Below are 114,741 nucleotides of genomic sequence, written 5' to 3' on the forward strand. Positions count from 1 at the left end.
TGCTTCGCCGTGAGCCTTCTTTTGGGTTGTTACAAAAGTAGAATAAACAAAAAAAACAGCAAAATAGACTTGGAATTTATCACAGAACCTCTGTGTCTCCGTGTCTCTGTGTTTAATTTGTATTTTTCGTGATACTAAAAATAGAACCATGCATCTAACCATCATAGGAATATCAGACGAGAGTACGCCCATTTTTAGCAGCGAGGTAAAGGAGCGGCTAGTGGGCGATGGCGTACGCTTTGCCGGAGGCGAGCGGCACCGCGAGCTGGTTGAGGCGCAGCTTCCAGCCAACGCCTCTTGGACAAACATAACCGTTCCGCTGGCTCCATTCCTTCAGGAGATGAGGGAGTATGATGGCGCATGGGGGGTGTTTGCCTCTGGCGATCCTCTTTTCTTTGGCATCGGAAATACGCTGCGTAGGGAGTTTCCTGATGCAACCGTAGAGGTATTTCCAACCTTTAACTCGCTGCAGCTGCTGGCGCATAAGCTGCTGCTACCCTACGGTACAGCCTCGGTGGTAACGCTTACAGGTAGGCCGTGGCAGGCGTTGGATAAGGCTTTAGTAGATAATCAAAAGCTGATTGCCGTGCTTACCGATAAGGTAAAAACGCCTAGTACCATCGCCCAGCGGATGCTTACTTTTGGGTACGCCAACTACACAATGTATTTGGGCGAAAGGCTTGGTGGTAGCGAAGAACGGGTTAGAGAGCTATCGTTGGAGGAGGCTTTAACGGCTGATTTTATCCACCCCAACTGCTTGTACCTGCAGCAGAATGTCACACGCCCTATTCGTCAGGGTATTCCCGATGGCGAGTTCCAAACGCTCGAAGGTCGGCCAAAGATGATGACCAAGATGGCCGTTAGGCTGGCATCGCTGGCGGCAATGGATATCCGTAACCGTAGCGTGCTTTGGGACGTTGGTGCCTGTACGGGCAGCATCTCCATCGAGGCTAAGCTGATGAACCCGCTGCTTGATGTTCATGCCTTTGAGGTGCGTGAGGAGAGCGCAGCCATTGTTGCGGCCAATGCCCGTAGGTTTGGAGCGCCGCTTACCTACCATGGCGGCGATTTTGGAGGTGCAGATATCAGCGCAATTCCAAAACCCGATGCGGTGTTCCTAGGCGGCTATGGCGGGAAGATGGAGCAGCTACTCGACAGGGTTAACACCGTACTTGCGGATGGAGGCATTATAGGCTTTAATGCCGTAAGCGATACCAGCCTTGGGCAGTTTGCCGCTTGGGCTGCGTCGAATGGCTACCAGCAGCAACCCTCATCAACCATAAAGGTAGACGAGCACAATGCTATAAACGTGGTGGTGGTTTCTAAGAAGTTAAACGGAAGTTATACGGAGGTAGACGGAAGTTAAACGGAGATGGACAGAATATAGAGAACTTAGAGAAGTCAGAGAAGTTAAAAGAATGGCTATCGCATATCTCACATCTAAAATCTAAATTTCTGTGTACTCTGTGTCTCTGTGTTGAAACCAGAAGTTATACGGAGGTAGACGGAAGTTAAACGGAAGTTAAACGGAAGTTACAAGAAGGCAGAGAAGTAAAAGAAGGCAGAGAAGTAAAAGAAGTTAGAGAAGGCAGAGAATGATGGCTATCTCACATCTCATATCTCATATCGCAATACTAATAAAAAAGATAAAATGAACGCAATAGTAACCTATTCGGAGGCAGGAGCCGCACTAGCACAGCAGCTGGTGGAGCAGGGCTTTGCTGCCGATTTATATACCCCTAGTACCGTAGAGGTGCATGGTGCTGCCGCATTGGCCGAGCAGCTGTTTGCCAAGTATAGCGCCATTGTCTACATCGGCTCGTTGGGGATATGCGTAAGGGCGATTGCCCCCTCGATTCGGAGTAAGAAGAGCGATCCTGCAATAGTCAACATCGACGTAAATGGGCGCTACGTGCAGCCTGTTATTTCGGGACATGTGGGTGGTGCCAACGACTTGGCGCAAGAGCTGGCCAGACTGCTAGGTGCAACGCCAATTCTCACTACTGTGAGCGACACTACCGAGCGTTGGTCGCTCGATATGTTCCCCAAGCAGTTTGGCTGGATGTTGGAGCCTACGCGAAATCTCACGCACCTAATGGCAGCCTTCGTAAATGGTAAGCCAACCGCGCTGCTGCTCGAGGTTCGCGACGAGGGTACGCTGACGCTGGAGAATAGCCTGCCTAACAATGTCACCGTTTTTTATAATCATAGCGAAATCGAAATTGCGAAGTACGAGGTGGTGATTGCCGTTACCCCTTTCGTAAGAGATTTGGGCGAGCGGGTGCTCTGCTTTCGTCCAAAGGTTTTGCATCTGGGAACGGGCAGCCAAAAGGGTATTTCGTCGGCTCCTTACGCTCAGCAGGTGGAGCAGCTGCTGTTGGAGAATGGTCTATCGCCGCTCTCTATAGCCTCCATTGGCTCGGTGGATATCAAAAAGGAGGAGCAGGCGTTTATCGATTTTGCTGATAGCCGCCATGTTCCTTTTGCTACCTTCACGAAGGAGGTGCTAAGCGCCTACGACGTTCCCAATCCATCGGAGCGTGTGGAGAGCGAGGTGGGTTGCAGCAGCGTTTCGGAGGCGGTTGCCATGCATCTATCTAAAAACAGCCTGCTTTTTGGTAAGGTTAAGGCCGAGGTCGACGGCAAGCACTTTACGCATTCGGTAGCCATCGATAGGAGGTTTGAACGTAAGGGCTTTGTGGAGATTGTGGGGGCTGGTCCGGGCGACCCGAACCTGGTTACCGTTAGGGGAAAGGAACTGCTTCAGGTGGCCGACCTTATTCTGTATGCCGGAAGCTTGGTGCCTAAGGAGCTAACCTACTACGCTAAAAAAGGCTGCTTGGTACGCAGCTCGGCCGATATGGACCTTCAGCAGCAGGTCGATTTAATGGAGGAGTACTACCGTAAAGGGCTGCTTATTGTCCGCCTTCATACGGGCGACCCCTGCATCTATGGTGCCATACAGGAGCAGATGAGCCTGATGGACCAACGGGGTATGAGCTACCGTATAACGCCTGGGGTGTCCTCGTTTCAGGCGGCAGCGGCTGCACTACAATCGCAGTTTACCATACCAGAGGAGGTGCAAACCATCATCCTTACCCGTGGCGAAGGGCGTACGCCTGTACCCGAGCGCGAGCAGCTGCGTAACCTCGCCCGTTCGCAGAGTACCATGTGCATCTACCTAAGCGCCTCTTTGGCGGGTAAAATAGAGCAGGAGCTGCTGGAGCATTATCCACCCGAAACACCCGTAGCCGTATGCTATAAGCTAACATGGAAGGAAGAAAAGATATACCGATGTACGCTCTCTACGCTGGAGCAAACGGTGAAGGAGAATAATCTGAGTATGACTACCCTCATTGTTGTTGGTAAGGCTATAGACAACCGTCAGGGCGAGTCGAAGCTATACGATAGAAACTTTTCTCACGCCTTTAGAAAATGATACTAGTCTTTGGAGGAACGACCGAAGGGAGGATGGTTGCCCAGCTTCTCGACATTCAGCAGATGGAGTTTTACTACTCCACCAAGCTGGGTTCGCAGCAGGATGTGCCCGGAAGGCATACTGCTGGAGCAATGAATGCCCAGCAGATTGTTGAGTTTTGTACAGCGAATGGTATCCGTCTGCTGGTTGATGCTGCGCATCCCTTTGCGGTGCAGCTGCACGAGAATATTAGCCAAGCGGCAGCTTTGCTAGGCCTCAAGGTGGTTCGTGTAGAGCGTAGGTCGCCGGAGTACACTCTAGTCAATGTACGCTTTTTCGATTCGTGGCAAGGTATGGCAGAGACTGCATTGGAGGCTGGTGTAGAACCAATCCTTGCCCTAACTGGCGTGCAGACTATCGTTCCTTTAAAAGATTTATGGAGTAGCCGCAGGTGCTACTTTCGCATTCTCAATACCGTTCAGTCGGAACAGCTGGCTCGTGCTTCGGGTATTGCCAAGAGTTGGATAATTCAGGACTCCAATCCTGAGTCGGAGGAGGCGCTGATCGAGCTGGTGCGGAAAACAGATGCGCAGGTTATCCTTACAAAGGATAGCGGCTATAGCGGCGGTCTAGAGGCTAAAATTGCCGTATCTCAGCAGCTAGAAGTGCCGTTATGGGTATTGAAACGTCCATCATTACCAGCGTTCGACTATGTGGTGTACGAGCGTAAGGAGCTGCTGATGCTGCTGCTAAGGCTGAAGAAAGAGCTACTGGTTACCGAAGAGCTAAGGGCCGGCTTTACAACTGGCACATGTGTTTGTGCTGCCGTTAAGGCCTGCATTATTGCATTGGAAGATGGCTCATTTCCAAACGATGTTACTGTTTATTTGGCTGATGGTACACCTGCTAGGTTCGCTATTTTTCCAAATAAATTGGATGATGATGTCGCTTCTTGCTCTGTAATCAAAGATGCAGGCGACGACCCTGATGTAACTCACGCCAAAGAGGTGGGGTGTACCATTTACCGAAGGGAGGACGTAGGTGTTGAATTTAAACGTGGTGTGGGAATCGGTTTGGTAACGCTGCCCGGATTGCAGGTTGCCGTTGGCGAACCGGCCATAAACCCAGTACCACGAACGATGATTGCACAGGTGGTGGAGGAGATGGCGCAGCACTACTCCATTGTAGGGGGATTTATGGTAGAGCCATTTGTTCCCGAAGGCGAGGAGCTAGCAATGCGGACCTTTAATGGACGGGTGGGAGTTGAAGGAGGCATTTCGATACTTGGTACTACGGGACGTGTTTTCCCCTATTCGGCTGAGGCCTTTATGGGTGCTATCCACCAGCAGGTAAGAGTGGCTCGGTCGTTGCGCTGCAACGAGCTGGTGGCTACATCCGGAAAACGTAGCGAGTCCACGTTAAAGCCGTTTTGCGAAGGTATTCCTGCCAATGCCTACATCCATTTTGGAAATTTTGTTGGAGAAACTATTAAGATTGCCGACGAAGAGGGTTTTGATCGGATAACCATTGGGATAATGCTAGGGAAAGCTGTTAAGCTGGCCGAAGGACATCTCGATACGCATAGCCGTGAGGTGCTGCTCAATACCAATTTTTTAGTCGATATTGCCAAGAATTTGGGCTACAACAACCAAACCTTGGATAAGATAGAAGAACTAAAATTGGCAAATGCCATTACAGATATCATCCCATTTAACATCAACGAGCCCTTTTACCTCAGAATAACACAACTGTGCCATGGGGTATGCCAAAATACGACTAAAAAGGGGCTTCAAATACGATTAGCGCTTATTATGGACGAGAAGCGGATAATTCTGATGGAATAATAACACATTTGCTTCTGCTCGTTATTGTCTTTATAATTAGTAGGGTATATAGAGCTATCCCCACCATCTCCCTAAATTTCTTAGGAATGTTGGATAAGCCATTGATTTTTTACATACATTTGTTTCGTATTTAGACGAAATGGTAAATGCTATGCCAATAAAAGAGAAGTACTACACTGAGCAACAAGAAAAATTAGCAAGATACGGGAAAGCCCTATCGCACCCTGTACGCATTTTTGTACTAGACTATCTGGCAAACAACCTGCATAGGTGCTGCTACAGCGGCGATATGGCCGAGGAGCTGCCAATAGCCCGCTCGACGCTTTCGGAGCACCTAAAGGAGCTAAAAAATGCTGGGCTCATCCAAGGGGAGATCAATCCGCCCTACATAAAGTACTGCATCAATCGCGAGAGTTGGGAGGAGGCCAAGCAGCTGCTGGCCGAATTCTTTAAACGATAAAACGTAAACCAACAAGATCGGACTTTAACCGATTAAAAAAACAAGCGTATGGATATTAAGATTCTGGGCACCGGATGCCCTAAGTGCAAGACACTTGAAAAGATCGCCCGTGAGGTGGTAGAGGAAAACGGCTATGAAGCAACCGTTACCAAAGTTACCGACATCGTTGAGATTATGAAGTATGGGGTAATGACCACCCCAGCCCTTGTGGTAAACGAGAAGGTTGAAATTAAGGGGCGCATACCATCGCACGATGAGGTAAAGGAGGTTTTAAAAAAGTACTAAATCTAAAATAGACACGAAGATGAAGCAAATTTTACTGCTGAGCATTACCCTGATGTTCGCTTTTGGCGGAATTACCGCTGAGGCAAAGAATCCTAAAAAAGCAACCACACCAACCAAGGTTGTTGCTGCCGAAAAGAAGGTAGAGGTCTACTACTTCCACTTCACCCGTCGCTGCAAAACCTGTATGGCCGTGGAGGCTAATGCTCAAAAGGCTGTTGAAACGCTATACGCTGATAAGGTGAAGCGAGGACTCTACACCTTTAAGGGACTGAACCTAGATGATGCCAGCACCGATGCCATCGCCAAGAAGCTGGGCGTAGGCGGGCAAGCGCTGCTCGTTGTATCAGGAAAGAACAAGGTAGACATTACCAGCAAGGGCTTTATGAACGCCAACGACCTCGAAAAGATGAAGGAAGAGGTTAAGAAGGCGGTTGATAATGTAACAAAGGGCTAGCAAAGATGGAGTTTCTACAAGGCATACTCGATAGTACGCAGTACTCCTTTGTAACGGCATTGATACTAGGGCTGATGACCGCCATCAGCCCCTGCCCCTTGGCTACGAACATATCGGCCATAGGGTTCATCAGCCGCGATATCGAAGACCGTAAGCGCGTGTTCCTAAACGGCGTTGTATATACGCTGGGGCGAGCTTTAAGCTATACCGGATTGGCAGTGGTTCTTTACTTTGGTGCAAGCCAAATGAACGTTTCCATGATTTTCCAAGGCTGGGGCGAGAAGCTGCTTGGGCCAGTCCTGATCATCATAGGGCTGTTTATGCTCGATGTTATCAAGCTGAGGTTGCCCGGTTTCTCGAGCCTTACCGAGCGATTGGGAGAAAAGGGAAAAGGAAGCTACCTGGGAACCCTACTGCTGGGAATGGTGTTTGCCCTAGCATTTTGCCCATATAGCGGCGTGCTCTACTTTGCCATGCTGATACCGATGACGGTTTCGAGCGCAAGTGGGCTGTACCTGCCCGTCGTATTTGCCATCGCAACGGGGCTTCCGGTAATTGTTTTTGCCTGGTTGTTGGCGTTTGCTGTTGGAAACGTAGGGAGCCTGTACAACCACATTAAAACCTTCGAGATATGGTTTAGACGGGTAGTTTCGGTGCTGTTTATACTTGTTGGCATCTACTACATCGTTGAAGCGTTCGTTTCGTAAAAAAAATTTAGAAATGCATTTCGGGTTTGCTCGAAATACAAGGAGTGAATATTTATGAGCTGGAATAAAAAAATAGTTATCCCAGTGGCATTGCTGCCCGTATGGTACTTAGTTTACCATAACCTGCAGCGCATGGCCGACTGGGTTATTGACTCCCTGCTGGGAATGGAAAAGGGAGCACACCTGACCGAATCCCTGCGCTTTTTCATATTTGAGGTTCCCAAGGTGCTGATGCTGCTTACGCTGATCATCTTTTTTGTTGGGATAGTAAGAACCTACTTTTCGCCCGAGCGCACCCGTAAGATGCTGGAAGGCAAATCGACCTTTACAGGAAATGTAATGGCCTCCCTCCTCGGAATTGTAACCCCTTTCTGCTCCTGCTCGGCCATACCGCTGTTTTTGGGCTTTGTAGAGTCGGGCGTACCGCTTGGGGTAACCTTCTCGTTCCTGATTGCGGCTCCTATGATAAACGAGGTGGCCGTAGTGCTACTCTTTGGGATGTTTGGCTGGAAGGTGGCGCTAATCTACGTGCTGACGGGGCTAACCATAGCCATTACTGCCGGATGGATTATCGGGAAGCTGAAGCTGGAAGGCTGGGTTCAGGAGTGGGTGTACCAAACCAAGCTGGGCAATGGAGGCGAAGGCATCGAAAAGCACGGCCTATCGGAGCGCATCCGCTTTGGCTACGAGGCTGTTAAGGGAATTGTAGGTAAGGTTTGGATTTACGTTGTGCTGGGTATAGCGGTTGGCGCCGGAGCGCACGGGTATGTACCTGAGGATTTTATGGCCTCGTTGATGGGCAAATCGACCTGGTATAGCGTACCGCTATCCGTCCTTATCGGGGTCCCATTATACTCGAATGCGGCTGGGATTATCCCTATTGTATCGGTGCTTATAGAGAAGGGAGCCTCGTTGGGTACCGCGCTAGCGTTTATGATGGCGGTTATCGGGCTTTCGCTTCCCGAGGCCATCATCCTGAAAAAGGTGCTGAAGCTGCCGCTGATTCTGACCTTTATCGGTATAGTTGCCTTTGGTATTCTAATCGTTGGATACCTGTTTAACTTTATTTTTTAGATTCAGATGGAAGCAGATCAAATAAAAGGAGCATGCCTTTGCGGTATCGGCGAATACATCGTTATCACCTGTTCCGGGGCATGCGATTTGGGATTAATTGCCGATACGGTAGCCCGTAAGCTACGCGATAACAAGGTTCGCAAAATGAACTGTCTTGCAGCCGTAGGAGCCGATGTAAAGCCAACTATCGAAGCGTTTAAGGCAGCAAACCTGCTTCTGTTGGATGGATGTCCAGTTGACTGCGGCAAAAAGATATTGGAGAAAGCGGGTATCAGCAGCTTTAAGTACGTCCGCCTAACCGATTTAGGCTACGAAAAGGGTAAAACACCTGTAACCGAAGAGGTAATAAACGCCGTTTACGAGAAGGTAGAAACCATCTACTAGACTCATCAAGCCGTAAATGAAATCGATGCACCTAATTTGCTACCTGAAAGTTTGAAGCAACCGGGTTTTATTGAAATGGTCAAAAATACGCAGCAGACTTTGCCCCCCCATCGAAAAGCAAACCAACAGAACTATACACCAGCGCAGCCACCACCACGGCTGCGCTTTGTTTTTTTGCTACTTTGGGTTGCAGTTGGTTGGAGACGCTATATGGCAAAAGCCTTGCGCGTTTAGTAGATTACAGCGAGGAAAGAGCAACAGGGTACGTTCCAAAAAGCCTGTCATCCCGGGCGGTAGTTCCGGGATCTCCTGAGGAATAGAAGTAATACTATTCTTGAGCTGTTAAGTCAACTTTTTTGCCTGCGCCTAACGGATTCGGCCTTCCAAGTCAACTTTTTTGTGCAGCGCTGAACGGATTAAAGTCGTCAAGTCGACTTTTTCGGTGCAAAACATTTTTTTCAGACCTCCAACTCAACTTATTTGCCACAAAATTTTTTTTTCAGCCTTCCAAGTTGACTTTTTTGGTCCAAAAATTATTTTTCGAGTCCCCAAGTCGACTTTTTTTGCTCAAAATATTTTTTTCAGGCTTCCAACTCGACTTTTTGGGCGTAAAATAAATTTTTCAGGCTACCAAGTCGACTTTTTGGGCGTAAAATAAATTTTTCAGGCTACCAAGTCGACTTTTTTGTGCTTTACAAAGTTGCACGGAGTTTCCAAGTCAACATTTTTTGTCTTCGCAGAACGGATTCATATCGTCAAGTCGACTTTTTTCGGCAATCGCCAAGCCAATCATAGCGGGAACGATGCTCTTAGCGTAGAAGTCATGTATCGAAGGGTTAGGTTACCGCAAAATTGCGTGGAGGTAATACGTATCAGGCGCCATGCTAATGTATCTCTCCTACTCCATCAACCAAACTTGGTGCTACTTATCGCAGACGCAATTCAATTTAATACGCAAATCCGCTTTCTTTAAAGGTAAAGGAGTTGGCTAAAAGAAAGTCGCCGAAGTGGCTGGTTTCGATTTTTGGAGTTAATCCAAATCAACAAGTCAGCTGTTTAATATCAAATCGCACGCTGGTTACTATCTACCTAAAACGCTTCATTAAGACGCTTATAAGGAATAGTTTTGTGATGTGATTTTTTGTAGGCTAACGAACAAAATTTCTGGTGTATGGTGCTAGTAAATATCGGCCATATATCCTATTAAAATTAGGATTTAGGCTAACCATATTGTTAGAATGGTAACGAACGATTCTAACAATCGAAATAGATTAAGCCCATAGCCACTTTAAAGCAGAAAATAAGAACATCAATATGAAAGAGGAAAAAGTAGTGATTATTGGAGGAGTTGCTTCGGGAGCTACAGCAGCAGCAAAGGTGCGCCGTATTTCGCCAAATGCTAAAATTGTAATGCTGGAGGCAGGACCTGATATCTCGTTTGCCAATTGCGGATTGCCCTACTACATCAGCGGAGACATCAAAAGCCGTTCGAAGCTAATTCTCCAAAGCCCTGAGAGTTTTAACGAGCAGTATAATGTAGAGGTGCATACGCATACGCTTGTTGCTACCATCGACAAGGAGGCTCATGTTGTTAAAACTGTTGATAGCCGTAGCGGAGAGCAAAGAACTTTTGAGTATACCAAGCTCATTTTAGCACAAGGTGGTCGACCAATTAAGCCAGAACTACCGGGTGCCGATCAGGACCATGTTTTTACCTTATGGACGCTCGAGGATATGGACAAAATTTCCAACTTCCTTGAAGATCATAAGCCCCAAACAGCCGTTGTAGTTGGAGGTGGATTCATTGGACTTGAAATGGTGGAGGCCCTAGTTAAACGTGGTTTAACCGTAAATGTGGTAGAGATGATGCCGCATGTAATGGCAATAATGGAGGCCGAAACGGCAGGCTTTATCGAAAACGAAATGCTGTCGTACGGTGTTGGCATTAATACGGGTGCTAGCGTAGTTGAGATTGGATCCAAAACGGTAGGACTCGACAATGGCAAGGTGCTTAATGCCGATATGGTTATTCTTTCAATAGGAGTTCGTCCTACACTTCAGCTTGCTAAGGATGCAGGACTTAAAGTTGGAGAAGCAGGTGGTTTGCTAGTAAACGAACAGCTGCAAACTTCCGATCCAGACATTTATGCTGCAGGCGACATGGTGGAGATTGAGCATCGCGTTTTGGGTAAAAAAGTACGCATACCTTTAGCCGGACCAGCAAATCGCCAAGGACGAATTGCAGCCGAAAATGCACTGGGGGGAGCTCATTCCTACAAAGGCTCAATTGGAACATCGGTGGTGCGTGTTTTCGAAGCTGTTGCCGGAACAACAGGCTTGTCGTTAAAGCAGGCCCGTGCCGCAGGTATCGATGCAGATGCTGTTGTAGTGCACAAGGAGCACCATACATCGTACTATCCAGGTTCCGAAACGGTATCTACCATGCTGGTATACGATAGAAAATCGGGGGTTGTACTAGGAGGACAAGCAGCCGGTTATAAGGGTGCCGATAAACGTTTGGATGTTATTGCTACTGCCACTGCCGCTAAGCTTACCGTAAGCGATTTAGCTGATATCGATTTTGCCTATTCGCCTCCAATTGGTACGGCAAACGACGCTATTAATATGGCGGCCTATACGGCAGAGAATAGGATGTCGGGTTTTAGCCCATCGGTAACAGCATCGGAGTTAGATGAATACTTTGCAGGAAAGAATCCTGTTATTATAGATGTACGCGACTTCTTTGCCTTTGAGAAAAGCCATGTTGAAGGTGCGCTAAACATACCTCTAGAGATTCTTCCTCAGCAGCTCGCATCTATTCCTGCCAATCGCCCTATTGCCGTATACGACGAGACCGGCAAAAAAGGTCATCAAGCGCTACGAACGCTAGTGGGAGCAGGATTTAGGAATGTAACCAACCTGTCGGGAGGGCACACCTCGCTTCAACGCCATGCAAGGGCTATTGGGTTTAAGACCATCAAAGTAGGACTTCTACCTATTCAACCGAAATCGGTAGAGGAGGAAGCGGAAGCGGTTGAGAAAAAGGTAGAGGTGAAGGCTATCGACTCCAATACTCCCATTGTAGTTGATGTTCGTACGCCACAAGAATTCGCACACGGAGCCTACCCTAAGGCGATTAACATTCCTCTGGATGAGTTGCAAATGCGAGTTGACGAGCTGGGAAACCCTTCAAGATCTATTACGCTTTACTGCGCATCTGGTGCACGTTCGGCCTACGGACAGCGAATTCTACAGCAGCTAGGCTTCACCAATGTAAGTAACGGAGGTGGAATTATGCAGATGATGCTTCGAAGGTAAGCGTGGAGCCGTCATAAAGCAACCTATAACGGATATCTTAATAAGGCTGGAGTTTATTGCTTCCAGCCTTACTTTTGGGGAATAGATCAGGACTTAGATTTGTACATCGTACCAGCCATCGTCAGCGCTGTTGTTCTGCTGCCTTTCGTTATAGGCAGCAACAAACTCCATGATGGAGTGCTTGGCATCCGGTCGTCTAAATGCCGATGTGGCAGCCATAAGCCAACTGTTGTAGTCCTTCAGCTCCCGCTTGTCCCTTAATATGCGACTTTGGGCAATGTTTAGGGGCATACTCGAGTAAACTGCAACAGCGCCATACTTGGGCGAATGCAGCAGCTCCACCTTCTCCTTCTCAAGATCTTCAGCCTGCTGCTTTAGAACATCGAGGTACACCTGCAGCTTTTCGTCGGTAAACTGCTGAAGATTTTCAGTGGTTTTATAGATCCACTCTATCTCTAGTGCAAGGAGCGTTTGCAGATCTTGCTGCTCATAAGCCGCAATTACCCTTTTCATCACCTCCTCTTTCTCTATTCTTGCTACATCATCCATCTCGCCATCGGGGTGCACAACCTTAGCAAGTGAAATATAGATGGTGCGAATGCTGCGCTGCTTCAGCTCTTCTTCCGCCTTTTTAGCCATCTCTTTCTGGCGCTGCCTCTTACTTCTCTGATGGCACTCCTGCCAGAAATGCTGCCTTTCCTGCTCTATTTGAACTTTCATGCGCTGCTTAAACTGGGCAAACCCTTCGGTGGAATCCTCGATATCCTCCACATCGATATATACGTCGTAGCGGTCACGCATCATATCGGCAAACATCTCCTTAGCCCTATGCAGCTGCTGGTTAAACTTAGCACGGCAGCTATTTTCTGCCCATCTATCGTAGAATTCCTCAAGTTCGGCATTAATATCGATATCGCCGAAGGCCTCCTCGCAAAGCGAGACAATAGCCTCACCGATGGCGTTGTAGTGCCTGCTCGAAAAGCTGATTCGCTCAGTAGCACGGGCTAGCACTTTTGCCAGCTTTATGCGCGATTCAGCAATTCGGGGGTATTGAGGCGCAATCTTATCCCCATACAACTCCATAAGGATGTCAAGTTTCGACGAATCCTCCCTAATATCCTGCTTTAGCGATTCTATACGCTGGGTGAGCCGATTGAAAGCCTGCTGCTTTTTTGATAGCACCTTTTGCTCCTTTGGTACAATCTGCAGTTCATATTTGGAACGGATCTTGTCTTTGCAGTATTTTGATGGCATTGAATGAATTCTATAGTAATTGGGGACAAGCGCTTTATTGATTGATACCCCTCGTAAAAGCGGGTGACAAAACTAGCAATTTTCGTGATGCGATTTACAAACAGTCTATTTCAACACAGAGATACAAAGGCACAGAGGTTCACAAAGCATTTCTTTAACTTCTTTGACTTCCTCTAACTTTTGAAATAGCTACATTTATTTCTTTATTCCGTTAAATTCACCTAAAGCAAAGCCTATAAAGGGAACTATTCGGTAAGTTTAACCATCATTTTAAAGTAAGTATCCGATGAAGGTAGAAGTAATAACCATAGGAGACGAACTGCTAATTGGGCAGGTTGTTGATACTAACTCGGCATGGATTGGCTCTAAGCTAAACGAAAACGGAATCCATCTATCAAAGATAACCTCAATTGGCGATAGTAAGGAGCAAATATATAAGGCATTAGACGATGCCTTTGCAAGTGCAGATGCAATACTTATGACGGGCGGATTAGGCCCTACCAAAGACGATATCACCAAGAAAACTTTAGCAGAATATTTCCAGTGCGGCTTTAAAACCGATCAGCAGACGCTAGATCGAGTAAAAGAGCTGCTTCAACGAAGAGGAATATCCGTTACCGATATCAACTACATGCAAGCCGAAGTTCCCGAAGTTTGCGAGGTTATACAGAACTACAACGGAACAGCCCCCTGTATGGTCTTTAGAAAGGAGAGGAAACTACTCGTATCAATGCCCGGTGTACCTTTCGAAATGAAGGGGCTTATGGAAGATGCCGTTCTTAACCTACTAATAAAGGAAAGTGGCACGCAAGCCATTGTTCATAAAACAATTATGACTACAGGTGTTCCTGAGTCGGTTTTGGCTAAACGAATAGAAGAGTGGGAGATAGGTCTGCCGCAATATATGAAGTTAGCTTACCTTCCTAGCCTTTATGGTGTTCGGTTACGTATTACTGCAAGTGAAAATCGCAAAAAAGACCTAACTGATGCCGTTGAAGAACAGGTTAATAAGCTTAAACCTATTCTTAAGGAAGACATTTTTAGCTACCAGGATGAAACACTTGAAGAAGTTGTTGGACGTATGCTGAAAAGTAGAAATTTAACTGTAGCAACCGCCGAATCATGCACAGGAGGAACCGTAGCATCGACCATAGTTTCTGTACCCGGCGCATCTCTCTACTTTAAAGGTGGAGTAGTCGCCTACGATGATGAGGTAAAAAAAGACCTGCTAAAGGTTAATCCCTGCACACTTTTTACCGATGGAGCCGTAAGCAAAGCGGTTATAGAACAGATGGCCGAAGGTGCAAGAGCGCTTCTTAAAACCGATTTTGCCATTGCAACATCGGGCATCGCCGGTCCCGATGGAGGAACAGAATCAAAGCCAGTTGGCACAACTTGGATTGCCGTAGCAACACCAAGAAGCACGATATCTGAAGTTTACAACTTTGGAGACAACCGTGAAAGAACAATGATTCGGGCTACCACAGCGGCCTTGAACATGCTAAGAATTCAGATTTTAAGGGCCGACTAAAAACTCAAAAAAAGATGGCTAAAAGTTTGAATAATTGAAATAAAATCGCGTAATTTGCACCCTGTTTGAAGAGAAAGAAAAGAAAAACGGTATAACAATGTCAAAAGTTTGTCAAATCACCGGAAGAAAAGTTCAAGTTGGTAACAATGTTTCTCACTCTAAGAGAAGAACTAAAAGAACTTTCGAACCTAATTTGAAGACCAAAAGATTCTTCCTAGTTGAAGAAAACAGATGGGTAACCTTGAAGGTTTCTGCTCAAGGTATTCGCACTATTAACAAGAATGGCCTTAAGAACGCTTTGGATAAAGCTCAGGCTGCAGGTTTAATCGGCATTTATTAATTAGGAGATTCAAGAAATGGCTAAAAAAGGTAATCGAGTTCAAGTAATTCTTGAGTGCACCGAGCATAAGGAAAGTGGTATGCCAGGAACTTCTCGCTACGTGACTACAAAGAACAAAAAAAACACACCAGCACGTATCGAAAGAAGAAAGTACAACCCAATTTTGAAAAGAGTAACTCTCCACAGAGAAATTAAATAGTTTTTGAACCATGGCAAAGAAAGTAGTTGCAACTCTGAAAAAAGAAGGAGGCGGTAAGGAACTTACCAAGTGTATCAAGATGGTTAAGTCTGAGAAGACAGGAGCCTATACTTTTAAGGAAGAAATGGTTCCAACCGGAGACGTTAAGGAATTCTTTACAAAAAAGTAATTTCGATAATATTTCACTGTTTAGAAAAAGCTTCTTGAATAAAGAAGCTTTTTTTATATTTGGCTTCGTTTTAAAACCTTCAATAATGGGATTATTTGACTTCTTCTCGAAAGGGAAAAAAGAACAGCTAGACAAGGGCCTCGAAAAAACTAAAGAAAGTGTTCTATCCAAGCTCTCGCGCGCTATTGCTGGTAAATCACGAGTAGATGATGATGTTCTAGACAACCTAGAAGAAGCGCTAATAATGTCGGATGTGGGAGTAGAAACGACGGTTAAAATTATAGAACGCATACAAGATCGTGTTGCTCGCAACAAGTACATGGGAACCGAAGAGTTAAATGCTATCCTAAAAGATGAAATTGTTAATCTTTTGGAAGAGAATAACTCTGTATATAACAATAAGGTAACCTACGGCGACGAAAAAAAGCCTTACGTCATTATGGTTGTTGGCGTTAATGGCGTAGGCAAAACTACAACCATTGGTAAGCTTGCTGCTCAACTAACCAACAACGGCAAGAAGGTCTACCTAGGAGCAGCCGACACATTCCGTGCCGCTGCAATCGAACAACTTACAGTTTGGGCAGAACGCTCCAAGTCAACAATCATCAAGCAGCAAATGGGCTCCGACCCTGCATCTGTTGCATTCGATACGCTTTCGTCCGCAAAAAAGAATGATGCCGATGTGGTTATCATCGATACCGCAGGGCGTCTTCATAATAAGATAAACCTGATGAACGAGCTTTCGAAGATCAAGAACGTAATGCAAAAGGTTATTCCTGATGCACCCCACGAAGTTCTTTTGGTTCTCGATGGTTCAACAGGTCAGAATGCCTTCGAACAGGCAAAGCAGTTTACCAAAGCAACTGATGTTACCGCATTGGCGCTTACTAAGTTAGATGGCACAGCAAAGGGGGGCGTTGTTCTTGGCATCTCCGATCAGTTTAAAATCCCCGTAAAGTTTATTGGTGTTGGCGAAGGTATCGATGATTTGCAGCTTTTCGATCGAAAAACATTCGTTGAATCTTTGTTCAATATTTAGCCTATATCGCTACCCCATATTTTGTAAATGGATAAAAAGAAAATAAACATAGTAACGCTAGGTTGTTCGAAGAATCTTGTTGATTCGGAGCGACTTTACAAGCAGTTAGAGGCTAATGGCTATAGCGTAGTACACGACTCGAACGATACCAGCGCAAAAGTGGTGGTTATCAATACCTGCGGATTCATTGGCGATGCTAAGGAGGAGTCAATTGATACTATTCTCTCGTTTGCTCATGCAAAAGAAAAAGGTAAAATTCGGCACCTTTTTGTAATGGGCTGCCTTTCGGAGCGTTACAAAAAGGATCTACAACTAGAGATTCCTGAAGTTGATGAATTTTTTGGGGTAAACAATCTGGAAGATATTATAAAGGCTATTGGAGGCGATTTAAAAACGGATCTTTTGGGAGAGCGTACGCTAACCACTCCCACGCACTATGCCTATCTGAAAATATCGGAAGGATGCAATTGGGGATGTTCATACTGCGCAATTCCGTTAATTAGAGGCAAACACGTTTCTGTTCCAATAGAAAGCCTGATTACTGAAGCAAAAAGTCTTGCTGCAAAAGGAGTAAGGGAACTTCTTATAATTGCTCAAGATACAACTTATTACGGCTTAGATATCTATGGGAAAAGAATGCTTGGCGAGTTGCTCAATAAACTTTCGGAGATAGAAGGAATCGAGTGGATCCGCTTACATTATGCCTATCCAACGTTCTTCCCCAGTGATGTAATTGACGTTATTCGTGATAATCCAAAAGTATGTAAGTACTTAGACATTCCATTCCAGCACATTAGCGATAAGGTGCTAAAAAAAATGCGCCGTGGAATCAATAAAGAGGAAACATACGCATTGATTAATAAGCTTAAGACTGAGATTCCCGATATCGCCCTAAGAACTACTCTACTTGTTGGGCACCCTGGCGAAACTGAAGCTGAATTCCTGCAGCTTGTTGAGTTTGTAAAAGATGTAAAATTCGATAGGCTAGGGGTATTTCCATACTCTGAGGAGGAAAATACCTATGCAGCAATCAACTTCGACGATGCTGTAAGCGAGGAAACAAAGCAGGAGAGGGTAGAGGCGATCATGCAACTACAGTCGGAAATTGCACTAACAAAAAATAAGGACCGTGTTGGCAAAAAAATGAGGGTGCTCATAGACCGCTTTGAGGGTGATTTCTATATTGCTCGTTCGCAGTACGATTCACCAGAAGTCGATCAGGAAGTACTTATTGACGCTGATAGAGATGCAATAATTGGTAAATTCTACGATGTTAAAATTACCGATGCCGAAGAGTTCGATCTTTTTGCTAAGTTTATATAAAAAAAGAGCGGTTCTAGAACCGCTCTTTTTATTTCATTTTTTATCTATTTCCGCTTACACTAATTGCTTGGCAACTTCAAGAGCTGCAGTGTAGTTTGGTTCTGTTGTTACTTCAGGAACATACTCAACATACTTAACAATGTTGTTCTTGTCAAGAACAACTACACCTCTAGCAAGTAATCTTAACTCCTCAATAAGAAAACCATACTTAGTTCCAAAGTCCACATCTTTATGATCGGATACGGTAATTGCCTTGTCGATTCCCTCTGCACCACAAAAACGCTTTTGAGCAAATGGAAGGTCGTTCGATATATTCACAATCACTATATCATTACTAAGGCTTGCAGCCTCCTTGTTAAAGGTACGTGTTTGAGTTGCACAGATACCCGTATCTATAGATGGGAAAACAGAAATAACTTTTACCTTTCCATAAAAGTCCTTCAAACCAATAGGTTTTAAATCTGCTCCAACAGCAGTAAAATCGGGAGCATTCTGACCTACAGCAACTTCATTTCCCAAAAGTGTTATAAAGTTTCCGGCAAATTTTACTTTCGTGTTGTTCTTATTCATCGTTTTCGAGTTTTAAAAATGATTTACACCCTAAACCTCTACATTATCCTTTTGTTCAATCTTATTTGAAGAATTATCCTTCTTTGCTGAAATTTTTTTAATAACCACATCGGTTTTATCCTTATTGAGATTTACAGATAGTGTATCCCCATGTTTTAAATCCGATCTGATAATAACCTCAGCCATTGGATCTTCAAGGTATTTTTGGATGGCCCTCTTAAGCGGACGTGCTCCAAACTGAACATCAAACCCTTTTTCCGCAATAAAGTCCTTTGCTGCCGGTGAGATATGGATCTTATAACCAAGTTGGAAAACTCTGGAAAATAAACCCTTAAGTTCGATGTCGATTATCTTGAAGATATCCTTTTTAGTTAAAGCATTAAATAGAATAATGTCGTCAATTCTATTCAAGAATTCTGGGGCAAAAGCCTTCTTCAATGCTTTCTGAATAATACTTTTCGAAGTTTCGTTAAACTGCTCTACACGAGCATTAGTAGAGAATCCGACTCCTTGTCCAAAATCTTTAAGTTCACGACTTCCTATATTAGAAGTCATTATGATAATGGTATTCTTGAAATCGATCTTACGTCCTAGCGAATCCGTCAATAACCCTTCGTCAAGAACCTGCAGTAATAGATGGAATACATCGGGGTGTGCTTTTTCTATCTCATCGAGTAGAACAACAGAATAAGGTTTCCGGCGAACCTTTTCAGTAAGTTGACCACCTTCTTCGTATCCAACATATCCGGGAGGAGCTCCAACCAAGCGGCTAACAGAGAACTTCTCCATGTATTCGCTCATATCTACACGAATTAGGTTGTCGGTAGAATCGAACAGATACTTGGCAAGAACTTTTGCGAGCTGTGTTTTACCAACACCGGTTGGACCTAAGAATACAAACGTTCCTATTGGCTTGTTTGGATCTTTAAGGCCAGCGCGGTTACGTTGTATTGACTTAACAATCTTAGCTATAGCTTCATCTTGACCAATAACGCTACCTTTTAGTTCATCTGCCATCTTGAGCAATCGAGAACCTTCACCTTGGGCTATGCGCTGAACAGGAACACCTGTCATAAGAGCCACAACCTCAGCAACCTTTTCTTCATCAACAACTTGTTTGTTGTTTGAAAGATCTCGTTCCCATTGTTGTTGCTCCATTTCGAGCATTTCCATTAGTTTTTTCTCCTTATCTCGGAAATTTGCTGCTATTTCGAACTGTAGGTTTTTTACAGCGGCAAGTTTCTCTGCTCTAGCATCTTCAATTTGCTTTTCGACAAGAGAGATCTGTTCTGGAACCTTAATGTTGGAGATATGCACCCTTGAACCAGCTTCGTCTAATGCATCAATAGCTTTATCGGGGAGGCATCTATCTGTTACGTATCTCATTGTGAGTTTTACGCAAGCATCGATAGCTTCGGGTGTATATATAACATTATGATAGTCCTCGTACTTGCCTTTTATCTTATTTAGTATTTCGACAGTTTCCTCTGGTGTAGTTGGTTCAACCATAACTTTTTGGAAACGACGTTCGAGAGCCCCATCTTTTTCAATATACTCACGGTACTCATCGAGCGTAGTTGCACCAATGCACTGTATTTCACCACGAGCAAGGGCAGGTTTAAGCATATTTGCTGCATCTAACGAGCCTGTTGCACCTCCAGCACCTACGATCGTATGAATTTCATCAATAAACAAAATGATGTTAGTAACCTGAGACAGCTCATTAAGAATTGCTTTCATGCGCTCCTCAAATTGCCCTCTATACTTTGTTCCTGCCACAATAGAGGCCAGATCAAGCGTAATTACTCGTTTACCAAAGAGTACGCGCGAAACCTGACGCTTTACAATTCGAAGGGCTAGTCCTTCGGCAATGGCCGATTTGCCAACTCCTGGCTCGCCAATAAGTATTGGGTTATTCTTTTTACGTCGACTTAGAATTTGTGCGATACGCTCAATCTCTTTTTCACGACCGACTATTGGATCTAGCTTATTTTCTTCAGCAGCACGAGTTAGATCAATTCCAAAGTTATCCAAAACGGGAGTATTGGAATTCGATTTTTGCCCTGGCGTTGATTTCGAAGAGAAGATGTCTTTCTCGTCGTCGTCATCATTAAAGTCGCTTTGAGCCTTTATTGTTTTAGACTCCAGGTGATGCTTTACCTTAACATAATCAACGTTCTGATCGAAGAGCGAAATGCTTCCGTAATTAGAACCATCGCGCATAAGGGCTAGTAGTAGATGTCCTGTTCCTATAACATCATTTTTCAATGCTTTAGCTTCCAAATGAACTAGCTTTAAAACACGTTCAGCCGATTTTAGCAGGTTTACGTTTTCTATATCGGTTATAGGTAAAGTCGCATCCTTACGGACCTTAGTTTCTATCGAGTTTTTGAGTGTGTCCACATCAACCTCCAAATCTTTGAGAATTTCCATTGCCACCCCTGTTCCTTCTCTAATTATTCCCAACAACAAGTGTTCTGCTCCAATCGATTGATTACCAAGTCGTATGGCTTCCTCTTTGCTGTAAGAAATTACGTTTTTAATTTTATCGCTGAATTTTGAATCCATACCTCCTAAAATTTTGATACTAAATTATCCATCAGTTTCTTAATTACAAGTGTGCTGATGATAAACTTATTTGTAAGATAAGTCTTTTTTTGTAATTTTATACATAACGAATAAATTTAATAATTGTTTAAAATCATTTGCCAAACGCAATGATTTTAACGGCTAATTGAGTAACTTAGCGCTCTAAATTTGCCAATATTAGAGAGATAATATAATATGAGTCAAGGAGAAAAGATCATTAAAATCAACATTGAAGAGGAGATGAAAACCGCTTACATCGACTATTCAATGTCGGTTATTGTGGCTCGTGCACTCCCAGATGTTCGAGATGGACTAAAGCCTGTACATAGACGTGTGCTTTTCGGGATGAATGAATTAGGAGTTTACTCTAATCGCCCGTATAAGAAATCCGCAAGAATTGTAGGTGAAGTCCTTGGTAAATTTCACCCTCACGGAGACACCTCTGTGTATGATGCAATGGTTCGTATGGCTCAGGAATGGTCTATGCGATACCCTCTTGTAGAAGGACAGGGTAACTTTGGTTCGGTTGATGGCGATAGCCCTGCTGCAATGCGTTATACAGAAGCACGTCTTAAAAAATTGGCAGAGGAAGCACTTGCAGACCTAGAGAAAAATACAGTAGACTTTAAGCCTAACTTCGACGATACGCTTGAGGAACCAGTTGTTCTTCCTTCTAAAATCCCTATGCTTCTATTAAATGGATCATCGGGTATTGCTGTAGGTATGGCTACCAACATGGCTCCCCATAACCTTTCCGAAATTGTAGATGCAACATGCGCCTATATCGATAATAACGATATAACCATTGAAGAGTTAATGGTATACATAAAAGCACCTGACTTTCCAACAGGAGGTATCATTTATGGTTATCAAGGGGTTAGAGATGCATTTGAAACAGGGAAAGGTAAGGTTGTAATTCGTTCAAAGACAGAAATCGAGGTAACGGAATCTGGTCGTGAAAAGATCATTGTTAGTGAAATCCCTTACATGGTCAATAAGGCTGAAATGATAAAAAAGATTGCAGACCTTATTAATGATAAAAAAATAGAAGGAATTTCGTACATCAATGATGAGTCGGATCGTAATGGAATGCGCGTTGTAATTATCCTAAAGAAGGATGCCGTTGCAAACGTGGTGCTTAACAACCTTTATAAGCATTCTCAATTACAATCTTCATTCCCAATAAACAACATTGCGCTAGTCGATGGTCGTCCACGAACGTTAAACCTCAAACAACTTATAAAATACTTCGTACGTCATCGTCACGAAGTAATTATACGTCGTACACAATTCGAACTAGAGCAAGCAGAGAAACGTGCTCATATCCTTGAAGGGTTGCTGAAAGCACTTGATCACCTTGACGAGGTTATCTCCATTATCCGCAACTCAAAAACGCCAGATGAAGCACAGAACACGCTTATCGAAAGGCTTGATTTAACCGAGATTCAGGCTCGAGCCATAATTGATATGCGCTTACGCAGCCTAACAGGTCTTGAGAGAGAAAAACTACAAAGCGAATACGACGAACTTCTTAAGCTTATTAACCATCTCCGTGCCATCCTTGCAGATCCAGCACTTCAAATGCAAGTTATAAAGGATGAACTTTTAGAAATTAAGGAAAAGTACGGCGATGGGCGAAGAACCACGATCGTTCATAATGCTGAGGAGTTTAACCCAGAAGACTTCTATGCTGATGAAGATGTGGTAATTACCATATCTCATTTAGGTTATATTAAACGTACCCCTCTAAGCGAATACAGAACACAGTCGAGAGGCGGAGTTGGCTCCAAGGGTAGTACAACTCGCGACGAAGATTTTATTGAGCATATTTACGTAACTAGTATGCACAATACCATGCTGTTCTTTACTGAAAATGGCAGGTGCTACTGGTTGAAAGTTTACGATATTCCAGAAGGTACAAAAGCATCAAAAGGAAGAGCAATTCAAAATGTGCTAAACATTGAGCCAAACGATAAGGTAAAAGCTTACATGAATGTAAAAAGGCTCACTGAAAAAGAGTACATCGAGAACAACTTCATTGTGCTGTGCACCAAAAAAGGAATTATTAAGAAAACGAAGCTCGAAGCATACTCTCGTCCTCGTACAAACGGAGTAAATGCAATAACCATTAAAGATGGCGATCAACTACTTGAGGCTTTACTAACAAGCGGAAGTAACGAGATCTTAATAGCCTCGAAAGAAGGGAAGGCGCTTCGTTTTAATGAAGATAAGATACGAGCAATAGGTCGTACAGGTGCCGGTGTTAAAGCAATTACAATGTCCGACACCGATGAAGTTGTTGGTATGGTTTGCGTTGATAATCAAGAGTTAGAAAACATTCTTGTTGTATCGGAGAATGGATATGGAAAGCGCTCATTGTTAGATGAATATCGGATTACAAACCGAGGAGGGAAGGGCGTTCGTACCATGAATATCACCGAAAAAACAGGCATGCTTATTGCAATAAAAAATGTTACCGATCAGAACGATTTGATGATCATCAATAAGTCTGGTCTAACAATTCGACTTGCAATTTCTGATATTCGCATTACTGGAAGGGCAACTCAGGGAGTAAAGCTCATAAACCTAAGAAGTAACGATTCAATAGCATCTGTAGCAAGCGTTCCTAAATCGGAAGACAAAGATGAGGAATTGCTGAAATCTACTGATGTGGCTGAAAACACGGAGATCAGTGAAGAACTAGAATAGTAAACACAAATTTAATACTTTGTTACCCATGAAAAAGTTCACATTTGCAATTGCATTTGCATTTGCATTTAATTTGGGCTTTGCTCAAAAGGATTATAATCCTGAAAATATTAAAGCAAAAGTCGAAAAGAGCAATTCTGAAATTGCTGATGCGAAGGCAGGCGCAAGCTATAAGACTTGGTTAAAGAGAGCCCAACTTTTTGGAGAAATCTCTGAAGCTCCACTAGCAGGCGCATATCCTGGAATGTCTGATAAGGAGGTTGAACTACTAATAGGCAAGCCATCTAGCACTTCGGATGTAGAGGTTAATGGAAGAACATTAACGAAAATGGAATTTGCTTATATCGACCTTTTCTTTGAAGGAGGAAAACTTCTTTACTGGAACATTAAGGATTCAGGAGTACAAAAGCCATTAGTAACAGGATTCGAAGCTATTGAGAAAGCAGTTAGCCTTGATCCAAAATCTGCAAAAAAGGCTAAAGATATTTACATTACTTACAAGAACTACTTCTTTAAGAATGGGAATAACGCATACAATGCTTCAAATAAAGCAGAAGCCGCTGAAAACTATGGATTTGCATACCAGTGTTCTGCAAACCAAGCCGTTAATGCACCTGACACAACTGCAGCATACTATGCCGCTTATGCATATCTCGAATCAGGCAACTTCAATCAAGCAATTAAGTTTGGCCAAGCATGCCTTGACAACAAGAGCTTCCAAAATGGAGAAGTTTACAAAATTCTTGGAGAAGCTTATAACGGAGCAAAAGAACCTACAAAGGCAAAAGAAGTGCTAATTAAGGGCCTTGAACTATATCCTGCCAATACTTCTATCATTTTTGCCATTATCAATCTTTATATAAGCCAAAATGAGGATCCTAAGAACATAGTTCCATACTTGGATAAGGCTATCAGCTTAGACCCAAAGAATCCATCTCTATATTTTGTAAAAGGCACCTTCTACGATAAGTTCAAAGAGACTGATAATGCAATAGCGGCTTATAACAAGGCTATTGAGGTGAATCCTAAATATTTCGAAGCTTGGAGCAACCTTGGGATTGTTTATTATAACGTTGGAGCAGAATATGTTGGTCAATCAAATAAAGTTGACATGAATAACCAGGCAGAATACGACAGACTGGTTAAACTTGCAGATGACCAATTCAGAATTGCTCTTGAAAAATTCAGCCAAGCCTACAGCATCAATCCAAAAGATAAGAGCACTGTAGAAGCAATGAAAAATATCTACTTCCGCTTTAGAAATGAAAATCCAGAGATGAAGAAGAAGTATGATGAGTTTAACGAATTACTTCAAGCTCTATAGTAGAAATAAATAAGGGGCATATAAGCCCCTTATTTTATACTTATCTTATTTATCATAATATACATTATAAGACAAATACATTGAGATATTATTTTTCACCAGAAATAGCCTTGGGTGTCCACAATTTTATAAAGCGCATCAGCTTTTCCTTGCTGTAGGATTTCCCATCTTCGAGATATCCTGAGTCCTGAATATGAATAACCTTACCATCAGCATTAAGCACTACAAATACAGGAAAACCAAAACGGGTTGGATTCTGTAGTTGCTCTATTGCCTCTTCGTTTTTATTTTCTTTGCTGTAGTTCACAAGAACAAAAACATAGTTGCTTTTAAGTGCTTGGCTTATTTCAGGATCAGCATCCATGAACTTATGCACCCTAATACACCAAGGACACCAATTTCCTCCAATCTGAATCATTACATTTTTACCTTCAGCCTTAGATTTCTTTACAGCTAGATCAATGTCGTTTTTTGCGTTAAGCGCTGGATTATAAATCTTTTCAGGGCTCTTACTTTCCTGCGCAGAAAGATTTTGGACGCACAATGCTATGAAAATCAGAAAAAATACCTTTTTCATATATTCCTAAAATTTGGTTCGCTCAAAGATGCGAATGGATATAGAAAATTCTATCAAACTTTGAAATTTTTTTTTCTGTTTTGGTATTGATTCAATATTATTTTTTGATGTATTATTGCAGTTGAATTCAAGGACAACAGATCATTGTATGGAAAGAAAGACTGCTAATAAAAAAAGAGTGGTAACTAGCTACAAGAATTTATCGCCAGAAATTCTTGAGGAAGTTAAGAAGAAGTACCCCAATGGCTGGGGAGATTATGTAATTAAGGTTGAAAAGCCAACGGGTGACTTTTTTTATGCGATAACACTGGATACGCCAGAAACAAGCTACCTTATAAAGGTTGACGTTAAGATAGATAATCGCATAAAGGGTGAAGATGAAGATAAGGACATTTTCGGAAGTGAAGATTCAGATTCAGACTCCGATGAATTCCCTGATTCTGCCGATGATTCATACGATGAAAATGATGATTAAATAAAAAGAGCGAGAATTTCTCGCTCTTTTTATTTAACATAAACAATCTTCTCTTCTTTGGGCCTAACTTCCCCCACAATCCAGCCTTCTAAGCTGCTGCTTTTAAACTTTTCAATGGCCTGTTCTGCAAAATCACCATCCACACCAAAGAGCAATCCACCTGATGTTTGCGCATCGAAAATAAGCATCTTTTCCTCATACGAGAGGTTGTCTGCAAATTCGATATTATCACCCAAGAATTCCCTATTTCTAAAGGATGCTCCAGGAATGCAGCCCATTTCGTAAATCTGCTTTACTCCGCTAAAATAGGGTAGCCGATTTTGGTAGATTTCGATACTTACATTACTTGCCTTTGCCATCCTAAACGTATGCCCCCCTAATCCAAATCCTGTAATATCGGTTCCTCCAGTGGGATTGAATTGCATCAAAACATCCATCGAACGTGCATTTAAGGTAGACATCGATACCAATATCTCATCCACTTGCTCTTTAGATGCCAAACCTACTCTTTGCGCAGCCTGAATGGCACCCGTTCCGAGTGGCTTTGTGAGGATCAGCTTTTGCCCAGCCTTTAGCCCAGAATTCGTAATTATTTTTTTCGGATTTACACGGCCAACTACGGCCATGCCATACTTAGGAACAGCATCATCAATGGTATGACCTCCAAGGATTGCTACGCTTGCTTCTAGAGCGATTTCGTTCCCTCCCCGAATAATTTCAGACAATCCTTCGACTGGTAGCGAAGATGGGTACATGTTTATGTTAAGCGCCATAAAGGGAGTTCCTCCCATAGCATAAACATCGCTTAGAGAATTTGCGGCAGCTATCCTTCCAAAGGTAAACGGATCGGAACAAATTGGAGGAAAAAAGTCCGTTGTAAATATTAGAGCTAGGTCGTCCGACACTTTATAGACACCAGCATCATCATGCAGCGAATTGTCTACTATTATATTAGGATCCTTAAACATGGGGAAACTAGCAAGCAACTTATCCAACTCTTTAGCCGATAGTTTTGCCGAACATCCTCCATACTCAAAAGTTGTTAGAAGATCTATCATTTTATCTACTGTTCAATTAGCTGAAATAAAATTTCTTTTTCACGTAGTAAATCACATCCCTTATTTGAGTCTTCAATACTCATTTGAATACACATTCCACACTCACTCGAAATGTTTGTAGGGACAGGTCGAATTACAACGCTTACCCCTGCAGCAACCAGCAACTTTTCTGCTTCTATAACAGCTCTAACGTTTTTAAAAAGAAGTATTGGCATGCTAGCAGATTTCCTCCAATATGCTACAGAGGTTTTCAAAATCCTCTGGGGTGTGAAATGGAGATACCGAAAATCTTACAGATCCAGCTGGAAAAGTGCCCAATGCTTTATGTGCAAATGGGGCACAATGTAAACCACTTCGAACCTGAATATTGTAAGTACTATCTAAGATATATGCAAAATCGTCGTTGCTCTTAACCTTATGCTCTAATGAAAAAAGTTCAGACTGATTTTCAAAATCTTGAGCACAATAAACCTCGTAATTACTTAGCAGCTTAATTCTATTTAGAAGAAGCCTAAAATCATCCTTTGAATGTGCAGGAATAACATTAGCGCTTAATGCTCCGTAAAGCCCGAAAATGCCCAAAGAGTTTGGGGTTCCAGCTTCAAATTTATCCGGATTGCAGGACGGCATAAATTCAGACTCAGAGTTGCTACCTGTTCCTCCATGCTTGTAAGGGCTAAGAGTTGAAGGATCACATGCAAAAAACGCTCCTACTCCTGTTGGTCCTAAAAGTCCTTTATGAGCCGTAAAAAAGAGGTAATCTACACCCCAGTTATCAGCTTTAATGCAAACTTTACCTGCCGATTGAGAGGCGTCCAAAAGAAGAGGAATATCCCCAATGGCTTTCTTTACTTTGTTGATATCCTGAATGATTCCATTTACATTGCTGACATGGTTAACAATAACCATATCAACAGAAAAATCAACCATGGATTTCAGTCCATCAACATCTATTAAGCCATCGTTAAAATGGGGTATAATGTCATATTCAAGACCAATAGCCTCCTTTAAGTAGTGCAGCGGGCGCGTAACCGCATTATGGCTCATAGAATCAACCAAAACACGCTTATGCTTAAATTGGAACCCTTTTAAAATTGTATTTGCCCCTTCGGTTGCTGAACTGCAAAACACCAGATTTTCAGGTTTGCCGATTCCCATCATAGATGAGAGTAAATCGCGGGTATTCTCTACTACTTGAGCAACTTCAAAGCTTTTATGATGCCCCGACCTCCCATAAGTTCCTCCTGTGCTAAGGTACCTGGTAATCCATTCGCCAACTTCTTTCGGCTTTGGGAAACTCGTAGATGAATTGTCGAAGTATCCATTCATTGCTATGGCTTTACTATTTTTAATGAAGAGCTTAGCCTGTTAAGAATGTAGTACATGTTCGATATTTCGCCTACTGCAAGCGTTTCTTTTATGCCATAAAAATCGACACAGGTGCCGCAAAGGGTAACCTTAACGCCTTTACCGTTCAGCTTCTTAAGGTATTCGCAGAATGCTGAATCACTTGAAGCCAACTTAACACCTCCGTTGTAGCAGATAAGCTCAACCGGCAATGAATCGTTCTCGGAAAGTGCGGTAAGAAATCCTTTTAAAAGAATAGTTCCCAGCTCGCTACTCCCCTGCCCCATTTCCGTTCCATCAAGAACTACAATATAACCTTGGTCGCTTGAGGTTGAACAGTATGGCTCGGGCTCTTTGAGTGGCGTAATGGTTGATTTGCTTCCTGTTGTTATCGTGCTCAGCGTACCATTCTTAACCACCGAAAATTCAACACCATTATCGGTAAGGTAGGATTCAAGGTTAGAGCAAGATATTTCGTTGTCAATCGTAATTACAAGAACTTCGTTAGGATGCTCAACCAAAGCCTTTTTTGTGCTTATCAGGGGAAGCGGACACTTTTGTCCTATACAGTTTACTTCAACCATTTTTATTTGCAAAGATAGCAGAAAAGCCCTATTGTTACTCCCCTTTAATGCTAGGCTAAAGGTTCTGAAGCGAATCGAGCTGATTGGTAAACGACCACAACTTTACATTTGGCCAGGTTTGAACCTTGCTGATGGAACGATGCACCACAGCATCAATAATGTGCGGAAGCTTGTTGCCCGCCCTAGTGCTTGTATTCGAAAGGAAGACCCACGAGAGGCCATTCTTTTCCTTTACAACCATTGCGGATGTTCCAGAGAGCGAACCGCTTCTCCAGTATCGTCCGTTATTATCGGAACCAATCCATCCCAAGGGCTGCACGTAGGTTTGGCGCGTAGTCATCTCGCTAATCAGATCTTTGGGGATGATGTTATGCTTTTCGTAGCCGGCAACACCTATAAGCAGCTTGGCAATATCGACAGATGAGGCAACCCAACCGCCTGCAGGACCAAGCATTCTAAGGTCGTTTCCACCAGCATTACGGGGCACCATTTGACCCGAACCATCCCATGCTGGAACGATGCCATTTCCTCTTAGATCGTAGTACGACACCTCGTTGGGATGCTTATCTTCGGGATAGTTATTCGATAAAAAGGCCGTGCTGATGCCTAGGGGCATAAATACCTTTCTTTTTATGTAGGTTTCATAGTCCATTTTGGAAACCTTCCTGATTACTTCACCGAGCAGAACGTATCCAAAATTAGAGTAGGAACTCCTTAATCCCGGCTCAAAATCGAGGTTATTCCGAAATACGTAGCTTACAATATCGGGAAAGGATAGCGGCAGTGGTTTTGAAATTGTTCTAGACACTAGTTCCTTACAAAACATTGGATCGGGTCTTCGACCGCTCCATCCGCCGCTATGGTTGAGCAGCATCTTTACGGTGATCTTTTCGTAACGAGGATCTCTATAGGAAGAGTACACCGGATCGTTAAGGATGCCTTCGGGGCCAAAGACCTTCTGGTCGAGGGAGAGAACCCCAGCCTTAACCAGCTGCATGATGCCGGTTGCGGTAATGAGCTTGGATACAGAGGCAATTCGAAAAAGGTGGTAGGGCTCTACCGGCTCCTTGCTCGAAACATTTGCATAGCCATATCCTTTTGCATAAACTATTGCTCCATCCTTAACCACAGCCAACGAAGCACCTTTAATCTTCGATTTGGTTATAAAAGTCTTGATATTTTTATCTACAGCAGCAACCTCAGCCAACGCTGCCGCTTCTGCAGTAGCGGATTCGCCTGCTGCCGAAGACCCTTTTACAGGTGTTGTAGCCTTTGCAATTGTACTTTCTGAACCAGCTAGAAAAAATACCCCAACAGCAATACAGTATAAAACCAGTCTTCCCCTCTTCATGACAATCCCTCTCAATAAGCCGTCGCAAAATATAAAACGAAACTTACAAACCGAATTTTATTTAAGCAAAAACCGTTTTTTTAACAAAATGCCTCCTTTCGCCCACCATTCAGGGTGATCAAGCAGCAGAACAGGACGGGTGTTCCTTACCTTTTACCGAACTGGCGGCACCAGAACAGCGTCTAGTGATGGTACCAGTCAAAAAGATATCAGCTTCGAAGAAATATGACTAGGATTTGAAGTGAAAAATCTCAGGCGGGTTGCCCTAAAGCTCGGACTAGTAGCAGTAGAGCTGAGGCTGGTTGCTCTAGAGTTCGGACTGGAAGCGTTAGAACTCAGGTTGGAAGCAATAGAGTTCGGACTGGAAGCAATAGTACTCAGTCTGGAAGCGTTAGAGCTCAGACTGGTAGCTCTAGAACTCGGACTGGTTGCTCTAGCACTCATTCTGGTTGATCTAGAACTCAGACTGGAAGCAATAGTACTCAGACTGGAAGCCCTAGAGCTGAGACTGGAAGCAATAGTACTCAGTCTGGTTGCTCTAGAGCTCGGACTGGACGCATTAGCACTCAGTCTGGTTGCTCTAGAGCTGAGTCTGGAAGCCCTAGAGCTCAGGCTGGATACGGCAGCACACAAAATAGCGCCTGCCGCTCGCAGCATCAATAGCCTATTTTAGCGCCGTGGCCAGAACATCAACAAACCGGTCGATATCTTCGGTAGTTGTATCCCAAGAGGTCATCCAGCGCGCCTCGTTTTTCTCCTCATCCCACAGGTAGAAGAACGACTCCTCTAAAAGGGTCTCCCTTATATCCTTGGGAAATACGGCGAAGACGGCGTTGGCATCAACGGGTTGGGTGATGGTAACCTGACGGAATGCGGTAAGCCGCTGCTTCAGGTAGGCGGCCATCTGGTTGGCGTGGGCGGCTGTGCCGATGCAGTGGTTGTTGGTAAGGTAGGCGATGAACTGCGCGCTGATGAACCGCATCTTGGAGGCGAGCTGCATCGACTGCTTGCGCAGGTACTTAAAATCGTTGGCCAAATCGGTATTGTTGAAGATAACTGCCTCGCCAAGCATCATCCCGTTCTTGGTTCCGCCAAACGAGATGACATCAACCCCTAGGTCGGTTGTAAAATCACGGAATGGCAGCTGTAGAGCAGCGGCAGCATTCGAAAGTCGTGCACCATCAACATGAAGGAACATACCGTTGCTGTGGGCAAAATCGGCAATCGCCTTAATCTCCTTAACGGAATAAACGGTACCCAATTCGGTTGTCTGCGAGATGCTTACCAGCCTAGGCTGCACGTTGTGCTCGAAGCCTACGTTTTGCAGGTACCTCTTTGCCTTATCAACATCGAGCTTACCATCGGACGTAGGGACGGTTAGCAGCTTAAATCCGCCGAAATGCTCGGGAGCGCCGCACTCGTCGGTGTTGATGTGGGCGAGATCGGTACAGAGCACCGCCTCGTAGGAACGAAGAGCCGACGAGATGCTTAGCACGTTGGCGGCGGTTCCTAGGAAGACAAAGAAAACTTCCACGTGGTCGCCAAAGTGTTGCTTAAACAGCAGCTCGGCCTTATGCGTGTACTCGTCGTGGCCATACGAGGATACATGCCCGTGGTTGGCGCTGGCTATCGCCTCCAGGATAATTGGGTGGATTCCGGAATAGTTATCGCTTGCTAGTGACTTCTTCATGGTTGTAAAATAAAAAAAACGGATACGCTAAGATAGCCATCCGTTTTCTGTTTTTTCTATGATGATTCCTTTTTCTCGATCGGAATTAAAACTCCGAGGTGAAGTGGAACTTGATGTCGGTAAACTTCTCCTGCGCGAGCTGCAGCGAGTAGGGCGAGTCGGCCAGGAACACGTTTCTGCCGTGCTTGTCGAGCGCCACGTGCGTGTACTTGCGGCGCATGAAGTCGTCGAGCTGCTCCTTGTTGTCGCTCTCAATCCAGCACGCCTTGTACAGCGATATGGGCTCGTAGCGGCACTTGGCGGTGTACTCGTGCTCCAGACGGTACTGGATTACGTCGAACTGTAGCGCGCCCACGCAGCCGATAATCTTACGGCCATTCATTTTTAGGGTGAAGAGCTGGGCAACCCCCTCGTCCATGAGCTGGTCTACACCCTTTGCCAGCTGCTTAAACTTAAGCGGATCGGCATTTTCGATGTACTGGAAGAGCTCTGGCGAGAAGCTGGGGATTCCTTTAAAGTTGATTTTCTCGCCTTCGGTAAAGGTATCGCCAATTTTAAAGTTACCCGTATCGTGCAAGCCAACAATATCTCCAGGGTAGGCAAAATCTACCACCTCCTTCTTAGATGCCATAAAGGCATTAGGGCTGGAGAATCGTAACGATTTTCCGCTGCCTACGTGGAAGTATGGCTTGTTACGCTCAAATGTTCCCGAACATATCTTCAAGAAGGCAATTCTGTTACGGTGGTTAGGATCCATGTTGGCGTGGATCTTAAAGATGAAGCCGGTAAGCTTCTCCTCAAAAGGGTCGATCTCGCGGGCATCGGTAACCGTTTTCTGAGGGTAAGGTGCGATGTCGCAGAAGCAGTTGAGCAGCTCCTTAACGCCAAAGTTGTTGAGCGCCGAGCCAAAGAATACGGGCGCCAGCTCGCCTCGACGGTACGTGTCGATGTCGAATTCGGGGTAAATGCCCTCTACCAGCTCTACGTCTTCGCGCAGCTTTTCGGCGTAGTCGCCAACGTACGTGTCCAGCTCTGGGGATGATATGTCGTCGATCTTAACAACGTCGTCGGTTACAACGGTCTTATCCTCCGAAAAGAAGAGGTTAAGATTGCGCTCGTACATGTTGTACACGCCCTTAAAGGATGGTCCCATGCTGATAGGCCAGCTTAGCGGGCGCGTTTTGATCTTTAGCTCCTCCTCAATTTCGTCGAGCAGCTCGAAAGGGTCTTTACCAATACGGTCGAGCTTGTTGATGAACACGATAACCGGCGTATTGCGCATACGGCAAACGTTCATCAGCTTACGGGTTTGCGCCTCGACCCCCTTTGCGCAGTCGATTACAATAATTACGCTGTCTACTGCGGTAAGCGTTCTAAAGGTATCCTCTTGAAAGTCTTCGTGACCAGGAGTATCTAGGATGTTAACCTTAATATCGTTGTACTCGAAGCCCATAACCGAAGTTGCCACAGAGATACCGCGCTGACGCTCGATCTCCATGAAGTCGGATGTGGCTCCCTTCTTAATCTTGTTCGATTTAACGGCACCAGCAACGTGAATTGCACCGCCAAAAAGCAGCAGCTTTTCTGTAAGGGTGGTTTTACCGGCATCCGGGTGGCTAATAATTGCGAATGTTCTTCGACGCTTAATCTCTTGTTCTAAGCTCATTGTAACCTTTAAATTTGGATGGCAAAATTAGCAGAGTTTGCCGATATTACCGCCATTAAATGAAAAAGGCCGGTAATATTTTCCGACCTTTTCTCACTCGTTGCGCGTATTTAAAATTCTTTAATAATCGCCTTGTGGATATCCTTCACCAGCTGCGGGCCGCTATAAATAAAGCCCGTGTAAACCTGAATTAGGTACGCACCCGCACGAAGCATGTTCAGAGCATCGTCTACTGTCATGATACCGCCAACTCCAATTATCGGCATCTGGCCGTTTGTTTTCATGCTAATGTAGCGAACAACCTCAATTGATCTTGATGTCAGCGGCTTACCGCTTAGCCCGCCGTTGCCAATTACATCCAGCTTATCCTGCCTTTCCGACAATCCATCACGCCCAGTCGTTGTGTTAACGGCAACAATTCCATCCAAAGAAAACTGGTTGATTATGTTAAGCGAATCGTCGATCTGTTCGAAGCTTAAATCGGGAGAAATCTTTAGGAGAATTGGTCGGTACACCTTCTGCTTTTTTCTATAATCGACTAAGCGGTTTACGATATCACCGAGCGAATCGGAATTTTGCAGCTTAGTAAGGTTGGCTATGTTTGGGCAGCTAACGTTTACCACAAAGTAATCGACATGGTCGTATAGTGCCGCAAAGCTCTTTTCGTAGTCTTCAGCTGCATTTTCGTTTGTTGTTGCAGTATTCTTTCCAATATTACCGCCAATTACCAGACCTTTACGGTAGGATTTCTGTAAGTTCTTTGCAATAGCATCAGCACCTATATTGTTGAATCCCATTCTATTGATAATGGCATTATCCTTTACCAAGCGGAATAATCGGGGTTTAGGATTGCCGGGCTGAGCCTTAGGGGTTGCAGTTCCTACTTCAATAAATCCAAAGCCCATGGCGTCGAATACATCGTACCCTGTGGCATTTTTATCTAAACCGGCAGCTAATCCTACAGGAGTAGGAAACTTAATACCCCATAAAGTCCGCTCCAATTTTGGATTTCTAACCTTAAACAGGCTGCTTAGAATGGCTTGAAATCCAGGAATATGACGCCATATTTTAATGTTAGAAAAGATGATGTTATGGGCGGTTTCCGGAGAGAATCGGAATAGAATAGGTCGAAATATACTGCGATACATGGTTGTAATTTTATGCAAAGATAGCAATTACTCTTTTGATGGAGTGTAGCTTCTAAAGGTTCTATCCTTATAAAATACTACAATACGTTCCACTTCCTTGTCGAACGCCTTTATATCAATAGGATACGAGGATTCTACCTCGGTGTTTTGAGTAGGAGACTCTTTTGATACAACTTCTTCGGCAGCAGAAATATCTGCCACACTTTCTTGTTTTACGATCTCTTGATTCGATTCCTGTTCGGGGACAAGTTGCTTTACTACAGGCACATCAAATAGAGAAGCCTGTACCATTTGCTTGTACATTTCGCCCTTGCCAAGTATCAACCAGTCAGGGTTAACCCTAGGAAATCGTTGCAGCACCTTTGCTATAAAGTCGAAGCTGGGCTTGTTTCGACCGGAAACTATATGTGAAATGCTCGAGCGCTGAACCCCGATAATATCGGCAAATTTTGCAGGAGTAAGCTGTTCTGCCAGTAAAAGCTTGTCTAAACGATCGTTCATACCTGTAAACGTTAGATGTTACAAATGTAATAAAATATATTTTACATGTGTAATTATCGTGTGTTTACATATGTTTTCTTGTTGTTTACATTTATAGAACATCGTTTGATGACAATCGGTGTTTATTGAACAATTCTAGGCTCGTTACATCTAGGAAATGCTGTATGTGAAAACAAGGTCACTAGAAACCTCTAAAGCCTGTTACATCAGTAGTATTTAGGTCTAAAAATAGAAAGTTAAACGCATTATTAGGCTTGAAGATGAATGAATGTGGTTGTTTATGGCGAACAATCACTAAAGACCTTATAGAGCCATTAAATACGGTTATAATAAGCTCTTTGGATTAGGGAGAACAGTACCTAATTATATATAGCCATAGTCAATAGTAAAGTATAAGTTTAATAAAATAGTGTAATATACTGGTATTAATTGATATATACTGTACAATATACACGATTTGTAGCTTTATTGAAGGAAGACTGCCAAAATGCTTAACTCTATTAGTTAATTAATGCATGTATAGTTCTACTAAACAGATATATAAATTGCAAAATACGGAGTGTTTACATTTGAATTACTACTTAATTTTAGAGGGTTTGCAAATGTAAATGCCCGGAGAAATTAATCACAAGCGAAGTATACACATGTAACTTACAAAAAGGTAAACTCTTTGTTTTTGGTTACATGTGTAATTTCACGTAATTATTACAATTGTAGAATTAAATTAAGTTGAATGATTGTAGTAAAAAGAAAACAATCGGACAATCTTACTATAAATAATGACTATGGAGAGGAAAATTTTGTCAACCCCTCCTATCAATACTAACTATTCGGCTTATCTAGCTGATATATAAAACAAAGCAAGCGCTTAACATAATAGTCGAGCGCTTGCTGCTGTAAAACAAAAAAGGATTGGCGATAAGCCGGGTTCTGTTCCTCTTGCGAGGCTCTGCCATTTATCTCGACTGACAGTCACCTGTCAGCTCTAGCGACCTACCCCCCGACTTGAGCGAGCAACCCTAAGCGTCGGTATACATGGTCTTGCAGCTCACCAGGCGTACGGCTAACCATGTTGCCATGGCTACCGGTGGGCTCTTACCCCACCTTTTCACCCTTACCCTGCAAGCAGGGCGGTTATTCTCTGTTACACTACTATACCCTTGCGAGTATCTTCCCGTTAGGAAGCGTGATGCTCTATGCTGCCCAGACTTTCCTCCAGCAGTCTTGCTGCTAGCGGCAGATTGCCAATCCTTTTATATCGTAAAAATATCCTATTTCAAAATTACCATGGTAGCTCCGTAGCCGTAATCCTTAAACGAGGCATCCTGAAACCTTAGCTTAGGATACTTACGTTCCAACGTTTTGCGGATTTCGTGCTTTAGCTTACCATTACCAACGCCGTGTATGAATACTACTCGCTTGGTTTTTGATATAATAGCACCTTCAAGAACGGTAGTAAAGCGAGCCATTTGCATCTCAAGTATCTCACCATTAGATAATCCTGCCGAATTTTCGGTAAGCGCCTCTATATGTAGGTCTATCTCCTCTTGTTCTGGGGTTGATTTCAAATTCAAAACCGGACGAACATCTTTTTTCTCCTTCAGAGCGCTTTCAATATCCTTTGGAGAGATTGTTAGCACTGGTTCAGAAGACTTTGCGCTTGTTGATACTGTGAAAACTACCGCCTCCTCGTCGAAGTAATCGTTTGCCTTAAAGCTATTAGCCTTTACAAATTTGAGAGGATTAAGCTCTAAGTTTACCTGATCGGGTATCACCGGAATAAAATCCCTATTCTTAAAGTAGATAAGGCTAACGTTAAACACCTGAAGCTTCGAAAAGTCTTCGCGATTCAAGGTGCAAATGCGCTCCTTGCTATCAGGTTCCATTAAGCCGGAACCGATTGGCTTTAGCAGCTCCTTATCCGTCCACTTACCTATAGAATAAGCAATTCGGTAGTCACCATCGTTAATGATATAGATATCCAAATCGGCAGTCGATGCGTTCTGCTTATTAAACGGAACAAAGCCCAAAAGAACGTTGTAGTTGTTGGTTGTTGGATCGATAGCCTCCTCTTGCCTACGCTCAGGAACGTAGAAATCAGGAAACTCATCTTCATCCTCTTCCTCATCCTTTTTCGGTTCGTTTACCACAGACGAAGGCCTATGAGCGTAGCTTTCTGAGGTGAAAATGTTGTCGTTCTTATCGTTAATTACCACAATCTCGTTAATCGAAACAGGGATTTCGAACCCATCCTCATCCTGTACTGCAACGATATTCTTGTTCATAAAGCGAACGACAATACCACCGCCTACCGAGTTCAAAAAGCGCACCTTATCGCCTATCTTGCAGTTCATCTTTTTTAAATGATAAATGAAACCTAAATGGAGAACAAAAGTAGTATTTTTGCGGGGTTTCCGCTACATAAATATTTATAATGATGACTCCCCATGCCCAGCATATCGCAATAGGCGACTTTAACTACGACCTTCCGGATGAGCGAATAGCCAAGTACCCGCTTGAAGAGCGCGACCTTTCTAAGCTGCTTTTCTTCAATGGAAATAACATTGATGATAAACAGTTTAAAGAGTTACCAACGCTGCTTCAAGATAGCGATTTGCTCGTGTTCAACAATACGAAAGTGATACAGGCGCGAATGGAGTTCTTCCGTTCTACAGGTGCCCGAGTGGAGATATTTTGCCTAGAGCCAGCCGACTCTTCGGACTATGAGTCTGTTTTTCAAGCAAAAGGAAGCATTACATGGAAGTGTATTGTAGGGAATCTGAAGAAATGGAAAGAGAGCACGCTTGAAAAAAAGCTCGATTTGAAGGGAACAGCAGTTACCCTTACAGCACAAAAGCTAGAAAAGCCAAACGATAACGTATTGATTATGTTCAGCTGGGATGGCGATTTTACCTTCAGCGAGATACTTGAGGCAAGCGGAACAATTCCAATTCCACCATATCTCAACAGAGATACTGAAGACATCGATCTAAATCGCTACCAAACAGTGTACTCAAAGCATAAAGGATCGGTTGCAGCACCAACCGCAGGGCTACACTTTACCCCTAGCATCATCGAAACGCTAAAAAGCAACGGTGTTGACACTGCTGAGGTTACGCTACACGTTGGCGCAGGCACCTTTAAGCCCGTTAAAACGGAGGATGTTGCCGACCACGAGATGCATACCGAGCATTTTTCCGTAACGCTAGAATCGCTAAAGAAGCTTAGGAAGCATCTTGGAAACGTGATTTCGGTAGGTACTACCAGCATGCGAACGCTCGAAAGCCTTTACTGGTATGGCGTTCGTGCAATCAGAAGCGGCAACCCTAACTTCGAAAAGCCCATTGAGCAATGGGAACCCTACCAGCATACTGAGGTGCACTCGGCAGAAGAATCGATGAATGCGCTTATCTCCTATCTGGAAAGAACGGAAAAGAACGAGCTACATGCTGCTACACAAATTATAATTGTAAGCGGCTACAAGGTTCGAATGATCAAAGGATTGGTTACCAACTTCCACCAGCCACAAAGTACGCTACTGCTGCTGGTATCTGCACTGGTTGGCGAAAGATGGAAAGATATATACAACCATGCACTTGCAAACAACTACCGCTTCCTGAGCTACGGCGACAGCTCGTTGTTGATGCGTTAATATGATAAGCTAATCACCAATATAACTAATAAACCAGCTTAGCTATGAAATTCAAACATTTTCTCATAATTGGGATTTGCCTTTCTGGGATAAGCCTAAAAGCACAGATTAATCCCGCACTAAACGGGAATTGGCTCGGTGCAATCGTGCTCGATCCTACTGAGAAAGGAATGGACGTTCCCTTTAACATGAGTATATCGAGCATTAAGGGTAAGCCTTCTACTATTAACATTCGATCGGCAGCAGACAAGATTGTTGTAAAAGAGATTGAGCGACAGGGAGACTCCATCTTCTTTAAGATGCCCGTGTTTGTGAGCGAGGTTACCTTTAAGGTCAAAGGAGACAGCCTTGTGGGGCGCTACTACCCCAAGGGAAAAGGCAAAGGTGTATCGTACAAGTTCTATGCACTTAAGAACGTTACCGATCGCTTCCCCTGGTTTAAGGAAACCCCAAAAGTAAACGTAACCGGAAGATGGAAGTACATCGTTAATCCAAACACGTCTAATGCCGACTCTCTTGTTGCCGAATTTAAGCAGCAGGGAGCAAAGTTTACCGGATCGATACTGGACCCAACTGGAGATATGCGCTTTTTGGAAGGTAAAATTGCAGGAAACAAGTTCTACATGTCAGGATTTGACGGTGGTAGAGCCTCAATATTTACTGCAGAAGTAACTACCGATGGTCGCATTATCAACGGAAGAATGATGACCAGCCCAGCTTATAAGCCAACATGGATTGCAATAAAGGACGAGAATGCAAAAATTGCCGAGAGTAAAGATCTTATCAAGGTAAAGAGCGGTATTAAGAACTTCAAATTCTCTGTAAAGGACCTAAACGGTAAAACCTTCACCTCCGATGACCCAAGCCTAAAAGGTAAGGTTCTCGTGGTGCAAGCATCAGGATCGTGGTGCCCCAACTGTTTGGACGAAACTAAGCTCTACCAGTCGCTCTACGAAAAGTACCACAACAAAGGGCTGGAGATTGTATCGCTAATGTTTGAGGAGAACGACCTCGAGAGCTCGAAGTACCGCATCCAACGATTCGTGAGCCAAACCGGAGCCAAGTACAACTTCTACTACGCTGGACCACGCAGCAAGAAGAACAAGGAAGAGGTGCTCTATCCATTCGAGGGTGTAGTTGCATTCCCAACCACCGTTTTCATCGATAAGAAGGGTGAAATCAGAACCGTTCATACCGGATTCTCGGGTCCAGGAACCGGCAGCCACTACACCGAGCTGGTGAAGGAGGTGACAGCAATCATAGAGGAGCTAATCAAAGAATAGCACTGACAGCAGCCTATACCGATATAAGGTAAGAATGCTGCAATATAGCGAGCTCTCCGAAAGATAATCTAATGCACATCGCAAATAAGCGCCATCTTTTTAGGTGGCGCTTGTCATTTTGCGAGCAATAACAGCCGCTTTCCCGAAGTAAAATCATCCGTTAAGCAACATAATACCAAGAAAAAAGCGCACCAATAAAAAATCATCACAATTAACCCATTATTTTGAGTATCTTTGGAAAAATGTCTATGAACAAGAATATTAACTTTAAATTCATAGCGGAAGTAGTATTGAAAACCAAAAAACATCTGTAAAATGGCAAGACCAGCGGGTTCTTGGAACAAGAAAGAAGTCCAAAAGAAGAAAGATCAAAAACGTAAGGAAAAGGAGCAGAAAAAGCTCGAGCGTAAGGAAAGCGGCAGGAGCAGCCTCGACGACATGATTGCCTACGTTGACGAAAACGGCATGATTACCTCTACGCCTCCCGATCCTACAACCAAGGCTGAAATTGACCTTGACGACATTCAAATATCCGTTCCTAAGGATTCGGAAGTCGAGCCCGTTTCGACGACCCGAACTGGAATTGTAACGTTCTTCAACGAGTCTAAGGGCTTTGGCTTTATCAAGGATCTTAAGACACAGGAGAGCATCTTTGTTCACGTTAATGGGCTTATTGATGAGGTGAAGGAGAACAACAGGGTTACCTTCGAAGTTGAAAAAGGTTTAAAGGGACCGATGGCCGTAAAGGTTAAGCTGGATAAGTAGAAATCGATTTTAGATTCTAGATATTAGATTTTAAAAGCTCAGCAGGTATTCCTGCTGGGCTTTTTTCGTTTACCATACGAGCCGCGATTAATCGCGGCTCTACATCACGATTCTAGCCATATGTAAAAAGAGCGTATATTTGCAGCTTAACTAGAATGACTTTACGTAATGTCGCACATACGAAATAGCGAGGGACTGAAGATTACCGACTGGCTGCCCACCTCGAAAAAGGAGATGGAGAAGCGCGGATGGGACGAGGTGGACGTGGTGCTCTTTAGCGCCGATGCCTACATCGATCACCCCTCGTTTGGCGCTGCGGTAATTGGGCGTATCCTAGAGGACGAGGGCTTCCGCGTGGCCATTGTGCCCCAGCCCAACTGGCAGGACGACCTCCGCGACTTCAAGAAATTTGGGCGACCACGGCTGTTCTTCGCTATCAGCGGCGGATGCATGGACAGCATGGTGAACCACTACACCGCCAACCGACGCCTGCGCAGCGACGACGCCTACACCGCCGGAGGAAAGGCCGGACAGCGTCCCGACTACGCCACCTACGTATACAGCAACATCTGCAAGCAGCTATACCCCGACGTTCCGGTGGTAATCGGCGGCATAGAGGCGTCGTTGCGCCGCCTTACGCACTACGACTACTGGCAGGATAAGCTCAAACCATCGATACTGGCCGAATCGAAGGCCGACCTGCTGGTGTACGGCATGGGCGAAAAGCCCATTGTGGAAATTGCCCGAAGGCTTAACGATGGTTACACCGTTGACACGCTTACAGACATCCCCCAAACGGCGTTTACAGCTGAAAACGACATCGACCTAAGCCATTTAAACCCACTTATCCGTTTAAATTCATTTGAAGAGTGCGTTGAAGACAAGGTTAAGTTCGCGCTTAACTTCAAGCATATAGAGGAGGAATCGAACAAGTACGCGGCGGCCTATCTGGCTGAGGCTTTCGAGGATAGAGTTGTGGTGGTAAACCCGCCATACCCCTACCTAACGGAGGAGGAAATCGACCACAGCTTCGACCTGCCGTACACCCGCTTGCCCCACCCGCGTTACAACGGTAAAGGGGCCATCCCGGCGTACGATATGATCAAGTTTTCGGTAAACGCCCACCGCGGCTGCTTTGGCGGTTGCTCGTTCTGCACCATTTCGGCGCATCAGGGCAAGTTCATCTCGTCGCGCAGCGAGGAATCGATCCTTAAGGAGATCGAGGAGATCACCCATCACCCCGAATTTAAGGGCTACATATCGGACCTGGGCGGGCCATCGGCCAACATGTACAAGATGGAGGGCCGCGTGAAGGAGATGTGCCAGAAGTGCCGCAGGGCCTCGTGCATCTTCCCGAACGTATGCCAGAACCTGGACAACAACCACGCCCGACTGCTGGAACTGTACCGCAAGGCAAGAGCCATCAAGGGCATCAAAAAGATATTTATCGGTAGCGGCATCCGCTACGACCTGTTTATGGGCGGGCTCTACAAGACGAGCGCGGCCAACCTGTCGTACCTGGAGGAGGTAATGCTGCACCACGTGTCGGGCCGATTGAAGGTTGCCCCCGAGCACACCTCGGACGAGGTGCTAAAAATGATGCGAAAGCCCTCGTTTAAGCTCTTCGAGCAGCTAAAGGTGGACTTCGATGCCATCAACCAAAAACATGGGCTTAAAGAGCAGCTAATCCCCTACTTCATATCGAGCCACCCCGCCTGCCACGACAGCGACATGAAGGACCTGGTGGAGCGAACCAAGCGCCTCGACTTTAGGCTGGAGCAGGTACAGGACTTTACGCCTACGCCCATGACGCTATCGTCGACCATCTACTACGCTGGGATTGACCCCTACACCATGCAGGCGGTGTACACGGCCACCTCGCGCGAGGAGAAGCTGCGCCAGCGCGACGCCTTCTTCTGGTACAAGGGCGGCGGCAAGCCTGCCGATGCCCGCAGCGCCGGAGGCCCTAAGGCGAACAGCTTTAAGGGCAAGGAGGCGTTCCGCAGCAAGAGCGAGCGCGTACGCTTTAGCGGGCAGAAGCGAAAGGGCAAGGGAAAGGAGAAATAGCCACACGCATAGCACCGCAAAGGCTCAATCGGACTCGGTTGGGCCTTTGCTGCGTTTGGGAGATTGGGCAACGACCGCTGATAAATTGCCATACACTGCTGAAGAATTGCTATACACCGCTGGGAAATCGCTATACACCGCTGATGTATGCCATACACCGCTGGGAAATTGTTATACACCGCTGATGTATGCCGTACACCGCTGGGAAATCGTGATACACTACTGAAGAATCGTGATACACCGCTGATGTGCGGCTTTCGGCTGCTGGAGGCGGGGGGATACTCCTTTTACACGGTAGGGAGACGCATGCAATGCGTCTCTACGCACAACGCTTATTTGGGCAGCTGTAGGGGCTCGATGTGCGCGCCTCCCTACTTGCGGCTGGCTGCTGCTTAACCAAGTTACCTTTTATTTTTCGCCTCATTAGCCTTTTCTTCTGCAATTCTCTCAGAAACACCTTCAGGAAATTTTATTGCCATCCATAAGCTAAAGATGAATAGAACAAAACCTCCTATTGCAAAGCCAATATCCACAGGACTGTATCTTGTGTATGGCTTTAATATTAGGTTATTAACAACTACTTGAGCTAATATGCCATCTTCCTCATAAAGCCAAACTTCTGCTGTATCACCTTTCTTTACATGAGCCAAAATCGAATTGATATCTTTTGTATACCAACTTCCAAAAGGTTTATTGGAACTATTCAAAAATATCAAAACCCCTTCATTAAAGTCGCTTGAATCCTTGGTGTAAACCCAACCCTTTTTTATACCCACAACTTTACCACTGTAATGCTCCAGCTTTTCCAGAGGTGGCATTTTCATCATTTGATGAATAGCGAAGATGCTAATAAATAATGAGGTCACAATCACAGATCGTGTCCCCCGCTGAACGGAATCACCAAGAAAACCCATAGCCGTTGAATTTTAAATTACCAATTAGTTCATCTATTTATTTTGGCATTAGTGTATTGTTTTATCCTCTCACTAGCCTAAGCGCCTGCCTTCGCCGAACCGCAACCAAAAGTAGCAAAAAAATAAAGCGCAGCCGTGGGGTTTGCGCTACTGCCCCTGGCGCTTCCTGTATAGCTGGTAGGAGTTGAAGAGGTTGTGCCAAACGCTGTAGAAACCGCCGGCGATGGCCGTAACGGGGCTCAGGAAGGTGGCGCCAAGCCAGATGGAGAAGACGGTGTTCTTTTGGCCGAGGCTCTGTCCGCCGCCGATGCGGTCGTGGTAGCGGGCGCCAATTGTTTTGCCAACGGCAAACTGAACGATGCAGCAGAGGAGCGAAACGCCGGCGATGCCGAGCTCGTAGCCAAGGCTCACGTGGCTGTGCACGATGCTGCGCACGGTAACGGCAATGGCGATAACCAGCGCCACGGCCCACAGGTAGAAGGCCACCCCGGCGCACTCCACCAGCCTACGGTGCCACTTGGGGAGGTACACCCGCACGGCCCAGGCCGCCAGGAAGGGGAAGATGAGCAGCGGGAACACCTTGTGCAGGATGAGCAGGAAGGATGGCCAGAAGTCCAGCGACGCGCTGGTGCCCACCAGCGAGAGCACCAGCGGTATGCAGATGGCCGAGGCGATGTTGATGAGGATGGTGTAGCTGACCAGCGCTTGAGTGTCGCCGCCCAGCTTGCCGGTAACCACGGCGGCGGCGGTGGCCGTAGGCGTAATCATGCAGATCATGGCCGCCTCGACAATCACGCGGTAGGGCGAATGGGGAAAGAGGTAGAGCAGCAGGCCGAGAAGGCAAAACGTGCCGACTTGGACCAGCAGCAGCCAGAGGTGCAGCGGGCGCAGGCGCAGCTCGTGCGGGTTAACCTTGCAGAACGAGAGGAAGAGCATGGCAAAGATGAGCAGCGGCTGAAGAAAGCCGATGAGCTCGTTAACGAATGGCTTTGCGGGTGCCAGTATGGGGATGCTCACGAATGCGAAGTAGCCCAGTATCCCGGCGAGCATCGCAATGGGGAGCGTCCAGTTTTTGAAGAATTGTACCATGGCTTTGGCGGTTTCGGGCGCAAAGGTAAGGGCGACCGCCCTAGAGTATCCTCCGATGCTGCTAAATTATCTGAAAGGGGTTGGGGTTTAGCGGATGATTCGCCGATAAGGACCATAAAAAAAGCAGCTCTGTCGTCGCGACTTGCTGCCTTTTTCACACTTTTAAAACCTTTACTTACAACTAAGAACTTTTACATCTTTCTGAAGCTAGCTGGTTGGCTTCTCCTTTTTAGGAGGCTCCTTGTAGCCCACCTGCTTAAGCGCGCGGATGAAGGAAAACTTTTCGGCATCGAGCTTGTCGGTAAGCATCGATGCGGCCAGCTTGGCAATGATGATCCCTTCGTCGTAGAGATCGTTAAGCTTATCGTTAAGGGCAGCCGAAACCACCTTTTGGTTGGATTTTAGCACCTCCTGCTCCGAATTCAGGTTGTAGAAATCGTCGGCCAGCAGCTTTAGGTCGGCGATGGATTGAGGGTTCATGCCGGAATCCACAAACTCCTTCTCCATTTCTGGGGTGAGGTTTTTGCGGAACGTGGTAAGCATCTCAATTATCTGATCCTGGCCAGCAACGCTAATATGCTTAACGAGGGTTAGCCCAAGAGATACGAGGTAGCGCTGGCACTTGGCTTTGTCCTTACGGAAGTCGAGCTCTACCTGCATCTTAATCTGCTGAAGTAGCGTTTTGGCCGAGGCTTCTTTAGCAAGAACCACCTCCGTCTTTTCCTTGATGGCAGTAGCGGCATCGTAGCCAAAGTCGTTCTTTAGGATGGCGTTGATGGTAGCAATCATCCCTTGGAAGTATGCGTCGTCCCACTTTGGACGAATCTGCTTAAGCTTATCGGCCACCGAGATGGCATTTTCTAGGATTATCCGTAGGGCAAGCAACATCTGAATTGCCGTCCCCCTGTACTTACGATTGCTCATAATAAAAATGGTTATGTAGTTTGTAGATTAGTACCTTCTCCGGCGCTTGCGGCGGGTGGTGGTTGTCGATCGGGTACGGGGGGCTGGCTCCACGTAGCCCACCTCTTCGAGGGCCCGCTGGTAGGAGAGCGTCCCGGTTTGGGCCACCTCGGGCAGCAGCACCGTGGTGATGGTGACGATGTCCATCACCTCGTCGTAGAGGTTAATAAGCCGATTGATATCGTCGTAGGAGAGCTGAACGGTAGCGCGGGCAAACGAGTCGATCTCGACGTTGAGCATTTCGCATTCGGCGGCCAGCTGAAGGATATCGGCGATGAGCTTGGGGTTCATGCCGGCATCGACGAGCTGCTGCTCGATCTCGGGGGTCATACTCTTGCTGAAGACTTGCAGAATGGACAGGAGCTGGCTCTGCGAGGCAAGCCCGAGGCTCTTGGTCTTGTAGAAGCCCAACGTTTCGATGAGCGACTTCCTGGTAACGTAGTCGTTCTTGAAGTCGAGCTCGATTTGGATTTGGATTTGCTGAAGAAGAATTCGGGCGGCGGCCTCTACCCGATCGGCGATCTCGGCGCGATCCTTAAGCGAGATGGTAAAGTTGATGCCGAATTCGTTGTAGAGGATGGAGTTTACCTTACTTAGGTAGGATTTCAGGAAAGCCTCGTCCCATTTGGGCCGTACTTCTTTAATCCGTTCTGCTATACCGATGGCATTTTCTAGAATAATTCTTAATGCAAGAAGCATCTGTATGGGCGTACCCTTATACTTTCGAGTGCTCATATATATAAATATTAGGTTAATAACACAACCATAAAAATAGCAGATTATTCCTAACGTTATTCTTTCAAGCGTAAAATAAATTAATTTTAATTAAATGGATGCGAGAATTAATGCTGTTTTTATCGCTTATTGCAGCCGTTTCGGCCCAATAAATTGCTGTTTTAAGGGATAAAAAGAGGTGATAGAACTCCATTCGGTAACCAGTTATTGGCAAAATCCGACCAGTTATTGGCAAAAATCAACCAGTCATTCATTTTTGCGAATTTTCATCGAATACATTACTTAAATATTTACTAGCTTTGTTAGCCTTTGCTACGGCTACATGAATATGCTGCTTTAAACTACTGAATACTAGAATTAAAATAAGGATCTAAAATAAACTTTTTCAGGAATAAGTCCGTTTAACCCTATGCCAATATAACCAACAGCCATGACCACTACAAATGTTTACCCTTATCTACTAACAATGCTTTTGGAAGAATCCAAGAAGCTGCTGCTAATAGATATCAGATCGACACAGGAATACGACGCAGGCCATATAAAAAATGCCTGTAATGTTAGCGTATGTAAGAAAACGGATGTGATGAAGCTCGAGAAGTATATCGCCAACAACCAAGATTCTATAATATACTGCAATTCGGGGCTAAAAAGTATGTACGTTTCGAGACTGCTCAACAAAGAAGGAATCTGTAGCCATGTACTAATCGGAGGATTTGAAAACTTTGTCGCATCGATAAAAGAGGTAAAAGGGCTGGTAACCCGCGAAAATCGAGTTTACCTCGATTAGACGCAAAACCAACTAAAAGAAAAGCGGAGCTCCAAAGCCCCGCTTTTTTATTTTCCCATACAAAATCTTAGTTCTCCCTTTTTGCAAGAAACTCTATAATGGCAGCAGAGTCTAAATCTCCAAAACCAGAAGTGCTTGCGCTCTTGTAGTTATTCTCAATTTGCAAGCCAGCATTGGTAGATAACCCCTGCTCTTTTGCCAACCTAAGATCTTTGGCTAGATGCTTGAGCGCAAAAGCGGCAGTGAAATCGTTGTTAACCAAGTTAGCGGTCTTTATCTTGCTGATGCCACATCCCATGGCACCCTCGTTAAGAATGGTCATCATATCGGCCGTAGAAATGCCCTTTTGGTTGGCAAAGATCACCATCTCGGCCATCCCCTCGAAGTAGAAGGCCAACATTAGGTTGATGGCCAGCTTAGCGCTATTCCCTGCACCATTGGAGCCGAGGTGTATAGCCATTTTGCCCAAGCAATCGAAAATGGGTTTTGCTAGCTCGTACTGAGGTTTCTCGCCACCTACCAGAATCACCAGCTGCCCATCTTGGGCAGGCTTTACGCTACCCGAAACTGGAGCATCGAGATACGCCAAGCCCACCTCGGAGGCTTTACCCGCTAGATATTTGGTGGTATCGGGAGAAACGGTGCTCATATCAATGGCAAGCTTCCCGTTTAAATTGCAGCAACTTAAAATACCCCCATCTCCTTCAAAAATCGACTTAACAGCAATATCGTCGGAAACCATGGTTATGATAACATCAGAGCCGTTCACCAGCTCGTGAATCGTTGCAGCATGCTTTGCCCCCATCGCCTGCAAGGGTTGTTCTTTACCTTCAGTACGATTGTAAACGGTAACATCGAATCCTGCTTTAAGCAGATTTAAGGCCATGGGTGTTCCCATATTGCCTAAGCCTATCCATCCTATACGTTGTTTTTTCATCGGTTAGCTAGATTTTATAGAGCCAAAGGTAGAGAGTTTGAGGTAAAGATGTTCTGAAGAAGCGTAGGAATTGCACCTAAAACTTGACATATAGCCGCTCACCATATCGCCTACTTCGCTTTATAAATAAAAAGTATATTTGCAGAAAATTAGAGAACAATGGATAATAACGACATACTAAAGAAGCTTCGAGTGGCGCTCAAGCTCCGTGACGACGAGATTGTTGAAATACTGAAGCTGGTGGATTTTCGTATAACCACCACCGAACTGGGGGCTTTCTTCCGCAAGTCCGACCACCCCAACTACAAGGAATGCGGCGATCAAGTGCTACGAAACTTCCTGAATGGGCTAATCATCCACCTAAGGGGACCTATGGAGAAAAAGGAGCCGAAAGAAGATGCCCCTAAGCCAGCAGACAGCACAGCGTCGAAGTCAAAAGCAAAGCGTATTCCGCCAAAGAGTAATCTTAAGCGAACCTATAAGCCAATAAACAAAAAAGGTTCTGACAATTAGTCAGAACCTTTTTTATTCGGTTTCTTCGGGTTTGTGGTAAACCATCCTATCACCATCCAGTAAAGGATACTTTATCCAAAGCGTATGACGAATTGGTTTTCCATTAACCGAAATAGTCATTCTTGGTACCCTTTTCACATGCAGCAAGCCAAGTAGGTCGCTTATTTTTATCACCTCGCGATCTATTTCGATCGATTTTTCGTTTACAAATACTTCCACTGTTCCTCTTTTTTGGGTATTGCCACTCTCATAATAGTGCCGAACAAAGGTAGCAGAAATCTTTAAGCCAAGCATAAGAACTGCTTTTCTTCTTGTTAGACTTACTTTTAGAAGTAAAAAAATAACATATCCGCAAAATATGATGTTGTACTATGAGACAGGTTTGTTTAGTATCATTTAATGGCAATAATACTCTGGTAATGTACGAGTTTAAAGACAATTTCCACAACAAGCTCACCCCTCTGATTTTTGATAAATCAACACACGAACGTGTAAATAATATTCTTAAGGGATTTCGACATACTCCCAAACATATTGACACCAATCACCTTATGAATAGCAACGAATCGGCATACGATTCGTTTAGCAAAGTATCCCCACTAAATAATCTCATCTATTCAAAGAGTAAGGCTATCAGTAGCAATAGGGACGCTATAAAAGAACTTTTTACTAATGAAGAAAAAATCAGGCTCATCGAAATAGGAAATAGTAGCAGTTTAAAAGTCAAATCGCTGATAGGAATACTACAAGCTAGCAATATCCAGTTTGAAATTTTACCTATTTCGAACTCAAAAACCTATCTTGAATACTACCTTACCATGCTCTGGCAGCAGTTTCCTTCTATTAATATATTCCCTTTGGCCGGGAATTACATTGATATACTTACTGATTTAGCAAGCGATAACACGTCCAAGCTTGTGGTGTTAAGCAACCCCACAGCCAAACAGAACCGTGAAGAAACAGCATTTCAGGTTGAACAGATTAGCAAGAGGTTATCTGCCGGAGACTGGATTCAGATCGATTTTGAGCTTAAAAGCGATCCCCGACATCTCTCGAACGAGAGAACCAGCTGTGCATGCAAGGATGCGCTTATAAACGAATTAAACGAGATATTACTCGGAAATTTTGATGCAAATTGCTTTATCTACTACTCGAACTATTGTCCACAAACAGGCAAATTGCAAACTTGTTTAGTAAGCACTAAGCCTCAAAAGGTCTATTTGGCAATTATCAACGAAACCATCAGCTTTAAAATGTGGGAATGCATTTCAATTGATTCAATTCAGAAGTACGACGCTGAAGAAATTACCAATTTTGCACTTAATGCTGGATTTATTCCACGGCTAACCCTATACGATTACAATCGGCAAAACTGCTGTGCTTTCTGGCAGAAAGTCTAAATAGTGGCAGAGAAGGTAATCTAATAACATATGTTAATGGTTTAATTTCCATTCTTATAAGTTAATGCTAGTTTCATTTGCTTATTAGCGTTACCTTTGCCCCCCAAACAAGAACTTACCAAAGTGACATTCGACGAGTTTAACCTAAATGCTCCGTTAAGAAATGCCCTAGAGGAGCTCGGATACATTTATCCAACCCCCATTCAGCAAAGCACATTCCCCGTCGCGATGTCGGGGCGCGATGTAATAGGCATTGCCCAAACAGGAACTGGAAAGACATTTGCCTACTTGATTCCTATCCTACGCCAGCTAAGCTACTCCGATCAGAAGCAGCCTCGAGTAATCATTATTGTTCCAACCCGAGAGCTAGTTCTTCAAGTTATAAAGGAAATTGAATCGCTAACCCCTTACATGACCGTTAGAATTGCAGGCGTGTACGGAGGTGCCAATATTAACACTCAAAGGCAGATTATTCACGACGGCTTGGACATCCTTGTTGCAACTCCTGGTCGCCTATACGATCTAGCGCTTACCGGGGTACTTCGCTTCAAGTCCGTTCAAAAGTTGGTAATCGATGAGGTTGATGAGATGCTAAACATGGGCTTCAGACCGCAGCTAATGAGCATTTTGGATTTGCTCCCCGAAAAGCGACAAAACCTAATGTTCTCGGCTACGCTAACTGCCGATGTAGAGGCGCTTATCGATTTATACTTCGATAAACCAGAACGCATTGAGGAAGCACCTCATGGAACGCCACTAGATAGTATCGATCAGCGCACCTACTTTGTTCCCAACTACAACACCAAGGTGAATATGTTGGAGTACCTTCTTGTCAACGAAGAGGATATGAGCCGGGTGCTAATCTTTGTACGGAACAAGCGTATTGCAGACAAGCTCCACGAGCGCCTCAGCGAAAAGCATCCAGGAAAAATCGGCGTTATCCACTCCAACAAGGCACCCAATACCCGCGTAAATGCTCTGAATCGTTTTCAAAATGGCGAGTCGAGGGCGCTAATTGCCACAGATATTATCTCTAGGGGATTGGATATATCGGACGTTTCTCATGTCATCAACTTTGATACACCAATGGAGGCGCCAGATTACATACACCGTATTGGTAGAACCGGACGTGCCGACAAAACGGGTATTGCCATCAACCTGGTTGTAAAAGACGACGAGGAACTACTAATGGCCGTTGAACGCTTAATGAAGAAGCCTATCCCTCAAATTCCACTACCAGAAGATCTCAAAATATCAACAGTACTTACCGAAGACGAAAAACAAGCACCTTTATACGACAAAAACTACCTAAAAGCACCATCAATAAAGAATTCCAAGGGGAATTTCCACGAAAAAAAGGAGAAGAACAAGAAGGTAAACCTTGGAGGTCCTAGTAAACGGAATGACAAAAAGAAAGCCAAGTTTAGTAACAAAAAAACGACACAAGGCCCTAAGACTGGAAAAATGTACTTCTAGCCTACTTTATAAAATAAAAGGGTGTTTCTTCATAGAAACACCCTTTTTATTTTGCTTTGCCAATATAGTCTAGAACAGCTTCAATCCAAGAGTAAAAATGAACTGCTGAGGACGGCTTCCAAAGTTCACTTTGCTTCCTGATGCTGTATTATAAGCAGATCCAAGTTTGCTGATGCTAGTTTCGTATCGAGCATCCAACGAGATCTTTGAAATATCAAGACCAACACCAGCCTGAAGTCCCCAATTAGCCTTATCCATATCCTGATCCAATCCACTAACATTGTCAACTATGTTAGTGTTGCTCAGAATGATAGTTGCAACAGGCCCTGCATTTACTCGAAGTGGACCAAATTTAGTTCCAAAAAGGATTGGGATATTCAACGTATTAAGTTTGTTAACTTCCTTGCTAACAGTAGTTGTTCCTATTTCTTGCAATGTTATCTCAGTACTCGATTGTGCGTAGTACAATTCAGGTTGAACAAAGAATCCTAGAATAGAAACACGAGCATATGCCCCTGCCAAGAATCCAACTTTTGCCTTGTTGTTGATTATATCGTAGCCTTTACCTTCATCATTGGTCAATGAAACATTCTTAAAAACATCTGTTGTGGTATTGACACCTGCCTTCAACCCAAACGTCACCAACTGAGCATTAACAACTCCTGTAAAACCCAACAGAACTACAATTAAAAAAAACTTCCTCATAGTATTCAAAAAATTAATTGGTAAAACTTAGCTATAGTAATGGGCTAAACAACCGCGCTACCGATTCTTTTAGCCCATTAATAAAGGGACGTCGCTCCCATGTGTGAAGCGTAATCAGCTTGCAATCTAACAAATCTTTATGGAATTGGCTTTCCAACTCCTTTGCAAAACCATTATCATATATAAAAGCAGACACTTCGAAGTTATCCTCAAACGAGCGTATATCCATGTTGGCAGTACCTATACTGGCAAAGTAGCTGTCAACCATAATGATTTTCGAATGGTTGAAGCCTTTTTCATACAAATAGAACTTGACCCCTGCCTCTAGCATTTCTGTTAAATACGAAAGGGTACTCCAGTAAACAATCGTAGAATCAGACTTATGCGGAATCATAATTCGAACATCAACACCGCTTAATGCTGCGGTCTTTATTGCCGTTAAAATGCTCTCGTTGGGCATGAAATACGGTGTTGAAATATAAATATGTTCTTTAGCCTTAGTTATGGCAGAAAAGTATGCCTGCATAATACTAGCCCAATCAGAATCTGGGCCTGCACTGCATATCTGGACTGGCGTATTTCCTGTTTTATCTAATGGAGGCAAATACTTTTCTACATTTTGAAACGTTTTTCCACTTACAAAATACCAATCCATTTGAAAAACAACGCCCAATAAATGTACTGCATCACCTTTTATCATTAGGTGAGTGTCTCTCCAAAAGCCCAAATTAGGATCACCCTCAATGTACCTATCGGCAACATTTATTCCTCCCACAAAACCAATTCTACCATCTACCACTACAATTTTACGATGGTTCCTGAAATTCACCTTACGAGTAAACCAAGGAAAGCTAACCTTCATAAAAGGGTAAACCTCGATGCCAGCATCTCGCATCTTCTGAACAAACGAACTTTTTAAAGACCAACTACCTACATCATCATATATCAAGCGAACCTCTACGCCATTTTGAGCCTTCTCTATGAGTATTTCTTGAATTTGTGTTCCTATTTTGTCATCAGAAAAAATGTAGTATTCGAGATGAATAAAGCTTTCCGCCTTAGATATTTCATCTATTATGGCAGCAAAAGTTTCAGACCCATTATTAAGTAAAGCCACACAATTATTCTCTGTATAAAGCGATTTACTATTGTTCAATAGCAAGCTGATTATAGGACGAAACTGCTCCTTTATATCGTTGCCTAGCTTACGTTTTGAATAGCTGGCAAGTTGTTCCTGTAGCACGACATCAAGGATAGCTAAGTCCTTTAATCCTTTACGATTAAACAGTTTTTGCTTCCGAAAATTTTGCCCAAACACAAAATATATGAATATTCCTACAAGAGGGAGTAGAATTATCACTAAAACCCAAGATATTGTCCTTACTGGATCCCTCTTCTCATGAATAATGAGGGAAACAACGAAAAACACGGTAAATAAATATAAGCCCTGTAATAAGTAGCTAAGCTTTATTTGAAGTATGTAGTGAAAAATATTCTCCATTGCTAATGTTTCCGATTTTAAAAGTAGCCAATTTCGGGATAAGCTCACACTGTTAAGCGCAAAATTTAATGAGATTAGCCAATTTATACGAAAAAGACAGCATTCTGATATAAAAAGTCGTTACACTAAAAGATGTATTTAATTATAAAACAGCAACTACAACAAAAACAAAGGGATATCAATTCAGTTTGATACCCCCAACGGTTTATGTTATAGCACGACCTACCTTTTTAAAGGAGAATTTGGTTCTTTTGCCATCTCGTTAAAGGCCAACTTATCCAAAAGAGCAGGAGCAATCTTGCTTAGAAAAACAGTTACCTTCCCCACAAGGGTCATTACCAATGTGCGCTTTTTACGCTCAATACCGTTGGCAATCCTTAGGGCAACCTCTTCAGAAGACATCATCTTTGCTTCTTCACGAGGCGTTTCCCCTTGTTTTTGACCATCTTGATTCAACGCATTTAGTCGGACATTTGAGGCTGTAAACCCTGGTGCAACCACCATTACATGCAGCCCCTGCTTTAAGGTTTCAACACGCAATGTTTCCAAAAAACCGTTCATAGCAAATTTTGATGAAGAATAACCCGTGCGCCCAGGCAATCCCATAAAACCAGCGATTGAGCTAACCCCCACTATACTACCCTTAGACTGCAGCAAATGAGGAAGAGCATACTTAGTACAATAAACAGTTCCCCAAAAGTTTACGTCCATTAACTTGCGAATTACATTCAGGTCGAGATCCTCGAAAATTGCACGCATAGAGATGCCCGCATTGTTAATCAGAATATCGATGCTGCCATAGGAAGAAAGAGCAAATTCCACAAAATTCTGACATGATTCCTGATTAGCAACATCGAGATGACAGGCTACAGCAACTCCCCCATCCTTGGAGATCAAATCGACAATAGCAGCCAGTTCTTCAGTATTACGAGCTCCCAGCACAACTTTAGCACCACGTCTGGCAAATTCGAACGCACAAGCCTTACCAATTCCAGAAGATGCACCCGTTATGAGTACAACTTTCCCCAAAAAATGATTTTTACCCATTGTTATCTTATTTCTCATAGCCAGCCAAATAGGGTATAATTGCCCGATTTTACTGGATTGCAAAGGTTCAAAAGTAACGAAAAAACCAATATTGGGGTTGTTCAAATCAAAAAAAGGCGTACCTTTGCACCGCATTTGAACAGAGATTCAGTAGCTCAGCAGGTAGAGCACATCCCTTTTAAGGATGGGGTCCTGGGTTCGAGCCCCAGCTGGATCACAAGGTTAAAAGCATTTTCGGAGATTCAGTAGCTCAGCAGGTAGAGCACATCCCTTTTAAGGATGGGGTCCTGGGTTCGAGCCCCAGCTGGATCACTAAGGTTAAAAGCATTATTCGGAGATTCAGTAGCTCAGCTGGTAGAGCACATCCCTTTTAAGGATGGGGTCCTGGGTTCGAGCCCCAGCTGGATCACAAGCCCATCAGTTTTGGTGGGCTTTTTTATTTTCATCACCTTAAAAATAGCTATCCTACTTGAGATGCATTAATAATCTTCTACATTTGCCGAAGTTAATTCCCAGCATATGAACAGAGTTAGTCAAGCCATAGAGTTGTTCGATCAGCACAGGTACAGCGAAGCTTTATCAGAAATAGAAGCAGCAAAAAAAGAGGGTGTTGTGTCATTTGATTTATACCTCTATCAAGGACGAATTCTGCAGAAGATGAGTCAATATGGACCAGCAATCAACTCCTACACGCGCGCGATGGAGATCGACCCAAACGATTCTCGTCCCGAGAACGAGATCCAGCTTATAAAAAACATACTCTCCATTACTAACAACTTTTACTACGAGAACCCTTACACCGATATGGAATTAATTGACAAGCTATAAGTCTAATTCAGAGTCTGAACTTCAGTCCTATGAATGACTCTAGTATTTCCTTTAGCAAAATTTATGAAGAGAAAAGGTTGCACATTCAGCAAATCATTTCTATACTTGCAAGCACGAAAAAACAAAAATTAAGATGAATCGCAGTTTACAACTTTCTCAAGCATGGTGGTGGCGCAACAAAAATTTGTTGTGTTAAGCCGTTATGCCTAGTTGAGAAATTGTAAGACCAAAATATTAAAGGGGCTCGCTTAACACAAGCGAGCCCCTTTTGCATTATTCAACTCCGAACTTTATCCGCATATGAAAACAAAATACAGCCTTAAGAAGAAAGTTATAAAGCTTCCTGCAGACACCATCACCCCTGTTGGTGTTTACCTTAAGATGCGCGACATGTACCCTGGCGCTTTGCTGCTCGAGTGTACAGACTACAGCTCGCAGCAAAACGCCTTTTCGCATATCTGCCTAAATCCGATACTAGGAATAGAGGTAAGTGAAGCAGATGTTTCAACCTACTATCCCAATGGAGAAAAGGCGCTAATAGCAACTGCAAACCTTGTAGAACAGATAAACGCTTTTATCAGCAGTATCGAGGTTGTGAACTTTCAAGAAAATGACTTCGGTGTTGATGGACTTTTCGGCTTTACCTCATTCGATAGCGCTGTTATTTTCGATAAATACCCAGATGATATTGTAGAGAAGGTTTCACAGAACCGTGAAATACCATTCCTCCGCTACGATCTATTCAAGGTGGTAATTTCGTTTAACCACTTCAACGAAACGCTTGCAATCACCGAGTTTTACAATGAGGATTCGCCGCTATTGCTAACCGAAAGCATTCAGGCGCAACTAAACAACCGCAACTTTGGCTCGTATCCCTTTAGCACAGAAGGAAGCGAGAAAAATCCTCTAAAGGATAGCGATTTCAAAGCAATGGTTGCAAAAGCCAAAGAGCACTGCCAGCGTGGCGATGTTTTTCAGCTGGTAGTTTCGAAACCATACCATCAGAAGTTTAAAGGCGACGAATTTAACGTTTACCGTGCACTTCGTTCGGTAAACCCATCTCCATACCTATTCTACTTCGACTATATTGGCTATAAGATATTTGGTTCATCGCCAGAGGCGCAGCTGAAGGTTGGCGAGGGTAAGGCAACCATCAACCCCATTGCTGGCACAGTAAAACGTACCGGAGATGCGCTAACCGACTTTAAGCTTGCCAACGAACTTATCAACAATCCAAAGGAGAACTCAGAGCACGTAATGCTGGTAGATTTAGCCCGCAACGACCTGAGCCGCAGCTGCGACAACGTGAAGGTTGAAATCTACAAGGAAATTCAAACGTTCTCGCACGTAATCCACCTAGTATCGACCGTTACAGGCGATATTCGCAAAGGCTCCACTCCTTTTACGCTTTTTGCAGACACTTTTCCTGCCGGAACGCTAAGCGGTGCTCCAAAGCACAAGGCAATTGAACTGATTGTTGATATGGAGCCAACACAGCGCGGTTACTACGGCGGTGGAATTGGTTACATTGGACTAGATGGATCGCTAAACCACGCCATTACCATTCGCTCGTTTTTTAGCAAGCATGGCGTGCTAACCTACCAAGCCGGCGCAGGCGTGGTAATTGACTCTACCGAAAAAGGAGAGCTACAAGAGGTAAATAACAAGCTTAACGCCCTTCGTTCGGCACTTGAACTAGTATCTAACTACATAAACAAATAGTAATGGCAAATATTCTTGTATTCGACAACTACGATTCTTTTACCTACAATTTGGTTCACTACGTACGCAAAGTCGGTGGTCATAATGTTGATGTTTTTAGAAACGATGAAATTGCTTTGGATGATGTTGAAAAATACGATGGTATCATTCTGTCTCCAGGACCGGGAATTCCAGAAGAAGCAGGCTTACTGCTTCCGCTAATAAAAAGATACTACAGCACAAAAAGAATATTTGGTGTTTGTCTTGGTCAGCAGGCAATAGCAGAAGCATTCGGAGGAACGCTCATCAACCTCGAAACTGTTTTCCACGGAGTTGCATCAACCATTAATGTAAGCATGCCTAATCATTATATATTTAACGGATTACCTCAAAGAGTTGAAGTAGGAAGATACCACTCTTGGGTGGTATCGAAGGAGACGCTTCCAACCTGTCTGACCATCGAAGCGGAAGATGAAAATGGCGAGATCATGGCGCTTAGTCACAAAGAATTTGATGTTTGTGGAGTACAGTTTCACCCCGAATCGGTGCTAACGCCTCAAGGATTCGAGATGATAAAAAATTGGTTAGATAGATTTTAGATCATTCAAAACACCAATCAATCACAAATCGAAAACTCAATGAAAAGACTACTTACAAAACTCATAGAGCACCAAAAGTTAACCTTCAAAGAATCGAAGGAGCTTATGCTCAAGATTGCCCATAACGAAGCCAATGAGGCACAGATGGCGGCAGTGCTTACCGCATACGTAATGCGAAACATTACGATAGAGGAGCTACAAGGCTTTAGAAGCGCCCTAATGGAGCTGGCTTTACGAGTTAACCTAAACGATGGCAACGTAATAGACCTTTGCGGAACAGGTGGCGATGGCAAGAATACCTTTAACATATCTACCCTTTCGTCTTTTGTGGTTGCAGCTGCTGGCGTACCCGTGGCAAAGCATGGAAACTATGGGGTATCCTCCATTAGCGGTTCGTCGAATGTAATGGAGCAACTTGGCTACAAATTCTCTAACGACGAAGCAAAACTAAAGAATGAGATAGAAAATGCCGGGGTTTGCTTTATGCATGCGCCTCTTTTTCATCCGGCACTAAAGGCTATTGGTCCAACTCGTAGACAACTGGGCATTAAAACCTTCTTCAACCTGTTAGGTCCGCTAGTTAATCCTGCTGCCCCACAGTACCAGCTTAGCGGTGTATACAACGCCGAGGTTGGAAGAATATACTCGTACTTTCTTCAATCACAATGCAAGCAGTTTGCCGTAGTGTACTCGCTGGATGGTTACGATGAAGTGTCGTTAACATCGCCAATTAAGCACTTTAGCCAGCAAGGCGAAACGCTTATCAACTTCGAAGATTTTGGCTTTAGCACCCTATCGGCTAACGATATTACAGGAGGAGCGACCATCGAGGAATCTGCAAAGATATTTATGGATGTCCTTAGCGGTAAGGGAAGCAAGGCTCAAAATGATGTGATAGTAGCCAATTCCGCAATAGCAATTAGCTGCTATAACTCTAACAAAAGTCTCTTGGAAAGCGTTGAAGTTGCTAGAGAGGTTCTTGTTTCGGGTAAGGCATTAAGTACATTCAATAAATTGATTAGCATTCAGTAACATGAGCATACTTAAAGAAATAGTAGCCAACAAGCAGCATGAGGTATCCCAGCGCAAGCGCGCTGTATCTCTGCTCGAATTGGAGTCGATGCCCAACTTTACGAAAGAGTGCCTATCGTTTAAGGAGCACCTTTTGAATCCTGAGAAGTTGGGGATAATTGCCGAGTTTAAGCGCAAATCTCCCTCCAAAGGAATTATTAATGCTAATGCTGATGTAAAGGATGTTACGGCTGGATATCAGGCAGGAGGCGCGAGCACACTTTCTGTTTTAACCGAAATAGACTACTTCAATGGCTCTGATATTGACTTGGCTGAAGCGAAAAGCGTTACCTCAGTTCCTATTATCCGAAAAGACTTTGTTGTAGATATCTTTCAAATTGCTGAATCGAAGGCTCTTGGTGCTGATGCTATTCTTTTAATTGCTGAGGTTCTTGAAAAGGAGCAGATGAGCGAATACCTCGCCTACGCTCACGAAATTGGGCTTCAGGCGCTCATTGAGGTACATGGCGAGTCTGACCTCGAGAAGCTACCATCGGCGGCACAGATTATTGGCATTAACAACCGTAATCTCAACACGTTCGATGTTAACCTAAGCCATTCTGCCAACATGCTAAACCTACTGCCAAAGAATGTGGTGAAGGTTGCAGAAAGCGGAATTGCATCAGTGGAAGATTATTTGCCCCTCAAACAAATAGGTTTTGACGCATTTCTTATTGGCGAATTCTTTATGCGCAACCACAATCCAGGCGAAGCCTGCCTTAACTTCACAAACGCCATAAGAGGCGCAATTACGGCAGCAAAAGGCAAACCTTCGGGATTGTAGCATTTCAGCAAGAAAAGTAGAAATATGGGCACGAAAAGGATATATACTGCGAATTTTCAACTTAAGGTTTGCGGCATAACGCAAGCAGAGAATGCTATTGAGGTTGCCAAGCTTAACCCAACGATGATGGGCTTTATCCTTTACCCTAAATCGAAAAGATGTGTGAGCCTTGAGCAAGCAAACAGCATTGCTGATTTGCTTCCTAAGCATATAAAGAAGGTTGCGGTAGTAGTAAATGAGCCGTTAGAAAAGGTAATACAACTAGCTGAAAGCACATTGTTTGACTTCATTCAGCTACACGGGAACGAGAGCCCTGAATATTGCCAAACTGTGAGCAAGCACATACACGTTATTAAGGCTTTTGGTATAGAAAAACAGCTGCCTGACAATCTCGAAGAGTATGCCAATTGCTGCACCTACTTTCTCTTCGACACCAAGACAGAGAATTTTGGAGGAGCAGGAAAACAGTTTGATCATAAAATACTTGATAGCTACCATTTGAACGTGCCATTTCTCCTTAGCGGTGGCATCGATTTAGATAGTATTGATAGAATACTTACCTACAGCAACAAGCAGCTTGCAGGTATAGATGTAAATAGCAGGTACGAGGATGAACCTGGAATAAAAAACATAGAGAAGTTGAGCAACTTAATAAAAAGACTACGACCAATGATAAAGAAGGTAAGCAAAGAGGGTTACTACGGTAACTATGGAGGTGCATACATCCCTGAGATGCTGCAAAAGAATGTTTCGGAACTAGCAGAGAACTACCAACGAATAATAGATGACCCTTCGTTTATCGAAGATTTCCAATCGCTTTTAAAGGATTACGTTGGAAGACCAACTCCGCTATTCCATGCAAAGAAGCTTTCGGCAAAGTACGGCTACAAAATCTACCTAAAGCGCGAGGATTTATGCCATACTGGATCACATAAGCTCAACAACGTAATTGGGCAGGCGCTGCTCGCCAAGCGTTTGGGAAAGAAGAAGATTATTGCCGAAACAGGTGCAGGTCAGCACGGGGTGGCATCGGCAACCGTGGCAGCGCTACTCGGCATGGAGTGTACCGTTTTCATGGGTGAAGTAGACATACAGCGACAGTATCCTAACGTTATGCGCATGAAGATGCTAGGTGCAACGGTAATACCAGCAACTTCGGGCACGAAAACCCTTAAGGATGCCTGCAACGAGGCTATCCGTTACTGGATATCGCACACCGAGGATACCCACTACCTAATTGGATCTGCAATCGGACCACATCCCTATCCCGATATGGTTGCACAGTTCCAGTCTGTTATTAGCGAGGAGATCGCGAAGCAGCTGCAAGAAAAGGAAGGCAGAAGCTATCCTGATGCCGTAATTGCATGCGTTGGAGGTGGAAGCAATGCAGTTGGCGCCTTCTACCACTTTATCGATGACGAAAGGGTTGAGCTATACGGTGCCGAAGCTGGTGGCTGTGGCGCCGATACCGACGAGACTGCCGCTACGCTAACCATCGGCACCGATGGAATTATCCACGGAACAAGAACCATCCTTATGCAAACCGAGGATGGACAGGTATGCGATGCTCACTCTATTTCGGCAGGGCTGGATTACCCCGGCGTAGGTCCGCTGCATGCGCACCTGCATAGCATTAAACGTGGCACCTACCTTCCTATTACCGATCAGGAGGCGCTAGATGCGGCATTCGAGCTTACCCGCGAGGAAGGAATTATCCCCGCACTAGAATCTTCGCATGCGCTTGCCCTTCTTCCTAAGCTAAAGATGAAGCCAACCGACATTGTGGTGGTTAACCTTTCGGGAAGAGGCGACAAGGATATGCAAACGTACATCGACCTGATGAATTCGGGAAAGAAATAGGATTGTACATCAAGGGTATCACGACACACTACACACGTATCACGAAAACCGAACAAAACGACTCAATAGGTTATCTAAAAATTGGCGTAAGCCTCGTGATACTTGATACGTGATACCATAAAAAGGAAGTCAACATGAATAGAATACAGAGCCTATTTGCCAATAAAAAGAGAGGAATCCTGTCGGTTTACTTTACGGCAGGATACCCCAACCTTAACGATACAGTTCCAACCCTCGAAGCCTTCGAAAAGCATGGGGTTGACATGGTGGAGCTGGGCATACCCTACTCCGATCCTTTAGCTGATGGTCCCACCATTCAGGAGTCGTCGACCATTGCAATTCGTAACGGGATGCGTATTGAGGTGCTACTAAGCCAGCTTAAGGAAGTTCGCCAAAAGGTGAGCATCCCCATTGTGCTGATGAGCTACTTCAACCCAACCTACCTTTACGGATTCGAGCGCTTCTGCAAGCAAGCATCGGAGGCGGGTGTCGATGGGCTTATTATCCCCGATTTGCCCGCTTACGAGTACGAAACTACCTACAAGCCGATTGTTGAGCGATACAACCTATCGTTTAACATGCTCATCACCTCCGATACGCCCGACGAGCGAATCAGAAAGATCGATGAGCTTACCAACGGCTTCATCTACATGGTTAGCTCGGCGGCAACTACCGGTGGCACATCGAGCATGTCCGACGCCCAGATGGACTACTTTAAGCGAGTATCGGAAATGAAGATGAACAACCCCTTAATGGTTGGATTTGGGGTGCACAACCAGCAGACATTCGCCGAGGCAACCACCTACTGCAACGGAGCCATAATTGGCAGCGCCTTTATCCGTGCGCAGAAAAACGGCGAAGATGTTGATACAACCGTAAAAAAGTTTGTTTCATCAATTACAGGCAATCAATAATACCGGGAAGTTTGAAGATTTATTTCTTGAAGCCCTCTACTTTTGTTAAATTTGAGCCTTTCATTGAAAAATAATAGCGACCAGCAATGGAGAATAACGATAAAATGGAGTACGGCACCTACGAAGCGGCCGTTGAAAAAAGCAACAAGCTCGAAAAGGACATCATTGCAAATCCTTTAAACTACCGAGTTCTAACAGGCGATAGGCCCACAGGAAAGCTGCACATAGGCCACCTATTTGGCTCTTTACAGAACCGTGTTCGGCTACAGGGGCTTGGCGTTCCTACGTTTATTGTAATTGCCGACTACCAGGTGCTCACCGACCGTAACACCTTCGAGCAAATTTCGCAGAACGTAAAGGAGCTAACCATCGACTACCTGGCAGCAGGGCTCGACCCTGAAAAGGGACGTACCGTGATATTCCCACACAGCCACGTGCCCGAGCTCAACCAGCTGCTCCTGCCCTTCCTTACGCTGGTATCGAACGCCGAGCTTAACCGCAACCCTACCGTTAAGGAGGAGATTCAGGCATCGGGACAGAAGAGCATTAACGCAGGAATGTACACCTACCCTGTTCACCAGGCGGCAGATATCCTGTTCTGCAAGGGAAATGTTGTTCCGGTAGGAAAAGACCAGCTGCCCCACCTGGAGCTTACCCGTACCATTGCCCGTCGCTTCAACGAGCGCTTTGCCGGTGGTCAGATTATCTTCCCCGAGCCACAGCCGCTGCTGAGCAAGGCTACCATGATCCTTGGTCTCGACGGTTCTCAAAAGATGAGCAAGAGCCGCAACAACGCCATCATGCTTTCGGCAACCGAGGATGAAACCGCACAGCTCATCAAGCGTGCAAAAACCGACTCCGAGCGCCTGATAACCTTCGAGCCTGAGCGCCGTCCGGAAGTGGCAAACCTGCTTAACCTTATCTCCCTATCTACCGGAGAAGCGCCAGAGGCAATTGCAGCGCGCATTGGCGAAGGCGGTGGCGGTATGCTTAAGAAGATGCTTACCGAAAGCTTGAACGACTACCTGCGTCCGCACCGCGAAAGGCGCAAGCAGCTCGAGGCCGACCCTGAGTATATCCGCGAGGTGCTACGCCACGGTATCAGCCAAGCCAGAGAGATTGCTAGCCAAACCCTTTCGGAGGTTCGCAAGGCAATGAATATGGAAATCTAGAAAATGACGTTTAGTTAAGCACATCGCTTAATCAAGGCTGTCATGCCGGGCTTGTCCCGGCATCTAAATTAGAATCCAATAGATTCTAAAAAGGCCCCCGCTTCTCGGGATTTCCGCTTCGTTCCAACCTTCGGGCAATTTTCAGATCCCGTGACAAGCACGGGATGACACTCCGAGGGTAAGTAAATCCCTAACTAAACAACATTGATATCCTGAATAGATAGTAAAATACCCCATATAAAAAAGGCTGTCCCGTAAAGGACAGCCTTTTTTATTTTGCATACATGAGTTCAACATACTCTATATGGCTAGCAAAAGGTACAAATCTCCCTCTTTTAACATTATCTTCTTACGTCTAACTGACGCTAAAAGCTATTCCCCACCGCGTCTTTAGTGCTACCAGCGCACTGCTCATCTTCCTCCAAAACTTCGGCACAGCGGCGCATAATGCGCTTCGACCTTATGTCGGTGTTCAAAGGAATAGCATCTACGTATACGTTGCTGGTGTCCATGCCGAGCGCCTTCCAATCCGGAATGCTCATCTTGCGGAGCACGCTGTAAATTTGCATAACAAACTTCTGATGGGTCGTAAAGTCGTGGTCGTTGTTAACAATACGGTCGATAAACACGTACTTAAAGTCGCCCATAATGTCGTGGTTGCGGAGCGACTGGTATCGGCTGATAATGTCCACCTCGTTATTCTTAACCATATCCTCGATCACCTGGCGGAAGTAGATGCCAATCTTGGGCTCAACCTTAAATCCGAGTCGAAGATCGACCTTGTAGATCTTACCCTCGTCGAACGTGGTTACCTTATACTCGAAAACATCCGGCTCGTCGAGCACATCGACATGTAGGAGCCAGTAAACGTCGGCACGCTTAGGCTGCTTGTTGATGATCGAGTAGATGATCTTCGATTCGATTTCATCGGTATTATTTGCCTTAGTGATGTAAACCAAATGGGTTGCATACTTGGGGATGGTTTTATCCAACGAGATATCGTGAAGCAGCGGGATGTACTGCTTTATCTTGATAAACAACAGGAAGCTGTTCTTAATCTTGCGCCCGTTAAACCACACGTACATGATGGTAATAAAGACCAACGCCATAACCACCGAGAACCATCCGCCATGCATAAACTTGGTTACGTTGGCAAAAAGGAATACGCCCTCAATCGATAGGAAAACGAACAGGAATAGGCCAATGAAGAGCGGATTTGCCTTTTTGAAGCGAAGCCACATCGACATCAGAATCGTTGTCGAAAGCATCGTGATGGTTATGGCCAACCCGTAGGCGGCCTCCATGCGGCTGGAGCTGCCGAAGTATACCACCACAAACAGGCAGAACGCCCACAGCATCCAGTTGATGGATGGAACGTACACCTGCCCCTTAACATCCGAGGGGTAGCGCAGCTTCTGGCGCGGCCAAAAGCGGAGCGACATGGCCTCGCTGATCAGCGTAAACGAGCCGCTAATCAACGCCTGACTGGCAATTACGGCCGCCGAAGTAGACATGATGATACCCGGGATGATAAACCAGCTGGGCATTAGCGAGTAAAAGATGCTCGAAACCTTATTAAAGCTCTCGGGATGCTCCAAAACCCAAGCACCCTGCCCCATGTAGTTTAGGATCAGCGTAACCTTGACAAATAGCCACGACCAGCGGATGTTCTTTACCCCTACGTGCCCCATATCGGAGTAGAGCGCCTCGGCTCCGGTGGTTGCCAGGAATACCGCCCCCATTAGTAGGATTGCTCCCGGATAGTCGCGAAGCAGAATATAGCCGTAGTAGGGGTTTATTGACTTTAGAACGGATGGATGCTGAACGATTTGGCTCACGCCCAGTACGGCCAGCATCATAAACCAGCAGAACATGATTGGGCCAAACGACTTGCCCAGAAACTTGGTGCCAAACTGCTGCAGCATGAACAGCGCGGTAATAATCCCGATCACGATTGGAATTACGGGCAGCTTATCGTTGACCACCGAAAGCCCTTCGACCGCCGTGGTAACGGTAATCGCAGGGGTAATGATGCCATCGGCCAAAAGCGCGCTGCCGCCAATAAGCGCCAGCAGGTAGGCTTTTGGCACCCTACGACGAATAAGCGCAAACAGCGAAAAGATGCCGCCTTCGCCCTTGTTGTCGGCCTTTAGCGTAAAGGTTACGTACTTAATCGTGGTTAATACCGTAAGCGTCCAAATTACCAGCGATATTGCCCCGTAGATGTACTCGGGCTTTAGAACCGTCAAGCCGCTTGTAATGGCCTTAAAGGTGTACAGCGGCGATGTTCCGATGTCGCCATAAACAATACCCAACGTAATTATTAAGCCGGAAAGGGAAAGCTTAATACCGTGATTTTTCTGAGAACTCATATATATCGATTTCCAAAATGTGGCGCGTTGCTGCAGGATTCTATTTTCGAAAAAAGCTTGCGAAGGTATGCTGAAAACGCATCCCGTTGTTCTCCCATTAAAATCTATATAGGAGTGCTTAGTACTTATTAACGGCTAAAGGACAATACGCCATCCAAAGAGTCGGTTATGCCGCTTTTCGTAGGATACGACCTGGTGATTTGATGCTGATTTCAGGCCCTATAACGAATAGAATGGGTAATAGCAGCTGCTATTACAGCTCGCTGATGGCTCCATTCAACCACTACGTGGTTGTTTATTCCCCTAATCCTATCTCCCCCGAGTTTCACTCGGGGCTAATCACATTGAAGCCCTTAAGGGCTTCTGGTAGCAGCAAAGGGGTGTATGCCTTATTCCTACCTTCAATTTATGCAACACATCGGTTGCTGAGATATAATCCTGAAAGGATTGAATACGAATAGCCCCGCATGCAATGCGGGGGAATTATGCACCATACGACAACAACCGCGAAGCGGTTGAATAGCGGGTGTGAAGTAGAACCTACCGTCAAAAAGCGTTATAGAGCCCGATTTCGTCTATGTCAAGCTTAATTTCAGAAGCGCCAAACCCGATTTCGGCTCAGCCAAGCACGATTTCATCAATGCCAGTCGAGATTTCTTTACTGCCGATACCGATTTCGGAAGCGTCACACTTCATTTCTTCATGGTCAAGCTTCATTTCGTCGATGTCAATGTCGATTTCGGAACCGCCAAGCTTCATTTCGGAGGCGCCAATGTTTATTTCGGAACCGCCAAGCTTCATTTCTTTGCCGCCACATGTCATTGCGTCAGCGCCACATGTCATTGCGTCATGGTCAAGCTTCATTTCGGAGGCGTCAATGTTGATTTCGGAACCGCCAAGTTTCATTTCGTTGCCGTCACATGTCATTGCGTCAGCGTCACATGTCATTGCGTCATGATCAAGCTTCATTTCGGAGGCGCCAATGTTGATTTCGGAGCAGTCATGCTTCATTTCGCTACCGCCACATGTCATTGCGGAACCGCCAAGCTTGATTTCGGTTCGGTCACAGTCAATTTCGTTGCTGTTACAGAGTCTGCCTATTCAATAGAACGTAATGCAATACCGCATGAATTCGATATAAGAGGTTAATGCTATACGCAAAGGATGCACAGAGCGTACTCCCCTCCTTTTCAAGGAGGGGTCGGCGGAGCCGGGGGTGGTTGTGGATGAATAATCACAATTAGGCTATTGCTGTAACTATTAAGCAGACATAACCACCCCGCCCTTCGGGCACCCCTCCTTAAAAAGGAGGGGAATCGCGCTGATTGTACCTTATGCTAAACGAATAAACCCGTATACCAAACATTCAATGCTTACACCATATCAACGTTAAACAAAAATCCCCCAAACGTACACGTCCGGGGGATTTCGAGTAGATATTAGTAAAATCGCTTACTTCAGCTGCGCGATTTGTGCTTCTAGTGCGGCAATCTTAGCCTCGGCATCGGCTTGCTTCTTGCGCTCGCCGTTTACCACCGCTTCGGGTGCGCTGTTCACGAACTTCTCGTTCGAGAGCTTCTTCATTACCGAATTAAGGAAGCCCTTGGTGTAGTCGAGCTCGGCGGTTAGCTTCTTTAGCTCCTCCTCCACGTCGAGCTTATCGCCTAGCGGCACAAAGAACTCGGTGGTCTTTACAAGGAACGACGATGCGCCATCAACCTTAACGTCGGTAGCCTTTACCTCGGTTAGGTTGCCCAGCTTAACGATTAGGCTGATAACCGCAGGGTTCATCTCACCGTTGTAAAACAGTTCAAGGCTATCCTTTTGTGGAATGTTCTTATCCTTGCGGATGGTACGCAGGTTGGCAATCACCTCCTTGGCAAATTCAACATCGGCAATTAGCTGCTCGTTGTACTCGCCAACGGTAGGCATCTGTGCCATCATGATGCTCTCGCCATCCTTACGCTCTGCCAGGTAATGCCAAATCTCCTCGGTGATGAACGGCATAAACGGATGAAGCAGCTTAAGCATCTTATCGAAGATCTCGAGCGTAGCCTCGTAGGTCTTTGCATCGATTGGCGAACCGTATGCTGGCTTAACCAGCTCCAGATACCAAGCCGAGAACTCGTCCCAGAATAGCTTGTACACCTGCATCAGCGCCTCAGAGATGCGGAAGCTGGCAAACTGCTCGTCGATCTCCTTGATGCTGCGGTTAAGCATGCTGTTGAACCACTCTACGGTAACCTTTGCAGATTCTGGCTGAGCGATGTTGGCGTCTACATTCCATCCCTGTACAAGGCGGAACGCGTTCCATATCTTGTTTCCGAAGTTACGTCCTTGCTCTGGCATCGAATCGTCGTATGGCAGGTCGTTACCCGCTGGCGACGATAGCAGCATACCTAGGCGAACGCCATCGGCTCCATATTTTGCAATAAGATCGAGCGGATCGGGCGAGTTACCCAACGACTTCGACATCTTGCGGCCTAGCTTATCGCGAACGATACCGGTTAGGTACACGTTCTTGAATGGCATCTTACCCTCCCACTCGTAGCCTGCAATAATCATACGGGCTACCCAGAAGAATAGGATCTCTGGCGCGGTTACAAGGTCGTTGGTTGGGTAGTAGTACTTGATATCGGCATTCTCTGGATCGGTCAACCCGTCGAATACCGAAATTGGCCATAGCCATGACGAGAACCAGGTGTCGAGTACATCCTCGTCCTGACGAAGATCGGCCATGGTTAGGTTGGCGTTGCCACTCTTAGCCTTAGCCAGCTCTAATGCCTCAGCCTCAGTTTCAGCAACTACATATCCACCCTGTGGAAGGTAGTAGGCAGGAATACGGTGTCCCCACCAAAGCTGACGCGATACGCACCAGTCCTTCACGTTCTCCATCCAGTGGCGGTAGGTGTTCTTGAACTTCGCAGGGTGAAGCACAATCTCGTCGTTCATTACGGCATCAAGTGCAGGCTTCGAAAGCTGCTCCATCTTTAGGAACCACTGCATCGAAAGCTTTGGCTCGATAACCGCATCGGTACGCTCGGAGTAGCCCACCTTGTTGGTGTAGTCCTCCACCTTCTCCATTAGTCCGGCAGCCTCTAGGTCGATGGAAATCTGCTTACGAACGTCGAAGCGATCCTGACCAACGTAAAGGATGCCCTTCTCGTTGATGGTTCCGTTATCGTTGAAGATATCAATAACCTCTAGGTTGAACTTCTCGCCCAGCATGTAGTCGTTTACGTCGTGTGCAGGCGTTACCTTAAGCGCACCTGTACCAAACTCCATATCTACATACTCGTCTTCGATGATGGGCACCGCACGGTTTACCAGCGGAACAATCACCTTCTTACCCTTAAGCGAGGTAAAGCGAGGGTCGTTGGGGTTAACGCATACGGCGGTATCGCCAAGGATGGTCTCCGGACGGGTGGTTGCCACAACGATGTACTTATCCTCGCCCTCTACGAAGTAGCGTAGGTAGTACAGCTTGCTTTGAACCTCCTTGTAGATTACCTCCTCGTCGGATAGCGCGGTTTGCGCCGATGGGTCCCAGTTTACCATGCGAACGCCGCGGTAAATAAGCCCCTTATTATATAGGTCTACGAATACCTTTAGAACACTTTCCGAAAGTTTTGGGTCCATGGTAAAGCGGGTACGATCCCAATCGCACGATGCGCCCAGTTTCTTAAGCTGCTCGAGGATGATGCCCCCGTGCTTCTCCTTCCACTCCCAAGCATGCTCTAGGAACTTTTCGCGGGTAAGGCTCGACTTCTCGATGCCCTCTGCACGAAGCTTAGCCACCACCTTTGCCTCGGTTGCAATAGAGGCATGGTCGGTTCCTGGAACCCAGCACGCGTTCTTGCCCATCATGCGGGCGCGACGGACCAGTACATCCTGAATGGTATTGTTAAGCATGTGCCCCATGTGCAGCACGCCGGTGACGTTTGGTGGAGGAATGACGACGGTGTAAGGCTCGCGCTCATCTGGAACCGAACGGAAGAAGCCCTTATCCATCCAGTACCTGTACCATTTGTCCTCTGTCTCTACAGGATTGTACTTTGCTGGGATTTCCATAAAACTTTAATTTTTCTCTTAAATTAATTGGCAAGCGGCAAATATAGCAAAAATAGGGTTTTAACACAGCCACAATCTACCCCTTTGCCTATTGTTATAGATGATTAGCTGATGGAAGAGGAATTCATGATGATACAATAACAGAAGAGTTGCTAATTATTCTGATTAAAGGATTAGCGTGGTTTATCACGACCATCGACCATAATGCACAGCGGTCATAAAAACCCGCAGTTGCCCCAACGCTTAGTTTTATAATTAACTAGTTAATTAGCGATACCCATTCCACTAAAGAATATATTAAAAGTACTTTTTTATGAAGTTCTATTCTAAATATTGAACCACCACCATTAAGTTCTCCGTAATAGCAACCTGTATCAATGAAACCAATAGAGCCATTATGTAAAAGTAAACTCCAGCACTCTTTATCAGTGTTATTTTGATAATGCGTAAAAATTTGAAGTATACTGTCAAGGGATAGTTCGGGATCAACTAACGACCTATAGTTTTTTTTTAGTCGAATGGCTGCTAATTGTAAACCACCCATGAATTCTGCCGTTCGTGTAGAAAAAGTGATTCCAAGAGGCCTCTCTTCCTTATAAGTTAAAACTTCGTTATGTCGATCTAGTTTTGACTTATCAAAGTAAGGACTTCCTATGCTTTTCAATGCCAGAAGAACTAAACAGCAGTTAGCATTGCAATCCATATATGGACGCTTAAGATTGTAGCTATTTCTGTCACTTCTCATTGTCTTTCCCCTTTTGTACGATTCAAGATATTCTAAGGATTTTTTTGCCCATTCTTCGTAACATTCAATCAATAATTTTTCCAATTTAGAATCAGTAATGCGCATAAAAGCCCCCAAAATCCATCTTGAGGTTGAAGGCAATCCGAAATTCTCATCTGGTTTATACGTTTTTATCTGCTTGTTTCTCTTTTCGAGATATACTAGCATGGCATCATTTACTTTAGTTGGATTGCCCATTGAAACAGCATAATCACAAAGAAAATTTTCCTGCAAATAGGAAACATCAGCATCTAGAGTCATAGCGACCAAACTATCAGCAACAGGTTCATCAATAAAATAAACTGGGAATTTCACAGCAATTGCTAATGCAGAATCAACCCCTTTTACTCTTGCGATATTTAATAACTCGTGAGTATGAAATATTTTCAAATTTTGAGCAATACAATTTTCAAATGCTAAAATGACTAGAAGCAATAAAAGAAACTTGTTTTTATTCATAGATGTCTATTTAGATTGGTATTTCAACAAATAGTTCAACTGTACTATCAATGTACTGTTCCTAAAGTATACAATTATTAACTTCATTCAAAATAAACCTATTTACTGTTGGTTGTAAGGCTGTTTCAGAACAAAAAATCAGCCGCTTGTAGCAGCAATAAAAGGAGAAAAACAGTAGAGGCGTTGCACTGCAACGCCTCTTTCATATAACAATGATCTCCGTGCAATCCGCGAAATCCATCCAATCCGTGATTCCGACAATGTGAAGTTATCGCAACAGAATACCGTACAACTCAACGTCCTCCACCTTATATGGGTCTTCGCTAACGTTGTAGCGGTTTACTAAGGCTACCCCTCCGGGTATTTCTATCTGGTAGAGGAGTCGTTGCTGCTGTTCGGTTAGCTGCGTACCATCCTCCTGGGCATCGCGAAGGCTAACGCCTGCTTTGGCGAGCTGCGCCTTAAGCAGCGAGTCTTTATTGGCGGTAAAGACTACCTTACTGTTGTGGTAGATTTCCAACTTTACTCCATTGTCTTGGTAGTAATCCCCATTTTTGGAGTATGCTTTAAGGATTACCATAGTCCTATAGCCTTGAATATCTAATGCGGACTTTGGGTTCACCAGCGAGCTTACCCGATAGCTACGATCGGATGATTCGTTAGCCATGGCGTAGTTTGCCGAGGTAATGATATCTTCGAGTTGGTACGTGTCCTTTACCCCTAGGTGCTTTGCGGTGTAATCCTTATCGGCGTTGTTGCTGATGTAGCGGAACGAAGAGGTTAGCGTGCCAATAACCTCTCGGTTTTGGGGCGTATTGGCAAGCGGCTTAAACCTTACCGAGCCATCGAGTTTGGTATAGCCTAGCGTAGCAAGTGCCTTCTCGAATCGGTGCTGCTGCGACTTTATGCCCAACGTTTTTGCCGACATAAATGGAATGTAGGTAAACGCAGATAGCACCACGATTACCCCAAGCGAGAGGTACAGGTAGCGGCCCAGCTTGTTGCTGATAAGCACCAGCGAGGTCACGGTTAAAAAGGCTCCGCCAATCAGCAGGTAGATGCGATCTTCGGTAAAGCCGTACTCGTTTACGCGGTATATCGTTCCAATCCAAAAGAGCACCAAGGCGGGCAGCACAAAGTACGAAAGGTTACGGTACAGCCATCCGAAGTAATCCTTCGACAGCAGGTACGAAACCATTTTGAGCAGGTAGGCGGCAATCCCGAATCCGAACACCATGTAGGCCACATTTCCCTTAGGCAGCTCCCACTGAAGCGCCACCTTAACGAAGTAGGCGTAGAATATCAGCATGTAGACAATAATGGCCGGCGTAAGGATGTAGTTAAAGAGTATCTCGGTAAACCTATTCTTAAGCGTAAGCCTTAGGCTATTGTCGTTGAAGGCGAGGAACAGGATTGGGAAAAACCCGAGCCAAATAAGCACTGCAATACTCTCGATATCCTTCCCGCTGCTTTGCAGGTCGAAAAGGTAGTGTAGGCTCAGCTTTACCGATACGGTTAGCAGGAATACCACCCCGGCTACGAAGCCAGCGAATAGTAGCGCAACAGCGTTGTTGAGCACGTTCTCGGCAAAGCGCTCGTTGTCGCGGTAAAGCGGAAACGAGAGGTACGCCAGCGTTACGCATCCCATCGCTACAACGTAGTAGCTGCCGCTGGGCTCGACGTTGAAAAGGACAAAAGCGGCCAGCGAAAGCAACGATACCGCATAGTACGCCCATCGACTCGGATGGTTAACGGTAAGCTTATTGGCGATGTTGGTTAGCAGAAAAAGCATCGGATAGTAGAACGTTCGGTACTCTCCGTACCTCGTTGTGTAGATGCTTGTAATCCCAATTCCAACGGCTACTGCAGCCAGAATACACTCCATTGGATTTCCCTTCGCTGCATTTACCAGCGCTTGGGCAACCTTTGCGATCCTTTGTTTCATCATAGTTGCTGATGTTTTTAGGTGAGAAACAACCGCTAAATATAGCTTTTTATGCATAAGCTTTTACGGCCATTGAAAGGCTGAATCACGGATTATTCGGATTTAGGGATTGTACGGAGGGGGTTATCCGCATCAAAATGGTTGTGCCCATAAGTGATAGCCTCCAATATGGGCTGGCTAACTACGCTTATACGTTTAATTGCGCTCTGGAAACCGCTCCTCGCATTTGAAGCTGCTTCTTTTGAAAAAAATTCGAATGCTTTAGGGAATGCCAAAATTTTGCATACTTTTAGTTTTGAATAACTATTAAATAGGCAATCCGAAATATCGTACTTCCTACATTCCAGAATGCTTCTGCTATAGCTATTCGAAACATCAAACGTAATCTAATAAAGTATGCTTATGAAACCCGCATGACTAGCAGTCGCAAACAGGTATGAATAAAGCCTTGTTATGCGGGTAACATCTAACCTTTAAAAACAATTTTATTCAGATGAAAAAAAGAATAATCGTGGCTCTATGCAGCTTATTAGCCCTTTCAGCGCATTCACAATCCGTCCCACTTAAGCAGAAGGCATCGGCCGATAGCCTTAAAAAAACGCTAACATTTCTTGCATCCGACAGCCTAAAAGGGCGTGCATCAGGTAGCCCAGAGCAAGTGGTTGCCGCCAACTTTATCGCCAAGTCCTTTATGCGGTATGGGCTTGAGGGGGCATCCAACAAAAGCGACAATCCCTTTTACCACCCATTCTACCTAGTTAACTACAGATTTCCGACCGACTATAAGATTCTAATAAAAGAAGCTAACCATTCGATTTCGCCCTATACCGATATGCATATTGTATCGGCACAGAAAATACACAACCAATGCTTCACCCCCTTTTTAGGGAATATCGACAGCATTAAAACAAATTTCCTAAAGGTTATTCCCTCTACCACACTCGATGATGGAATTGCCCAAGTAAGCAGAAGCATCAGCGAGCAACCTTCCATCAAAAGCTACATGCTAGTGCTGAGCAAGGAGCAGCAGAAAGCATACAATAAGGATCGGATGACCCTCCAATTCTCGCAAGGCGCATTGGTTAACGAAAAAGGCGACACACTACTGATGGGCTACTACAAAGAGACTATTCCGCTTAATAAGAATACGTGCTACACTCATGCTCTTTCATTCGTTAAAAGGAATCCGGGCATCACCCTATTTATCTCGAACGAGCAAGTGCTAAAAAGCCTGTTCAGCGATACAACTATTGCTATTGGCACAGCGAGCAATACTACCAAAGTTGGGAGGTCTATTGAAGTTAACGGGACAGCTGTTCCGGACAGGCTCCGCTTCCGCAAAGTGGCCAACGTTGTTGCCAAAATTGAGGGAACAAGCAAAAAGGATGAGGTAATCTTTGTGAGCGCCCATTTCGACCATATCGGAATTCTTCGTACGAAAAAGAATGAGGGCGCCAAGGCGGATACCATCTGCAATGGCGCCGACGACAACGGCTCCGGAACCTCGGCCATAATGGAGGTTGCCCGACTATTTGGCGAGGCCCAAAAGCAGGGATTTCGGCCACAACGAACCATTGTTTTTACGGCATTTTCAGGTGAAGAAGCAGGGCTACTTGGATCAAAAGCAATAATGGAACTCCCCATAGTACCGCTCGATAGAATTAAGGCTGACGTTAACCTCGATATGGTTGGCAGAACCGACTCGGAGCATACCGAATGGGACATGTACGCCTACACCATCCCTTTGGTAGACTCATTGGCATTACAAAAGAACATTGACATTGCTGCAAAATTGGCTAAAATTGACTTATCCGTAGAGTTTAATTCGCGCGATAAGGAGCTTTGGAGAAACGGTTCCGACCATGCCTCGTTCACCGAAAAAAACATTCCTGCAGTTGCCATTACCACAGGCATGCATCCCGACTACCATCAGCCTTCTGACGAAGTCGATAAGATCAACTTTAAGCGTTTGGAGCGCATAGCCACCTTTGCCTACTACCTTGTTTGGGAGCTGGCCAACCAGTAGCGCCGCTAATCGGCCTTCAGCCGTAAATGTATACGGGCTAAGTTCCCGAAAAAAAAAGCGTAGGCACTGCCTACGCTTTTTTTAAATATCTAACCCTAAACTTACTTAATAAATTTTGCCTCGAGGGTAATTGGCACTGCGCTCAACGCTCTAGAGATGGGGCAACCCGCCTTAGCTGCGTTTGCCAGCTCTACGAACTTCTCCTCGCTCATGCCCGAAACCTTTCCGGTAAGCTTTAGGGTAATTCCGGTTATGCTAAAGCCGCCCTCTCCCTGATCTAAGCTAACAACCGCATCGGTTACCAGCTCGTCGGCAGTAAACCCGGCACCCGCAATCTGAAAGCTTAGGGCCATGGTAAAGCAGCCCGCATGTGCTGCAGCAATTAGCTCCTCGGGGTTGGTTCCCGATTTACCCTCTTCATCCTTAAAGCGTGCCGCGAAGCCGTAAGGGGTGTTACTTAAGACTCCACTTGTAGAGGTTAATGCGCCTTTACCTTCTAATCCGTTGCCATTCCATTTGGCGGTTGCTTTACGTTTCATTCTTTTGAGTTTTTTAATTGTTTCATTATGTAGAAATACTACAATAGCTTTCTGTTTTACGACCTGTTCATCAGGTGCAGTATATAAACAATGGTACAAAAAAAAGTTCAATTGAAAGACCTTGGAGTAAACAAGATTCGGGCTTAACGATTAGTATTTAACAGAAAAAAAATGTTTTTTCGCCTTCTTAGCCGGCTACGCTGAGCCAAAGCTGCGATTAATGGCGGCTCTACTTCCGTGCAATCCGCATAATCCATCTAATCCGTGATCAAAAAAAGGAGCACCAACCTCCGTTGGCGCCCCTTCGTACTATTTGCTCCTACCCGTTGTAGGAACCGTTTCTTTGAAAGATTACGATTCGAAATTATTGCTTCTGCAAAAAAAGGCTACGCCTTTGGGGCGTCTTCCTTGTTGGCTTCGTTCTTCGTCTTGGCCTCGTTCTGCTCAAACTTGATGTTGAAGGCCTCGATCTTCTGGCAAAGGGCCACCCACTTGGGGTCGTTTGCATCCATCATCACCTCCACGTAAACCATGAGCTTGCGCAGGTCGGCCTCGAACTCCCTACGGGCCACCGAAGCCGAGTCGTAGGCCGCAAGGGCAGCCTTATCCTCCACGCCAAGCGTATAGGTGTCGTCGAATTTCTTGGCGGCATTCACGAGCTTGGCCATCTTCGGTTCCTGCTTTAGGGTAGCAATGTCGGCTGCGTTCTCGGGCTTCTGCATCTCCAAAATAAACTTGGAGAGCTGTGCCGTCTCCTTAACGTACGACAAGTCGAGAAACTCGGCTCCGTACTGCTCGAAGAGCACGTTTAGCCGCTGCGCAGCGGCAGCCTCGGCAGGCACCTCGGAGTACATTAAGCCCTGTACAACGGTACGGAAAATACGGTAGGCGCTATCGCGCTGTGCATCGAGGCTAAACAGCAGCTCGGTGTACGCATTCTTACGCGCCTTCATGTACCCCTGCACCATGAGGGTGTACGATTCCTTCACCCTAATAAAAGGCTTGGCGGTTAGCAATTCGGGTATCTCGGAGGTTTCGAAATAACCGATAATCTCCTTACCGTATCCAACGAGTGAATCGATAAGTCTCTTTGATAATGCTATAATCATTTTCATTGTACTGAATTTTTATTTATTGAAAGGCAGCTGCTCTCTAGTACAATCAAAAAAATTCAGGTCGGCAATCGATTCGTATCCGTCGTTTTGCTCCCAGCCAAGCTGTACGTTTAACGACGGCGGAGTTTTGCTCCCAGCCGAGCTGCGCGATCAACGACGGCGGAGTTTTACTTCCAACCGAGCTGCGCGATCAACGACGACGGAGTTTTGCTCCCAGCCAAGCTGCGCGATCAACGACGGCGGAGTTTTGCTCCCAGCCAAGCTGTGCGATCAACGACGGCGGAGTTTTGCTCCCAGCCAAGCTGTGCAATCAACGACGGCGGAGTTTTGCTCCCAGCAACCGATGCCAACCATTTTTGCCCATCTTTCAAAGAACCTGCCCCTAAATTAGCTTAAATTCTGTTTCGAACAAATATTTCGGGTTAATGAGCTGCTTTTTCACACCGCCTTCCTTCTTTTAGGATAGAAATGATTCTCAAGCCAATGCCGCAAACAATGCTCTACTAAAACTCGTAAAAAGGATTGTTACGTAACAAATAAGCGAAGTCATGAAACGATTAGGTATAGCAATAGGATTACTGATACTGTTCGTCACCGCATCGGCTAGCGATACCGATTCCTCGAAAAAATACCGCGTATAGTTCGATGCCAGCATTGGCCAGACCAACAGCACCAAGGGGGTAAGCTGCGACATGTACGGCTTTGGCCTAAGCATGGCCGACCGAAGGTTCTTCTACACGGTTAAGCTTACCCGAAACGAGGAAACATCCAGTTTCCTAATCACCTACGGTCCGCTGCCCTACGAGAAGTACACCAGCATCGACGCTACCATTGGCAAGGGTATTTCCAACAAGTTCCTTCAGCTACAGGGCTCGGTGGGATTAGGCGTTACAACGGGCATCAAGCGGGGAGCATTTCTGAGGTCGGAGTCAACCTTTTTTGGGACGATCGACTACTACGAGAAGGATCAATTTACGGCGCTATCGGTACCGCTAGAGGTAAGCATTATGTTTAAGCCTACCCGATGGCTTGGACTTGGAGTTGCAGGCTTCGGCAACCTGAATGGCGCCCGAACGTACAGCGGATACCTCTTTAGGCTATCGCTAGGACGGTTGCGGTAAAAGAAACCTCCCTCAAGCAAAAGCAATGCTTAAGGGAGCCCTTCGAATATGCTTAAGCAAGCTATACCGCCTTTCTACTCCTCGTACTTCATTCTACGTGTCATACCGCCGTCGATAACCAGATTCTCTCCCGAGATGAAGTTGTTGGCCGGATCGCTCAGGAAGATGCAGGCACGGGCAACATCGTCGGGCGTGCCGACGCGCTGAGAGAAGTGCTGGGTATGGTCTATTTTACGAAGCCCGGCGTAGTCTTCAACCTCAATCCATCCGGGGCTAATGCAGTTTACCTGAATGCGCTTTGTAGCCAGCGATGCCGCCATGGCGTGGGTAAGCGCCACAATGCCGCCTTTGGAGGCAGCGTAGGCCTCGGAGTTGGGCTCCGACATCATAGCTCGGGTAGATGCGATGTTAACGATGGCGCTTCCCTCGGGCATACGTGCGGCCGCCTCGCGCGAGCAGAGGAAGACGCTGCGCAAGTTGGTATTAATGATGCGGTCCCAGTTTTCGAGGCTCAGCTCAAACGGCGACTTCCACTCCGAGATACCCGCGTTGTTGATTAGGATATTGACAGGCTTATGGTAGCTGTCAATTATCTCGAAAAGCGATTCTATTGATACAGGGATGCTAACGTCGGTGGCAATATAGTAGGCTTCGCCTCCGCCCTCGCGGATGCTCTTTTCGAGCTCTTCTCCCCGCTTTTCGTCGATATCGGCAAGGAAAACGATTGCCCCTAAGCTCGAAAACTGAAGGGCAATCGACCTGCCGATGCCATTTGCGGCACCTGTAACCACCACAACTTTTCCTGAGAGCTGATTCATACCCGAACTTTTTGAGTTTACGTAAATGTATGCAATATCTTCCCACGAAAACAACAGATGCTCCCTACTTATGCCTTTCCTTAAGGATTGCCATTACATCGTCCCACGAGTAGCCTTTTGCGGCAAGCAGCACGGTTGTATGAAACATCAGATCGGCAGCCTCGTTGAGGAACAGCTCGCGATTGTCGTCCTTTGCCTCTATAACCAGCTCAACAGCCTCCTCGCCCACCTTTTGGGCAATCTTGTTGATGCCCTTTTGGAAAAGCTTCGCCGTATACGACGTCGCAACATCCATATCGCGCTTACGCTGGTTGACTACCGCCTCGAGCTCGTAAAGAAATTCGAGGTTACGAGGAGCGTTCACCTCGTTCCAGCAGGTATCCGAACCAGTATGACAGGTTGGTCCCATAGGCTCTGCCTTTACCAGCAGGGCATCGCTATCGCAGTCGGAGGCAATATCAACAAGGTTGAGAAAGTTACCGCTCTCCTCACCTTTTGTCCATAGCCTGTTCTTGCTACGGCTGAAGAAGGTGACCCGCTTTAGCTCCAGCGTTTTTCGGTAGGCCTCCTCGTTCATGTAGCCCAACATCAGCACTTTTCCCGTTGCTGCATCCTGTATAATGGCAGGCACAAGGCCGCCTTGCTTTTCGAAATCGATATTCATTAGTTTTTGTTTTAACACGTTTATTGAAAAAGATGTTAGACGTTAGTAGTTAGATTTTAGAGAAGGAGTTGATAACTTCCTCACTTTTTCCGCCCAACCCTAACAGGCTAGCCTTTATGATTACGCCCCTTCAGGGCTTGTACTTCTTCCGTTTAACTACAGTATAACTTCCGTTTAACTTCCGAATAACTTCTTTAAACCCTCACCGCTATTCCCTTATCCTTCAGAAACTGCTTTAAGCCCGGGATGCGAATCTCGCCGAAGTGGAAGACGCCTGCCGCAAGCGCCGCATCAGCCTTACCCTTGGTGAAGGTATCGTAGAAATCCATCATGTTTCCCGCACCACCCGAGGCTATTACAGGGATCGAGAGCATTTCAGAGAGCTCTGCAAGCGTTTCGTTGGCATAGCCTTCATGTACACCATCGTGATCCATCGAGGTAAAGAGGATTTCGCCAGCGCCCAACTCCTGGGCACGTTTTGCCCAAGCGAAGAGCTCCAATTCGGTTGGAATCCGACCTCCGTTTAGGTGCACCACCCACTTACCATCAATACACTTGGCATCGATGGCTACAACAACGCACTGGCTACCGAACTTTGCCGCCAAATCGGCAATAAGCTGCGGATTACGAACCGCCGCCGAGTTAATCGATACCTTGTCGGCTCCATTACGTAGCAGCAGCTGCACATCGTCCACGGTGCTAATGCCACCGCCAACGGTAAACGGAATGTTTATGCGCTCGGCAATACGCTGCACCAGCTCGGCAAAGGTCTTTCTGCCCTCGTGCGTAGCAGTAATATCGAGGAACACCAATTCGTCGGCACCCTCCTTGGCATACAAATCTGCAAGATCAACAGGGTCGCCGGCATCGCGAAGGTTAAGGAAGTTTGTGCCTTTTACGGTTCTCCCATCCTTAATATCCAGGCAGGGTATAATTCGTTTTGATAGCATTTCTACACCTCCTTTGCCAGCTCGTTAATGTTAATCCTATTCTCGTAGATAGCCTTGCCAATAATAGCCCCCCAGAGCCCCATTGCCTTTAGCTGCCTTACCTCATCGATAGAGGTTACACCACCGCTGGCAATCAGCTCTATTCCGGGAAACTTGCTCAGCAAATCGCCGTAAAGCCCCACTGCGCTACCCGAAAGCATCCCATCCTTGCTTACATCGGTACAGATAAAACGCTTGGCGCCTTTGTGTAGGTAGTCGGATATAAATTCTACCAATTCAATGCTTTCTACGTTTTGCCAACCGTTTACGGCAACCATGCCGTTAATGGTATCGGCACCGATGATTATCCTCTCAGCACCCCATCGTTCGAGCCAGTATAGCACCTCAGGCTGGTTCTTTGCAGCAATACTTCCAGCAGTAATGGCAGCCGCACCAGCATTTAGCGCCAACTCCACACTTGCAGCATCACGCAAGCCCCCTCCATAGTCAACCTCCAGCGATGTTTTTGCAGCAATTTGCTCCAACACCCCAATGTTTACAGGCTTCCCATGCCTAGCGCCGTCTAGGTCCACCAAATGGAGGTATTTAAAGCCTTTATCGGCAAACATTTTGGCTACCTCTAAAGGATTCTCGTTGTACACCTTTTTGGTGTCGTATGCCCCCTTTGTAAGCCTAACGCATTGCCCGTTGATGATATCTATTGCAGGAATTATCCTCATCTTTTCTACAGTTTTAAGAAGTTGTTTAGCAATCGCTCGCCCATTTCGCCACTTTTTTCGGGGTGAAACTGGCAGCCAAAGAAGTTATCCTTCTCCAGCGATGCGCTAAATGGAAGAATATAATCGCATACCGATGAAGTATTTGTGCAACACTCAGCATAGTAGCTATGCACAAAGTAGAAGTACGATTCTTCGGGAATTCCCTTAAAAATCGGGCTTCCGTTTGTTTTGATGCTGTTCCATCCCATGTGGGGAATCTTATCCTTGGCAGGGAACTTGTTTACAATCGTATCGAAGATAGCTAGTCCTTCCACGTTTCCCTCTTCAGTCCGAGTACACATAAGCTGCATGCCCAAACAAATACCTAAAACAGGAACCTTAAGACTTTTAATAGCATTATCCAGCCCTTTACCTTTCAAGGCATTCATAACAAACTCAGCATTCCCAACACCAGGGAATATTACCCGCTCAGCATTACCTACAACATCTGCGTCGCTACTAAGAATAGGCTTTACACCTAATCGGTTTAACGCAAACTCTACCGACTTTACGTTACCCGCACCGTAATCGACAATCACTAAATCTGCCATTACACAACTCCTTTCGTTGATGGAATCTCGTTGCTAACCTTCGAAATATCTCGACGAATTGCATCCTTAACCGCCTTTGCCAAGCCCTTAAAGATGCCCTCTGCAATGTGGTGCTCGTTTTCGCCCTGCGCGGTAACATGCAGGTTGCAGCGAGCCCCTTCGGCAAACGACTTAAAGAAGTGCTTGATAAGCTCCGTTGGCAGATCGCCAATCTTCTCGCGCTTAAAGCTTACATTCCACTCAAGATGCGTTCTACCGCCAAAGTCGAGAAGAATTGAAGCGCTAGACTCATCCATCGGAAGATAAAAGGCGTACCTTTCAATTCCCGCCTTATTACCCAAAGCTTTGGTAAATGCTTCGCCAAGGACAATCGCAGCATCTTCAACCGAATGGTGCTCATCGACATGCAAATCCCCCTTAACGGTTAACTTTAGGTCGATGCCGGAGTGCTTGGTAAAGAGTTCCAGCATGTGGTTAAGGAAGCCAATGCCTGTATCAATCGAAGCACGACCGTTTCCGTCGAGGTTTAGCTCGATGTCGATATCAGTTTCGCTAGTAGTGCGCTTTGCAGCAACCCTTCGCTGACCAAATCGAAGAAACTCGTAAATCTTCTCCCACGAAAGCGTCTCCAATGCAACGTATTCGGCAAGAGCATGTACCTTAATGCTAATCTCATCGCCTCCCAGATTCGAACCGTCGTTTATCCAAATAGCCTTGCATCCGATGTTCTTAGCCATTTCTACATCTGTAATCCTATCTCCGATTACAAATGAGTTTTCAATGTCATACTCACCATTTAAATATGACGTTAGCATGCCAATACGAGGCTTGCGGTTTGGCGAGTTCTCGTTAGGGAAGCTTCTATCTACGTGAAATGCATCGAACTCAATGCCAACAGAACCAAGAATTTCGAGCATAAGCCCTTGTACCTCATCGAATGCCTTCTGAGGATACGATGCTGTACCTAAGCCATCCTGATTGGTAACCATCACCAGCATGTAATCCAACTCCTTGGCGATACGCGCCATCATCGAAATGGCGTTTGGATAGAACTTCAGCTTAGCGATGCTATCAACCTGACAATCTTCGGGCTCGAGAATCAGCGTGCCATCCCTATCAACGAACAGTATTTTTTTCTTATCTGCCATTGCTAAATGAAGTATTGGTTAAGAGCCTTAACTAACATCTCGTTCTCATCGGGAGTGCCAACGGTTAAGCGGATACACCCTTCGCACCACTTTTCCTTCGATCTGTCGCGGGCAACGATGCCGCAATCGAGCAAGAATTGAAATAGATTTGCCGTATCCTTAAACTTAACCAGCAAAAAGTTAGCATCCGATGGATAAACCTTCTCTACAATGTCCAACTTCGAAAGTTCAGCGCTCAGCCAATCGCGTTGCTCGACGATGATATCAACCTTAGCATTGAAAGCCTCTATATCGTTAAGGCTGTTAAGCGCAACCTGCTGGCTAAGGATATTTACGTTGTAGGGCGCTTTAACCTTGTCCATAACCGCCAAGAGGTCCTTAGATCCAATGCCAACGCCTACACGGGCGCCCGCCAATCCCCACGCCTTCGAAAGCGTCTGCATAACGAAGATATTTGGATACTTCTCTATTAGCGAAACGGCACTCTCCGATGTGGTAAAGTCGATGTAAGCCTCGTCAACCACCACAAGACCATCAAAATTTGAGGCGATTGTTTCTATAACATCAATTGGCACTAGGTTTCCAGTTGGATTATTGGGCGAGCAAACAAAAATTAGCCTTGTATTTTCGTTTACTGCTGCTAAAACAGCCTCTGCATCCACCGAAAAGTCTTCGCGCAAGAAAACCTTGGTTATTGCGACATCGTTTATCTCGGCAGAAACGGCATACATGCCGTATGTTGGAGGCATAACAATGGCGTTAGCCTTACCCGGATCGCAGGTTACTCGGTACAGTAGGTCTATAATTTCGTCGGAACCGTTGCCGATGAAAACATTCTCGGGCTTTACTCCCTTTATTTGGGCAAGGCATGCCTTTAGCTCCCTTTGGTGTGGATCGGGATACCTGTTTACACCTGTATTGAACGGGTTTTCGTTGGCATCGATCCACACGCTAGCCTCACCCGAAAAGTCGTCGCGAGCCGAAGAGTAAGGCTTTAGCCTCTTAATATTCTCCCTTAATATGTTGTTCAGATTAAACATTTCAAAATGCTTTATTTCAAATTTATATAACGATTACCATTACCTGTTCTTCAGGTATTCGAGGCGAAGAGTAACCGCATTCTTGTGCCCGTTTAGCTTCTCCGTCTCTGCCATTATTTCGATGGTTGGACCAAGATTCTTAATCCCCGCCTCACTGATTTCTTGGAAGAAGATTTTCTTGGTAAACGAGTCGAGTGATATGCCGCTGTAGGCTCTTGCAAAGCCGTTGGTTGGCAAGGTGTGGTTGGTTCCCGAAGCATAATCTCCGGCACTTTCGGGCGTATAGTTGCCTAGGAATACCGAGCCCGCATTTACTACATTTTGGGCAAAATCGGCGTAGTTCTTTACCGAAACAATTAGGTGCTCGGGTGCATAAAGGTTAGCCACCTCCAACGCCTCTATTTCGCTATCAACGGTAACGATTCTAGACTTTGCCAATGCTTTCTCGGCAATAGCCTTGCGAGGAAGGCTAGAAAGCTGCAGCTCCAGTTCCTTCTCAACCTCTTTTAGGTTCAACCCGTCAATCGCCACCAAGATAACCTGGCTGTCCTGCCCGTGCTCAGCCTGCGAGAGCAAATCGGAAGCCACAAAACGAGGGACAGCCGTAAAATCGGCAACAACCATTACTTCCGATGGTCCTGCTGGCATGTCGATAGCAACGCCTTCCATAAAGGCAAGCATCTTAGCTGCGGTGACGTACTGGTTGCCCGGACCAAATATTTTGTAAACCTTAGGCATGGATTGGGTTCCGTAGGTCATCCCGGCAACGGCTTGAATACCGCCTGCCTTAAAGACCTTGGTAACACCCGAGAGCTTTGCAGCATAAAGGATTGCCGGATCGATAGTACCATCCTTACGAGGCGGCGTGCAGAGCACAATCTCCTTGCAACCTGCAATCTTTGCAGGTACGGCAAGCATTAGCACCGAGGAGAACAGAGGTGCACTACCTCCCGGTATATACAATCCTACCTTTTCGATGCCAACGGTACGCTCCCAGCAGGTTACGCCGCTTACCGTTTCAACCTTTTTTGAGGCTTTAGCCTGACTGGCGTGAAATGTTTCTATATTTTGCTTGGCAACGGCAATTGCCTTTTTAAGTTCCTCACCTACCAAACTATCGGCGATATCCAGCTCCTGCTGCGACACTTGGATAGTATCTACTGTAACCCCATCGTAGTGGTAGGTGTACTTGCTGATAGCCTCATCGCCCTTTCTCCTCACCTCATCAAAAATGATTCTTACAATTCTATCGAGTTCTTCCCTTTCCATAGTTGGACGGGCTATCTGCTGCTCGAAGTCAGCACCTCTTTTGTACTTAATGGTCTTCATCAGATGATCATTTTTTCGATTGGAACAATGAGGATACCTTGGGCACCAGCATTGCGAAGCTGGTCGATAATCTCCCAAAACTCGCTCTCGTCGATTACGGAGTGGAGCGAACTCCAGCCCGGCTCGGCAAGCGGAATTATGGATGGGCTTTTCATCCCGGGAAGGATGCTGATAATCTCGTCAATCTTTTCGTTGGGGGCATTCAGAAGCACGTACTTCTTGTTTTTTGCCTCCAGTACGGCCCTGATGCGGAAGAGCAGCTTTTCGAGGATTTCTCGCCCCTCTTGGTCCAGAATTGGTGAAGATGCCAGACAGGCTTCAGAAGAGAAGAGCACCTCTACCTCCTTCAACCCATTTGTAAAGAGGGTGCTCCCGGAGCTAACGATATCGCAAATGGCATCGGCAAGACCAAGGTTGGGGGCTATCTCTACCGACCCCGATATCTCGTGAATCTCGGCATCGATACTATTCTGGGTGAGAAATGCCTTTACGGTGTTGGGGTACGAGGTTGCCAGCTTCTTGCCGTTTAAATCGGCCTTTCCACCGTAGGTTTGCCCTTTAGGGATGGCGATAGACACCCTGCATTTAGAAAAGCCTAACGACAGCTCGTTTGTGATGTTTTTCTCAGCCTCAATAAGGGTGTTTTCGCCAAGAATGGCAACATCGGCCACGCCATCTTCGAGGTACTGTGGGATGTCGGAGTTACGTAGATAGAGAACATCTACAGGAAAGTTTCGGCTTGGTATGATAAGGCTGTTGGCCGAACCATCTAAGCTGATGCCGCACTCTTTAAGCAGCTGTAACGAATCATCTTTAAGACGACCTGACTTCTGGATTGCAATTTTTAACCTGCGCATGTGATGTAGTTTTTGTTGGCGATGCTCAGGGGTCCATTGCTATAAACAAAAAAACCAACCTGAACATCAGGTTGGTTTCTATTTTTTATGCTATTCTACATAAATCATCAAACCCATACCCGATGGCATGCAGCATGATGATGATGATGTAGATTAAATAGCTTCATTTTCTCGTTTTTGACGGGTGCAATGTAGAAAACTAAATTGCTATTGGCAAAAATGTAATCTTTAAAAAAGGTTATTCGCAGCCACAACCGCTTCCGCAGCCTTCGCCAGTGCTGCAATCGCCTTCGCAACCACACTCGCTTCCGCAGCCACCTGCGTGTACGTGTCCGTGAGAAAGCTCCTCTTCGGTAGCCTCGCGAACGCCAACAACCTCACCAGCAAAGCTTAGATCGGCACCAGCAAGCATGTGGTTGAAGTCCATAACTACAACCTCGTCCTTAACTTCAACAACAGTACCCATCATGCGGTGGCCTTCGCCATCCATCATAGGAACTTGGTTGCCAAGGGTAAGAAGCTCTGGGTCGATTTGTCCGTCAACCTCAAAGATATTCTTTGGTAGCTCTACGATAGCCTCATCAACCTTTGGACCGTAAGCATCGTCGCTTGGTAGCATAAAGCTAAACTTATCGCCAACCTTTAATCCGCTTACGTTCTCTTCGAACTTTGGAAGAAGGTAGCCTGCGCCAAAGATAAATTCCATTGGCCTATCAGCAGTAACAGTTTCGATTACGTTACCATCTACGGTTAGCTGGTAGGTTAATGAAACAACAGCGTCTTTTGAAATATTCATCGATAAAAAATTAAATTTCAACAATAAAGGAAGGTCATCTTCCTTGAAAGTGCAAAACTAAACAAATAAAATTATTCCTAGGTTCAGCCGTTAACTTTTATTTAGTGAAGCGACATGTAAATCATCATAAATGATTACCCGCAGCTTCCGCGTAAATGGCTAAACGGCAAACTCTATTGGTAGATGAAGTTAGAAGAAGTTAGATGGAGTTAGACGAAGTTAAAAGAAGGGGTTATACTCAACTCTTGCCATATTATAATCGAAAACTCTGAGTTCTAAGGCTGACACAAGCATTCTTTTAACTCCATGTAACTTCCTGTAACTTCATCTAACTTCTACTCAAGGCACCCTCGAAAGTTAAAAGCGAAATCCCAGACTCTCTCGCCCTTCTCTTTGATTCCTCAAAATAAAGAACGAACTTTAAACACTCCGACCGCTTCTTTGTATAAGAGAATAAAACATCCAACGCAATGAACATCGTAATTACAGGTGCAAGCAAGGGTATAGGCTTCGAGGCTGCCAAGCACCTTGCCGCCGCTGGCGACCACACCATTGTAGCTATCGCCCGAAATGAGGAAAACCTTAAGCAGCTCAAGAACGCCTGCCTGCACGAGAATATTAAGGCAAAAGTCTTTCCTGTTCCGTTCGATTTAGGCGTACTAAACGGCATAGAGACGCTGCTCGTAAAGCAAATTCTCTCGTTTATTTCCAACGTTGATATCCTTATAAACAATGCAGGAGTGCTAGTAAATAAGCCGTTTGCCGAGACTTCTCTTGAAGATATCCAGGAAACTATTAGCACCAACTACCTGGCCCCCTCGATACTCATTAGGGCGCTGCTACCGCACTTCGCCAGTAGCGCACATGTCGTTAACATCAGCAGCATGGGGGGCTTTCAGGGAAGCGCCAAGTTTGCCGGGCTATCGGCCTATAGCGCGGCCAAGGGCGCCATTGCCGTGCTCACCGAGTGCCTTGCCGAGGAGTACAAGGATAGCGGATTCCGCTTCAACTGCCTAGCCTTTGGAGCAGTGAATACCGAGATGTTCAAGATGGCATTCCCCGGCCATACGGCTCCGCTCGAGCCTAGCGAGATGGGAAAGTACGTGGCCGACTTTGCGCTTAACCAGGCGAGGTACTTCAACGGTAAGGTTATTCCGGTGTCGTCGGCAACGCCGTAGGCATAAGGTCGACTTGCTGGGGCCAAAGCTGATTGCAACAGGCAATGGGGAGGCCTCGCGCTATCGAAATAGCCCCAGCTCAAGCATACAAGCCAGCTGGAGGGCTCGAGAATAAACCGTTTGAGCTAAAGAAGCTGACTTGGAAGCCCGAAAAAAAGATACTACGGCAAAAAAGTCAACTTGGAGCCCCCAAAAAAATATTTTTCCCCTAAAAAGTCGACTTGGAAGCCCGAAAAAAATTTTTTGAGCAAAGAAAGTCGACTTGGAGGCTTGAAAAAAAAATATTACGGCAAAAAAGTCAACTTGGAGCCCCCAAAAAAATATTTTGGCCCTAAAAAGTCGACTTAGAGGCTCCGTGCAGCTTTGTAATGGCAAAAAAGTTGACTTGGAAGCCTAAATCCGTTCAGCACAGTAAAAAAAGTGCACTTGAAAGCACGAATCCGTCTGGCGCTGGCAAAAAAGTGCACTTGGAAGGATAATTCCGTTCGGCGCAGCAAAAAGATCTGAAAAAAGCTTCACCATCATAAAAAAGTAAAGGTTGGCAAGCGCCAACCTTTTACCTTTATAATATCTATCGAAGGATACTACTTGTACTCCTTAGGGGTAATCTCAACCTTCAAAACGCCAACAGAGAAAGCGAAGCTGCAGCTTCGCTTTCTCTGTTGGCATGCCAGTATTGACAATACTACATTTCAACACCCAGCCGTATACGGTACTCAGCCCACTGCTCAGGTGTTACAGCATCTAAGCGCGATAACATGGTAGGAAGTAAATCGAAATGACGCTTTATGCGTTCGGTTTTAATGAGAGGAACTCCTTCCTCCTCATCTATTTGCCCATCATAATCCGCCAAATACGCCTTTTCATACTCATCGCGGTACAGCTCTTCGGCGCTTCGGGGCTCATCGTTTAGCAGACGCCCAACCATAAAGTCAATGTAGAACATCAAAAACAAGCCACCAGGTGCCATGCTGCTATCAAAGGTGTAGAGCTGGTTATTCCATGTCTGCGTTTTAACGGGTGCCGAGCGGAAGCTGCTGCGGATGCCCGCCAGCGTGGAGTTACACTCGAACCAGGGCAGCATAAACTTGGTAAAGAGCCGCTCAAACTCCATCAGCACATCCTCGTCAATAAGCCGATCCTCCACCGGATAGCCGTCGGAGAATACAATTTCTCGGGTAAAGCCAGCAATTTTGCCCCCTTCGTCATTTAGGGCATGATCTGTATCGAGCCTGATAAGAGTCCCTCCATCTTGATCAATTTCACGTCCTAGTATTTCACGCATAACCTCACAAAAAAGAGGTGACTCTACATAGCACACGAAGTGTATTGCTCTATAATATCCTGTATAGATATTTAAAACACGCAATATCAGATTCCCCTTCTTTAGGATGGCTTCTTTCGTTGATTTTGTATACTTAAAGCCAAACTCTTTGTACACGCCCTGCATGTAGGGCTCTAGCTCCTTCTTAAAATCCATCTTTCTTAGGTTAAAAACGGGTTTCTAGCTTTTTAATATTCAGTTCTCGATCCATTAGGATATCCCTCGCACTACATAGCCTACCTCAGCACTCAACGCTAGCCGAAGTTTTGCGGCTTCGACTTAAGCAGCGGCCTACAAACCGCCATGAAAGTAGCAAAAAATCCAACCCGTTCCCCCTAAAAAAGTAAAGGTTGGCCACTGCCAACCTTTTACCTTATAATATCTAGTGAAGGATACTACTTGTACTCCTTGGGGGTAATCTCGTTCTTCAGTACGAATAGCCCGTTCATGGCCAGCGCAGCCATTTCGTCCTCGCCGGGGTAAACCACAACAGGAGCGGCAAACGAAACCATATCCTTTACGTAGTCTACAATGAAAGGATTGTGGGCCATTCCACCAGTAAGAATAATACCATCAACCTTCCCCTTAAGCACGCTAATCATGGTTCCAATCCATTTGCCGATGTTGTACGACATGGCATCTTGAAGCAGCTTAGCCTCAGCATCGCCGTTTACAGCTTTCATCTCCAGCTCGTAGGCGTCGTTACTTCCGGTAAAGCCCACAAGTCCACCCTTTCCGTTGATGATCTTACGAACCTCCTCGTAGGTGTACTTGCCGCTAAAGCAAAGCTTTGCCAGCTGACCGGCAGGAAGCGTTCCAGAACGCTCGGGAGAGAATGGGCCTTCGCCATCGAGCGCATTGTTAACGTCGATAACGCGCCCCTTTTCGTGAGCGCCAACCGATACTCCGCCACCAAGGTGCGCAATAATAAGGTTTAAATCCTCATAGTTTTTACCAACGCTCTTGGCATAGGTACGAGCAATTGCTTTCTGATTTAGGGCGTGGAAAATTGAGATGCGGCTAAAAAGCGGATGACCTGCAAAACGGGCAACAGGCTGTAGCTCGTCTACCACTACAGGATCGGCGATGTAGGCCTTTGCGCCAAGCTCCTTAGCAATATCATCGGCAATAAGTCCACCAAGGTTGCTGGCATGCTCGCCCATAAGCCCATTGCGCAAATCGGCTTTCATAGCCTCATTAACTTCGTACACACCCGACTCTATTGGCTTTAGCAATCCACCTCTACCAACAACTGCAGTAATACTCTTAAGGTCGATTCCTGCAATACCCAGCTCCTTTAGGATAACCTCCTTACGGAACGAAAACTGGTCGGCAATCGTAGCAAAAGGCTTTAACTCGTCGGCCGAGTGCTTAATATTTTTTAGAAAGATGTTCTCGTCATTGGCAAAAACTGCAATCTTGGTTGATGTCGAACCAGGATTAATGGCCAATATTTTATAGCATTCCATAGTTATGTTGTTTTTTAGTTTGCCATTAAGGATGCCGTTGCAATGCAGTAGAGCTTCGATTTAGCGCTCTCGCTACGCGACATCATAATAACCGGCTTCGAAGTTCCCTGTATGAAGCCACCAAGTTCGCCATCAGCAAAAAGCATCAGCCCCTTATAAAAAGAGTTGCATGCTTCGATGCTTGGGAATATAAGGATATCGGCATCGCCGTTTACAGGGGTTGGCACACCTTTTATCTCAACGCTCTTCGGATCGCATGCCAAAAAGACATCCAACGGCCCATCGATAGTACATTCGGGAAGCTGTCCTCTATTTGCCATTTTACAAATAGTTGCATCAACCAATGTATTAGGAATTGATTCATTGGGCTTTTCAACAGCGCTTATTAGCGCCACCTTGGGGTTGTCAATGCCAAAGCGGTTGGCCATTTTTACCGCATAGCCAATCATTGCAACCTTCTGCTGCAACGTTGGAAAAGGTATAACAGCCGGATCTGATATGAATAGAAGCTTGTTATATGCCGGGATTTGAAGAGCACAAACGTAGGTCATTACCGCTCCTGGCAACAAAAGGCCATTCTCCTTGTCGAGAACAGCCTTCAGAAACTTGTCGGTACCAATTAGCCCCTTCATCACCATATCAACCTCGTTTGCACGAGCCATACGAACTGCCTCTTTGGCAGCGGCAGCATCGTTAGGGATATTTATGATGGTAAACTTTGAAGGATCGACACCTTCCTGCCTTAGCTTTTCTACGATTTTATGCTCATCGCCTATCATAAATGCCTCAATAAGGCCCAAATCGGTTGCCTCGTTTACAGCACCAAGCGTGTTTTCGTCTTCGGCAAGGACAACCGCCACACGACTTTTCTTTCCTGTTGACTTCAGCGTTGAAATCAGCTCATCAAGGCTTTTGATAGGAGTCATATATTGTTTTTTATGATGATTACTTTGCAACTAGCGCAGCAAGCGCGATAGAGTAAAGCTTCGAAAGGGTAGAATCGCCTCGCGATGAAAGTACTGCAGGAGCTTTGGTTCCGCAAACAATGGCACCTAGTTCGGCACCTGCAAGCTTTGTAGCACTCTTGTAGAATACGTTTCCAGCCTCAATATTAGGGAAAAGAAGACAGTCTGCATCGCCAGCAACCTCGCCACCGACCTTTTTTACCTTAGCAACTTCGGCATCGATTGCCACATCTAAAGAAATTGGGCCATCTAAAACACCGCCCTTTAGCTGGCCGCGTTCCGACATTTTTGCCAAGATAGAAGCCTCTACGCACGATGGCATACTAGGAAGCACCTTCTCCGATGCAGTAATAGCAGCAACCTTGGGTCGATCGATGCCAATCATCATGGCAACTTCAATCAGGTAGTTGGCAATTGCCGTTTTTTGGTTTAAATCGGGATATGGAATAACAGCAACATCGCTAACAAGAAGAAGCTTATGGTATGCAGGAATTTCCATAACAGCAACATGGCTAAGTACCCCCTTAGGAGGAAGAAGCCCATTCTCCTTATTTAGAATGGCGCGCATGTAGTTATCGGTGCTACAAAGACCCTTCATTAGGATATCGCCTTCGCCTGCATTGATTAGCTCTACCGCTCTACGAGCCGCCTTTACTTCGTTGGCCTCTTGTACAATTACAAACTTATTGGCATCAATGCCTTCTTCGGCGCAAACTTTTAGGATCGTATCCCTATCACCAACAAGAGTACCGTCTACAAGACCTTTCTCTATTGCCATATTAACGGCTCCGATGGTGTGAGAGTCGTTTGCATAAGCTGCTACAATACGCTTTTTGCTTCTAGTTTTAAGAAGCTCAAACATTTGTTCGAGTTTATTAATAGCCATTGTGTTTTAAATTACATTTGTTACCGTTTCCGCTATTTTGCGTTTCAATTTCTCACAAAAATAACACATTTTATTATAAACAAAAAGGAGGAGCATCTTTTTGCTCCTCCTTTTATAAATAAAGAGTATTAAGCGCCTAGTTTTTAACCAAGTTCATGGTATCGGTAGCAATTACAAGCTCCTCGTTGGTGGTGCATACCATAACCTTAACGCGAGAGATCTCCTTCGAAAGAACCTTATCCTGACCGCGTACGCCACGGTTTGCATCAGAATCGAAGTGAACGCCCATAAAGGCAAGATGGGTTCCGATAAACTCACGAAGAGCACAATCGTTTTCCCCAACCCCACCGGTAAATATGATTAAGTCTACCCCACCTAAGGTTGCTGCGAATCCGCCAATAAACTTAAGGATACGGTAGTAGTACATATCAATGGCAAGCTGTGCGCGCTCGTTGCCTTCTTGTGCCGCAATTTCCAAGTCGCGCATATCCGAGGTTAATCCCGAGATACCTTTAACTCCACTCTTCTTATTAACAAGATCATTAATGCCTTGAAGATCCATGTTCTCCTTCTCTGCAAGGTAAAGGAGCACTCCTGCATCAACGCTACCACTTCGCGTTCCCATCATAAGGCCATCTACAGGAGTAAAGCCCATAGAGGTATCTACCGATTTGCCATTGTTGATAGCGGTAATAGAAGCACCATTACCAAGGTGACAGGTAATAATCTTACTATTATTGAAGTTCATGCCAAGAAGGTTGCATGCCTTTTGAGCAACATACTTGTGGCTTGTTCCGTGAAATCCGTAACGGCGAATACCATACTTTTGGTAGTACTCGTAAGGAATTGGATACAGGTACGAGCAAGCTGGCATCGATTGATGGAACGAGGTATCAAATACAGCAACTTGAGGAATTCCGGGAAGCAAGGCTTCCATAGCTTCAATTCCTTTTAGGTTAGCTGGATTGTGAAGAGGTGCTAGTTCAATAAGATCAGCAATGCCCTTTTTTACCTTTTCATCCACTAATACACTACTCTTAAAGAGCTCGCCACCATGTGCTACGCGGTGCCCTACAGCCTGAATCTCCTTAATATTCTTAATTACACCATGCTCTTCGTCAACAAGAGCCTTAAGGATTAGGTTAATACCAACAACATGGTCGTTGATTGGCTGGGTAACTTTATATTTCTCCTTCCCTGCTGGCTTATGCGTAAGCATTCCGTCTGCCAACCCAATTCTCTCTATTAAACCGACTGCCATAACATTGTTTTGATTCTCATCAATCATATCGAGCAGTTGGTACTTTACGGATGAGCTTCCGCAATTCAATACAAGTACAATCATTTTTTTATGTGTGTGTGTGATTTAGTTATAACCTACTTTCCTGCTGCTTGGTTCGCTGTAATGGCAACAAGATTCACGATATCGTCTACAGAGCAACCGCGCGACAAATCGTTGATTGGAGCGGCCATTCCCTGAAGCACTGGACCAACGGCTTCGGCCTTTGCAAGGCGTTGAACCAGCTTATAGGCGATATTACCGGTTTCGAGGGTTGGGAATACGAGTACGTTTGCATGCCCGGCAATTTGGCTACCGGGAGCTTTGCTTGCACCAATAGCTTCTACAATTGCTGCATCGGCCTGTAGTTCGCCATCAATCAACATATCGGGTGCCATCTCTTTGGCAAGACGGGTAGCCTCGGCTACCTTATCAACCATTTCATGCTTGGCGCTTCCTTTGGTCGAGAAGCTTAGCATAGCAATTTTGGGCTCGAAGCCAGCAATTGCACGGGTAGTTTTACCGGTAGCAACAGCAATTTCAGCAAGTTCGCTGGCGGTTGGATTTGGGTGAACGGCGCAATCGGCAAAAACCATGATGCCGTCGTTACCGTAATCCTTATCCTTAAGAATCATAATAAATGCACCGGAAACAACGCTAATTCCGGGCATCGTTTTTACGTATTGAAATGCAGGACGAAGAACATCTCCAGTGGTATTAGCAGCACCAGCCACCTCGCCATCGGCATCGCCGCACTTAATCATCAGCGTTCCTAGGTAGAGCGGATCAAGAATCAGCTTTTCAGCCTGCTCTTTGGTTAGCCCCTTGCTTTGGCGGATTTCCAGCATAACCCGTACATACTCGTCTTTCTTCGGGTTGTTGCAAGGGTCTACAATCTCTGCTTTTGAAATGTTTTGAAGGCCATTCTCAGCTGCCAACTTCGAAATTTCTTGTGGATTTCCGATAAGAATGGGCTTTGCGATTCCTTCTTGAATAAGAATATCAGCAGCCTTCAGGGTTCTTATTTCAGTACCTTCTGGAAGGACAATTCGCTTGCCGTGTTTTTTGGCATTGTCCTTTATTTTCTGGATTAAATCCATTGTTTTACTGATGGTTAAAGATGTGAACAAAATGATTCTCAAAATTAGATTAAAAATCCTACCAACTCTAATTTTTAACATTATTTCTTACCATCATACTAAACACAAAAACAACACATTACAAACAAACGGTAAAATTTCTTCTGTGTTATTACATTCACAATAAAGTATTTACAAAATCACAGATTTCAGCCTCATTCCTTGATCGATTTTTAATACTTTTAGCCCCAAATTTTCTATTAATGAAATCGTTGATGATATCCGAAACCATAAACGAGATTGCCAACACCTTTGCCGGCGAAATCAGCACAGATTCTACCCAACTCTGCATATACTCCACTGATGCCTCGGCATATAGCGAACGTCCGCTAGCCGTGATTTGGCCTAAAGATCGCACTGATCTTATTACGGCTGTCCAATTTGCCGCGAAGCATAAGATTCCGCTCATTCCCCGCACGGCAGGCACCTCGTTGGCCGGACAGGTTGTAGGAAAGGGTATCATCGTAGATATTTCGAAGCACATGACCTCTATTTTGGAGGTGAACACCGAAGAGCATTGGGTTCGCGTTCAACCTGGGGTGATTTTGGACGAGCTGAACATGGCCATGAAGGAGCATGGGCTCTTCTTCGGACCCGAAACATCGACGGCCAACCGATGCATGATGGGCGGTATGATTGGCAACAACTCGTGCGGCTCGCACTCCATTATATATGGTAGCACGCGCGACCACCTGCTGGAGGTTAAGATGGTGCTCTCCGATGGTAGCGAGGCCCACTTTAAGCCCCTAACCCGTCAGGAGCTATCGCAAAAGCTTACGCTGGAAGGTGTAGAGGGCAACATCTACCGTAAGCTGTACGAGATTCTTTCGGACTCCAATAATATAAAGGAAATACAGGAGCAGTTCCCCGAGCCAGCGCTGAAGCGCCGAAACTCGGGCTACGCGCTGGATCTCTTAGCCAACAGCGAGGTATTTAGCCAGTCGGACGAGAAGCTGAACATCTGCCAGCTGATTGCAGGCTCGGAGGGTACGCTGGGCATCATCACCGAGGCGAAGCTGAACCTGGTGCCGCTGCCACCAAAGGAGAAGGCGGTGGTGTGCATCCACCTAAACAACCTCGAGGAGGCGTTTAGGGCCAACCTCATCGCCCTAAAGTTTGGGCCTACGGCCGTGGAGCTGATGGATAGGAACATCCTCGACCTTACCAAAGATAACATTGAGCAGAGCCGCAACCGATTCTTCGTTGAAGGCGAGCCTGCTGCCATCCTTATAGTAGAGTTTGCCGAATCATCCAAAGAAATAGTAGAGCAGAAGTATGCCAGCCTTGTTGCGGAGATGCAGCAGGCTGGGTTTGGCTACCACTTCCCCATCGTTTGGGGGGCAGAGACCTCGAAGGTGTGGAGCCTGCGCAAGGCGGGACTCGGCGTGCTATCGAACATGAAGGGCGATGCCAAGCCGGTATCGGTTATCGAGGATACTGCTGTTAGTCCCGAGCGCCTTCCGGCCTACATGGCCGACTTTAAGCTCATCCTCAAAAAGTATGGGCTCGACTGCGTGTACCACGCGCACATCGGCAGCGGCGAGCTGCACCTCCGCCCCATTCTTAACCTAAAGGACGAAAAGGATGTGGCCCTGTTTAGGACCATCGCCACCGATGTGGCCCATCTGGTGAAGAAGCACCGCGGATCGCTGAGCGGCGAGCACGGCGATGGCCGCCTGCGCGGCGAGTTCATCCCCATTATGGTTGGCGAGCGCTGCTACCAGCTGATGAGGGAGGTGAAGGCCGCCTTCGATCCCGATAGCATCTTCAACCCAAATAAGATTGTAGATACCCCCACCATGAGCTCGCACCTGCGCTACACGCCGGGGGCAAAGGAGCGGAAGTTCGACACTATCTTCAGCTTTGCCGAGTCGGATGGCTTCCTGAGGGCGGCCGAGCGCTGCAACGGCTCGGGCGACTGCCGCAAGACGATCCTAAGCGGAGGGACGATGTGCCCGAGCTACATGGCCACCAAGGACGAGGATAAGACCACCCGCGCCCGCGCCAACATGCTGCGCGAGGTGCTTACCAGCAGCGACCGCCCCTTCGAGAGCCGCGAGCTGTACGACATCCTCAGCCTGTGCCTGTCGTGCAAGGGGTGCAAGTCGGAATGCCCCTCGAGCGTGGACATGGCCAAGCTGAAGGCCGAATTCCTGCAGCACTACTACGACCAAAACAGCATCCCGCTGCGCACACGGCTGATCGCCTACATCACCTATATATATAAGGTAGGAAGCATCGCCCCTGCAGTTACAAACTTCTTTATGGGCAGCAAGGCCATCGCCAAGCCCATCCAGCGAGCGCTCGGCTTTAGCGACAGGCGCACGCTGCCGCTGCTGCATCGCACAACGCTTGCGAAGTGGTTCAGGACAAATCAGCAGAAAGTAGTAGAACGCAAGGGGCGCGTGTACCTCTTCGGCGACGAGTTTACCCGCTACAACGACGTGGAGGTGGGCATCAAGGCCATTCTGCTGCTCCAGGGGTTGGGCTACGAGGTGATCATCCCGCGGCACGGCGAGAGCGGCCGAACCTACATCTCCAAGGGGCTCATCCGAACCGCCAAGCGCATTGCCAACCGCAACATCGAGCAGCTTAGCCCGCTGGTAGGCGATGAAACACCGCTTATTGGCATCGAGCCATCGGCCATCCTCTCGTTTAGGGACGAGTACCCCGACTTGGCCACCCCCGAGAATCTCGGCAAGGCTAGGGAACTTGCCCGCAACACCCTTCTTATTGATGAGTTCCTGATGCGCGAGATGCAGCGGGGCCGCATCACCAAGGAGCAGTTTAAGGAAGATGAGGTACAGGTGATCTTCCACGGCCACTGCCAGCAGAAGTCGATTGCCACCACTGCTGCCACCCGGTACGTGCTCGGCTTCCCCGAAGGATACACCGTAACGGAGATCCGCTCGGGCTGCTGCGGCATGGCCGGCTCATTTGGCTACGAGAGGGAGCACTACGACCTGTCGATGGCCATCGGCGAGCTGATGCTCTTCCCCACCGTGCGTCAGGCCGACAGCCACACGGTGGTTGCCGCCCCTGGCACCAGCTGCCGCCACCATATAAAGGATGGAACGGGCCGCACGGCGGTTCACCCCGTAGAGGTGCTGTACGATGCGCTGAGGAAGTAGGCGGAAGAATTACGATAAAAGGTCGAACGTTGATGCTTTTTGCCCCGATGTTCGGCCTTTTTTGCTGAAGCTTCAGCCTTTGACCTCGAAGCTTCGAGCTTCGACCCCGAAGCTTCAGCAAATTTTAGCGAAGCTTCGCACTTCGACCCCGAAGCTTCAGCAAATTTTGGTGAAGCTTCAGCCTCCGACCCTGAAGCTTCGGCTAATTTTAGTGAAGCTTCGTACTCCGACCTCGAAGCTTCGGCTAATTTTGGCGAAGCTTCGCACTCCGACCCCGAAGCTTCGGCATATTTTGGCGAAGCTTCAGCCTTTGACCCCGAAGATTCGGCAAGTTTTGGCGAAGTTTCAGCCTTCGACCCCGAAGCTTCGAGCTTTTCCCTTCAATGCTGATGCCTTGTTCCTAGAACTTCACCTCAAATCAATTAGCATCATTGCCGAATTGGCAGAATATGGAGCTGCAACTCCCGCCAATTTGAAGTATATTGCAGATCATTTCACAGAAAAAATAGTACCAATGGGTAAAGTAGTAATTAAGAGCTTCGACGAGCTCGAAAAGCTAGTGGGCCACGACCTCGGCATATCGGAGTGGCACCAGTTTACGCAGGAGCAGATCAACCTGTTTGCCGATGCCACCATCGACCACCAGTGGATTCATGTGGATGCGGAGAAGGCTAAAACCGAATCGCCCTTCGGCAACACCATCGCGCACGGCTACCTCACGCTATCGATTCTCCCCCACCTTTGGGATCAAATTGTAGATGTACAAAACCTCAAGATGCAGGTCAACTACGGCATCGAGAAGCTGAAGTTCAACCAGCCTGTGCTCGTAAACAGCCGCGTGCGCCTTTGCGCTAAGGTAATTAGCGCCGTAAACCTACGCGGGGTAACCAAGGCCACCATTGGCGTAAAGCTCGAGATAGAGGGCAACAAGAAATCGGCCTACGACGCCGAGGTGATCTTCCTCTACCACTTCAACAGCTAGTCGTTCATTTCAACGATACCACAAAGGCAGCCTCAGAGGATTCGAGAGCTGCCTTTTTCGTATCGTTAGCAATAATTGGTACGGAATCCTCCCTCGACTTCGCTCGGGGTGCACTCGACTTCGCTCGGGGAACAATTGACCTCGCCTAGGAGCGCTCAAATAGGGCAAAAAAGAGAAGGAGAAAGCCTCAAGCCCTCCCCTTCTCCCATTCAAAGGTTTATACAGTCCATATACGCCCACGGCTACAGCACGGTAGCCATTTTATTGCATCAAGCAGTATATTTTCTAACGAATAGCGATTCGATGTCGTTCAAGGTTTGCTGACAAACAGCCTCCGAGTGCGCTATAAAATCGTTATCGTTTATGCTGCCGATAACGGCATCCATCTCCTCCTGATTATCGTAAACGATCTTTCTAAACGGATCGTTGTAGTCCTTAAGCCGCGACTGAAAGACGCGCTCCTTTACCATTTGGGCAATAGCAACGCCCTCGTCGGCCAGCTGGAACAGCGATTCGAGGCTTAGCTTCTGCCCTATGATCTGCTCCATTGCATATTTGGCATAGCGAGCCTTATCGTAGATATAGGTATCGTCCTGCGAACGGTAGGCTGCATGAATCGCATCCCAGCTATTCAGCTCGTTCGATTTCACCCTATGCTTTAGCTCTTCGATAAATGAGCACCTGAATATCTGCCCGCCAACGTTCATCCAGCAACGGTCGATGCCATCGCTATCGAGCGAGAGAATACCCTCCAAACCAGCATTATTGGCCATCATGTAGTCGATAAACGATATCAGCGCGTAGTACTTCACCATCTCCCGATAGGCCATTACCGCCTGAACGGGCTTCTTTAAGAGTACCTTCCGCGATGATGCTTCGATACCCTCTGAGCTTATAAGTATTGACGCAGGATTGTAACCTTCGGCAATAGCCTTTTCAGCAATAGCCCGATGGTTATCCGTAGCACAAGGCTCCACCTCTTCGGCAATCCACCTATAAAGCTTGTCGAGCGCCACCAGTATTTCGGATACAGAATCGGGCGCTAGATAGCTGTACTCGAACTTCTGTCCAACCTCCCCACGCTTATCGCGCATTACGAATTTCCATGCATTACGCTCCAGCGCGTACATGTTGTAGCGCCACCAGTAGGCGGGAATTATTTCGAGGCGATTTTCCGACTCGTTGTTGCCCACCAGCGCAAATGGCAGATCAATATTTATTGAATGAAGGTAGTTTGCCTTGGTAAGCAAGGTGAACGATCCAAAACGGCTATTATGTTTAATGGTAGTAGATAGTCCAGCCCAAAATCCCCTTTTCGCAATGATTTCTCCATCGTTGGCCCTCGACGTATGGTTTGAACCAAGGGTTGCACCAGCAGCAATGTTGCTCTGCCCCTGCACGCACGAGGCAATAAGGAACGAGTTGTTATGGTGCTGCTCATGGCTAGGATAAATGAGGCTGTTAAGCACCTCGCAGCACGATATGGTCGAATTTTCTCCTAAAAAGGAGTTGATTAGGCGAGCTCCATACTTAAGCGACGAGTTAACGCCCATTACAAACCTTACAGCCTTAACTCCATAGAAAGCCTTACAGCCAGTTCCAATAATTCCGTTTACCAGCTCAACCCCCTCGCCAATTTGGGTTGGACTATCCTCTGTTGAGTTAATGGTTAGGTTCTTCAGCTTATTGGCCCCCTTAATGTAGGTGCAATCGCCGATGTTTACATCCTTTATGCTGCTGGTATTCTTGATGACACACCCCTTTCCTACCCTTCCGTAAAATCCTCGTTTAGAAGAGTAGGCATTCTCGGTAATCTCCTGAAATCGGCGCATCAATTCCTTATCATCGCGAAACTTTGACCACAAGTAGGCATCGCTGGTGAGCATTCCATCAAAGGGAAGCACCTTGCGCCCTCCATTCTCGTTGCAGATCTCCATCCATAAACGCTGGGCCTCGGTTTCTCCATCCTTGATGATGCCGTTGCCAAACTTTGACTTATTGGAGGTCTCCATCTCATCGATGTTAAACAGCATCGACTCGCTATCGAGGATGTAGTGAGACAGATACCCTACGTTATGAATGGCCACGTTGTCGCCAACATCGCTGGATATTATCATCGAATTGTATAGGCCAACGGGTAAGCGTAGGTCGTGGTACTCCAAGCACTGAGGCTCGAGCTTACCAATACGAACCAATCCGTAGAATATGCAGTTGCGAACCAATCCAGGATTAAAGGGATCGTCTACAAGCACGGTATCCCAGTTGTCCGACATGTTTCCGTTGCGTACCAGCATATCAACCTCCTGCCCCGTAAGCTTGCGGAAGCCGTTCTTTTCCTTCTGCTGATACCTGATGTAATGCTCATCCTTACCCTCGGGCAGGAACTCCTTATTGACAAAATCGTACCCCAGCAGCTGGGCATCAAAACGCTTAATGAATCCCATACTACTCTACGGTTACTGATTTGGCGAGATTTCTAGGCTGGTCGATGTTACACTCGCGCAGCTTGGCCACCTGATACGATAGCATTTGTAGCGGAATAATATTCAGTACTGGAGTGAAGATCTTATCCGTTTCTGGAATTTCGATGGTATAGTCGGCCATCTTGGCAATTGTCTTATCCCCTTCGGTAACCAGCGCAACTACTTTTCCTCCGCGCGATTTCACCTCCTGAATGTTGGAAACGATCTTTTCGTAGGTTTTATCCTTGGGTGCGATGAATACTACAAACATGTTCTCATCTATAAGCGCAATCGGACCATGCTTCATCTCTGCAGCAGGATAGCCTTCGGCATGGATATAGGTTATCTCCTTTAGCTTTAGAGCCCCCTCAAGCGCAATTGGGTAGTTTAGCCCACGTCCAAGGTATATCATGCTCGATGCGGTGCGGCATGCCGCAGAGATCTGCTCTACTGCCGTATAAGTATTCTTTAAGGTTTGCTCTATTTTATCAGGTATTTGATCAAATTCTTCAACCAGGTGCCTGTACTTTTCGTACTCAAGGCTCCCCTTTTCTTTGGCTATAAGCAGCGCCATCATATAGATGATAGCAAGCTGACCGGTAAACGCTTTGGTACTTGCAACACCAATTTCCACACCTACGTGGGTGTAAACTCCAGCATCAGTAAGGCGAGCAATAGAAGAACCTACAACATTGCATATTCCAAGCACCTTGGCCCCCTTCTTCTTTGCCTTTTCGAGAGCAACAATGGTATCAGCAGTTTCTCCAGACTGCGAAATACCCAGCACTACCGTTCGCTCAGTAATCACCACTTTACGGTAACGAAATTCCGATGCAAAATCGATATCAGTAGGGATACCGCAAAGGTCCTCGAATAGGTACTTTGCTACAAGTCCAGCATGGTACGAAGTACCACATGCTATAATTAGTATTCGCTTTGCGGATATAATCTCATCGATATAATCGCGAATACCCCCTAGCTTGATATATGCTTCTTCCGCCTTTAAGCGACCTCGAAGGCAATCCCTAAAAGTACGAGGCTGCTCCATTATCTCCTTAAGCATAAAGTGCTCGAAGCCTCCCTTTTCGATACTGGCAAGTTCGAAATCAAGTTCCTTTACGTATGGTTCTAGGAGGTTATTTTCGAGATCTATAAGCTTATAATTGGTTCCGTTAATAACCACCATCTCGTTATCCTTAGGGTAGATAACGCTCTGGGTATACTCAATAATTGGCGTTACATCCGATGCAATAACATACTCCCCGTCCCCTATTCCTACTGCCAAAGGGCTTCCCCTTCGCGCAGCAACCATTACAGCTGGCTCATCGACTGAGATAACGGCAATGGCAAATGCTCCGACTACACGACTCAAAGCCACGCGAACGGCTTCCTCTAGATTGCACCTTAGCTCGTTACGAATATCCTCAATGAAATGAACCAGAACTTCGGTATCAGTTTCGCTTTTAAAAACATGCCCCTTCTTAAGCAAATCGGCCTTTAAGGTGAGGTAGTTTTCAATAATCCCGTTATGAACTAGGGCTATTCTGCCATCGCCAGATGTATGCGGATGAGAATTGGCATCGCTAGGAATTCCATGAGTAGCCCAACGGGTATGGCCAATACCAATATGACCATCCAAATTGGTATTGCTCGCAAATTCTTCGAGATTTATTACTTTTCCCTTTTTCTTAATTATATTTATGCCGCCGTTAACCAATGCTATGCCGGCACTATCATAACCTCTATACTCTAAGCGTTTTAACCCTTTAATTATTACTGAGTAAGCATCTCTTACTCCAACATAAGCAACAATTCCACACATAGTTACCTAGATTTAAATCGAAGTGTTTAAAATCAATTTTGATTTTTACAACGCAAAAGTAGATTTTTTCGACTTAAATCAAGAGGGTACAACAAAAAACCATGCAACTATTTGCACTATTCGGTTTTAACCACTGATTTTCTGACATAAAAACATCAGCTATAAAACACTAATACACCTACCTCCTTAGTAAGCAAAAGCCTCTCTGATTGGAACAAATCTGAGAGGCTTAGCAATATAAACTCTTTACTGACAAAAAAACGCTTTACTGGTGTTCTGTTCGAAGAAGGTCATTAATTGACTTAACGGGATTAAACGTTACAAGCGGAACCTCTACAAACAGAGTTATCCAATTGCTCATGGCTCCATTCCAAAGCCCTGGAAGCTCCATTGCTTTTAGCTCACGACCATCTTTGCTCTTAATCGAGATAAAGCCCGTTTTAGGGTCGCGAAAATCCCTTAGATCGAACTTCTCTCCCTTATAATTCTTTACACCACACACCAAATCAACCGGATTAAAGTGTGTTGCCTCATCGAAGATTGCCTTCTGAGCCGGATTCTTCAGATCAATTTGAGAACTTTCTACAATTTGAAGCGAATAGTCCCCGTCAGAATTACGAGCCACAAATGGACCGCCACCAGGTTCACCCAAGTTCTTCACCATTCCACAAACGCGGATTGGCCTGTTAAGGAAGTTCTTAATGCAATCAGCCTTTTCGGTTTCATTCAGGCTATCGAGTTTGCTCAAATCGCCACCAAGTTTCTCAATCAGAAACGTACCATCGGTCAGCGCTTTATCATCACTAGCATTGCCATCAAGGGTACGCAATACAGCAAATGCTCTCTCCTGAACATCAACAAGCAGCCCTGCCAAAACCTTTTTATACTCAACAGTTGTTGGCTTCAGATTGTCAGGCACTACGTTATCTATATTCTTTACAAAAATGACATCGCCATCAATGTCATTCAGATTTTCGAGAAGTGCACCATGTCCTGCAGGACGGAATACTAGTTCACCATCGTTGCCTCGAAATGGAGTATTATCAAGATTTACTGCAATAGTATCTGTAGATGGCTTTTGAATGGAATAGTCTACAACGATAGCAACACCGTATTTCTTTTCAACAGCCTCTTTTGATTTTGCTACTTCAGCCTTAAAGCCTTCGAGATGATTAGGCGATACCGTAAAATGGATGCTAACGCTCGAATCTCGATTCTTTGCATATTCTGCACCTTCCACCAGATGTTCGGCAACTGCCTTACGAGCGCCATCATCATAAGCATGAAATTTCACAAGCCCTTTAGGAAGATTGCCGTAGTTTAATCCTTGTTCTCCAAGAATAAGCGATAAAACTACAGCGCAATTGGCAGATGAAAGATCACCCAGAGAAATCCCCTTAGCGGCAGATACTTCTTTTAGTTCCGAATAAAAAGCAAATTTTCCCAAATTGTCAAAAACCTGTTTTACATCCTTTAAACGTTCAAAAACAGACTCTTTAGACTCTCCGTTTTCAAAAAGATCTTTTGCCTCATACAACGACTTAAACATACGAGTTGCAGCACCTGATGCTGGAACAAACTTCACCCGTTTTCCTCCAAAGTTTTCGTACTTTTCAATCAAGTACGCCTTTTGGGTATCTTCAACTTGCATAATACCAGTAGGCACAGTTGCGGGGGCTTTTAACTCTAAAAAAGGGAAACCGCTCTCGAACTGTTTAAGCTGGTTTTCAATAACTGCCACATCAAATCCTAATGCCTCAATTTCTTGCCTATCCTTACTAGAGATCATACTACTATTTTTTAGTTAACTTAGCCATAAACTTTTCCGTATCGATAATAAATCTAGAATGAACACCTTTCCCTATAACACCCTCCTCATCTTCAGCTACGATTTCGAAGGTTAACTTTTTCCCATCAACATTCACAAGGCTTGCTGTAGCTTTTACCTCCATTCCGATTGGAGTTGCCTTTACGTGTGTTGTTGAAATCTCTATGCCAACGGTGTTAAAGCCTTCGGGTAAATGGCTAGCAACCGCCATTAATGCTGCATTTTCCATAAGAGCAACCAATGCAGGTGTAGCAAATACATCAATAAGCCCAGAGCCATATCGAGAAGCGGCATCGTCAATCGTAACTTTCTTTTTTGAAGTATAGGACAATCCTACCGGTAGGTTAAATTCCATTATTTCAACTATTAAAGGTTTTAAACAAAAATAAAAAAAAGGAGGCTGCAGCCTCCTTTCTATATGCTAATTAATCGAAATTACTTAAGTCTTTCGGCCATTGCAACCGCCAGTTCATCGCATTGCGCATACTTTTCTTCTGTCGGAATGCCATATATTTCAGCAGGTTTCGAAACTAAGTTCCAGCCAATGGATTCTTGGAACTTTTGAAGATTCTTGACGCCTCCACCATTCCAACTGTACGAACCAAAAATTCCTAGTTCGCGATCCTTTACACCCATATGCTCAAGTTCTCTGGTTAGCTGTTCCAACAATGGAAACATCTGACTGTTGTAGGCGCAGCTACCAAGAATAACCCCCTTATATCTCCATATTTCGTTGATTAAGGTAGAAATATGCGTTTTCGACACGTCGTGAATACGAATCTTTTTCACGCCTTGCTCTGCAATCTTACGAGCAATACGATCAGCAACTTGCTCGGTATTACCGTACATCGAAGCATAAATAATCACAACGCCATCTTCGGCTTCCATTTTGCTCCACTTATCGTAAAGGCCAAGAACAACTTCAGGATTGCTTCTCCATACCGGTCCGTGTACTGGGCATACCGACTTAACGGGAACACCTTCCAACTTTTTGAATGCTTTTTGCACCATATTGGCGTACTTCCCCACAATGTTAGAGAAGTAGCGGCGCATATCTTCTTCATAGTAGGTAAAGTCGATCTCATCATCAAAAACGTTTCCATCAAGAGTTCCAAAGCTACCAAAAGCATCACCAGAAAAAAGAACCTGTTCAGTAGCATCGTACGTCATCATTGTTTCTGGCCAATGAACCCAAGGCGTCATTACAAACTTCAACTTATGATACCCAAGCGAAAGTTCGTCGCCATCTTCTACCTGCTTGAGGTTGGCAAGAGCACCCCAGTAGGCTTCTACAACCTTAAATGTTTTTGAATTACCTATAATCTGGACATTAGGATATCTCTTCAAAATGTCCTTAACTTCCCCAGTATGGTCAAGTTCCATATGGTTTATTATAAGATAATCCAAAGGTCTATCACCTAGCAGCTGTTCTACCTTTTCAATAAAATCTCCGGCAACACCCGATTCAATAGTATCCACAAGTGCTGTCTTTTCGTCGTTAATGAGGTAGCAATTATAAGCAACCCCATTAGGTAGCGGCCAAATATTTTCGAAAAGATGCTTTTTACGATCGTTGGCTCCCAGCCAGTAAATTTTTCCTGCAACTTTTAAAGGACTCAACATGTTCACTTAGTTTTTAGGGTAAATTAGCACACAAATATACCTCTAAGGGCCCTTATTCTGGGCATAAAAACTGAGAAATGTTAACATTCGGCAAATTTTAATTTTTGACCACTAAAAAAAGACCGAAATAAGATACTGAATTACAAACAATTTAAAGAATACTGTAAAAATTTGCTACAAATAAGAATAAAGAGAGATTATTTACAGTCATATAGCATTTCTTGGATGGAAGATTTTAGAATCTAACAAGATATTTTCTATTTTTGGGACGAATAAAATTGGAATATAGAAATCACGAAACTTGTATGCTCTAGCTATTAATTCACAAAGAATTAGAGCGTGCAAAGTTATAAAGATGACATCAAATGAAGAGAGTTATGGTTGTTACCGGGGGAGGCGACTGCCCTGGATTAAATGCGGTGATCCGCGCCATTGTAAAAAGAGCAGCACAAGAAAAGGATTGGGAAGTTGTAGGCTGCATTCAAGCCTATGATGGAATCCTCAGAGAACCCACCGAGATTAAGGTTCTTGACGAAAAATCGGTTGCAGGTATTCACGTTCAAGGGGGTACAATTATTGGCACCACCAACAAAGGAGGCCCATTCGCTTGGCCTGTAAAGAATTCCGACGGAACATATTCTTTTGTTGATCGATCTGACGAAATGATTCGCAAAATCCAGTACTTAGGTATTGATGCAGTTATTTCTATCGGAGGAGATGGTTCGCAAAAGATTTCTCAACTACTTTTCGAAAAAGGACTTAACGTAGTTGGTGTTCCTAAAACCATCGATAACGACCTATCGGCTACCGACTATACTTTTGGATTCCAAACTGCGGTTCAAATTGCCTCGGAAGGTATCGACCGTTTGGTTACTACAGCAGCATCGCACAACCGTGTGCTTATCATGGAGGTTATGGGACGTAATGCAGGTTGGATTGCGCTACACGCCGCCATTGCCGGAGGTGCCGACGTTTGTCTTATTCCTGAAATTCCTTACGATATCAATAAGGTTGCCGAGAAGATTAATGCTCGCTACAATAGAGGTAGAGGCTTTGCCATCGTAGTAGTTGCCGAAGGTGCAATGCCTAAAGATGGTACGCTGGTGTTTGAAAAGTCTGACGAAATTGGTTACGAAAACCTACGTCTTGGAGGTGTTGCCTCTAAGCTGATGAAAGAGCTAAAAGCCGCAGGTGTAGAAGCCGATATGCGTGAAACCGTTCTTGGTCACCTTCAACGAGGAGGATCTCCTGTTGCCTATGACCGCATTCTGGCAACCCAATTTGGCGTTAAGGCATTCGAATTGGTTCTCGAAGGCAAGTTCGGACAAATGGTAGCTTACCGTCACCCCGATATTATTGGAGTACCATTCCTTGAGGCTATTGACCGTCCTAACTTCGTTCAGCCCGATAGCGCTCTTGTATCGGCTGGCAAAGGCATCGGAATTTCTTTCGGAGAGTAAATTCTCTCAAACAAACATAAAAGTAAAAAGGGAACGAAATTCGTTCCCTTTTTACTTTTCATCATGACTTAATTTCTAACAATCATTGCACATCAACAATTGCTGTAAATGCTATCAATGCTTCCGTCGTGCCAACGATGCGAACACACCTAATGTACAAAGCCCCGCAAACAGCACAAAGGAAACCTGTACGCTTTTTAAAAAGACAGCCTTATTGGCTGAGATATCGGTTGCCGACCCAATGTAAAGGTGTATTAGCAACGTGGCGATCCCCATGCTAAGCATCTGTCCTGTTAGGCGCATGGTGCTAACAGTTGCAGAGGCAATGCCCAGGTAGCGCTTTTCGACGGCACCCATAATCGAATTCGTATTGGGCGACGAGAAAACGCCAAACCCCATCCCTAAAATCATTAAACAAAAAATTATATAGCCATTCTTTGTTGAACCATCAATAATGGTGAGCATAAACAGCCCTAACACAATTATTGCCATCCCAATTGATGAGAGGACATTGGAGCTATACCTATCGGACAGCCGACCCGAAAAAGATGCGAATAAGGTCATCACCACAGGCTGAGTAACCAGTAGCATTCCAGCATCTCTTGGGGGCAATCCCTTTATGTATTGCAGAAAAAGGCTCAACAAGAAGCCTATTGCAAAGGTAGCCGCATAGTTTATCAGGGCTGCCAAATTCGAAAGGGCAAACACCCGATTATTCCTAAAGAGCGAGATGCTCAACACCGGAGATTCTACACGAAGTTCAACCAGTACGAAAACGACCAAGCCAACTACTCCTATAGCAGTAATGACAATGGCCAACGGATCGGGCAGTCTGGTAAAGCCCACCATAAGCATGCTCATAAATACAACGTAGATTACCGATCCTTTAAAATCGAACTTCTCGCCTTTTGCCTCAGCCCACTCTGCCTTTAGGTACCGTAGCGTAGCTGCTATGACAAAAATGGACACCGGGATTGTAGTGTAAAATAAGTTTCTCCACCCCAGATATTGGGTAAGCACACCACCCAAAACTGGAGCAACCGATAGCCCTAAGTATACCGATGAAACCGCAATGCCAATTGCTTTCCCCCTTTCGTACGGTGGGAAAGCAGAGGTGATTAGAGCCATCGATGTTCCAAATACCATTGATGCCCCAATTCCCTGTACTACCCTTGATGCTAAAAGCATCGGTGCAGAAAAGGAAATGGCGCAGAGTATCGATGCAAGCGTTAAGATGATGTTGCCTATAAAGAAAACGCGCTTTCGACCCACTATGTCGGCAACCTTGCCCATTGGCACCAGGAATACCGCCGACGATAGGAGAAAGCTCATGCTTACCCAGCTCATGGCAATAGCATCCATGCCTAAGCTTTCCGAAATTTTTGGTAATGCAATATTTACTGCCGCTCCAAGAAATGGATTCATGAAGGAGGTTAAAACGACCAGCAGTAGTAGAATATTTCTATTGTACGAAGACTCGTGTGCCTGCATGCTAGCAATTTTGCTGATGTCGCCTAATAGGGAAACGACATAAATCTCTAAACCTTATAAGCCTAGCAACGATAGAGCAATTGCTGGTTTACTAATTAGAACCTACCGCTCTTCGATATATTGCTTTGCGGTTTTAACCGTAGAATAGAAGTAGCTTAATGCGGCTAAAAAGCTTTTCTGAACTTCGTTTGCCGCTACCGATTGACCGTTTACTTCTAGCGTCCTTGTAGCACAAGCATCGCCAATTACCGTACAGCTAAAGCCAAAATCCTTTGCGGCACGGGTTGTTGCATCAACGCACATGTGCGTCATCATTCCACAAATAACAACATCGGTTATGCCCTCTGCTTTCAAATGGCCAAGCAGGTCGGTTTCCCTAAAGCTGTTGGGGTAGTGCTTTACGACAACCTTTTCGCCATCCATTGGGCTTACACCCTTATATATCTCGGCTCCCTCTGTATTAGGAAGAAAGAACGTTGCGGTTGGCGATGTGGCAATATGCTGTACGTGAGCTATGGGTAGTCCTTTAGAACGAAACATATCCAACACCAAACGAGCATTCTCAGCCGCCCTATCGGCTCCTACTAGAGCCATCTTTCCTCCTTCAAAATAGTCATTTTGAACGTCGATTATCAACAATGCTTCTTTCATACTTTTCTACGTATTTGCATTCAATTGTAGCGTAACATCCTACTTAAAAATACAGAATCTCCCATTCCCCACCTACCTGAAGGAGCATATAGGGTTGTAAGCAGGAGTGCATGCAAGGTAGCATCTTTTAGCCTAAGCTGCATGGGCTAGGTGCAATTTAGGTGCAGCTGCTCATTATTGCAGCTTGGCTGTTCTTTCCGTAAGAAGTAGACTATAAGCACCTGTTTGGCAACCTAAACCTCAATATATTTTCAACAAGCGTTTTTTGTTTACTTAGCAACACCATGTTCAACCCATACCAGCTCCGAAATTTTATACCCTAAGCTGTCCGCCAAATGCAAATAGCGCTGCTTTATATCGTCGGGGATTGTGGTCTCGCGCGAAAGAATCCAAAGGTACTTCAAGCTTTTCCCTGCAACAAGCGCATACCGGTATTCGCTATCCAATGCGATAACGTTGTAGCCCGAATAGAAAGGCCCAAAAAACGACACTTTAAGCATCGCTACGCTGGGGTCGCCAACAGGCTTCGCCTTTCCAATAGCCTGCTTCCACTCTTTCGTGATGTAGTTATACCCCCTATTGTCAACGCGTATGCTCCCATCCTCATTTAGCGAGTAAGCTGCTGTGGTGTTATTCAGGTTGCGCTCATACTTAAAATCCAGCCGAGCGATTTCGTACCACTTCCCTAAATATCGGTTTACATCAAAAGGGCTAACAGCCTTAGCTCCTTCGGGAATTGTCGAGCACGATCCGAGTGAGAATACGCCTACAATTCCCATCAATACGCCTTTAAGCAATCGTCCATCTACCATCGGTTTGTTCTTTTTTTGATTAGCGGTTTGGCCTTATTCTTGAACTCGTATAACCTAAAAACAGCGCTAATGTTTAGGCTCTTCTCGGATTATAAAAAGCTTCAATCAGTCCCTAACATGCAAAATGGCAGCCTACAGCCGCCATCCCTATTATATGCCCCTACTCGCTTCCAATGCTACTTCAGCAGCTCCTCTACCTTCTTAACAATCTCGTCGAGGGCGTTACCCCTTACTAGCACAACCTTACCGTTTTGGTCGATGATAAAGTTGCGCGGAATATACTGCTTGGCGTATAGCGAGTAAATTGCCTTGGTGGGATCGATGCCAACCGGAAAGTCGATTCCCTTTTCCTTTAAGCTCTTCATCTTGCTCTCCACCACCTCGCGCTTTTCGCCACGCGATATGGGAAGAAGCACAAAGTTCTTTCCCTCGAAATGCTTCACGATCTTCTCGGGAATCTCCTTAAACTCCTCCATGCATGGCCCGCACCAGGTAGCCCAAAAGTTGAGCATTACCACCTTACCCCTCAAATCCGACAGCTTTACCGTTTTCCCGTCGAGCATCTCTACCGTAAAATCGGGGGCCATATCGCCTTCGTGGACGAGCGTTGTTTCGGCATACAGCTTATCCACCTGGGCCGCTACGGCCTTACGCTTAGCTTCCTGATCTTCCTTTGTGGGCTTTGCCGCATTCTGGGCCTGCACCAGGCCGCTTTGTGCTACAAGTACTACGGCTGCAAAAGCAATTAGCGCTAGCTTTATGCCCGATATACTACTGTTGATCGCTACCATTCTATTTTCAATTTTTGCCGCTAAGATATCCTTTTAATCCAATCGAACGCTAGCTGGCGCTTGCCAATCCTTCTACCAACAATTTCAGACGTTTTGCATCCTGTTCCACCTTACGGTTACCGGTCGAAATGGGGATAAACACCATTACTGCTTCCTGGTTGACATCCTTGAATTTAATACAGTAGCCAACGCCCCTGCTCCAAAGCGAAAGCGTTGTTCGCATCTTAATAACCCCCTCTTCGCCATCAGCGAAGGTAACCACGTAGCGCGCTCTACAGATTTCCTCCAAATTGGTAAAGGTAATGGCACCATTTTCGTTAGAAACGCGTTCCTCCCTTTTTTCAAAAAACGTTGGTTCCTCCACGATTTCCGACTCAAGATACCTCAGCTTTGGCATCACCACCTGCGATAGTCCAGCGTAGGAGCCCAGCGCAGGTAGCACCCCCCAACCAAGCGCCGACAGCATAATCGCAACGATCTCCACCTGGTCTCCCGAAAAGTAGTCGAGCAAGCATTTGCCAAGCACGTAGGTAAACCAGTAAACCATAAATAGCAGGGTTAGCATCTTTCTAAGCTCTTTCATTCTTCATATCATTTTGGAATGCAGATCCTAATCGAAATCCACCCCACCCGACCGGGTGCCAGAAAAACGCGTATACATTATCTTTTGGGCGATGATTATAAAATAGGATTCAGCCGACAAGGTAGCAGCTTTTAGCTAACGTTGTACCTAAAAGGGGCAATTTTTACTAAAAAAGTTCCCAAAGCACATTTTTTTTCGGTTCCAACAGGCACCATCAGCTTTAGGCAGAGCAGCCCCGAAAGCCGCATACCGCCTAGCTTTCTGCACATTACCACCTAAGCCTATCGAGCATTTGCCGCTTAGCGAAAAACCCTTAGCGTAATTTTTTTTCAAGAATCGAGAATCAATTAATTAACTATTTTTATATCTTTAAAACCGGTAAACCTATTGTAAAACAAAAAAACGTCATTAACCATGTCTGAAAGATTGTTTAGAGGAACAACCTCACAAATGCTGCTTGCCTGCTTGTACATTGCCGAAAGAGGAATCGAAAACGTAGCCCTGCTCAGCGCCCAGCGCTCGCAGTGGGCCGATCCCTACTTCCCCAACCTCAAGATTAGGATCACCAAGGCATTCGACGAAAACGTGGGCGTAGACATCCTTCACCAGCTAAAGGAGGCAACCGCTACCGTTACCGGCACCGTACAGTCGGCCCATCGCTCGCTCATGAACCTTAAGGCCGAGATCGAGGTAGGCTTCAAGGGGAACCCAGTACGCAAGGACACCCTCTTCACCCAGCTTGGTCTCAACAAGCTCTCTACCCACACCAACTCGCAGGAAAGCTACGTAACCGTGCTCACAATCCTAAAGGCCAACCTAACGCCCACCGTCAAAGCCGAGCTGGTACAGGCCGGCGCCAGCGCCAGCAACATCGATACGCTGCTTGCCCAGGCAACGCTGCTCATCGAGGCCAACAACGTTCAGGAAAACCTTAAGACCAACCGCAAAACGGGCAACAAGGCCAACCTCGATGCGCTAAACGCCATCCACGACGAGGTTAGCGACATCTGCAAGCTGGTGAACACCTACTTTGTTGGCAACAAGATGCTGCTCGACCAGTTTAACTTCACCAATGCGCTCAAGCTGCAGGGCTACGTTCCAAGCCCCCGAAAGAAGAACGACACCCCTCCTGCCACCAAGTAGGAGCAGCCATAAATCGCGTAGCGGCTACCCACAACGGTAGCCGCTACGCTTTTAGAGCATACAGCTTGGCGGACTTTATGGGGCGATACGCCAGCCCCGAAGAATACTACGCTGTGCGTATAGCGCGTTACGCGAGACTGTTCATGCAACTGTGTCTGCAAAATGATAACGTTAACTTTGCAGACAATGGAAGAGAAAGAAAAAGCAGCGAGCTTCAGCTACGAGGAT

100 protein-coding genes, 3 tRNA genes and 1 other RNA gene are annotated in these 114,741 nt (G+C 45.6%); 47 read left to right on the forward strand and 57 right to left on the reverse strand.

Annotated elements, in window-relative coordinates:
- The first annotated feature begins 148 nt into the window (after positions 1-148).
- The 10 genes from cbiE (at position 149) to CLV25_RS12055 (ending at position 11,944) form a co-directional block, all read left to right on the forward strand.
- Positions 149-1,366, forward strand: coding sequence for a precorrin-6y C5,15-methyltransferase (decarboxylating) subunit CbiE (gene cbiE / locus CLV25_RS12010; protein ID WP_131839903.1), 1,218 nt, complete (start codon positions 149-151; stop codon positions 1,364-1,366).
- Between the two features lie 285 nt (positions 1,367-1,651).
- Entirely contained in the window at positions 1,652-3,439 is a 1,788-nt protein-coding gene (gene cobM / locus CLV25_RS12015) for a precorrin-4 C(11)-methyltransferase (RefSeq protein ID WP_131839904.1), read from the forward strand.
- A complete protein-coding gene (gene cbiD / locus CLV25_RS12020) occupies positions 3,436-5,262 on the forward strand; it encodes a cobalt-precorrin-5B (C(1))-methyltransferase CbiD (protein ID WP_131839905.1) in 1,827 nt (608 codons plus the stop codon). Before cobM ends, cbiD begins: the two co-directional genes overlap by 4 nt.
- A gap of 157 nt (positions 5,263-5,419) precedes the next feature.
- Entirely contained in the window at positions 5,420-5,722 is a 303-nt protein-coding gene (locus CLV25_RS12025; RefSeq protein WP_207895671.1) for an ArsR/SmtB family transcription factor, read from the forward strand.
- Positions 5,723-5,770: 48 nt separating this feature from the next.
- Positions 5,771-6,007 (forward strand): thioredoxin family protein, encoded by a 237-nt coding sequence (locus CLV25_RS12030; RefSeq protein WP_131839907.1) that lies wholly within the window; start codon positions 5,771-5,773, stop codon positions 6,005-6,007.
- A gap of 19 nt (positions 6,008-6,026) precedes the next feature.
- Positions 6,027-6,461, forward strand: a complete 435-nt coding sequence (locus tag CLV25_RS12035; protein ID WP_131839908.1) for a nitrophenyl compound nitroreductase subunit ArsF family protein — start codon at positions 6,027-6,029, stop codon at positions 6,459-6,461.
- A 5-nt stretch (positions 6,462-6,466) separates the two neighbouring features.
- Positions 6,467-7,168 carry an aromatic aminobenezylarsenical efflux permease ArsG family transporter gene (locus tag CLV25_RS12040; protein ID WP_131839909.1) on the forward strand — a complete coding sequence of 234 codons (702 nt, stop codon included), beginning with the start codon at positions 6,467-6,469 and terminating at the stop codon, positions 7,166-7,168.
- Positions 7,169-7,222: 54 nt separating this feature from the next.
- A complete protein-coding gene (locus CLV25_RS12045) occupies positions 7,223-8,242 on the forward strand; it encodes a permease (protein ID WP_131839910.1) in 1,020 nt (339 codons plus the stop codon).
- Positions 8,243-8,248: 6 nt separating this feature from the next.
- Positions 8,249-8,626: a putative zinc-binding protein gene (locus tag CLV25_RS12050; RefSeq protein ID WP_131839911.1), complete on the forward strand. Its 378-nt coding sequence runs from the start codon at positions 8,249-8,251 to the stop codon at positions 8,624-8,626.
- 1,314 nt (positions 8,627-9,940) lie between these two features.
- Positions 9,941-11,944, forward strand: a complete 2,004-nt coding sequence (locus CLV25_RS12055) for an FAD-dependent oxidoreductase (protein ID WP_131839912.1) — start codon at positions 9,941-9,943, stop codon at positions 11,942-11,944.
- A gap of 93 nt (positions 11,945-12,037) precedes the next feature.
- On the opposite strand, the gene CLV25_RS12060 is transcribed toward CLV25_RS12055, so the two are convergent.
- Positions 12,038-13,198, reverse strand: a complete 1,161-nt coding sequence (locus CLV25_RS12060; protein WP_131839913.1) for a regulator of G-protein signaling domain-containing protein — start codon at positions 13,196-13,198, stop codon at positions 12,038-12,040.
- 286 nt (positions 13,199-13,484) lie between these two features.
- Between CLV25_RS12060 and CLV25_RS12065 the strand changes: the two genes are divergently transcribed.
- The 6 genes from CLV25_RS12065 (at position 13,485) to rimO (ending at position 17,799) form a co-directional block, all read left to right on the forward strand.
- Positions 13,485-14,729 (forward strand): competence/damage-inducible protein A, encoded by a 1,245-nt coding sequence (locus CLV25_RS12065; RefSeq protein ID WP_131839914.1) that lies wholly within the window; start codon positions 13,485-13,487, stop codon positions 14,727-14,729.
- 97 nt (positions 14,730-14,826) lie between these two features.
- Positions 14,827-15,069, forward strand: a complete 243-nt coding sequence (gene rpmB, locus CLV25_RS12070) for a 50S ribosomal protein L28 (protein ID WP_131839915.1) — start codon at positions 14,827-14,829, stop codon at positions 15,067-15,069.
- 16 nt (positions 15,070-15,085) lie between these two features.
- The gene (gene rpmG, locus CLV25_RS12075) at positions 15,086-15,268 is read left to right on the forward strand and encodes a 50S ribosomal protein L33 (RefSeq protein WP_047450560.1); all 183 of its coding nucleotides are present in this window, start codon (positions 15,086-15,088) and stop codon (positions 15,266-15,268) included.
- A gap of 10 nt (positions 15,269-15,278) precedes the next feature.
- Positions 15,279-15,437, forward strand: coding sequence for a DUF4295 domain-containing protein (locus tag CLV25_RS12080; protein ID WP_131839916.1), 159 nt, complete (start codon positions 15,279-15,281; stop codon positions 15,435-15,437).
- An 85-nt stretch (positions 15,438-15,522) separates the two neighbouring features.
- Positions 15,523-16,476, forward strand: coding sequence for a signal recognition particle-docking protein FtsY (ftsY, locus tag CLV25_RS12085; RefSeq protein WP_131839917.1), 954 nt, complete (start codon positions 15,523-15,525; stop codon positions 16,474-16,476).
- 27 nt (positions 16,477-16,503) lie between these two features.
- On the forward strand, positions 16,504-17,799 hold the full coding sequence (gene rimO / locus CLV25_RS12090) for a 30S ribosomal protein S12 methylthiotransferase RimO (protein ID WP_131839918.1): 1,296 nt from the start codon (positions 16,504-16,506) through the stop codon (positions 17,797-17,799).
- A gap of 54 nt (positions 17,800-17,853) precedes the next feature.
- On the opposite strand, the gene tpx is transcribed toward rimO, so the two are convergent.
- Together tpx and CLV25_RS12100 are read right to left on the reverse strand one after the other, a co-directional pair.
- Complete coding sequence (gene tpx / locus CLV25_RS12095) at positions 17,854-18,369, reverse strand: thiol peroxidase (RefSeq protein WP_131839919.1); 516 nt, start codon at positions 18,367-18,369, stop codon at positions 17,854-17,856.
- 30 nt (positions 18,370-18,399) lie between these two features.
- Complete coding sequence (locus CLV25_RS12100) at positions 18,400-20,937, reverse strand: ATP-dependent Clp protease ATP-binding subunit (protein WP_131839920.1); 2,538 nt, start codon at positions 20,935-20,937, stop codon at positions 18,400-18,402.
- Between the two features lie 216 nt (positions 20,938-21,153).
- Between CLV25_RS12100 and gyrA the strand changes: the two genes are divergently transcribed.
- Together gyrA and CLV25_RS12110 are read left to right on the forward strand one after the other, a co-directional pair.
- On the forward strand, positions 21,154-23,667 hold the full coding sequence (gene gyrA, locus CLV25_RS12105; RefSeq protein ID WP_131839921.1) for a DNA gyrase subunit A: 2,514 nt from the start codon (positions 21,154-21,156) through the stop codon (positions 23,665-23,667).
- Positions 23,668-23,695: 28 nt separating this feature from the next.
- Positions 23,696-24,991 carry a tetratricopeptide repeat protein gene (locus CLV25_RS12110; RefSeq protein WP_131839922.1) on the forward strand — a complete coding sequence of 432 codons (1,296 nt, stop codon included), beginning with the start codon at positions 23,696-23,698 and terminating at the stop codon, positions 24,989-24,991.
- A gap of 88 nt (positions 24,992-25,079) precedes the next feature.
- On the opposite strand, the gene CLV25_RS12115 is transcribed toward CLV25_RS12110, so the two are convergent.
- Positions 25,080-25,568 (reverse strand): thioredoxin family protein, encoded by a 489-nt coding sequence (locus CLV25_RS12115; protein WP_131839923.1) that lies wholly within the window; start codon positions 25,566-25,568, stop codon positions 25,080-25,082.
- Between the two features lie 148 nt (positions 25,569-25,716).
- Here CLV25_RS12115 and CLV25_RS12120 point away from each other — a divergent pair, with 148 nt between their 5' ends.
- Positions 25,717-26,043: a hypothetical protein gene (locus CLV25_RS12120; RefSeq protein ID WP_131839924.1), complete on the forward strand. Its 327-nt coding sequence runs from the start codon at positions 25,717-25,719 to the stop codon at positions 26,041-26,043.
- Between the two features lie 29 nt (positions 26,044-26,072).
- Here CLV25_RS12120 and selD read toward each other — a convergent pair whose 3' ends face one another.
- Genes selD through CLV25_RS12145 form a run of 5 tightly spaced genes read right to left on the reverse strand, consistent with a single transcriptional unit; the run spans position 26,073 to position 30,383 of the window.
- Positions 26,073-27,101: a selenide, water dikinase SelD gene (gene selD / locus CLV25_RS12125; RefSeq protein WP_131839925.1), complete on the reverse strand. Its 1,029-nt coding sequence runs from the start codon at positions 27,099-27,101 to the stop codon at positions 26,073-26,075.
- A 5-nt stretch (positions 27,102-27,106) separates the two neighbouring features.
- Positions 27,107-27,316 (reverse strand): DUF3343 domain-containing protein, encoded by a 210-nt coding sequence (locus tag CLV25_RS12130; RefSeq protein WP_131839926.1) that lies wholly within the window; start codon positions 27,314-27,316, stop codon positions 27,107-27,109.
- A 1-nt stretch (position 27,317) separates the two neighbouring features.
- A complete protein-coding gene (locus CLV25_RS12135) occupies positions 27,318-28,430 on the reverse strand; it encodes an aminotransferase class V-fold PLP-dependent enzyme (protein ID WP_131839927.1) in 1,113 nt (370 codons plus the stop codon).
- A 2-nt stretch (positions 28,431-28,432) separates the two neighbouring features.
- The gene (gene yedF, locus CLV25_RS12140; protein ID WP_131839928.1) at positions 28,433-29,032 is read right to left on the reverse strand and encodes a sulfurtransferase-like selenium metabolism protein YedF; all 600 of its coding nucleotides are present in this window, start codon (positions 29,030-29,032) and stop codon (positions 28,433-28,435) included.
- 55 nt (positions 29,033-29,087) lie between these two features.
- Positions 29,088-30,383, reverse strand: coding sequence for a serine hydrolase domain-containing protein (locus CLV25_RS12145; protein WP_131839929.1), 1,296 nt, complete (start codon positions 30,381-30,383; stop codon positions 29,088-29,090).
- A gap of 241 nt (positions 30,384-30,624) precedes the next feature.
- Between CLV25_RS12145 and CLV25_RS12150 the strand changes: the two genes are divergently transcribed.
- On the forward strand, positions 30,625-31,056 hold the full coding sequence (locus tag CLV25_RS12150) for a hypothetical protein (RefSeq protein ID WP_131839930.1): 432 nt from the start codon (positions 30,625-30,627) through the stop codon (positions 31,054-31,056).
- Here CLV25_RS12150 and CLV25_RS12155 read toward each other — a convergent pair.
- From CLV25_RS12155 to CLV25_RS12180, 6 genes are all read right to left on the reverse strand, one after another.
- The gene (locus CLV25_RS12155; RefSeq protein ID WP_131839931.1) at positions 31,048-32,073 is read right to left on the reverse strand and encodes a threonine aldolase family protein; all 1,026 of its coding nucleotides are present in this window, start codon (positions 32,071-32,073) and stop codon (positions 31,048-31,050) included. The genes CLV25_RS12150 and CLV25_RS12155 overlap by 9 nt on opposite strands.
- Positions 32,074-32,158: 85 nt before the next feature.
- The gene (locus CLV25_RS12160) at positions 32,159-33,739 is read right to left on the reverse strand and encodes a peptide chain release factor 3 (protein WP_131839932.1); all 1,581 of its coding nucleotides are present in this window, start codon (positions 33,737-33,739) and stop codon (positions 32,159-32,161) included.
- A 110-nt stretch (positions 33,740-33,849) separates the two neighbouring features.
- Positions 33,850-34,887, reverse strand: coding sequence for a quinone-dependent dihydroorotate dehydrogenase (locus CLV25_RS12165; RefSeq protein WP_131839933.1), 1,038 nt, complete (start codon positions 34,885-34,887; stop codon positions 33,850-33,852).
- A 27-nt stretch (positions 34,888-34,914) separates the two neighbouring features.
- Positions 34,915-35,388: a helix-turn-helix domain-containing protein gene (locus CLV25_RS12170; protein WP_131839934.1), complete on the reverse strand. Its 474-nt coding sequence runs from the start codon at positions 35,386-35,388 to the stop codon at positions 34,915-34,917.
- 903 nt (positions 35,389-36,291) lie between these two features.
- An RNA gene (rnpB, locus tag CLV25_RS12175) (RNase P RNA component class A) lies at positions 36,292-36,641 on the reverse strand.
- Positions 36,642-36,659: 18 nt separating this feature from the next.
- A complete protein-coding gene (locus CLV25_RS12180; RefSeq protein WP_131839935.1) occupies positions 36,660-37,742 on the reverse strand; it encodes a Smr/MutS family protein in 1,083 nt (360 codons plus the stop codon).
- 80 nt (positions 37,743-37,822) lie between these two features.
- Here CLV25_RS12180 and CLV25_RS12185 point away from each other — a divergent pair, with 80 nt between their 5' ends.
- The 4 genes from CLV25_RS12185 (at position 37,823) to CLV25_RS12200 (ending at position 43,155) form a co-directional block, all read left to right on the forward strand.
- The gene (locus tag CLV25_RS12185) at positions 37,823-39,040 is read left to right on the forward strand and encodes an S-adenosylmethionine:tRNA ribosyltransferase-isomerase (RefSeq protein ID WP_317129325.1); all 1,218 of its coding nucleotides are present in this window, start codon (positions 37,823-37,825) and stop codon (positions 39,038-39,040) included.
- A 44-nt stretch (positions 39,041-39,084) separates the two neighbouring features.
- Positions 39,085-40,323 carry a TlpA disulfide reductase family protein gene (locus CLV25_RS12190; protein WP_131839936.1) on the forward strand — a complete coding sequence of 413 codons (1,239 nt, stop codon included), beginning with the start codon at positions 39,085-39,087 and terminating at the stop codon, positions 40,321-40,323.
- 315 nt (positions 40,324-40,638) lie between these two features.
- The gene (locus CLV25_RS12195; RefSeq protein WP_131839937.1) at positions 40,639-41,088 is read left to right on the forward strand and encodes a cold-shock protein; all 450 of its coding nucleotides are present in this window, start codon (positions 40,639-40,641) and stop codon (positions 41,086-41,088) included.
- Between the two features lie 168 nt (positions 41,089-41,256).
- Positions 41,257-43,155: a YgiQ family radical SAM protein gene (locus CLV25_RS12200; RefSeq protein WP_131839938.1), complete on the forward strand. Its 1,899-nt coding sequence runs from the start codon at positions 41,257-41,259 to the stop codon at positions 43,153-43,155.
- 401 nt (positions 43,156-43,556) lie between these two features.
- Here the strand turns inward: CLV25_RS12200 and CLV25_RS12205 are convergent, their stop codons facing one another.
- The 4 genes from CLV25_RS12205 to CLV25_RS12220 form a co-directional block, all read right to left on the reverse strand.
- Complete coding sequence (locus CLV25_RS12205; protein WP_131839939.1) at positions 43,557-44,069, reverse strand: hypothetical protein; 513 nt, start codon at positions 44,067-44,069, stop codon at positions 43,557-43,559.
- Between the two features lie 147 nt (positions 44,070-44,216).
- Positions 44,217-45,158: a transporter gene (locus CLV25_RS12210; protein ID WP_131839940.1), complete on the reverse strand. Its 942-nt coding sequence runs from the start codon at positions 45,156-45,158 to the stop codon at positions 44,217-44,219.
- Between the two features lie 207 nt (positions 45,159-45,365).
- On the reverse strand, positions 45,366-46,082 hold the full coding sequence (locus CLV25_RS12215; RefSeq protein WP_131839941.1) for a hypothetical protein: 717 nt from the start codon (positions 46,080-46,082) through the stop codon (positions 45,366-45,368).
- Positions 46,083-46,109: 27 nt separating this feature from the next.
- Positions 46,110-46,856 carry a hypothetical protein gene (locus tag CLV25_RS12220; protein ID WP_131839942.1) on the reverse strand — a complete coding sequence of 249 codons (747 nt, stop codon included), beginning with the start codon at positions 46,854-46,856 and terminating at the stop codon, positions 46,110-46,112.
- Between the two features lie 430 nt (positions 46,857-47,286).
- Here CLV25_RS12220 and CLV25_RS12225 point away from each other — a divergent pair, with 430 nt between their 5' ends.
- Entirely contained in the window at positions 47,287-47,643 is a 357-nt protein-coding gene (locus CLV25_RS12225; protein ID WP_131839943.1) for a rhodanese-like domain-containing protein, read from the forward strand.
- 67 nt (positions 47,644-47,710) lie between these two features.
- Here the strand turns inward: CLV25_RS12225 and CLV25_RS12230 are convergent, their stop codons facing one another.
- Positions 47,711-48,580 (reverse strand): NAD(P)-dependent oxidoreductase, encoded by an 870-nt coding sequence (locus tag CLV25_RS12230; protein ID WP_131839944.1) that lies wholly within the window; start codon positions 48,578-48,580, stop codon positions 47,711-47,713.
- Between the two features lie 159 nt (positions 48,581-48,739).
- On the opposite strand from CLV25_RS12230, the gene CLV25_RS12235 reads away from it, so the two are divergent.
- The gene (locus CLV25_RS12235; RefSeq protein WP_131839945.1) at positions 48,740-49,093 is read left to right on the forward strand and encodes a DUF1456 family protein; all 354 of its coding nucleotides are present in this window, start codon (positions 48,740-48,742) and stop codon (positions 49,091-49,093) included.
- A 12-nt stretch (positions 49,094-49,105) separates the two neighbouring features.
- Here the strand turns inward: CLV25_RS12235 and CLV25_RS12240 are convergent, their stop codons facing one another.
- A complete protein-coding gene (locus CLV25_RS12240; protein ID WP_131839946.1) occupies positions 49,106-49,312 on the reverse strand; it encodes a ubiquitin family protein in 207 nt (68 codons plus the stop codon).
- 200 nt (positions 49,313-49,512) lie between these two features.
- On the opposite strand from CLV25_RS12240, the gene CLV25_RS12245 reads away from it, so the two are divergent.
- On the forward strand, positions 49,513-50,493 hold the full coding sequence (locus CLV25_RS12245; protein WP_165877076.1) for an L-histidine N(alpha)-methyltransferase: 981 nt from the start codon (positions 49,513-49,515) through the stop codon (positions 50,491-50,493).
- A 123-nt stretch (positions 50,494-50,616) separates the two neighbouring features.
- Entirely contained in the window at positions 50,617-51,969 is a 1,353-nt protein-coding gene (locus CLV25_RS12250; RefSeq protein ID WP_131839948.1) for a DEAD/DEAH box helicase, read from the forward strand.
- A 69-nt stretch (positions 51,970-52,038) separates the two neighbouring features.
- On the opposite strand, the gene CLV25_RS12255 is transcribed toward CLV25_RS12250, so the two are convergent.
- From CLV25_RS12255 to CLV25_RS12265, 3 genes are all read right to left on the reverse strand, one after another.
- Positions 52,039-52,674 (reverse strand): porin family protein, encoded by a 636-nt coding sequence (locus CLV25_RS12255; RefSeq protein ID WP_131839949.1) that lies wholly within the window; start codon positions 52,672-52,674, stop codon positions 52,039-52,041.
- 31 nt (positions 52,675-52,705) lie between these two features.
- Positions 52,706-54,175: a cardiolipin synthase gene (gene cls, locus CLV25_RS12260; protein WP_131839950.1), complete on the reverse strand. Its 1,470-nt coding sequence runs from the start codon at positions 54,173-54,175 to the stop codon at positions 52,706-52,708.
- A gap of 222 nt (positions 54,176-54,397) precedes the next feature.
- Positions 54,398-55,240 carry an SDR family oxidoreductase gene (locus tag CLV25_RS12265; RefSeq protein WP_394345242.1) on the reverse strand — a complete coding sequence of 281 codons (843 nt, stop codon included), beginning with the start codon at positions 55,238-55,240 and terminating at the stop codon, positions 54,398-54,400.
- 126 nt (positions 55,241-55,366) lie between these two features.
- Here CLV25_RS12265 and CLV25_RS12270 point away from each other — a divergent pair.
- The 11 genes from CLV25_RS12270 to trpS all read left to right on the forward strand — a co-directional run bounded on the left by CLV25_RS12270 (position 55,367) and on the right by trpS (position 64,151).
- A tRNA-Lys gene (locus CLV25_RS12270) sits at positions 55,367-55,439 on the forward strand.
- 22 nt (positions 55,440-55,461) lie between these two features.
- Positions 55,462-55,534 (forward strand) — tRNA-Lys (locus CLV25_RS12275).
- Between the two features lie 24 nt (positions 55,535-55,558).
- Positions 55,559-55,631 (forward strand) — tRNA-Lys (locus CLV25_RS12280).
- A 110-nt stretch (positions 55,632-55,741) separates the two neighbouring features.
- Positions 55,742-56,050 carry a tetratricopeptide repeat protein gene (locus CLV25_RS12285; protein WP_131839951.1) on the forward strand — a complete coding sequence of 103 codons (309 nt, stop codon included), beginning with the start codon at positions 55,742-55,744 and terminating at the stop codon, positions 56,048-56,050.
- 300 nt (positions 56,051-56,350) lie between these two features.
- Positions 56,351-57,772 (forward strand): anthranilate synthase component I family protein, encoded by a 1,422-nt coding sequence (locus tag CLV25_RS12290; RefSeq protein ID WP_131839952.1) that lies wholly within the window; start codon positions 56,351-56,353, stop codon positions 57,770-57,772.
- A gap of 2 nt (positions 57,773-57,774) precedes the next feature.
- Complete coding sequence (locus tag CLV25_RS12295) at positions 57,775-58,350, forward strand: anthranilate synthase component II (protein ID WP_131839953.1); 576 nt, start codon at positions 57,775-57,777, stop codon at positions 58,348-58,350.
- A gap of 39 nt (positions 58,351-58,389) precedes the next feature.
- A complete protein-coding gene (gene trpD / locus CLV25_RS12300) occupies positions 58,390-59,382 on the forward strand; it encodes an anthranilate phosphoribosyltransferase (protein WP_131839954.1) in 993 nt (330 codons plus the stop codon).
- Position 59,383: 1 nt separating this feature from the next.
- Entirely contained in the window at positions 59,384-60,205 is an 822-nt protein-coding gene (trpC, locus tag CLV25_RS12305; RefSeq protein ID WP_131839955.1) for an indole-3-glycerol phosphate synthase TrpC, read from the forward strand.
- 24 nt (positions 60,206-60,229) lie between these two features.
- Positions 60,230-62,065 carry a bifunctional phosphoribosylanthranilate isomerase/tryptophan synthase subunit beta gene (locus tag CLV25_RS12310; RefSeq protein ID WP_131839956.1) on the forward strand — a complete coding sequence of 612 codons (1,836 nt, stop codon included), beginning with the start codon at positions 60,230-60,232 and terminating at the stop codon, positions 62,063-62,065.
- A 134-nt stretch (positions 62,066-62,199) separates the two neighbouring features.
- Positions 62,200-62,979 (forward strand): tryptophan synthase subunit alpha, encoded by a 780-nt coding sequence (trpA, locus tag CLV25_RS12315; protein ID WP_131839957.1) that lies wholly within the window; start codon positions 62,200-62,202, stop codon positions 62,977-62,979.
- An 86-nt stretch (positions 62,980-63,065) separates the two neighbouring features.
- Positions 63,066-64,151 (forward strand): tryptophan--tRNA ligase, encoded by a 1,086-nt coding sequence (gene trpS, locus CLV25_RS12320; RefSeq protein ID WP_131839958.1) that lies wholly within the window; start codon positions 63,066-63,068, stop codon positions 64,149-64,151.
- Between the two features lie 365 nt (positions 64,152-64,516).
- On the opposite strand, the gene CLV25_RS12325 is transcribed toward trpS, so the two are convergent.
- From CLV25_RS12325 to CLV25_RS12340, 5 genes are all read right to left on the reverse strand, one after another.
- Positions 64,517-66,523: a KUP/HAK/KT family potassium transporter gene (locus tag CLV25_RS12325; RefSeq protein ID WP_131839959.1), complete on the reverse strand. Its 2,007-nt coding sequence runs from the start codon at positions 66,521-66,523 to the stop codon at positions 64,517-64,519.
- A 618-nt stretch (positions 66,524-67,141) separates the two neighbouring features.
- Complete coding sequence (locus tag CLV25_RS15950) at positions 67,142-67,492, reverse strand: hypothetical protein (protein ID WP_165877077.1); 351 nt, start codon at positions 67,490-67,492, stop codon at positions 67,142-67,144.
- A 483-nt stretch (positions 67,493-67,975) separates the two neighbouring features.
- Positions 67,976-70,594, reverse strand: coding sequence for a valine--tRNA ligase (locus tag CLV25_RS12330; RefSeq protein ID WP_131839960.1), 2,619 nt, complete (start codon positions 70,592-70,594; stop codon positions 67,976-67,978).
- Between the two features lie 259 nt (positions 70,595-70,853).
- On the reverse strand, positions 70,854-71,837 hold the full coding sequence (locus tag CLV25_RS12335; RefSeq protein WP_131839961.1) for a hypothetical protein: 984 nt from the start codon (positions 71,835-71,837) through the stop codon (positions 70,854-70,856).
- Positions 71,838-72,105: 268 nt separating this feature from the next.
- Complete coding sequence (locus CLV25_RS12340) at positions 72,106-73,782, reverse strand: DUF4153 domain-containing protein (RefSeq protein WP_207895667.1); 1,677 nt, start codon at positions 73,780-73,782, stop codon at positions 72,106-72,108.
- A 493-nt stretch (positions 73,783-74,275) separates the two neighbouring features.
- Between CLV25_RS12340 and CLV25_RS12345 the strand changes: the two genes are divergently transcribed.
- Entirely contained in the window at positions 74,276-75,808 is a 1,533-nt protein-coding gene (locus CLV25_RS12345; RefSeq protein WP_131839963.1) for a M28 family metallopeptidase, read from the forward strand.
- Between the two features lie 101 nt (positions 75,809-75,909).
- Here CLV25_RS12345 and CLV25_RS12350 read toward each other — a convergent pair whose 3' ends face one another.
- Together CLV25_RS12350 and CLV25_RS12355 are read right to left on the reverse strand one after the other, a co-directional pair.
- Positions 75,910-76,347 (reverse strand): OsmC family protein, encoded by a 438-nt coding sequence (locus CLV25_RS12350; RefSeq protein WP_131839964.1) that lies wholly within the window; start codon positions 76,345-76,347, stop codon positions 75,910-75,912.
- A gap of 386 nt (positions 76,348-76,733) precedes the next feature.
- Positions 76,734-77,462, reverse strand: coding sequence for a DUF6261 family protein (locus tag CLV25_RS12355; RefSeq protein ID WP_131839965.1), 729 nt, complete (start codon positions 77,460-77,462; stop codon positions 76,734-76,736).
- A gap of 713 nt (positions 77,463-78,175) precedes the next feature.
- Here CLV25_RS12355 and CLV25_RS12360 point away from each other — a divergent pair.
- Positions 78,176-78,583 carry a hypothetical protein gene (locus CLV25_RS12360; protein WP_131839966.1) on the forward strand — a complete coding sequence of 136 codons (408 nt, stop codon included), beginning with the start codon at positions 78,176-78,178 and terminating at the stop codon, positions 78,581-78,583.
- 74 nt (positions 78,584-78,657) lie between these two features.
- Here the strand turns inward: CLV25_RS12360 and CLV25_RS12365 are convergent, their stop codons facing one another.
- The 10 genes from CLV25_RS12365 to CLV25_RS12410 form a co-directional block, all read right to left on the reverse strand.
- Entirely contained in the window at positions 78,658-79,401 is a 744-nt protein-coding gene (locus tag CLV25_RS12365) for an SDR family NAD(P)-dependent oxidoreductase (protein WP_131839967.1), read from the reverse strand.
- 64 nt (positions 79,402-79,465) lie between these two features.
- On the reverse strand, positions 79,466-80,065 hold the full coding sequence (gene hisIE / locus CLV25_RS12370) for a bifunctional phosphoribosyl-AMP cyclohydrolase/phosphoribosyl-ATP diphosphatase HisIE (protein WP_131839968.1): 600 nt from the start codon (positions 80,063-80,065) through the stop codon (positions 79,466-79,468).
- Between the two features lie 194 nt (positions 80,066-80,259).
- On the reverse strand, positions 80,260-81,015 hold the full coding sequence (hisF, locus tag CLV25_RS12375; protein ID WP_131839969.1) for an imidazole glycerol phosphate synthase subunit HisF: 756 nt from the start codon (positions 81,013-81,015) through the stop codon (positions 80,260-80,262).
- Between the two features lie 2 nt (positions 81,016-81,017).
- On the reverse strand, positions 81,018-81,734 hold the full coding sequence (gene hisA / locus CLV25_RS12380; RefSeq protein WP_131839970.1) for a 1-(5-phosphoribosyl)-5-[(5-phosphoribosylamino)methylideneamino]imidazole-4-carboxamide isomerase: 717 nt from the start codon (positions 81,732-81,734) through the stop codon (positions 81,018-81,020).
- A 5-nt stretch (positions 81,735-81,739) separates the two neighbouring features.
- The gene (gene hisH / locus CLV25_RS12385; protein WP_131839971.1) at positions 81,740-82,324 is read right to left on the reverse strand and encodes an imidazole glycerol phosphate synthase subunit HisH; all 585 of its coding nucleotides are present in this window, start codon (positions 82,322-82,324) and stop codon (positions 81,740-81,742) included.
- Positions 82,324-83,472, reverse strand: coding sequence for a bifunctional histidinol-phosphatase/imidazoleglycerol-phosphate dehydratase HisB (gene hisB, locus CLV25_RS12390; protein WP_131839972.1), 1,149 nt, complete (start codon positions 83,470-83,472; stop codon positions 82,324-82,326). Before hisB ends, hisH begins: the two co-directional genes overlap by 1 nt.
- Before the next feature lie 2 nt (positions 83,473-83,474).
- Positions 83,475-84,512: a histidinol-phosphate transaminase gene (hisC, locus tag CLV25_RS12395; RefSeq protein ID WP_131839973.1), complete on the reverse strand. Its 1,038-nt coding sequence runs from the start codon at positions 84,510-84,512 to the stop codon at positions 83,475-83,477.
- A gap of 39 nt (positions 84,513-84,551) precedes the next feature.
- Positions 84,552-85,841, reverse strand: coding sequence for a histidinol dehydrogenase (gene hisD / locus CLV25_RS12400; protein WP_131839974.1), 1,290 nt, complete (start codon positions 85,839-85,841; stop codon positions 84,552-84,554).
- The gene (hisG, locus tag CLV25_RS12405) at positions 85,841-86,698 is read right to left on the reverse strand and encodes an ATP phosphoribosyltransferase (protein ID WP_131839975.1); all 858 of its coding nucleotides are present in this window, start codon (positions 86,696-86,698) and stop codon (positions 85,841-85,843) included. Before hisG ends, hisD begins: the two co-directional genes overlap by 1 nt.
- A 238-nt stretch (positions 86,699-86,936) precedes the next feature.
- Complete coding sequence (locus CLV25_RS12410; RefSeq protein ID WP_131839976.1) at positions 86,937-87,494, reverse strand: FKBP-type peptidyl-prolyl cis-trans isomerase; 558 nt, start codon at positions 87,492-87,494, stop codon at positions 86,937-86,939.
- Positions 87,495-87,964: 470 nt separating this feature from the next.
- Between CLV25_RS12410 and CLV25_RS12415 the strand changes: the two genes are divergently transcribed.
- Complete coding sequence (locus CLV25_RS12415) at positions 87,965-88,672, forward strand: SDR family NAD(P)-dependent oxidoreductase (RefSeq protein ID WP_131839977.1); 708 nt, start codon at positions 87,965-87,967, stop codon at positions 88,670-88,672.
- Positions 88,673-89,357: 685 nt separating this feature from the next.
- Here the strand turns inward: CLV25_RS12415 and CLV25_RS12420 are convergent.
- The 6 genes from CLV25_RS12420 to pta form a co-directional block, all read right to left on the reverse strand.
- Positions 89,358-90,152, reverse strand: a complete 795-nt coding sequence (locus CLV25_RS12420; RefSeq protein ID WP_131839978.1) for a hypothetical protein — start codon at positions 90,150-90,152, stop codon at positions 89,358-89,360.
- Positions 90,153-90,391: 239 nt separating this feature from the next.
- Entirely contained in the window at positions 90,392-91,465 is a 1,074-nt protein-coding gene (gene buk / locus CLV25_RS12425; RefSeq protein ID WP_131839979.1) for a butyrate kinase, read from the reverse strand.
- 14 nt (positions 91,466-91,479) lie between these two features.
- On the reverse strand, positions 91,480-92,391 hold the full coding sequence (locus tag CLV25_RS12430) for a phosphate acyltransferase (protein ID WP_131839980.1): 912 nt from the start codon (positions 92,389-92,391) through the stop codon (positions 91,480-91,482).
- Positions 92,392-92,410: 19 nt separating this feature from the next.
- On the reverse strand, positions 92,411-93,316 hold the full coding sequence (locus CLV25_RS12435; protein WP_131839981.1) for a phosphate acyltransferase: 906 nt from the start codon (positions 93,314-93,316) through the stop codon (positions 92,411-92,413).
- Positions 93,317-93,452: 136 nt separating this feature from the next.
- Positions 93,453-94,661 carry an acetate/propionate family kinase gene (locus CLV25_RS12440; protein WP_131839982.1) on the reverse strand — a complete coding sequence of 403 codons (1,209 nt, stop codon included), beginning with the start codon at positions 94,659-94,661 and terminating at the stop codon, positions 93,453-93,455.
- A 32-nt stretch (positions 94,662-94,693) separates the two neighbouring features.
- Complete coding sequence (gene pta / locus CLV25_RS12445; protein ID WP_131839983.1) at positions 94,694-95,695, reverse strand: phosphate acetyltransferase; 1,002 nt, start codon at positions 95,693-95,695, stop codon at positions 94,694-94,696.
- Between the two features lie 242 nt (positions 95,696-95,937).
- On the opposite strand from pta, the gene CLV25_RS12450 reads away from it, so the two are divergent.
- From CLV25_RS12450 to CLV25_RS12460, 3 genes are all read left to right on the forward strand, one after another.
- Positions 95,938-98,865: an FAD-binding and (Fe-S)-binding domain-containing protein gene (locus CLV25_RS12450; RefSeq protein ID WP_243649632.1), complete on the forward strand. Its 2,928-nt coding sequence runs from the start codon at positions 95,938-95,940 to the stop codon at positions 98,863-98,865.
- Positions 98,866-98,904: 39 nt separating this feature from the next.
- On the forward strand, positions 98,905-99,255 hold the full coding sequence (locus tag CLV25_RS12455; RefSeq protein WP_131839984.1) for a hypothetical protein: 351 nt from the start codon (positions 98,905-98,907) through the stop codon (positions 99,253-99,255).
- A gap of 124 nt (positions 99,256-99,379) precedes the next feature.
- The gene (locus tag CLV25_RS12460; RefSeq protein ID WP_131839985.1) at positions 99,380-99,847 is read left to right on the forward strand and encodes a MaoC family dehydratase; all 468 of its coding nucleotides are present in this window, start codon (positions 99,380-99,382) and stop codon (positions 99,845-99,847) included.
- A gap of 269 nt (positions 99,848-100,116) precedes the next feature.
- Here the strand turns inward: CLV25_RS12460 and CLV25_RS12465 are convergent, their stop codons facing one another.
- The 5 genes from CLV25_RS12465 to CLV25_RS12485 all read right to left on the reverse strand — a co-directional run bounded on the left by CLV25_RS12465 (position 100,117) and on the right by CLV25_RS12485 (position 107,582).
- Positions 100,117-102,291 carry a DUF4954 family protein gene (locus CLV25_RS12465; protein WP_131839986.1) on the reverse strand — a complete coding sequence of 725 codons (2,175 nt, stop codon included), beginning with the start codon at positions 102,289-102,291 and terminating at the stop codon, positions 100,117-100,119.
- 1 nt (position 102,292) lies between these two features.
- Positions 102,293-104,131: a glutamine--fructose-6-phosphate transaminase (isomerizing) gene (glmS, locus tag CLV25_RS12470; protein WP_131839987.1), complete on the reverse strand. Its 1,839-nt coding sequence runs from the start codon at positions 104,129-104,131 to the stop codon at positions 102,293-102,295.
- Between the two features lie 265 nt (positions 104,132-104,396).
- A complete protein-coding gene (locus CLV25_RS12475; RefSeq protein ID WP_131839988.1) occupies positions 104,397-105,920 on the reverse strand; it encodes a DUF4301 family protein in 1,524 nt (507 codons plus the stop codon).
- 4 nt (positions 105,921-105,924) lie between these two features.
- Positions 105,925-106,314, reverse strand: coding sequence for a thioesterase family protein (locus CLV25_RS12480; protein WP_131839989.1), 390 nt, complete (start codon positions 106,312-106,314; stop codon positions 105,925-105,927).
- An 80-nt stretch (positions 106,315-106,394) separates the two neighbouring features.
- Positions 106,395-107,582, reverse strand: coding sequence for an FprA family A-type flavoprotein (locus CLV25_RS12485; protein ID WP_131839990.1), 1,188 nt, complete (start codon positions 107,580-107,582; stop codon positions 106,395-106,397).
- Between the two features lie 365 nt (positions 107,583-107,947).
- Between CLV25_RS12485 and CLV25_RS12490 the strand changes: the two genes are divergently transcribed.
- The gene (locus CLV25_RS12490; protein ID WP_207895669.1) at positions 107,948-109,042 is read left to right on the forward strand and encodes a 6-phosphofructokinase; all 1,095 of its coding nucleotides are present in this window, start codon (positions 107,948-107,950) and stop codon (positions 109,040-109,042) included.
- 114 nt (positions 109,043-109,156) lie between these two features.
- Here the strand turns inward: CLV25_RS12490 and CLV25_RS12495 are convergent, their stop codons facing one another.
- From CLV25_RS12495 to CLV25_RS12515, 5 genes are all read right to left on the reverse strand, one after another.
- The gene (locus tag CLV25_RS12495) at positions 109,157-110,533 is read right to left on the reverse strand and encodes an MFS transporter (RefSeq protein ID WP_131839991.1); all 1,377 of its coding nucleotides are present in this window, start codon (positions 110,531-110,533) and stop codon (positions 109,157-109,159) included.
- Between the two features lie 102 nt (positions 110,534-110,635).
- A complete protein-coding gene (locus CLV25_RS12500) occupies positions 110,636-111,184 on the reverse strand; it encodes a cysteine hydrolase family protein (RefSeq protein ID WP_131839992.1) in 549 nt (182 codons plus the stop codon).
- Positions 111,185-111,453: 269 nt separating this feature from the next.
- On the reverse strand, positions 111,454-111,996 hold the full coding sequence (locus CLV25_RS12505) for a lipocalin family protein (RefSeq protein WP_131839993.1): 543 nt from the start codon (positions 111,994-111,996) through the stop codon (positions 111,454-111,456).
- Between the two features lie 176 nt (positions 111,997-112,172).
- On the reverse strand, positions 112,173-112,787 hold the full coding sequence (locus CLV25_RS12510; protein ID WP_131839994.1) for a peroxiredoxin family protein: 615 nt from the start codon (positions 112,785-112,787) through the stop codon (positions 112,173-112,175).
- 49 nt (positions 112,788-112,836) lie between these two features.
- Positions 112,837-113,370, reverse strand: a complete 534-nt coding sequence (locus CLV25_RS12515; RefSeq protein ID WP_131839995.1) for a hypothetical protein — start codon at positions 113,368-113,370, stop codon at positions 112,837-112,839.
- Positions 113,371-113,784: 414 nt separating this feature from the next.
- Between CLV25_RS12515 and CLV25_RS12520 the strand changes: the two genes are divergently transcribed.
- Entirely contained in the window at positions 113,785-114,513 is a 729-nt protein-coding gene (locus tag CLV25_RS12520; RefSeq protein ID WP_131839996.1) for a hypothetical protein, read from the forward strand.
- Positions 114,514-114,741: the final 228 nt, after the last annotated feature.

Origin of the sequence: Acetobacteroides hydrogenigenes, assembly GCF_004340205.1 — a bacterium.
Classification (GTDB): domain Bacteria; phylum Bacteroidota; class Bacteroidia; order Bacteroidales; family ZOR0009; genus Acetobacteroides; species Acetobacteroides hydrogenigenes.

Bases quoted from the DNA above. Each gene is read 5' to 3' on its own strand.
- cbiE (WP_131839903.1), top strand. From the start codon at position 149: ATGCATCTAACCATCATAGGAATATCAGACGAGAGTACGCCCATTTTT.
- cobM (WP_131839904.1), top strand. From the start codon at position 1,652: ATGAACGCAATAGTAACCTATTCGGAGGCAGGAGCCGCACTAGCACAG.
- cbiD (WP_131839905.1), top strand. From the start codon at position 3,436: ATGATACTAGTCTTTGGAGGAACGACCGAAGGGAGGATGGTTGCCCAG.
- CLV25_RS12030 (WP_131839907.1), top strand. From the start codon at position 5,771: ATGGATATTAAGATTCTGGGCACCGGATGCCCTAAGTGCAAGACACTT.
- CLV25_RS12035 (WP_131839908.1), top strand. From the start codon at position 6,027: ATGAAGCAAATTTTACTGCTGAGCATTACCCTGATGTTCGCTTTTGGC.
- CLV25_RS12040 (WP_131839909.1), top strand. From the start codon at position 6,467: ATGGAGTTTCTACAAGGCATACTCGATAGTACGCAGTACTCCTTTGTA.
- CLV25_RS12045 (WP_131839910.1), top strand. From the start codon at position 7,223: ATGAGCTGGAATAAAAAAATAGTTATCCCAGTGGCATTGCTGCCCGTA.
- CLV25_RS12050 (WP_131839911.1), top strand. From the start codon at position 8,249: ATGGAAGCAGATCAAATAAAAGGAGCATGCCTTTGCGGTATCGGCGAA.
- CLV25_RS12055 (WP_131839912.1), top strand. From the start codon at position 9,941: ATGAAAGAGGAAAAAGTAGTGATTATTGGAGGAGTTGCTTCGGGAGCT.
- CLV25_RS12060 (WP_131839913.1), bottom strand. From the start codon at position 13,198: ATGCCATCAAAATACTGCAAAGACAAGATCCGTTCCAAATATGAACTG.
- CLV25_RS12065 (WP_131839914.1), top strand. From the start codon at position 13,485: ATGAAGGTAGAAGTAATAACCATAGGAGACGAACTGCTAATTGGGCAG.
- rpmB (WP_131839915.1), top strand. From the start codon at position 14,827: ATGTCAAAAGTTTGTCAAATCACCGGAAGAAAAGTTCAAGTTGGTAAC.
- rpmG (WP_047450560.1), top strand. From the start codon at position 15,086: ATGGCTAAAAAAGGTAATCGAGTTCAAGTAATTCTTGAGTGCACCGAG.
- CLV25_RS12080 (WP_131839916.1), top strand. From the start codon at position 15,279: ATGGCAAAGAAAGTAGTTGCAACTCTGAAAAAAGAAGGAGGCGGTAAG.
- ftsY (WP_131839917.1), top strand. From the start codon at position 15,523: ATGGGATTATTTGACTTCTTCTCGAAAGGGAAAAAAGAACAGCTAGAC.
- rimO (WP_131839918.1), top strand. From the start codon at position 16,504: ATGGATAAAAAGAAAATAAACATAGTAACGCTAGGTTGTTCGAAGAAT.
- tpx (WP_131839919.1), bottom strand. From the start codon at position 18,369: ATGAATAAGAACAACACGAAAGTAAAATTTGCCGGAAACTTTATAACA.
- CLV25_RS12100 (WP_131839920.1), bottom strand. From the start codon at position 20,937: ATGGATTCAAAATTCAGCGATAAAATTAAAAACGTAATTTCTTACAGC.
- gyrA (WP_131839921.1), top strand. From the start codon at position 21,154: ATGAGTCAAGGAGAAAAGATCATTAAAATCAACATTGAAGAGGAGATG.
- CLV25_RS12110 (WP_131839922.1), top strand. From the start codon at position 23,696: ATGAAAAAGTTCACATTTGCAATTGCATTTGCATTTGCATTTAATTTG.
- CLV25_RS12115 (WP_131839923.1), bottom strand. From the start codon at position 25,568: ATGAAAAAGGTATTTTTTCTGATTTTCATAGCATTGTGCGTCCAAAAT.
- CLV25_RS12120 (WP_131839924.1), top strand. From the start codon at position 25,717: ATGGAAAGAAAGACTGCTAATAAAAAAAGAGTGGTAACTAGCTACAAG.
- selD (WP_131839925.1), bottom strand. From the start codon at position 27,101: ATGATAGATCTTCTAACAACTTTTGAGTATGGAGGATGTTCGGCAAAA.
- CLV25_RS12130 (WP_131839926.1), bottom strand. From the start codon at position 27,316: ATGCCAATACTTCTTTTTAAAAACGTTAGAGCTGTTATAGAAGCAGAA.
- CLV25_RS12135 (WP_131839927.1), bottom strand. From the start codon at position 28,430: ATGAATGGATACTTCGACAATTCATCTACGAGTTTCCCAAAGCCGAAA.
- yedF (WP_131839928.1), bottom strand. From the start codon at position 29,032: ATGGTTGAAGTAAACTGTATAGGACAAAAGTGTCCGCTTCCCCTGATA.
- CLV25_RS12145 (WP_131839929.1), bottom strand. From the start codon at position 30,383: ATGAAGAGGGGAAGACTGGTTTTATACTGTATTGCTGTTGGGGTATTT.
- CLV25_RS12155 (WP_131839931.1), bottom strand. From the start codon at position 32,073: ATGAAGAAGTCACTAGCAAGCGATAACTATTCCGGAATCCACCCAATT.
- CLV25_RS12160 (WP_131839932.1), bottom strand. From the start codon at position 33,739: ATGAGCTTAGAACAAGAGATTAAGCGTCGAAGAACATTCGCAATTATT.
- CLV25_RS12165 (WP_131839933.1), bottom strand. From the start codon at position 34,887: ATGTATCGCAGTATATTTCGACCTATTCTATTCCGATTCTCTCCGGAA.
- CLV25_RS12170 (WP_131839934.1), bottom strand. From the start codon at position 35,388: ATGAACGATCGTTTAGACAAGCTTTTACTGGCAGAACAGCTTACTCCT.
- CLV25_RS12180 (WP_131839935.1), bottom strand. From the start codon at position 37,742: ATGAACTGCAAGATAGGCGATAAGGTGCGCTTTTTGAACTCGGTAGGC.
- CLV25_RS12185 (WP_317129325.1), top strand. From the start codon at position 37,823: ATGATGACTCCCCATGCCCAGCATATCGCAATAGGCGACTTTAACTAC.
- CLV25_RS12190 (WP_131839936.1), top strand. From the start codon at position 39,085: ATGAAATTCAAACATTTTCTCATAATTGGGATTTGCCTTTCTGGGATA.
- CLV25_RS12195 (WP_131839937.1), top strand. From the start codon at position 40,639: ATGGCAAGACCAGCGGGTTCTTGGAACAAGAAAGAAGTCCAAAAGAAG.
- CLV25_RS12200 (WP_131839938.1), top strand. From the start codon at position 41,257: ATGTCGCACATACGAAATAGCGAGGGACTGAAGATTACCGACTGGCTG.
- CLV25_RS12205 (WP_131839939.1), bottom strand. From the start codon at position 44,069: ATGGGTTTTCTTGGTGATTCCGTTCAGCGGGGGACACGATCTGTGATT.
- CLV25_RS12210 (WP_131839940.1), bottom strand. From the start codon at position 45,158: ATGGTACAATTCTTCAAAAACTGGACGCTCCCCATTGCGATGCTCGCC.
- CLV25_RS12215 (WP_131839941.1), bottom strand. From the start codon at position 46,082: ATGAGCAATCGTAAGTACAGGGGGACGGCAATTCAGATGTTGCTTGCC.
- CLV25_RS12220 (WP_131839942.1), bottom strand. From the start codon at position 46,856: ATGAGCACTCGAAAGTATAAGGGTACGCCCATACAGATGCTTCTTGCA.
- CLV25_RS12225 (WP_131839943.1), top strand. From the start codon at position 47,287: ATGACCACTACAAATGTTTACCCTTATCTACTAACAATGCTTTTGGAA.
- CLV25_RS12230 (WP_131839944.1), bottom strand. From the start codon at position 48,580: ATGAAAAAACAACGTATAGGATGGATAGGCTTAGGCAATATGGGAACA.
- CLV25_RS12235 (WP_131839945.1), top strand. From the start codon at position 48,740: ATGGATAATAACGACATACTAAAGAAGCTTCGAGTGGCGCTCAAGCTC.
- CLV25_RS12245 (WP_165877076.1), top strand. From the start codon at position 49,513: ATGTACGAGTTTAAAGACAATTTCCACAACAAGCTCACCCCTCTGATT.
- CLV25_RS12255 (WP_131839949.1), bottom strand. From the start codon at position 52,674: ATGAGGAAGTTTTTTTTAATTGTAGTTCTGTTGGGTTTTACAGGAGTT.
- cls (WP_131839950.1), bottom strand. From the start codon at position 54,175: ATGGAGAATATTTTTCACTACATACTTCAAATAAAGCTTAGCTACTTA.
- CLV25_RS12265 (WP_394345242.1), bottom strand. From the start codon at position 55,240: ATGAGAAATAAGATAACAATGGGTAAAAATCATTTTTTGGGGAAAGTT.
- CLV25_RS12285 (WP_131839951.1), top strand. From the start codon at position 55,742: ATGAACAGAGTTAGTCAAGCCATAGAGTTGTTCGATCAGCACAGGTAC.
- CLV25_RS12290 (WP_131839952.1), top strand. From the start codon at position 56,351: ATGAAAACAAAATACAGCCTTAAGAAGAAAGTTATAAAGCTTCCTGCA.
- CLV25_RS12295 (WP_131839953.1), top strand. From the start codon at position 57,775: ATGGCAAATATTCTTGTATTCGACAACTACGATTCTTTTACCTACAAT.
- trpD (WP_131839954.1), top strand. From the start codon at position 58,390: ATGAAAAGACTACTTACAAAACTCATAGAGCACCAAAAGTTAACCTTC.
- trpC (WP_131839955.1), top strand. From the start codon at position 59,384: ATGAGCATACTTAAAGAAATAGTAGCCAACAAGCAGCATGAGGTATCC.
- CLV25_RS12310 (WP_131839956.1), top strand. From the start codon at position 60,230: ATGGGCACGAAAAGGATATATACTGCGAATTTTCAACTTAAGGTTTGC.
- trpA (WP_131839957.1), top strand. From the start codon at position 62,200: ATGAATAGAATACAGAGCCTATTTGCCAATAAAAAGAGAGGAATCCTG.
- trpS (WP_131839958.1), top strand. From the start codon at position 63,066: ATGGAGAATAACGATAAAATGGAGTACGGCACCTACGAAGCGGCCGTT.
- CLV25_RS12325 (WP_131839959.1), bottom strand. From the start codon at position 66,523: ATGAGTTCTCAGAAAAATCACGGTATTAAGCTTTCCCTTTCCGGCTTA.
- CLV25_RS15950 (WP_165877077.1), bottom strand. From the start codon at position 67,492: ATGAAGCTTGATCATGACGCAATGACATGTGACGCTGACGCAATGACA.
- CLV25_RS12330 (WP_131839960.1), bottom strand. From the start codon at position 70,594: ATGGAAATCCCAGCAAAGTACAATCCTGTAGAGACAGAGGACAAATGG.
- CLV25_RS12335 (WP_131839961.1), bottom strand. From the start codon at position 71,837: ATGAATAAAAACAAGTTTCTTTTATTGCTTCTAGTCATTTTAGCATTT.
- CLV25_RS12340 (WP_207895667.1), bottom strand. From the start codon at position 73,782: ATGAAACAAAGGATCGCAAAGGTTGCCCAAGCGCTGGTAAATGCAGCG.
- CLV25_RS12345 (WP_131839963.1), top strand. From the start codon at position 74,276: ATGAAAAAAAGAATAATCGTGGCTCTATGCAGCTTATTAGCCCTTTCA.
- CLV25_RS12350 (WP_131839964.1), bottom strand. From the start codon at position 76,347: ATGAAACGTAAAGCAACCGCCAAATGGAATGGCAACGGATTAGAAGGT.
- CLV25_RS12355 (WP_131839965.1), bottom strand. From the start codon at position 77,462: ATGAAAATGATTATAGCATTATCAAAGAGACTTATCGATTCACTCGTT.
- CLV25_RS12360 (WP_131839966.1), top strand. From the start codon at position 78,176: ATGGCCGACCGAAGGTTCTTCTACACGGTTAAGCTTACCCGAAACGAG.
- CLV25_RS12365 (WP_131839967.1), bottom strand. From the start codon at position 79,401: ATGAATCAGCTCTCAGGAAAAGTTGTGGTGGTTACAGGTGCCGCAAAT.
- hisIE (WP_131839968.1), bottom strand. From the start codon at position 80,065: ATGAATATCGATTTCGAAAAGCAAGGCGGCCTTGTGCCTGCCATTATA.
- hisF (WP_131839969.1), bottom strand. From the start codon at position 81,015: ATGCTATCAAAACGAATTATACCCTGCCTGGATATTAAGGATGGGAGA.
- hisA (WP_131839970.1), bottom strand. From the start codon at position 81,734: ATGAGGATAATTCCTGCAATAGATATCATCAACGGGCAATGCGTTAGG.
- hisH (WP_131839971.1), bottom strand. From the start codon at position 82,324: ATGGCAGATTTAGTGATTGTCGATTACGGTGCGGGTAACGTAAAGTCG.
- hisB (WP_131839972.1), bottom strand. From the start codon at position 83,472: ATGGCAGATAAGAAAAAAATACTGTTCGTTGATAGGGATGGCACGCTG.
- hisC (WP_131839973.1), bottom strand. From the start codon at position 84,512: ATGTTTAATCTGAACAACATATTAAGGGAGAATATTAAGAGGCTAAAG.
- hisD (WP_131839974.1), bottom strand. From the start codon at position 85,841: ATGAAGACCATTAAGTACAAAAGAGGTGCTGACTTCGAGCAGCAGATA.
- hisG (WP_131839975.1), bottom strand. From the start codon at position 86,698: ATGCGCAGGTTAAAAATTGCAATCCAGAAGTCAGGTCGTCTTAAAGAT.
- CLV25_RS12410 (WP_131839976.1), bottom strand. From the start codon at position 87,494: ATGAATATTTCAAAAGACGCTGTTGTTTCATTAACCTACCAGCTAACC.
- CLV25_RS12415 (WP_131839977.1), top strand. From the start codon at position 87,965: ATGAACATCGTAATTACAGGTGCAAGCAAGGGTATAGGCTTCGAGGCT.
- CLV25_RS12420 (WP_131839978.1), bottom strand. From the start codon at position 90,152: ATGGATTTTAAGAAGGAGCTAGAGCCCTACATGCAGGGCGTGTACAAA.
- buk (WP_131839979.1), bottom strand. From the start codon at position 91,465: ATGGAATGCTATAAAATATTGGCCATTAATCCTGGTTCGACATCAACC.
- CLV25_RS12430 (WP_131839980.1), bottom strand. From the start codon at position 92,391: ATGACTCCTATCAAAAGCCTTGATGAGCTGATTTCAACGCTGAAGTCA.
- CLV25_RS12435 (WP_131839981.1), bottom strand. From the start codon at position 93,316: ATGGCTATTAATAAACTCGAACAAATGTTTGAGCTTCTTAAAACTAGA.
- CLV25_RS12440 (WP_131839982.1), bottom strand. From the start codon at position 94,661: ATGATTGTACTTGTATTGAATTGCGGAAGCTCATCCGTAAAGTACCAA.
- pta (WP_131839983.1), bottom strand. From the start codon at position 95,695: ATGGATTTAATCCAGAAAATAAAGGACAATGCCAAAAAACACGGCAAG.
- CLV25_RS12450 (WP_243649632.1), top strand. From the start codon at position 95,938: ATGAAATCGTTGATGATATCCGAAACCATAAACGAGATTGCCAACACC.
- CLV25_RS12460 (WP_131839985.1), top strand. From the start codon at position 99,380: ATGGGTAAAGTAGTAATTAAGAGCTTCGACGAGCTCGAAAAGCTAGTG.
- CLV25_RS12465 (WP_131839986.1), bottom strand. From the start codon at position 102,291: ATGGGATTCATTAAGCGTTTTGATGCCCAGCTGCTGGGGTACGATTTT.
- glmS (WP_131839987.1), bottom strand. From the start codon at position 104,131: ATGTGTGGAATTGTTGCTTATGTTGGAGTAAGAGATGCTTACTCAGTA.
- CLV25_RS12475 (WP_131839988.1), bottom strand. From the start codon at position 105,920: ATGATCTCTAGTAAGGATAGGCAAGAAATTGAGGCATTAGGATTTGAT.
- CLV25_RS12480 (WP_131839989.1), bottom strand. From the start codon at position 106,314: ATGGAATTTAACCTACCGGTAGGATTGTCCTATACTTCAAAAAAGAAA.
- CLV25_RS12485 (WP_131839990.1), bottom strand. From the start codon at position 107,582: ATGTTGAGTCCTTTAAAAGTTGCAGGAAAAATTTACTGGCTGGGAGCC.
- CLV25_RS12490 (WP_207895669.1), top strand. From the start codon at position 107,948: ATGAAGAGAGTTATGGTTGTTACCGGGGGAGGCGACTGCCCTGGATTA.
- CLV25_RS12495 (WP_131839991.1), bottom strand. From the start codon at position 110,533: ATGCAGGCACACGAGTCTTCGTACAATAGAAATATTCTACTACTGCTG.
- CLV25_RS12500 (WP_131839992.1), bottom strand. From the start codon at position 111,184: ATGAAAGAAGCATTGTTGATAATCGACGTTCAAAATGACTATTTTGAA.
- CLV25_RS12505 (WP_131839993.1), bottom strand. From the start codon at position 111,996: ATGGTAGATGGACGATTGCTTAAAGGCGTATTGATGGGAATTGTAGGC.
- CLV25_RS12510 (WP_131839994.1), bottom strand. From the start codon at position 112,787: ATGGTAGCGATCAACAGTAGTATATCGGGCATAAAGCTAGCGCTAATT.
- CLV25_RS12515 (WP_131839995.1), bottom strand. From the start codon at position 113,370: ATGAAAGAGCTTAGAAAGATGCTAACCCTGCTATTTATGGTTTACTGG.
- CLV25_RS12520 (WP_131839996.1), top strand. From the start codon at position 113,785: ATGTCTGAAAGATTGTTTAGAGGAACAACCTCACAAATGCTGCTTGCC.